Here is a 115,343-nt window from a genome sequence, read left to right on the forward strand (position 1 = left end):
GTGGTTCGGCTGGACCACTTCCGTGCCTTTGATACCTATTGGAAGATCCCGTCATCCTGTCCTACTGCAAGAGAAGGAGCATGGATCAAAGCACCTGGAAAGGAGCTTCTCGACCTTGTCAGGGAGCAGATTCCGGATCTTGAGATTGTGGCAGAAGACCTCGGAGATCTGAGGCCGCAGGTGCTGAAGCTGAGAGACCGTTATCATTTTCCAGGCATGAATATCCTGCAGTTCACGTTTGATCCGGAAAGAGAATTCCATACTTCTGAGAACTGCTTTGTCTATCCAGGCACTCATGATAACGATACAATCCTTTCCTGGTATCAGAGCAGGACTGCCAGAGAGAGAAAAGCATTCCGGAACTGGCTGCAGAAACATGGCTATGATCCCCGGAATCCCTGTGATTCGCTGATCCGGGTGGCATTGAACAGCGAGGCTGAGGCGGCGGTGATTCCGATGGCGGATTTTCTTCATCTTGGCAAAGAAGGAAGAATCAACACGCCTTCCACAGTCGGCTCGCAGAACTGGAGCTGGAGGCTGAAGGATCTCAGAAGTTTTGAAGAGAGAATTCCGAAGATTGCGGAAATGATTTCCGGCAGCGGAAGAGGCAGGGAAAAATAGTATAATGAACCGGTGAACAAGGAGTAAGATATGTCACTGCTGATTGAAATGATCAAATCCGTATTGTTCGGAATCGTCCAGGGAATCACGGAATGGCTGCCGATCTCTTCGACTGGTCATCTGATTCTTCTGAATACGATCCTGCCGCTGAGAGTGTTCCAGGACGCTGCCAGCAATGAAGCTTTCTGGAATATGTATAAAGTCGTGATTCAGTTCGGCTCGATCCTGGCTGTGCTGGTGCTGTATTTCAGACGTCTGAATCCATGGGACAAGGCCAAGGATGAGAAGAAGAAAAAACAGACGATTCAGCTGTGGGTTAAAGTGATCATTGCGACAATACCGGCAGGAATTGCCGGCGTGCTGCTGGATGATCTTATTGATGCGAAGCTTTCTACGCCGACCGTGATCGCGATTGCGCTGATTGTATACGGAATTCTGTTCATCTGGATCGAAAACCGCAGCCGCAAGCCGAAGATCCATTCGATTGATGCGATGGATTACGGCACAGCTGCGAAGATCGGCTGTTTTCAGGCGCTGGCGCTGATTCCTGGAACATCCCGTTCTGGCTCGACAATCCTCGGTTCGGTGCTCATGGGCTGCTCCAGAGGAACTGCTACAGAGTTCTCGTTCTTCATGGCGATTCCGGTCATGTTCGGTGCTTCGCTTCTGAAACTGGTCAAGATGGCGGGCGAAGGTGTATCGATGGGCGTGAGCGGAACGGTGGTTCTCTTAGTGGGAATGATTGTCTCGTTCGTGGTTTCCGTGATCGTGATCCGCAGTTTCCTGAAGTATATCCGCAAGCATGATTTCAAGATCTTCGGACTGTATCGCATCATTCTCGGTGTCATTATCCTGGTGCTCGGACTGATGGGAGTTCTGCCGGCCGGAGTTTCGGCATGAATTCTTCATCTCTCAGCATCGCTGCACTGTTTCTGGAAGGACTTCTGTCCTTCTTTTCGCCTTGCGTTCTGCCGCTGATTCCGGTGCTTGCCGGTTATCTGACCGCTGAAGAAACCGAAACGGATCCGAAGGCTGCCCGGAAACATACGGCCTGGATGACGCTCTGGTTCGTGCTCGGCATCTGCCTCGTATTTGTGCTGGCGGCCGCCGGAGCCGGAATTCTGAATACGTTCTTTCAGTCGCACAGCGTGCAGTTCTCGATTGCCGGAGGCATTCTGCTTGTTCTGTTCGGACTGACGGAATTCGGAGTGATCCAGATTCCGTTTCTGATGAAGGAACATCGGCTTCCTTCTTCCAGGAAGAAGGAATCTGATGCGCTCAGTGCATTTCTGCTTGGCTTTTTCTTCAGCTTTGCCTGGAGTCCCTGCGTAGGGCCATTGCTGGCAAGTGCGATCGTGATGGCTGCAGATGCGTCTTCCAGAGCGCTTGGCTATGCCTATATCGCTGCGTATGCGGCGGGTTTCCTGCTGATCTTCATCCTGCTTGGTCTGTTCACGGAAGAAGTTCTCCGCTTTCTGAAGAAGAAGCGGAATGTCGTGAAGTACACGCAGAAAATCGGCGGAGCGATTCTGCTGGCAATGGGTGTTTATATGCTCGTGCAGGCCAATCAGCAGATCAGCCAGGTGCAGACAGCTGCTGCAGAACCGACTGCAGAAGTTTCCGCTGAACCAGGTGCGCTCGCTGAAGCGTCTTCAGGTACGCACACGGATGCAGAAAAATACAATTTCACGCTGGAAGATGCGGAAGGAAATGCGCATTCGCTGACGGATTATAGCGGGAAAACAGTAGTTGTGAATTTCTTCGGAACGTGGTGCGGGTACTGCAACCAGGAACTTCCGCATCTGCAGGAAATCCATGATACCAGAGAGGATGTCGTGATACTGCTGATTGCAGCACCAGGTTATAATGGCGAAGGAAACGTGAGTGATGTGGAGCGCTATATGAAGGATGCTGGCTATTCCATGACGATTCTCTATGACACGGATTTCTCGGTTTCTTCACGGTATGGTGTGCAGGGGTATCCTTATACGTTTATTCTGAAACCGGATGGCTCATTTCTGGGATATATTCCCGGCTATCTGCCGGATGAATCCCTGGATCAGGCGATTTCTGAGGCTTCGGGAAACTGATGATGCAAGCACGCAGATTTCTGTTGCGCACCGCAGAAGACAGGTCTATAATCTAGCCGTACCGAGAGGCAATAAAAAAAACGGCTTGAGGGCCGTTGGGTTTAAAGCCTCTCTTTATTTGTGGAGGCAGAAAGGAAAGAAGTATGAAGTACATTTTCGTTACGGGCGGTGTGGTATCAGGACTTGGCAAGGGAATTACTGCTGCTTCGCTGGGCAGACTTCTGAAGCAGAGAGGATTCAAGGTAATTTCTCAGAAACTGGATCCGTATATCAATGTTGACCCGGGTACGATGAGTCCTTACCAGCATGGTGAAGTTTTCGTGACTGATGATGGTGCAGAGACCGACCTTGATCTTGGCCACTATGAACGCTTCATCGATGAGGATCTGAATAAATATTCGAACCTCACGACTGGGAAGGTCTACTGGAATGTGCTTCAGAAGGAGCGCCGCGGGGAGTATCTTGGCGAGACCGTGCAGATCATTCCGCATATCACCAACGAGATCAAGCGCTTCATCTACTCGGTTGGCGAGAAGGCTGGTGCAGATGTGGTTATCACGGAGATCGGCGGAACGGTCGGTGATATCGAATCGCAGCCATTCATCGAAGCAATCCGTCAGATCGCGATTGAGCATCCGGCGGAGGATGTCTGCTTTGTGCATGTGACGCTGGTTCCGTTTATTCCGGGATCGGATGAATATAAGTCCAAGCCGACGCAGCATTCTGTAAAGGAACTGCAGAATTCCGGAGTTCGTCCGAATATCATCATTACCCGCTGCGATGGCGAGCTTCCGGAAGATGTCAAGCATAAGATTTCCCTGTTCTGCAATGTCAAGCCGGATTGCGTGATTGAGAATACGACAGTGGAATCTCTTTATGATGCTCCGATTATGCTGGAGCGTCAGCATTTCTCTGAGATTGTCTGCCGTGAGCTGAATATGGATCCGAGAACGATTGATCTCACGGAATGGAATAAGATGCTCGATCGGATTCATAATCGCTCCAAGCACGTTACGATTGCGCTGGTCGGCAAATATGTGAAGCTTCATGACGCATATCTTTCCGTCAAGGAAGCGCTTCATCATGGCGGCTATGAGAATGATGCACATGTCCGCATCAAGTGGGTTGAATCCGAAGGAATCAATGATGAAACTGCTCCCGAGATTTTCGCTGGCGTGCAGGGGATCATTGTTCCGGGCGGATTCGGGGATCGCGGCATTGAAGGAATGATTGCCAGTGCGAGATATGCCCGCACGCACAATATTCCGTACCTTGGCTTATGCCTTGGCATGCAGATTGCGGTGATTGAGTTTGCCAGAGATGTGCTTGGCTATGCGGATGCGAATTCCAATGAGTTCAATGAGATGAGCACGCATAAGGTCATCGACTTCATGGCGAATCAGAGTGATGATATTGATAAAGGCGGCACGATGCGTCTTGGCGCATATCCATGCGTGATCAAGGATGGCAGCCTGCTGATGAAGTGCTATGGTCAGAAGGAGATTCAGGAGCGTCATCGTCATCGCTATGAGTTCAACAATAAGTTCCGTGAAGAATTCGTCTCTCATGGAATGGATATTGTCGGTACATCTCCGGATGGAAGACTGGTGGAATCAGTTGAGTGCAAGGATGATGACTTCTTCATCGGGGTTCAGTACCATCCTGAATTCAAGAGCCGGCCGAACCGGGCTCATCCGCTGTTCCGTGAATTCATTGCGGCAGCAGTGAGAAAAGCAGAGGCTGAATAATTCATTCTGTTATAATGAGAAAGCTTTTGCTTTCTCATTCTTTTCAAAGGGAGGAAATACAGGTGACCGAGAAGATTGTTGTTCTGGACTTCGGCGGGCAGTATAAGCAGCTGATTGCCAGAAGAGTGCGCGAGAATCATGTCTACTGCGAGATTCATCCTTACACGACTTCGCTTGAAACCCTGAAGGAGATGAATCCGAAGGGAATTATTCTGACGGGCGGACCCGACAGTGTGTATGCAGAGGATTCGCTGACCTGCGACCCGGGGCTGTTCAGCCTTGGAATTCCGGTGCTCGGGATCTGCTATGGCTCCCAGCTGATGGCATATGAACTTGGCGGCAAAGTAGAAACTGCACCGGTGAGCGAGTATGGCCATACAGAGCTTCATGCGGATTTCACGGATGGAATTCTGAAGGGATGGAAAGACGTCTCGACAGTCTGGATGAGTCATACTGACTATATTTCTGAAGCTCCGGAAGGATTCAGAGTTGCGGCTCATACGGAAGTATGCCCGATTGCGGCAATGGAAAATCCGGAAAAAAAGCTGTATGCGGTTCAGTTCCATCCCGAAGTCGTGCATACGGAAGAAGGAAAGAAACTCTTCAAGACGTTCATCTTTGATATCTGCGGATGCGCCGGCGACTGGAAAATGGATTCCTTTGCGGAGACAACCATCAGAGAATTAAGAGAAAAGATCGGCAATGGCAGAGTGCTCTGTGCGCTCTCCGGAGGAGTGGATTCTTCAGTATGCGCAGTGCTTCTTTCCAAAGCAGTCGGCAAGCAGCTGACCTGTGTGTTTGTGGATCATGGACTGCTGCGCAAGGATGAAGGAGATCAGGTTGAAGCAGTATTCGGACCGGAAGGACCATATGAACTGAACTTCATCCGGGTCAATGCTCAGCAGTATTTCTATGATAAGCTCAAGGGTGTGACAGATCCGGAACAGAAGCGGAAGATCATCGGTGCTGAATTCATCAATGTCTTTGAGAAGGAGGCCAAGAAGATCGGTCATGTAGATTATCTGGCTCAGGGAACGATCTATCCGGATGTTGTGGAATCCGGGATCGGGAAAGGTGCTGTGATCAAGTCTCATCATAATGTCGGCGGTCTGCCGGATCATGTGGATTTCAAGGAGATTGTGGAACCGCTTCGTTCTCTCTTCAAAGATGAAGTGCGCCAGGTAGGTCTGGAGCTTGGAATTCCGCGCAGCCTGGTTTATCGCCAGCCATTCCCGGGACCCGGACTTGGCATCAGAATTGTCGGGGAAGTGACCGAAGAAAAGGTGAAGATCGTTCAGGAAGCTGATGCGATCTACCGGGAAGAACTTGAAAAAGCCGGAGTTGATATGGGCAAGGGACAATTCTTTGCGGCATTATCTAACATGCGGTCTGTCGGCGTGATGGGTGACGGAAGAACTTATGACTATGCAGTGGTTCTGAGGGGAGTCATTACTTCAGACTTCATGACTGCAGAAGCAGCAGAGATTCCGTGGGCAGTTCTTCAGACCTGCATGAACAGGATCATCAATGAGGTGAAGGGGGTCAACCGTGTCATGTATGATCTGACCAGCAAGCCTCCCGGAACCATTGAGCTGGAATAATTCTGTTTTCTCCGAAACCCCGTAATCATCGTATTTTACGGGGTTTTTTCGTGCCTGCTGACCCAATTTTGACCCAAAAGATCTATATGGTGTATTCTTATGACACAAATATCATGCAAAATGCTATAGCTTTAAAAGCGTGCTTGTGTCAAAATGACTATACTATGATTGAAGAAACATGGGGAGGAGACGGCATGGAATACATAGACCCCGTATTGATTGAGCTGGAGAAATTGAATGCCAGATTGAGCAAAGAGCAGGTCAGCTCGATTTATTCCTTGATTCGGTTTGAATATCCCGATCTGATTGAAGATAAGCATCGGGCCTTTTCGTTCTTCGATCGCTTGGATTTTACGCAGAAAGAGTTACAGGAATTGATCGTAATTTCAAACGAAATTCGTGTTGAATTGACGCGTGAACGTGTTCATAAATCGGATGGAAATCGATCGCCATGGCAGCTCTTCTGCGCTCAGTATCGCAGCCGTTTTCCTTCCGTAAGCAACCGTGATTTCGTTCAGTTTTATGAATGCATTACGCAGATTTCTCTTCAGCTGCCGGAAGAATTGAACGTTGAAAAGAACGTATTAAACTTCATTTCTGATGTTAAAAAAGCGTACGGAAATCAAACGGATCAGGAAAGAATCCTGCTTCAATTGTTCTCGAATCCGGCAAAATTTCTGAATGAATTGCAGCATAATACGGATGATAGTTCGCGGCTGATTTTTAACAGCAGTTTGAAATTTATCAGGAAGTCTGCGGATGCAATGCTATACGGAAATGATGCATTGATCTGCCTGGAAAATGATCCGAAAGGTTCGATTCCAAACGACTACTCACTTGAAAACAATTATGTTTATTATCAATTTACTTCTCTTCTGAATAAAGAAAAGGATTCTGCATTGGTCGTTTTACCTTCGCCATTGTTCATGAAAAAGTGGCGGAATGATGCAGAACTTATCAAGATCGCAACCGTTTTTGCGGTCGATAATTCTGCGCAGGCAGGAATACTGAGCAAATCTGAACAAGGCAGGAGTTCGTATATTTCAGTGGATCATCTGGCAGATTTTCTTGAAGAAAACCCTGCGTTTTCTCGCAATATTCTGCTGTTTCAGACGCGTGAACCGGGAGGAAAACTGTCAGAAGATTTGTATGGGATTTTTCGGAAATCTGCCGGGACGAATCGTTTTCTCATGTTTACAAGTGATGGATATCTGAAAGATTCCTCTGGGGAAATACAATCAATGCTCGCGGAAACTGCCCTGCAGATCGAATGTGTATCGCTTCTTCCTTCTGGTATTAATGATGAGCGAAAGCCGTCCAGGAAGTGTCTTGTCTGGTTTCGATCGATGGAGAACTCTGTGGACAATCAGGTGGTGATTTCCCAGTACAGATTACTGAAGAATCAGAAGTATCAAGCCCTTGAACGCCGTCCTCTTGTGCTGTCAATGGCAATGGAAAAGCTCCCTTCAAATCTTGATTTCCGCAGTGTCTATCGACAGGAATTTAATAGCTATGAGAGGAAATCGGACGCTGAGCGAAATCGGGCTGAGCGCATTGATCTGACAGATGAAGTCCATCTTTTCTACACGGAATCTGCAGGTGACGATGGTTGCCGGAGAGTACGCGCATTCATCAAAGATCCTGGTAGCGATGAGAAAAAGACAATGTATCAGACGCAGAAGAGTGCCAGGAATATACCGGCTGGAGATGTAAAAGAATGGGTGCTGACGGTATATCCATATTCTGAAACAGAATACCAGGGAAAGCGGTATTCGACTCGTCATGAGATTTCTTCCGCCTATCAAAAGGTACTGAAACCGCATGATGTTTCTCTGAAGACGTTCATTTATTTCTTTCCTGAATGCGATTCTTTAATCGGAAACAACGTTGATTTTAATGAGCTGATGAATGGAGAAATCGGATCATTAACTGCTGATCTGATTCAGAATGACGCCGTCGATCGTCTCCTCTCAGAGAAATATCAGAGTTATGAAGGGGAGAAAACAAAGTATGCATTGAAGTCAATTCTTTCAGCGATTCTTGATCTTGCTGTAAAGAAAGGTTACGCATTCACCAACGATCTTCATGATGCAGTTGAGGCTGTCAGCAACGAGAAACGTGCGATGTATGAGGTGCGCAGCGCGCTGGTTCCTTCTTATTTCCGACGTGATGTCATGAAGGATTTGTTCTCTGTCTGCTCTAAAAAATATCTTGCGGGGGACTCAAGATATCTTGCTGTTTTGATCAAACTTACGACAGGATTAGAAACAGCTGCGGTCGCCGCACTTGAGTGGCAGGATCTGAAAGAAGTGAAAGAATTCGGCGCATCCTTCTATCAGCTTATCATCCGACGGTGTGCTTCTTTCGATGGGAATTCATTTCATCCTCTTCAGAAACGGGAAGCATATCGGATGATTCCGGTTCCTGATTTGCTAGGAAAATACATAAAGGCAGAGCGCGATCGTCAGATGGAAAAGCTGGGTTTTGATACTATCCAGCAGATGGCTCCGTTGGCGATTGTGGGAGGAGGAAGCGAGCATCGCATTAATGGAATAACCATGATTTATTCTCCTTCACAGATCAACCACCTTTGCCGAAGCATTCTGAAAAAATACATTGATAAAGAAGAAATTCAGATTCCGATCAACGAATCGGAATTCGAGCAGATTGATTTGAGGAATTATAACGGCGATATTTTCCGCTCAAATTTCCGCCACTTTGCCTTATCAGACTGCGCGTATGAGAAAGATGAGGTGGACTTTCTGACCGGAAATAAACCGGACTCAACCTTTGCCAGAAACTATTGCGATATGGAGAATGATGCGTCGCAATATCGACTTTATATTAAGCAGAATCGCTTTGCACGATTGTTCCAGGAACGCTCGGAGGGAACCGTAATTGAAGGAAAAATAGAGCGAGAGAACTACCGTTCAACTCTTGATCCGGATCATTGCACAGAGCTTGATTTTACGGTTGAGGACGCTGGCCAGCTTACGAATATTCTTGCTTATGCGCAGCACGGAATCGATGTTGATGTTGTAAAGATCAAGAAGGAGTGATTGAAATCTATGGCTACATTTTCTCTGAAATATCAGGAAAAAACCGCGGAAGGGAAGATGAACTTCATTGGCATTACGCATCGCTACTTTGATGAGATTAATAAGAATAATCTTCCGAAAACCCATGACACATATATTCAGCGCTACGAAGAAAATATCTTTCCGTATGTGGATATTAGTACTCCGGCTGAAGACTATGACGAAGAAACAATCGAAGATTTGATCGGCAGAATTCGTGTGCGGAGCGGGTATTCGGACCAGAGTATTAATTCAAGTATTCGGCATCTGATTTATGATCCATGCATGTGCTTTTTCCAGGATCCTAAGAATATCGGAGTTGATCCGAACACACTGTGGGGATCGGCAAATGATTATCGAATTAAGGAAACTGAAGACCGTTCTGCCGCTTTCCTGAAGATCCGTAAGTCACTTTCTATTGAAGAAGAGAAGGCTGCAGCAAAGTATCTTTTGGATCCAAAAACGGAAATCGGCGAGAATCCCGGTCTCACTTTGATGTTCCTTTTGGGTACGCGAAATAATGAAACGTGTCCGCTCAGTTTTGGTGATATTCGCGAAATGACAGAGTTTCCGGGATGCTATTATGTGCAGATTTTTGAGACTGTACGATTAGGCGACAATACTCTGAAAGCCAGCGGCAAGACGGCCAACTCGCCGCGAAGGCTGCCAATCATGCCTGTTCTTCTTGATTACCTGCGGGGAAGGGAGGAATATATCTGCTCTCAAATCCGCTTTCCTTATACAGACTCTTCTGGGAAAACCTTTTCTTCCGTAGATGAGCTTCCGATTGCCTGCAGAGGCAATCAATTCAGCGTGATCTGCCGTTCAAAAGATCTGACACTTGCAGGAAAAAGATTCCTTCATGATGTTCTGAAATTACAGGAACAGGAAGTGTCAGGCATTGCGGCATACATGATCGAAACCCAGAATACATGGGAAGATCTGCAGGAAAAGGATGTTACGACATATCTTTTCCGCAGAAACTTTGCGACGCATTTATACAATCTCGGCCTCAGCTTGACAGACTCTCAATACTATATGGGACATGCAATGGACAATACGCCAATGCGGCGCGCGGATTACGCAAACGAAGAGTATCTGCACTATTTATATACACTGCTTCTTAGGCATCCTTTGAATCATCCTAAGAATGATTTTTCTTTGTCAGCAAGAACCAATATTGATAGTGGCCCTGTTCGTGTTCGCATAACAAACAAAGAGTATAACGATCCGATCCTGATACAGACCACGGTGCCGATGAATCTAGAAATCCGGCAGAGTCCTGCCCTTAACAAGCCAAAGGAAGAAGTAGATATCACCGATTCCGTCAACCAGGTTTACTGGCGGAAGTAATAAAAAGAAAGCCATAGAACAGGCTTTCTCTAGGATTTGTCATCGATTAATGAACATGAACTGCTTCCCACTGATATCAGTGGCTTTGTAGACGTGTAAATCATGAATCGATTTCACCTTTTTGTAGTTTGCAATAATTACAATGTTGCGATGGGGATCTGTTCTCACACGCTCAGTGAACTCTTTCTGCCTCCAATCCCGTTCACATCGTATTAACAGGTAGAGAACATTTCTCGGCTTGGTATAATCAGCATCTTCATTGACCAAACAGATATAGCCTCGATTTACGAAAGGCTTTATTTCATCCGGAATACTATCCCATCTTACCCTCTTCGTAATGATCATCCGGATACCAGACAGATCATTGATGAAATGCTTATCAGGATAATGTTTGTCAATGAAAAACTCGCATTTTAGTAATTCGTCATTTATTAAAGCGTCTGCGGACATTGCGTTTATAGATGCATACATCTCTGGAAGCGTCGTTAACACTTTTTCCCCGTTTTTGAATTCTATATCGGAACTTGTTAACTTGTCTTCGTCCATTGCGCTTTCAACAGACTGGTTGGTTACCCCTTCTTGCTTCAAGGGCTTCGTTTCAGGATCATGAGAATTGCAAAGACCTTTGTAATCCATCTTAGGAGAGCCGCCAGTCGAAGCAGTCGTTTCACTTACCTTTGAACTTTTGTTGTACGGACAATCATCTGCATGTTTTGTTACCGCCACAAAGAAATAGTCCGGCCCATTTCCGTTCCTCCGCCTTGCATGATACGGAGCCCGGCGGGGAACTACTTCTACATGACATTTCTCGCAGTAAAACTTGCATATTCCTTTATATTTTTCGATGAATTCCGTCGCTGACGGTCCATCTTCTGTATCAATGGGGATTTTCTCACCATTCAGAATAGCTATTGCCCTCGTGTTTCTAATGCTCTTAGTGCCATTTTTCCTTTTCTTTGCCATAAATACCTCCGTATATCTGAAGTATACGAACAAAAATGAGGGATGAGAAATGGTGACGGTTCATCTGATAAGAATGGCATGAAATCGGATGATAATAGCCACTATGGCTGAATAAGAAGCTGCTTTTGGTGAAATGAATTGGTCATTACTGGCAACAAACTGGATGGAAACTATCAGGCATATGACATGAATGCATGATTGTTTCAACGAATGAATAGAGCGAGGATAAGCGGGATATCTTGCGAATGAATACGCTATAAAGCGGCAGTGTATTATAGAGAGTAACTGCCGCTGCAGAAGAAAAAAGATTTACCTTCTATCTGTATTCAATAGTGGCTATTGCGAATCTGTGCCACTTTCTCCATTAAGGAAAGTGCGTTTCATTTCAGCTTCGACCAACCGCAGAAGCATATCATTGACGGTTTCACCGTTTAATTCCGCACACTTCTTGATCTTATCGCGCATGCCTTTAGGTACGCGAAAACGTACAGCATCCGTTTTTTCTGCTTCCCATTTACGATCTGCCTTTTTCTTCGCTTCGCTTACCATGGTGACCTCTGTTAAGACTATACCACAGAAACTATTAAGTTCGCTTGACACATGGTACCATGTATGCTACATTATGGGTGGAAATAAAAAGCGGCAGCCTGAAGAGTTCGCACCTCCTCAGACCTGCAAGGTAGGACTGGTACCTCACAGCAGCCGAGCTGCACCGCATCGATATTGTATGTTTTAGGCAATATCAATGCAAGCACTCGGAAACGATGTTCATCTGGAACACCGCGTGAGGAAGTACCTCCGCGGCGTTTTATTTCCCCACTTAGAAGAAGGGAGAATAAGGATGAACAACAACACCAGTGGAAGCTTGTTCCTGAATGCTCAGGACGTAGCAGCGATCATGTCAATATCTGTCTCCAAAGCCTATAAGGTCATTGCTTCGATGAATACAGAGCTTGAGAAGATGGGTTATCTGACTATTCATGGCCGTGTCAGTAAGAATTACTTCGAGACGCGCATCTACGGCGGTCTGGGGGTGCACTGATATGCCTGCATATAAGCAGAAAAACGGATCGTGGATTGTGAAGCTCAGCTATCTGACCTGGGACGGGAAGCGCAAGTGGCTCACGAAACGTGGGTTCGAAACGAAGAGGGATGCCCTTTCCTGGGAAAACCAGTTCAAGCTGAGAACTGCAGGAACCTTGGATATGACGCTGTCCAGCTTCATCGATCTCTACATGACCAATATGAAGGAACGGATTAAGCCTGACACCTTCTATGAGAAGACGATGATCTATTCGAAATGGATAACGCCTTATCTTGGGGAACGTGCGGTGAACAAGCTTACGGCAGCGGATGTGTTGTCTTGGCAGAATATGCTGCTGACATATCGGATGCCAAACGGAGATAAGCTGAGTAAGTCTTATCTCAAGACGGTTCACAATCAGTTGTCGGCTGTACTGAACTTTGCGGTTCGGTATTACGAGCTTCCGAAAAATGTAGCTGCAGTTGTCGGAAACCTTGGAACGGATAAGGAAGTGAAGATTTCCTTCTGGACGACTGAGGAATACCGGAAATTCGCTCTGGAAGAAATGGCGGAGCCGATGTATTACTACGCATTTGAGGTTCTTTACTGGGCAGGGCTGCGGGAGGGTGAGCTGCTTGCTCTTACTCCTAAAGATATCCATCTCGATGAGGGATACATCGATATCAACAAGACGTTTTATATCTTGCACGGGGAGGAGCATATCACAAGCCCCAAGACCGATATGAGCGTCCGGAAAGTGGAAATTCCCGAATTCCTTATCAATGAGCTTCGGGACTATCTGAAGATGATCTACAACCCTCAGGATGATCAGCGACTGTTCCCGTTGACGAAAAGCCATTTGACCAAGCATATCAAGAGTGGCGCAGCTAAAGCTGGAGTCCATCAGATCAGGGTTCATGATTTGAGGCATTCCCATGTATCACTTTTGATTCATGAGGGGTTCAGCGCATTGGAGATCGGTTCACGCGTTGGTCACAGTAGTGTTTACATTACATTCCACTATGCGCATCTGTTCCCGAATGTACAGCGGAAGATGGCTGGCAAACTGAATGATATCCAGAAGGAGGCAACGAATGAGTAGGAAAACACTGGATGCGAAGGGACGGTGGCGCAATAAGTTCTGCGGCATCCGTCTCTCGCAGGATGAGTATCTTGAACTCAAGACTCTGGTTCATTTGTCGGGAATGACCAGTCAGGACTATATCATCAGCAAGCTTCTGAATCACGAAATCGTAGTGACGGGCAATCCTCGTGTCTTCCTTGCTTTGAAGAGGGAGATTGAAGCGATGATTCATGAGCTGGAAGCACTCAAAACGGGCGGTGAACTCAGCGATGAGCAGTTGGACCGGATCGCATATATCGTCGAAATGTATCAGGCAACAATCGATTGTGGAACCAATCGAATCCATGAATCTAAAGAAGAAAAGGAGAACAGGAAATGAGAAACACAACCAACCACGTAGCAATGAGCAGTGAGATCTTCAGCGTATTTGCACTGGAAGCGATCAGGTATACGGTGTCAGAGGCACCTGATATTGGAGAGCTTCTGATGGCATCCATTTTGCCCAGCATTTCTTATCTTAATGACGGTGCAGTGTTCATGATGTCATCGCTTATGGAAAGCGAAGTTCAGTCGTGTTCCTGCGAATCCGATTATGACTGGCTCTGCGAGCATGGCTGGCTTTCCTTCAGCAATCTGCTTACTGAAGAAAAAGAAGCAAGAACAAAATCGCTGAGTTCAGCTACAGAACGGATGCGGATGTACGACGCAGCAACAAGCGTTATGGTGGATGATACTCTGAACCTCAGCAATGATATGTTTGCCACTTTTGCATGGGCAGCGTTGAAGCAGGCAGTCACCAAGGAGACTGGATTGAGCGAGCTGGTTATGGCTGTGATCGATGCCAATATCCAGAATCTCAGTGACGGAACGCTGTTCAATATGGCATCATTCATGGAAAACATTGTTCAGCAGACCGGCAATGATTATGATGATCACTGGTTTAATGCCCATGGATGGACGGAATTCAGCAATCATTTGACTGTTGAAAAGGGAAACAGGAAGGCGTCCTTTCGGGCAGAGAATGGGCTGAACCCGGATTCGGAAGAATCCCCGTCTGAGTTCATTACCTGTTTGGAGATCTGACATGAACGAAACAAGACGTTATCAGCATCAGGATATCAACGGACTCGCAGAAGGGATGGCCTGCAAAAGCGTATATCTGTTGCAGGCCATCACGCCTCGCATTACGACAACTGGGAAACCCTATTTAGCTGTAACACTTCAGGATGCGACGGGTTCTATTTCGGGCAAGGTCTGGGAGAAAAAGCCGGAAATGGATGCTCTCGTTGCCGGTGAAGCAGTACATGCAGGATTCACAGTCGAGACATACAACGGCAAGCTCCAGATCAACGTTAACCTGCTTCAGCGTATACCGGATGATCATCCTATTCCGGATGAGTACTTGAGACTGCTGCTGCCCATGGCGCCGGAGCCGTTGGAAAATATGTTTTCCGAACTCTGGAATACGGTAGATGGATTTCACGATTCGGATTACAAGCGGTTAACAGAGAAAGTACTGTCAGATAACAGAGAAGTGTTACTGAGGATCCCCGCTGCACAGAAAGTCCATGAAAATGGTATTGGCGGTCTCCTTCAGCATCTGACAGGTATGCTCAGGGTCGCAAAAGGGTTTGTTGCGGCGTACCCGACGCTGATCAATGCGGAACTGCTGTATTGCGGCGTGATTTTACATGACATTGGCAAGATTCGGGAATTTCAGCGTAGCAAGTTCGATCTGGTCAGTGGCTACACCAATGAGGGCAATCTTGAGGGACATTTATTTATCGGTGCCGAATACATTGGTAAAGTGTGCGATGATCTTTCTGTCGACCCGGAAAAGAAGATGCTGTTGCAGCATATGTTGCTGAGCCATCATGGAAACCCGGAGTTTGGAGCATGTGTGCAACCAAAATTTCTTGAAGCCTATTTGCTCTATCTCTGTGATCTTACTGATAGTCGAGTCTGGATTTTTGAGGATGCATACAAGGATTTGAAGCCCGGAGAAACAGCAGAAACTACAAATTTCTTCCTTGATAACGTACGCGTTTATCGCCCAAAAGAATGAATGGCAAACTTTGATAATCAAGTATACATCACCCGGCCTTGATCTGCATAATGATCAAGGCCTTTTCAGTGCAAAATATTAGTGACGTGAAGTGAAAAATTAAATTCCACTTCAGGGAGTGCTAAGTGGAAGTATGTCTTTCACTAACTTCCAGTTGAATTTACTCTTTCATTCCTCTTGTATCATTTGGTAGGATCGACGGCTTCTTCTTGAAAGGAGGTTCCTATATGGAAGCCGCTAAAAAACAGTCGCATCTTACGTTCGGTGATCGTCAGATCATTCAGAAAGGCATTGAGAACGGATCAAGCAAGAAAGCTATAGCGGATCTTCTCGGCAAGGATAAGTCTACAATCGGCAAAGAAATTGAGCGGCACAGAGAGCTTGCATACAAGTTCAAGCTGCCTCTGGAATGTGCCGCCTACCCTCACTGCAGATTCAACAGGATCTGTACAACTGACTGTACGGATTTTGTTCAATTTACCTGTGCGAGAAGAGACCGCTCTCCCGGGGCTTGCAACGGCTGCGGGAAGTATAGCAGCTGCCGGTTTAACAAGTTCAAATACTATGCCGATCATGCCCACTCTGCTTACCGAGATACTCTCGTGGAATCTCGTTCAGGAGTTAACGCTACAGTCAGTACGATAAGGAAACTTGGTGAACTGATTAAACCCCTGCTTGAGAAAGGACAGTCCGTCTACGCCATTCTGGAAGCACATCCGGAGATTGGCCTGAGCGAAAAGACCGTTTACACCTATATCGAAACCGGTGTGTTTAGAGAAGCCGGCATTACCATCAACTGCCTGGACCTGAAGAAGCAGGTTCGCAGATCACCGCCCAAAAAGCTGAAGTTTAAGCCTCGTCGGGACCTTTCCTATACCAAAGGCCGGACCAGTAAGGAATACGACGAATACATGGCCGCAAATCCCAATGCCAGAGTCGTACAAATGGACACTGTATATAACGATTCCACGAATGGTCCCTTTATTCAGACATTCAAGTTCCTCCGGTACGATCTTCTGCTCTGCCTGTATCATGAAGAGAAAACCGCACTTGATATGCTTGCAGGCATCGATCTCCTTGATGAGATTCTCGGGCATGACTTGTTCAACAGGGAAGTAGAAGTCATTAAGACAGACAGAGGCTCAGAATTTACATGTGCGGACCAGGCCGAAGTCAGATCCGATGGAACACGCAGGACAAGGATGTTCTTCTGTGATCCGATGGCTTCATGGCAGAAAGGATCGATCGAAAACGCTCATCTCCTTCTTCGGGAAATCTGTCCCAAAGGCTGCGATCTTAAGGCGATCGGTCTCATTGACCAGCATGCATGCAATATCATCTCTGAAAACATCAACTCGTACCCAAAAGAAAAGCTGAACGGCAAGTCATCCTTTCAGCTCCTTGAATTTCTCAGCCACCCAACGGCAAAGAAATTCTATGAATTCGGGCTCCATAACATTTCAAATTCGGATGAAGTGATTCTGAAGCCATACGTGCTAAAGAGACGATAGTTTAACAAAAGCCGTCGATCCGCAAGTTGAAATAACTGTTTCACGGCAATGAACTGCTAAAAGTTCATTGACTTTCAACGCGTCTCTTTAGATCTCTTGATACTTTTATTCTGAGGTCCACAAGGCAGAAACGCAAGCAAAAAGCGATGACCGAGAGCGAAATTATGCTCTGTTCATCGCTTCTGTACGACTTATTTCCACTTGCTTTCTAAAGTGGAATTTAACTTTTCACTTGAGCGTATATTTTGTCGGCGGTCATGCACGCCGACGAACGCAACCGGGCTATGTCCGAGGCGCTGGGAGAGGACGTGTACCACTACCACCTCCATGTGGTCTATATCCCGGTGGTGGAGAAGGAGATACGATGGACAAAGCGGTGCAAGGACAAATCCCTGGTGGGCAAGGTCAAAGAAACCGTTATGCAGGTCAGCATGAGCAAAAAGTGGGCATCCCAGCCCGCAGTAGACGAGGCCACCGGGGAGCCATTACGAACAGCAAAGGGCAAGCCTGTGCTGAGAAAGTCGTACAGCGTCTTGCAGGATGATTTCTTTCAGCAGATGCGCTCCGCTGGCTACACGGACTTGGAGCGTGGAGAGCGTGGCAGTTCCGAGGAACATCTGACGGTCACGCAGTTCAAGGTGAAGTGTGAACAGGAGCGGCTTGCACAGCTTCAGGAGGCGGCTGTGCTGGCCCAGGCCGAGGTTGACCGAAGGAACAGGGAGGCGGCAGCTGCCGAAAAGGAAGCGGCCCAGGCCAAGGCCAAACTAAACGATGTGGCCCACATGCTGAAAGGCATGGAGAAGCTGGCGGAGGAATTTTCCAGCGACCCGGAACAGGTCTTGCCAGAAGCGGGACCGCTGGAATCGGCCAGGGCCTACCGGGAGAAAAAGGCCAAGCCCTTATGGGCGAAGATCGTCAAGGTGCTGCGGTCTGTCTACCGGGCCTACTGCGACCTCAAATCCAAATTTGAGCGGCTGCAAGCGGACTATGGCCGGGAGGTCAGCAAAAATAGTTCCTTATCAGAAAGGATTTACGAGGTCTGCGCCGAGAGGGACAGTCTAAAGGGAAAGGTCAGGGACTATGAGCGGGTCAGGCGGGCCATTGGCCCGGAACAGGCGGACAGAATATTAGAGGCCGCTTACCAGCAGGAACAGGCTGAAAAGGAACGGAAACGGGACGCAAGGCAAAAAGCAAGATTAGGCGCACGATAATCACCAAAAACGGAGGGTGTTCCAGTGAATGCCCTCCTGATTTATTTGGGGAATCGGGTAAAATAATTTCTTGTTTTTTAGAGTGTACTATGATATACTGCTATTATCCTGATTTGAGGAGTCTACCAAATATGCGGCAAGGTATTCTTAAATAAAATTTGATAATGGGCGCAAAAATGATTGCCCCTTGCAGGGGCTTAGTTTTTGTACCCAATTTAAGAATACTTTTGCCTTTTTAGTAAATATCGTGACGGACAGCGGCTCATGTAAGCCGTCATACTTCTGTTTGTCCGAAGTCATGATCCCCAGCGGTAAAAGTATTAGCCGCTGGGGATTTTTGCGCCCATTTGGGCCTTGTATGGAGGATAGACATGAACATTATCAATATCGGGATTCTTGCCCATGTAGACGCTGGAAAGACAACCTTGACGGAGAGCCTGCTATATGCCAGCGGAGCCATTTCAGAACCGGGGAGCGTCGAAAAAGGGACAACGAGGACGGACACCATGCTTTTGGAGCGGCAGCGTGGGATTACCATTCAAGCGGCAGTCACTTCCTTCCAGTGGCACAGATGTAAAGTCAACATTGTGGATACGCCCGGCCACATGGATTTTTTGGCGGAGGTGTACCGCTCTTTGGCTGTTTTAGATGGGGCCATCTTGGTGATCTCCGCTAAAGATGGCGTGCAGGCCCAGACCCGTATTCTGTTCCATGCCCTGCGGAAAATGAACATTCCCACCGTTATCTTTATCAACAAGATCGACCAGGCTGGCGTTGATTTGCAGAGCGTGGTTCAGTCTGTTCGGGATAAGCTCTCCGCCGATATTATCATCAAGCAGACGGTGTCGCTGTCCCCGGAAATAGTCCTGGAGGAAAATACCGACATAGAAGCATGGGATGCGGTCATCGAAAATAACGATAAATTATTGGAAAAGTATATCGCAGGAGAACCAATCAGCCGGGAAAAACTTGTGCGGGAGGAACAGCGGCGGGTTCAAGACGCCTCCCTGTTCCCGGTCTATTATGGCAGCGCCAAAAAGGGCCTTGGCATTCAACCGTTGATGGATGCGGTGACAGGGCTGTTCCAACCGATTGGGGAACAGGGGAGCGCCGCCCTATGCGGCAGCGTTTTCAAGGTGGAGTATACAGATTGCGGCCAGCGGCGTGTCTATCTACGGCTATACAGCGGAACGCTGCGCCTGCGGGATACGGTGGCCCTGGCCGGGAGAGAAAAGCTGAAAATCACAGAGATGCGTATTCCATCCAAAGGGGAAATTGTTCGGACAGACACCGCTTATCCGGGTGAAATTGTTATCCTTCCCAGCGACAGCGTGAGGTTAAACGATGTATTAGGGGACCCAACCCGGCTCCCTCGTAAAAGGTGGCGTGAGGACCCCCTCCCCATGCTGCGGACGTCGATTGCGCCGAAAACGGCAGCGCAAAGAGAACGGCTGCTGGACGCTCTTACGCAACTTGCGGATACTGACCCGCTTTTGCGCTGCGAGGTGGATTCCATCACCCATGAGATCATTCTTTCTTTTTTGGGCCGGGTGCAGTTGGAGGTTGTTTCCGCTTTGCTGTCGGAAAAATACAAGCTTGAAACAGTGGTAAAGGAACCCACCGTCATTTATATGGAGCGGCCGCTCAAAGCAGCCAGCCACACCATCCATATCGAGGTGCCGCCCAACCCGTTTTGGGCATCCATCGGACTGTCTGTTACACCACTCCCGCTTGGCTCCGGTGTACAATACGAGAGCCGGGTTTCGCTGGGATACTTGAACCAGAGTTTTCAAAACGCTGTCAGGGATGGTATCCGTTACGGGCTGGAGCAGGGCTTGTTCGGCTGGAACGTAACGGACTGTAAGATTTGCTTTGAATACGGGCTTTATTACAGTCCGGTCAGCACGCCGGCGGACTTCCGCTCATTGGCCCCGATTGTATTGGAACAGGCATTGAAGGAATCAGGGACGCAGTTGCTGGAACCTTATCTCTCCTTCACCCTCTATGCACCCCAGGAATACCTTTCCAGGGCTTATCATGATGCGCCGAAATACTGTGCCACCATTGAAACGGCCCAGGTAAAAAAGGATGAAGTTGTCTTTACTGGCGAGATTCCCGTCCGCTGCATACAGGCATACCGTACTGATCTGGCCTTTTACACCAGCGGGCAGAGCGTATGCCTTACAGAACTGAAAGGGTATCAGGCCGCTGTCGGCAAGCCAGTCATCCAGCCCCGCCGTCCAAACAGCCGCCTGGACAAGGTGCGCTATATGTTCAGTAAGATCACTTGATACACCACAGCGAGGAAGGTTATTGCATTTCCCTGTCTTTCGTGGTAAAATATAGTTGTAAACCACCAGAGAAACCAATCTAATTTTACCGTTGATAGCCATTTCCTTGATAGCCAAATGATAGCAAAAGTTCGGCAAGCCCATAGGATAAGGATAATAGGTATCAGGAAAAATCAAATGATATCAAATCTCCCAAACAAAAGCGTTTAGAATTAAGTTTCATTTTGCGAGCTGGAATAATGCAGCTTTTGACTCAAAATGTGCTGAATTATTCTGAATTACTTGAAGCAGCAGACATTCTTCGGAGTGCCTGCTGCTTTGCGTTATCAGCGTTGATAACATTATGATAACAATTTGGCAACGGGGGGGAGAAATCCCCGCCGCTCTTTTCCCTTTGACACATATTCGCGCGAAGAGAGTATAATTTGTTATACAAATCATACTCTGGAGGCAATATTAATGAAAGCACCGGAAGGGAAATATGCATGGACGGCTACCGTCGGGGAGAAAGGACAAATCGTAATACCGAAACAGGCGCGGGATATCTTCGGGATCAAGCCCGGAGATACTCTGCTTCTTCTTGGCGATGATAAGCGGGGGATCGCCATTCCCCCAAAAGGAGCGTTTGCAGAATTGTTCAGGATCGCATTCCAAGAGCGGGATGGTGACAAGGAATGAAAAAGGTCGCCTTTTTCTGCATTCCTGCGCACGGTCATACGAATCCCATGCTACCGGTTGCTGCGGAACTGGTGGAACGAGGGAATACCGTCCGATTCTATTCGTTCGACGAATTTGAAGATAAGATCAATGCAACAGGCGCAGAGTTTATCTCATGCGATGCGTATCTTCCTAAACTCACGGAGCAGGAAGAAGCTGGACTAAAGAATATTTCCACGACAGAAATGACACTGCAGGACATCCGGATCACGCTTCGTATGGACAGCTTCCTTGATAAAGAGTTTAAGACCTTCAAGCCCGATGTCATTTATTCGGATTCCGTTTGTTTCTGGGGCAAACTGAACGCATGGAAGCATCATGTGCCACTGGTGGTCTCCACCAGTACCTTCGCCTTTAACCAGCTGTCATCACAGTACATGAAGAACACGCCGAAAGAGCTGGCAGATATGATTCTCGGGCTGCCGAGGGTTTCTAAGGAGTTAAAAACACTCGAACCCTACGGCTATCATGTGAAAGGCGCCTTGCCACTGGTACAGAGCGATAATCAGACGGACAGCATCGTCTATACTTCACGGCGGTTTCAGCCCTATGCGGAAAGCTTTTCTGACCACTACGCCTTTGTAGGGCCCTCTGTATTTTCAAAGGCCGTTCCGGATAAAACGAAGGAATGCCCGCTCGTTTATATTTCCATGGGAACCGTTATCAACGACAGACGGGATTTTTACACTAAATGCATTGAAGCATTGCGGGATCAGAATGTTAACGTCGTCATTTCATGCGGGAATGCTGTAAACCGTGAGTCATTGGGAGTGCTGCCTGACAACATCCATGTGTATCCCTACGTTGATCAGCTTGACATTCTTTCCAAAGCGGACGTTTTTATAACGCACTGCGGTATGAACAGCGTTTCCGAAAGCCTCTATATGGCTGCACCGATGGTGCTCTATCCCCAGACAAGTGAGCAGAAAGCAGTGGCGAGAAGGGTAATGGAAATCGGCGCAGGTACGGCTTTAAATGACGATTCCATTGACGGAATCCGGGCGTCTGTACATGAGATTCTGAGCAACGCCGCTTACGGAAAAGCCGCAGAAGTGTGCAGTACAGATTTTCGTTCTTGTACCGGTGCTGCCGGAGCAGCGGAGTTTATCGAAAATGCACCGCATTCATCGAACGGATTAGATGTTGTCGGTGAGCTGAATAAAACGACAGTGAGATTCCACTTCATATACTGGGCAACAATCATCGCCGCCATCAATCTGATCGGATTTCTTTTCAGCTGGAAATATGTGTGGATCATTGGTGTTGCAGCCGGTATTCTGTCTAATCCGATCGGCAAGGCAATACAAAAACGGAAATATTTTTCCATGCTGCGCAGAATCCAACAATGAATGGATTGTTTTCTGGGCATTACTTTTTTTCAGTAGAACTAAAGACTGGCAAGTTTGTTCCTGAATATGCGGGTAAAATGAATTTCTACCTGTCCGTTCTTGATGATCAGGTGAAAAGTGAGGCTGATAATCCGTCAGTTGGCTTAATCCTATGCAGGGACAAGAATAAGATTGTTGCAGAATATGCACTTAAAGATATGACTAAGCCGATAGGAGTAAGTGAATATAGGTTATTTGATGATGTTCCGAAGGAATTGCAGAATACTGTGCCTAGCTTAGATGACATAGAATCAAGGATTATAGATAAATATAAATGTGATTAATAGTGGAAGTCGGTTTGCACTATTATGCTAATGATTTGCGAGACAGCGTCCTGCAAATCTTAGGGGATATTTATGGAAATATGGGATGCATATGATGAAAAACTAAATAAGATTGAGGGAATGACCTTAGTCCGTGGAGAAGAAGTCCCGGACGGAGTTTTCCATCTTGTATGTGAAATTATAGTAAAACATGCCGATGGTACTTATTTGCTTATGCAAAGAGATCCAAGAAAGCATCTGGGCGGAATGTGGGAAGCCACTGCAGGAGGGTCTGCGCTTCAGGGAGAAGATCCGATGACTTGTGCGTTAAGGGAACTTTCTGAAGAAACCGGAATTAAAGCAGATAAGCTTACAGAAGTCGGCCGTGTGTTACATCACCTACATAAATCAATATATGTGGACTATCTGTGCGAGACTGATGCTGATAAAACCAGCGTGGTATTGCAGGAAGGTGAAACATCTGCATATAAATGGGTAACGGCAGAAGAATTGCGCTTAATGCCTCGCAATGAGTTGGCAACAATGAGAATGCTAAATTTCATTAAGGATTTGAAATTAGGGATTGGAGATGACGAATATATGATGAGTAAAGAAATAACAATTATAGAAGAGAAGAAATTAATCAGAAACAAAGAATTGCCAGAGAAATCCTAGAGGCATTATCTGACTGGTTTGAAATTCCTGAACCCAGAGAACAGCACATAAAAGAAAGTGCTGATCAGCCATTCTTTGCTGCGTATGATTCGAATAAACCTATGCATAATTACTGGCTGAAGAGGTACCACTCCAGAGACCTTCTAATCATTGACGACTGACTCCTCTATCCTGTCAAAGAAGGACAATGTGAACAGGTCCTTGATGTTGTTGAGGGAAGATATCGGCATAGTGCAACGATTTCCGGCTCTTAGTACGCAGAGGACGGCTGGAGAGAACGTCTCGGAAGCGGTGCAGTTGCCGAAGCAATCATGGACCGACTCACAGCATATGCAGAGCGGATCATTATCCTTGGCGACAAGTCAATGAGAACCAGAAATGACTGACATTCACCAACCTGGATAGAAACCTGGATAGACGACGAAACCCGTCTTGGAATAAAACAAGCTGGGTTATGCATGCAGGAAGGTGGACTTACAGCTCCGGAACGCAGGACTTCGGTGCCGGAAACGACTGGTAATTACTGCCCGTCCTTGACGCTCCGGATCAATGGCTTTGAAGATCCGTAACACTTGCCCTAGGATGCCCAGAATATTCAACAGAATCAGAATGCTTGAATGATGACCAAAAATTGACCCAAAAAAGGGATAAAAACTCGTATACAAGAGATAGTCTGTGTATTCAAAACAAAGAATTGTTAATAAAAATAATAGAAGCTAACGATAAATACTCCGTAATTATCGAGTGGGAATAGTTTCTAAAATCCCGCAAGCCCAATAAAATCAAGGGCTTGCGGGATTTTTTTGATTTCTCTGACCGCAAAATGACCGCACATGGAGGGAAAAATACCATAATATCAGAATTGCCAATTGGAACAACAGAATAGGATAACTTAGTAGTGGTATTTGTTGTCTTATCGGTTTTAATTACTGAAACTCGAGAAGACCGGTAGGGGTACTAATTGATGAGCGATCGACTGACTTGAATACCCTTACTGGTTGCAACCGTTGGGTATAAAGTAAGCGTCAATAGGACTGCAACTTGTTGGAGGCTGCCGAAGACCATATCCTGGAGAGAGGCTAAGGAGAAGGATTATGGTAAAAGATATTCATACTCATGAATGGTGGCTTCCGTTTCTGACGGAGTATCAGCAGAGCGGGAAAACCATCAAGGATTACTGCAAAGAGAAAGGGTTCAATTATGATGCATTCTACTGGCACCTCCATCGTGAGCAGAGAGAAGCCGTCGATGATTGCGGTTCTGATTGTTATGAAGTGCTTCCGGTCGCAGTAACCGATCACACTAGTGAGTTCATCAGGGTTGAGATCAATGGAGTTAACATCTGCGGAAGTACGGATGACCTTCGCAGGCTTCTGGGGATCTGATTATGAAACTGGTAAGAGATGACGTCCGGCTGTATCTGATTACCGGAACGGTAGATATGCGGATGGGAATTGACGGGTATATTGCAGTGGTGCAGAACAGACTGCATATGAATGTCTTTGATAATTCCATATTCCTGTTCTGCAACAAGGATCATAGCAAGCTGAAGATGCTGTACTGGGATTCTACTGGGTTCTGGCTATTCTACAAACGGCTTGAAAAAGGAAACCATTTCAAATGGATTCGTGATGAAGAAAATCATTCGGCCGCAATCACCGAGGAGCAGTACGGATGGCTGATGCAGGGACTGAAAATTGATCAGAAAAGGTCTATAGAAGCAGTCTCGAAAAAGTGTGCGTGAAGTCTCGGAAAAAGGCTTATTTATAAGCTTTTCTGAGGTTTCTGCGGTATAATAATTACGTGGAAACTGAGGCAGAATTCAAACAGAAATACAGTTCACTCACTGCTGATCAGATGCTTGATGCAATGTATCAGATGTATCTGGCCAACTGCTCTCTGAAAGAGAGAATCAACAGTGCTCGCCGTGATAAGTTCGGCTCAAAAAGTGAACATGTTTCTGTTGAACAGCTGTCTCTTTTTAATGAAGCTGAGTTTGTTGCGGATCACTCTTCGGATGAGGTTTCCGAGCCACAGCAGAAACTGGAAACGAAAAAGACGAAACAGAAGAAGTCTCGTAAAGATCATCTGAAGGAGCTTCCTGTAAAGAAGAGAACCGATCTTTACCCTGAATCCACTGAAGTGGATGGTCATAAGATGAAGGAGATTGCGCCTGAGGTAATCCGCATTTCTCATTACCAGAGAGCGGAATACTATACGGAAGAAATCATCTGCCATCGTTTTGCTTATACCTTCATCACTGAAGAAGGCGAAGAGAAAACGATCATTCATGAAGTGCCGAAGGAAAAGAAACCGAAGCGGATGATTAAGAATTCTCCTGCTTCTCCGGAACTCCCTGCACATTTTGCGTATGAGAAGTACATTCTCGGTCTTCCTTTCGACCGGATTGCGAAGCATCTTTCGAATAACGGAATTCCACTCTCTAAACAATATATCTGCCAGCTGGTGATTCACTGCGGAGAGAAATACCTGAAAGCAGTCATTGATCGAATGACTGCAGATCTCAGACAGTGCCATGTTGTGAACATGGATGAAACGGAACTGGAAGTACTTGAATGGCTGCAGAAAGAGGGACGGCAGGCGTGCAGAATCTGGGGAGCGCTGACAGGACCGTTTGAAAAGAAACAGATGGCTCTGTTCTTTTATAGCAAAACTCGAGAACAGTCTTTCCTCTACGGAATACTGGGGACACAGTTTCATGGAATTATTCAATCAGATGGGTATCAGGCATATACAAATTACTTGCCCGCTCTGATGAAAGTCGGATGTATGAGTCATGCTCGCCGAAAATTCTTTGATGCCATGACTGCAGACAAGGAAACCTACAGTGCATTCAAAAAAGCGAAGCAGAAAGGCGAAAAAGAAAAGATACTGAGACAATATCCGAGATTTGCGGATACTTTTAAGATGGTCGCAAAGATGGACAAGCTGTTTGATATTGAGAGAAGCCTTAAAGCTGAACAGGCGGATCCCGAAAGAATCAAAGAAGTCCGCAATGAGAAGGCAAGACCGATCATGGAGGAAATCCAGGAATACAACAACTATCTGAAAGTAACTTATCTGCAGACCGGCAAGCTTGGAGAGGCAGTTACTTATCTGAACAATCAGTGGGAATACCTGATGAATTATCTGAAAGACGGAGAGGCTGCCTTATCCAACAATCTTGCGGAACGCGAGGGAATGAAACCGATCGTTCTCGCCAGAAAGAACTTCCTGTTTGCGGATACAGAGAGAGGCGCAACAGTCAGTGCATATTATTTTTCGATTCTGATCTCTGCTAAGCTGAATCATCTGGATCCAGAGAAATATCTGGCATATCTCTTCCGTGAACTGACTGAACATGATCTGAGCCCTAAATCCATAGAACGAATCCTGCCCTATTCCGATCAGCTTCCCGATACGCTGAGAGTCAGATAGCCTATCAAAGATAATCCCCCGGCACATCTATGTCCGCCTTTTCAGACTTTGGTGTGCCGGGGTTAATACTATGCAGACCTATTGACGCTTACGGTATAAATTGGGTACATCAGTTGCAATACTTTTTTGATCAATAGAGTTAGTGGATGAACAGATGAGACTTCTCCACTGACAGATGTGGACCTGATTTTTGATATTACATTGTTCAAAGGACATGTTGAAAAATTAATTTGACACCAAATATGACACCATATATAATAATAAAAAAAGTACACAATGTCGAAATGGGAGAAATTACTAAGTCGCATTCTTTCTCTATCAAAAGACATGCGCTTTGATGAATTGAGGAAGGTGCTGGAGAGCTATGGATATGTGATGAACGCACCTAAAAGCGGAAGCAGCCATTACACTTTCCGCAAGCCTGGGAAAAGTCCTATTACGATTCCAAAGCATGAGCCAATCAAGAAAGTATATGTAGAAATGGTGCGTGAAGTCGTGGAGGAGGAATCATTACATGAAAACGATTGAATATTATATGAATCTTCCCTATAAGTTAGAGATTGTTCCGGATTCGGATGAAGGTGGATATGTTGCTCGCTATCCTGAACTTCCCGGCTGCATTACGGTCGGGGAAACTGTGGAATCTGTTGTAAAAAATGCTGCGGATGCAAAGAAGGCGTGGCTGGAAGCTGCATTAGAGGAAGGGACAGAGATTGCAGAGCCGGTTTCGCTCGACGATTATTCCGGACAGTTTAAGCTGAGAATCCCGAAAAGTCTTCACCGGACGCTGGCAGCGCATTCTAAAGAAGAAGGTGTCAGTATGAATCAGTATTGTGTGTATTTACTCTCTAAGAATGACGCACTGGAGAAGGTGTAAGGATACCTGATAACATTCCTTGATAACAATTTGATAACATCAGTTCGTAAACCCTGTCATGGAGCTTAACCCAAATGGGTAAGAATCAATATTTCATTTTCGAATTCGAATGAATCGCTAAGGCATATCTGCAGGCTCCTTCGAGCTCTGCCTTTGTTACCCGATCTTTGTGCCCTGACCATGTCATCGTGATCACTCCCATGCATGACTTGTACATGGATTCCGGATTGCCACGACTGACAAGAAGCTGGTGAATCAGTTTTTCCGTATACGGTCCGATCTCTCTTGCCTTTGCAAGGTACCACTCAGAATCCTTGACTCCCAAATTAACTGCGATCTGATGAGACTCAGGTCTGTGGGCGGGATTCGTATTGACGGTATTCAGCCTTGAGGAATAAACACGTTCCCGGCGGGCAATCGGCAGATCATTCGGTTTGTATCCTTTCAGATAGACCTCAAGCGTCGATAGATCGTAAAGGATGACGACATCCTTGCTGATATACTGGTAAGGAACGGAGTACTGCTGCCGATCACCTTTGATATGAACATGATAGGAATTAGGGACCGTCATGTAATATCTTTGGCGTAGTACAAAGTCCTTTTGCGTCAGGATCTTCATTTCCGGAAGATCTGTGTCCCGGAACCAATCCCAGCGATTGAAATCTGTGCCTCTGAACTTTTGCTGATTCTGCCTGTCGAGCAGCCTCCTGCATTCAATCTGAATATCTCGGAATGAGTGGAATTGCTCCTTATGCAGCTCAATGTCACTGATGATCCAGTCCTCGGAATGATGCTCATTGGCTTCGACATCGTTCTTGTCTGTCGGAGACCGCGGACGGGCTGGCAGCACAACGCATTGATAATACGCAGCCATTTCCTTGAATGCTTCGTTCAGATCCACTTCGTTGTCCTTGTTCCGAATCACTGCCGTTTTACAGTTATCAGGGACAAGTACTTTAGGAACAGCACCGTAGTATCGCAGGGCATGAACGTTACCAGCTATGTAGCTTTCCGTTGACATATCCAGGAACGGCTCAACATAAGCGAGTTCACTTGCACCAATGCTGGTGACAAAGAAGTAAATGGTAACCTCTTCGTTATCAAGAATCACAGTGACCGTGTCGCTGCTCCAGTCGATGTACATGCACTTTCCGGGCTCTTCGTTGCGCAGAAGTACCGGTTTCACTGAGAACTTTCTACACCATTGTCGGTAAAGGTCCAGGAATCTGGAATACGAATAACCATCAGGATTCTGTTCCCGGTAGTCAAACCATTCATGCATGAGTGATCGATGATGCGTGTGCCTCAGATGATCATGAACCTTTCTGAAGTCCGGCACCACCTTGTCGCGTCTTGGTTCGCTGCGCGAAGGAAAGAACCTCTGTTCAAGTTCTGCGTCAGTCATCGAGTCCAGTTCCGCAGAAGTCAGGTCGAGTTCTTCAGCCTTGCGCAGAAGGCGGAATACACTTCCTTTGCCGATCTGGCAGAACCTTCCGATTTCACGCTGAGAATAACCTTCCTCGCAGAAGCGGACAGCCTGCCGGATCACATAAGCACTAACTTTGACCATGAAATATCACCTCCTTTCCTTGAAACCAGTTTAGGTCTGAAGAGAAAAGGAGTAAAAAAACCGGGAATACTCCCGGAGAAACGGCCGTGTCGCTGGGCTCCACGGCATTGTGGAAAACTGCCCCAATTAGATTGTGTCTATGCCCCAATTAGATTGGAACTCGCGCCCCAATTCGCTGCGTTTTTGCATTTGATGAAGATGAGATCAGGAAATTTACTTTTCTCTATTCAGAGAAAGAACCAGCCCGGAAAGCGGAAAGAAGACTGCGGAAGAACTATCCGGAAGCTGAGTATCTCGTGATGAAAGGCTATGGACATTGCGGGTTTCAAATGGAAAGGCCGGAAGAATATGCTCAGCTGATGAGCAAAGAAGCATTCAGCAAAGTGGAAAGATCATGAAGTTCTATACCTTCGCAGATTATGAGAATCCCGTCATTCTGCTGATCTCGGGAACATGCTGCCACTGGACGATCTTCAGCGATGTGATCCCGCTTCTGCAGTAACTGGAATGGTCGGCATCGATGAACGATCAGAGTCAGCCGATCGGCAGGACTAAAGCTGTGAGGAGAAGGAATGATTTATTGTTTGAAAAGCTAACTATGATATTCTCCAGACAGAAGAATACCCGTGAAAACATGCCCTGGCCTCCATCTGAACATGGAGGAGAATCAATCCTGAATCGCAGGAACGCTGCATGAACATGCGGTATCCCTGCATTCATGCATGTGAGAATGCGCAGGGGGTGAAGACAGCTATGAGAACAGCAGTTCACAGAACTTCCGGATTTTCTGCTTCTGCAGAAACGGTATTTTCTGAACTCCAGAAACTGCAGACGCTGCAGAAGGTGGCTGCTCCATGGGCTTCTTTTGTCCAGGTACAGCCAAACCAGGATACGTTCTGGAAAGCAGGAATCGATTATGCATTCCGTTTTCGTGTATTCGGATTTCTTCCGCTTGGAATTCATCGGATTCATGTCGTGCGTTTCGGATTGTCAGAAGGAATTTATACCGAAGAAAGAAATGATCTCGTGCCATTATGGAATCACGAGATCATTCTGTCTGCAGAAGATGAAAAGCATTGTCTGTATACGGATCATGTTGAACTCGATGCGGGCTGGAAGACTCCAGCTGTCTGGCTCTGAGCAGAACTGTTCTATGCACATCGTCAGCGCAGATAGACCCGATTGCTCAGCCGCCGAATCTGAGATTTCCGAAGATGATGATCAATGAAGATGTCCTGTCTTCCTCAGTCGATTCACAAGAACGGGAAGCAGGATCAGCTGCAGGATAATGCCAGGCAGGGCATTGAGGAATCCGCCGGCAAGAAATGCCTGGAATGTGAAATGGGCTGCTCCGGTGCTGAGCAGTATGGTTTCAGCGATTCCCCATACGATGCGCCCGGCGATCATGCCTGAAATCAGAGAAAGATAAATCGTCTTCAGGTCTTTTGCTCTGGAACGATGGTAGATCATTCCGGTCACTTCACCATAGGCGGCAAGTTCAAAGGCCATGGCGATTGCATTCGGAAACATTGCCGGCATGCCGAATAAGGCGCTGCGAAGAAGCGGGCATAAGAAGCCGATCAGCGCTGCATAGCGGCCTCCGCATACATAAGCGGCGAGAAAGACCGGCCAGTGCATCGGCAGCAGCATCGCTCCGATGGCCGGAATCTGGAGCACCAGAAACGGCAGGATAAGTCCGAGTGCGAGAAATATTGCAGAGAGAGTCAGTGTATGAACTTCTGCGGTCAAAATCAGGATCCCCTTTCTTCCTGAACATTCATGTTCTTGCGGATCAAGCAGCATTCAGACTGCCTCGGGGCTTCGTGCCAGCAGTTATTGTATCACCTGACTGCGAAGATACGGAAAGATGGTGCAGCATTTCCGACCGAAGTGAGAGGCATCAAAAAGATCCTGGATTGCCCAGGACCTTTCATGCATGAATCTGCTATTCCAGTTTCTCGGCATGCAGAACCCGATGAAGTTCTTCTGAGGTCATCAGTCCTTCTTCAATGACTTTCTCGCAGAACTTCTTCCGGTCATTGCCGCATTCTGATGCAAGCTCAGATGCTTTCTCATATCCGATATACGGAGATAAAACCGTGGCATAGATCAGCGCATGATCCAGATGTTTCCGGCAGCCGGCAAAATCTGCTTCCAGAAGATCAATGCATTTTTCCTGAAGCGTTCTTACTGCCTGATCCAGCACAGTCAGGCTTTCCAGCAGGCGGTCGGAGATCAGCGGCATGAACGCATTGAGCTCGAAGTTTCCCATCGAAGCAGCTGAGGTGATGGCATTGTCATCAGCGATCACAGCAAGCGCAGCTTGCGTGACCATCTCCGGGATGACCGGGTTCACCTTTCCAGGCATGATGGTGCTTCCTTCCTGAAGAGGTTTCAGATGTATTTCGCTGAGCCCTCCGTAAGGACCGGAATTCATGATCCGAAGGTCCGTGGAGATCTTGATCAGGTTGACCGCAAGTGCCTTGAGCAGACCTGATACTTCAACGAACACGTCGCAGTTCTGCGTCAGGTCCATCGGATATTCCGCTCTTGCAAGGCCGTATCCGGTAAGCTCCTGCAGATGATCCGTTACCCGGTACATATACTGTCTTGTCGTGTTATTCCGATTTCCGACCGCGGTTCCTCCGAGATTGATCTGCCGGAGGCGTTCCTCCACTTTGTAGATCCGCCAGCGGTCCCGGGCAATTGCCTGGGCATAGGCACCGAATTCTTCTCCGAGCGTGATCGGAACGGCATCCATCATCTCAGTCCGTCCGAGCTTCACGACCCGGTCGTATTCCTGTTCCCTGCGCTGCAGGCTTTCCTGCAGTCTGCTGCAGCTCTGACTGAGCGCCCGAACCAGACCGATGGAAGCGATTCGGAGCGCAGTGGGATAGACATCGTTGGTCGACTGGCCCATATTCACATCATCGAGTGGATGAAGATATACATATTCGCCAGGCTTATGGCCCATGTGTCTCAGGCCGAGATTGGCAAGCACTTCATTCACGTTCATGTTTGTCGTCGTTCCAGCACCGCCCTGCAGGGCATCGGCAGGAAATGCAGAACGGAATGAATGAGAATCACGCAGGATCTCATCACAGGCAGAAATGATTGCCTCTGCTTTTTCTTCCGGCAGTCTGCCGGTATCCTGATTTGCGAGTGCGGCTGCTTTCTTCACGGTGATCATTGCTGTGATCAGTTCCATGCGTACCGGTCTTCCGGTTACCTGGAAGTTGGAAAGCGCCCGGGCAGTTTCAATTCCGTACAGACACTCTTGCGGAAGCTCCATCGAGCCAAGCAGGTCTTTATCTTCTCTGGTTCTTTCTTTCATAGGTCTTTGTGATTCTCCAGATAGGCAGAGATTGAAGGGAATGGTTCCAGACTCCGTCTCAGGATTCCCCGCATGCAGGCAATCGCAATGCCGTAATTCGTGATCGGAACACCGGCATCTTCTGCGCATGCGATCCGGTATTTCATTTCACGCTCGTTCAGCGTGCATCCTCCGCAGTGAATGATCATCCGGTAGGAGGAGAGATCTTCCGGAAATTCCGTTCCGCTGGAATAGCTGAATTCCGGTTCGACGCCTGTATAATTCCGGACCCAGCGGGGAATCTTGACGGACCCGATATCATCACACTGCCGATGATGCGTGCATCCTTCGGAAATGAGAACGCGATCTCCGTCTTTCAGCTGATCCAGTATACTGACTCCTTTTACCAGGGTCTCGAGATTTCCCTTATAGCGAGCCATCAGAATCGAGAAAGAAGTCAGAAGAATATCTTTCGGGGTATCGGCAGAAACCTTGGCAAATACCTGGCTGTCCGTGATCACGATCTTCGGCTTCTTTCCGAGATTCTCCAAGGTTTCTCGCAGTTCATATTCCTTGCATACAATTGCGGTGGCATCTGCTTCAAGGATGTCGCGGATCGTCTGCTGCTGCGGAAGAATCAGTCTTCCTTTCGGAGCAGCTTTATCAATCGGAACGACAAGCACTGCAAAATCAGAAGGAGAAAGCAGATCTCCCACAATGCGGAACTTTTCTTCCGGGACATGATAGACCGAAGCGAGCAGTTCCCTCAGCTCAGGAATATGGTATCCGGTAGAAGCACTGACTTCGATGACCGGAAAACCGGTGTTTTCCGGCAGAGAGACTTTCTGATTTTCTGGCATCAGATCATGCTTGTTCATCACGATGATGCATGGAATCTGCTTCTTCGCAATCCGGTTCAGAATTGCTTCGTCTTCCGGTGAAATCCCCTGACGCTCATCGATGACGAGCAGGGCAATATCTGTCTTGTTGAGAATCTGCCAGCTTTTATGAACCCGCAGTTCTCCAAGCTTTCCGGTATCGTCAAGCCCTGGGGTATCGATCAGCAGTACCGGGCCTAAAGGAAGAATTTCCATTGCTTTGTATACGGGATCCGTAGTGGTTCCGGACACTTCTGAAACCACCGCAAGATCCTGTCCGGTAATTGCATTGATCAGACTGGATTTTCCTGCATTCCGCTTTCCGAAGATGCCGATATGAACTCGTTCGGCATTGGGCGTATGATTCAGACTCATGATTGATTTCTCCCTTCGCTGTCAGAAGACTGACTGTCATCTTCCGGATCAGAGATCCTGCCGCTGTCTATTATACCAGCAGGATGCAGAAACAATTCTGTGCATGCGTGAAAACTCTGCTTCTGAATCTGGAGCAGTCATCAGGTTTATGTACCTATAGACCATGTCTCAATTATGAGACCAAGCACCGGAAACTGCCTGAAACAAGGCACTTTCTGAATTCTTTTCCGCTCTGCGGGGGCAAAGCATTTTGATGCTTTCATGAAACTGAAAAGGACTGCCTCAGTAAAGTGGCCCCGTTGTCAAGGACAGTTTTCTGACAGTTCGGGTTTCTGAGGGTCACATGCATTGATCAAGACGGAAGACAGCTGAATCATAGCTGTCTTCTTTCTGTATTCAGCAGGTTTCAGAGAGATGTTTCCGGATCATCAGTGCTCGGATGATTCATTCTGCGCATGACGAAAACATCTTCTGGCCAGGGGAAGTAAGCTGCTCTATTCTTTCTGTGCCTGTATCAGTAAAGAGCGTCCATTTCTGTGACGTAGTCAAATGGCGGTGTGTTCTTCCATTCCTGCGGATTCTCAAGCTTCTTCTTCAGTTCTTCATCTGCTGTTTCGTAAGCTTTTCCTGCTGCTCTCACTCGCTCCAGAAGTGCTTCCAGTTCTCTGATTTCCTCATTGGAGTCTTCAATGAGCGTATTCAGTTTCTGAATTTCTTTCTTCAGCTTCTTCTGATCTGTCGCAATGATGTGCATCGGAAGGAGCTTCTTTTCTGCTTCCTTCTTCTTCTGAACGTTTTCTTCCCGCTTCTTCTTCAGATAGTTCAGATGATCCTCTACCAGGCTTTCAACCGGCCTCATCCGATCTCCTGCGATACCGTAGTAGTTATCTAATGGATAGACTCCTGTAGTCTTGTACTGATAGAACTCCGCAGGAGTAAGACCGGCAAGATCATACTGATAAGCTTTCTCATTGTAGTGGTGCATATAGCCTGCAATCAGATCTCTGACTGTCTGATAGTCCGGACACATCTCGATCAGCTTCAGAAGCTGGCACTTCATTCTTCCGAAGAAGGATTCCATCGGTGCGTTGTCCTGGCTGTTCCCTCGCCTGGACATGGACTGCACGAAGCCGTCATCTTCGAGCAGCTTCTGAAAGGTAACGGACAGGTACTGACTCCCCTGATCGGAATGAATCAGAGCGTCCGGATGATTCAGTTCGCTGCGATGCTGGTCCATCATACGGTGATAGGCTTCTGTAACCAGAGAGACATCCATATGCCTGCTTACTGCTGATCCCAGGATTTCCCTCGTGAATCCATCCTTGAACGCACACAGATAGCAGAGCTCGCGATTACTTCCATAGTAGAGATAGGTAATGTCTGTCAGGATCACTTTCCGCGGGCTGTCACCGAAGTCACGATCGACATAGTTCTGCTTGGCATCACATGGATGGAAATGAGTTGCCTGTCCCTTATAGGCATCTTTATGAGGGACATATGCGGTAATGCGCATTTCTTTCATCAGTCTGGTGATCCGTTTTCTGCTCACCCTGAGATCGTAATCACGCCACAGGTAAGTACGGAAGGTCCGCGCTCCGGGAATTCCGCAGTGCTTATGGATGATTGAGATCATCTTCTCCTTGATCTCCCGGTCTTCTTTCTGCGTTTTCGTTTCCACAGGATTCTCAAATCGTTTCTTCCAGCTGTAATAGCCGCTGGAACTGCAGCCGAAGATCCGGAACAGATCTGATGCCGAGAACTGATGAACATGTCCTGCTGGCTGAGTCTCCTGCTTCTGAAGAGTGTAATACACCATTCTGAACTTCTGATGGTTCTTCAGTTCGGATTCGATGATGTATTCGTCTCCGCCAATAGTTCGTGTACTTTTTTTTCCAGTTCGAGCAGTGCTTCCAGATAAGCTGTCCGTGCTTTGTAATAAGCGGCTTCTTCCTCCGGCGTCAGATCTCCCATCTCATCACGGGGAATACTCCCGTCAAATCTGGAAGGATCAACGAACGATCCGTCTTTCTCCATCTCTCTGGCACGCTTGGCAGCACTGTTTGCACGATCAGTACCCAGTTCCTTTACCGGGAAGCCGAGTGATTCATAAGCTTCCACTCCCGTCATTCCTTTGTTCATCTGCTGACACATCCTGATATAGAACTCCGTCTTGTAGATCAGATTCGTTCCGTGAATGTCCTTCACGTATTCGTTCTTCTCTGCAATTTCCTGAATGGCACTGCGTTTCTCGTAATACTTCGTTTTCTTCTTACCCATCTCTATTACCTCTCTATGATTCCGATGGTATCACAGCACCAAGATCTGCAGCGTGCTTCCGTGCCTTTTCTGCAGACCTGGCCATCATGCGGTCATACTTTGCCTGTTCCCTGGAAAGGTATTCCTGGTATTCCTGCTCAGAAAGATTGTTCAGATAGACGGCAAAGTCCATCGGTGTCTTTCTGCCGCGGTTCCATTGCGGCCGTTCAAAGTTGTAATAGTCAATGTAGTCATTGATTTTCTGCCGGATCTCAGACGTATCATGGGCATCGGAGAAGTCAGCTTCATCTTTCATATGCCCGAAGAAGGATTCCATGGATGCGTTATCCCAGCAGTTTCCACGCCGTGACATGGACTGAACGAATCCCATCTTCTTCAGCTTCTTCTGAAACGCATCGGAAAGATACAGTGCCCCCTGATCGGAATGAAATACCATTCCTGTCGAACAGACGGTATTCTGATCCTGATCTTTCATGATTCCGCTCAGCATCTCATCAGTAAGGTTCAGATCCTGTGTATCGCTTACTGCAGAAGACAGAATCAGGCCGGAAACACTGTCTTTGATCGGAGAGTAATAGGAAGTATTTCCCCGGCAGTCTTTGATATAGGTGACATCTGTCATGACCTGTTCATAAGGTTTCCCAAGACGAAATCTGCGCTTCAGCACATTCTCTTTCCGGTTCCTCTGAAGCAGTTCTCTGGCTGCCTGCCTGGATTTCTTCGGTGCTCTGACCGTACACAGCAGTCCGGCCTTTCTCATCAGCCTCTGAACTTTCTTGCGGTTCATGACCGTCTTCTGCAGCTTCGGCATCATCATGGTCACCATGCGGGTTCCTTTCGGATATCCGCGGTATTCAATCACTTTCCTGATCCGTTCAATGTCTTTCTCATCCTGACGCTGTTTTCCGTTGGAAACATAGTATCTCAGACGATAGAAGCGAGAGTGGCTGAAGCCGAGGATTCTGCACGCACCGCTGATCGAGAATCCTCTGACGTAAGGGAAGGCTTTCACCTGATCATGAATGAGATCACACACTTTCCGGAGAGTCTCAGGAGAAGTAATACGAAGGCTTTCTCTTAGCTCACTCATTTTTCTCTCTTCCATCTTCTCCATCAGCTCGCACAGTTTCTTCGCGGTGCTGAGATCCAGAGCGGCAAGATGAACCTTTCTGTTAACACGATCCGGCTTCCAGTGCAGAAGCTTATATCGAATCCGCATCAGTTCTCCCGCGCTGAGCAAGTCTGCAGGAATCTCAAATACCTGCATTACATCCAGAATCGGAAGGTCTCTGATCAGATAAGCACATTCATAGAATTCTGATCGGAGGGAAAGTTTTTTCCGGGTGACTGTTCTGACCCAGGAACAGCTCTTCAGTTCAGAAATCACTTCATCGGAACGGAAAAATTTACCCGTAACAGGTAATTTTCCTTCCAGAAGGAGTTTAAGCCTATGGATTCTCTGATAACCGATCCGGTTCGGATCAATGCCGTGCTCCTTCAGAAGCGTTCTAAGGTCAGTGCCAGGATATCTCCTTATCGCTTCTTTAACGAACGCATCTGAAAAAGAGATGCCGCCACGAGCTCTGACGAATACTCCGGTGTCAATGAGCAGCTGGATTTCTTCTTCTGAAAGCTTCGGCGCAGAAACAGAAATCGAAGGCCCATTTCCATTGGTGGGGTGACCATGTTTTCTGAAATTCTCAGTCAGTTTCTTAATCACTTGGTTCCCTATCATTTTCGTGGAGATTCCATTGTTCTCCAGGAACTTGCGGATCTCGTGATGAGAGACATACCAGTCATACATCCGGCATCTGAACTCATAGGTGAATGCGATGTGATTCGTCCGGATGAATTTCACATTCGGATTAGCCTGGAGAATCTGGATTTCCTCTGGAGAGAAGAATACATAATCAGTTTTAGGATTGCGTTTTCTGGATTTTCTGCCCATAAAAATGGCCCCTGCAGGAGGACCTCAGCACTGTCAGAGTGCTGTCCTTTCTACAGGGACCACTTTACAGCAGTCCTCTGAAACCTCAGTGATTTTCAGGCGCCTGATCTTTCTTCTTCCGGAAGGTCAGATGCTTTCCGGTCTTCTTCGAAATCATGCGGACAATCTGATAAAGCGCAAATATCAGCAATGCGAATGGCAGGATATAGATTGCTGCAATCAGAATCATCTGCAGGGCATAGACGAAGTTCTGCCAGGTTCCGGAAAGAGCTTCTTTCAGGCGGTATGTGAAATCAGAAGTATCCGGTCCGCTTTGATCCGGGGAATAGCGCTGAACTTCATCAATCTCGATCGTGACAGTGGAATAGGCAACATCGGTATCCATGGAGCTTTTATCACTGCGTTTCTGGTTCAGCTCGGTCTGGACTTCGCTGAGCCTGCTGTCAATCGTCACCATGTCTTCTACAGTTTCTGCCTGATCGAGCATTTCCAGCAGACGCTTTTCCTGAGTTTCGAGACTCTCGATTTCAATGTCATTGTCATGGTACTTCTTGGAGATATTCTCCGTGCTGGAGGAACGGCTGGTTACTTTGCCGCTGTCTCCGGCAGTATTCATGAACGTATCAAAAGAGTCTGTCGGAATCCGGGCGGTGATGTACATGCAGCGATTGCTGTTACGGACAGATGATCCGGTATACCAGCTGGTATCGCCATCATATTCATTCTGAGACTGAATGATGCCGTTCAGACTGCGGATCTGTTCGGTGATGGAAGATACTGTATCTTCATAACTGAGTGTTTCTACGGTAAGAGACCCGGTGTAGACAATCTTGTCACCGGTGATTTCAGAATTCTCGTCAGAAGTACCTGCGGTTTCTGAAGAGATCTCTGCTCCGCCTTCATACCCGTATTCCCCGTTTTCTGCTGCAGAATCAGCCGCATAATATGCCGCTGTATCCGAAGCTGCAGAAGATCTGCTCTGCCCGCAGGCCGCAAGTGAAACAGGCACTGTGAGAACAGCAATGGTCAGCAGAAGCTTGGAACGATGATTTTTCATGGTAATTTCCCTCCCATATAGAAACAGCAACGACGAAGAAAATGCTGCAGAAAAACTGAATGATTGTCGGATGGTCTCCCTTGTGAATTATTATAGCAGAAGCGATAGGGAGAGAAGGCGGACATGGAAAACCGTGAATGAAATCGGATTGTTACCGGAAGCTTAAGGCTGAGTTTTCTGCAGAAGCCAAAACACGGATCCCGGAAGAGAAGCGTGTTCTGCTCACTGCTGTTCTTGCAGAGGATCCCCGGCCTTTCGGAAAGCGGGGCAGCGAAGAAGTGTGCACGCTGAATTATGCAGGCATGGAAATCAGGTATTCGGTGAAGAACGAAGAAACCATCATTGTACTCAGCATCTCATAACAGAAAAAAGATGTGCGGAGGTTCCGCACATCAGTTTTCCCACAAGTAAGAAGTCATCGACATGGATCCGAGTTCCCGGTATTCATTCCATGCTTTTGCTGAAGAGGCTCCTTCGGCAGCTCCGGCCGCTACCAGCAGGGGATCGAAATGCTCAGCGGTAGGCACCGCCCGTTTCCAGCCATGAATATTCTGATAATTCAGCAGACCTTCCGAGTCCTTGCTCAGGATGCGATCCCGGATGGCTTCGTCAAACTGATTCGCCCAGCCATAGCCATTCTTCATATCCCAGCTGACCATGGACAGATTGTGAACGACATTGCCGCTGGCAAGAATCAAAGCACCTTCCTGCCGCAGCGGCTTCAGTTTTCTGCCGGTTTCATAGAGCTCTTCTGGAGAAGCAGCAACATTGATGCTGACCATGACAACCGGAATATCTGCCTCTGGAAACAGGTTGAATAATACGGACCAGACGCCATGATCGATGCCCCAGGAATTGTCCGCTTCAGCAATATTCCCGAGCAGGTTCAGAACTTTTTCAGCATATTCAATAGAACCCGCCGGTGCATACTTTACCTGATACAGTTCTTCCGGGAACCCGTACATATCATAGATCTGCGGATTGTCAGCAGCAGTTCTGACCAAGGTGCTTCTTGCTGCCCAGTGGGCAGATACGGCAATGATGACAGAAGGCCGTTTCAGTTCTTTGCTGAGTGTTCGCCATCCGGTTCTTGCCCGGCTGTTCTTTTCGATTGCGTTCATAGGGGATCCATGTCCTGTGAACAGGACAGGCATGAGTTCTGTATTCATAGATTGATACCTCCAGATGCTGATAGTCTGCCTCAGGTCATATCAGATGTAAATCACGCAGTTTTTTTATATATTGTCAGAAAAAGAAAAGAAGCTTCAGAAAGTGAAGCGCTGGAGGGAAAACGATGAGTGCAGATCACAGCAGAGTATATGATGCAGTATGCCTCCGCAGCATCCGCAGAGTTTCTGAGATATTCAGCGGAAAATGGTCCTATCTGGTCCTGGAACAGCTTCACATCGGAACGATGCGTTTCAGCGATCTGTCCAAGGCTCTGAATGTCAGCACGAAGTCCCTGACAGATACCCTGCGCCACCTGGAGAAGAACGGAATTATCTCAAGAACAGTGATCCCGACTGTTCCGGTCACAGTGCAGTATGCATTGACAGAAAAAGGAAGAGGATTCGACCAGGTTCTTCTTGCCATGAAGGCCTGGGAGAATGAGTATGATCACTGAAGGGATTCCGTTTTCAGCATGAGCAGGAACGAAACGAGAAGGAATCCGCTGCAGATCCAGATCATCGCATGACTCATTGAGGATGATAGAAAGCTTCCGAGTCCTGCTCCTAATGCAAAGACCGCAATCACTCCGAAATAATGCAGACATCTGACCAGCTTCTCGCTCTCATGAGTGCGCAGATAAATGGATAAGGCTTCCATGCCTGAACGCAGATTGCCGATGCACATTGTGCTGGCATACCCATAACCCGATATTTTCCGGAAGGCTTCTACCTGCATGGCACAGCAGAACGAAGTGAGGGCATTCGCAGCCAGATCCATACTTCCTGGCAAGAGACCGACCAGCAGCAGAATGACTGCTTCCAGAATCACGACAACCTGCCGCCAGTGGATTCTTCCTGTTCCTGCAAAGGACGCATGAATTCGTTCTGCCGCAAAGATCCCGGCTGAAAATGCAAGCAGAGGAACCAGGTATCTTAATCCGCCAGAAAGGTCTCCGGCAAAGAAGTGCTGGCTCATCAGCACGATATTGCCAGTCTGGGCATTGGCGAATACCTTGCCGCGGACAAAGTAGGAATAAGCATCCTGCATGCCGCCGGACAGGGTCAGAAAGAATACGGTGACCGGTGCTTCTGACATCTGTATGGATTGGTTGAAAGCAAGTCTTTCCATTCTGAGTTCTCTTTTCCGAGGACTTACTATAGCTGTCTATCCGGCTGCGCGCAAGGGAAGATTCCGGATTGAATGATTCCTGATCAGTTTCTTCTCTCTGCGTGATGTAATATGAATTGATTCTGTTAGAGGATGAATCTATGACACTTGTGAATCTGAAGTTCTATTCGCATTATCTCGGCATGGAGATGCCGATGACAGTACTTCTTCCGGATCGCCGTTTTAAAGATGGAGAACGGAAAGATCTGTATCCGGTGCTCTATCTGCTGCATGGCTATGCGGCAGATGAAACAAGCTGGATCCGCATGACGGAACTGGAGAGGTATGCAAAATATGCCGGAGTCATCATTGCGATGCCATGCATTCATCGCAGCTTCTGCGTCAATGCGGTTCATGGACTCCGGTATGAGGACTATATGGCGGAAGAAGTTCCATACGTGGTTCATGAATTCTTCCACGCTTCTGGAAGACGGGAAGATCAGTATATCGCCGGTGCTTCCATGGGCGGTTACGGTGCATTGAAGCTTGGACTGAAACATCCGGAAATATTCGGACACATAGCGGCGCTGTCAGCGGTGACCGACTGTTATGGAAAGGCGGGAGAAGGTGCAGGTATGATTCCGGTTCCGGATTTCCGGTCGTCTCTCGATGAGGTGTTCGGAGGCAAGGAGGCTTACTATGGGTCCGAAAATGATCTCTATGCGCTTGCTGATCAGCTGCAGGGAAGAACAGACATTCTGAAGCCGGCGGTGTTTCTTTCCTGCGGGAAGTCTGATTTTCTGTATGAAGAGAATCGGAAGTTTGCAGATTATCTGGCTCATCATACCGATCTTCAGGTTTCTTTCCGGTGTGAAGAAGGAGATCACAGCTGGGAGTTCTGGAACAGAGATCTTCCGGAGGTTCTTGCGGCGTTCGGGTTCATCTGCAGATAGAATAGCTGCAGAAATCGCATGGGAAAATTTGCATAAATTATGATCTCAAGTTTTGAGGTAAAAATGGAGAAAGCCGCATAACCAAGCAACTTTCTCCATTTTGTCTGTGTGGTGTAATAGGCGATCTTCCGAAGCCGAACGCTAATATTTCAGCAGCCGGCGCATTTCCTGCTGTGTCCGGAATTTGCGATCAAGGCTGATATCGAATGCGCTGCCGCATTCTCTGATTACCTCATTGTAGAAGCAGAACTGATAATCTTTTTCGCTGATCGGAATGCAGCTGTATCTGCTGAGCGATTCCAGAAGCTGTCCGACTGGATATTTCTTCTTCAGCTTCAGATGCAGCAGCCGGATCAGAACAAGCGCTGTGAAGCATACGGTGAAGTGCGCAATAGGGTCAGAATACTGAGACGCATATTCACTGGCATAGCCAATCTTTCTGACATAAATGTCTTTTCTCTTTCCGGTTGTTTTGCCATGATACTTTTCACAGATCGTGAGGTACTGACCCTTAGGAGTGTTGGTAATACGCAGGTACATGAGATAGTCCTCCCGAGAGCCTTATATCATATCACCACCTAGAAAATATAATATGCTGACATAAATTTGATAACTTAAATCAAGTCCTTTTTCAGAGATTTCTTCGATAAATTCATAAGCTTCAGAATTTTTCTGATCTGCCACCACGAAAAGAGGAGACAGGCTCCCCGGTTTTGAAAATTCGTTCTATAATCTGCTTAGGAACGGAAAGTTGAGCCGTTCTTCATAAGCGAATAAATTACTACCAATAGTTTATCCGCCGCAGCGATATTGGCAGCTTTGGGCTTCAATGGTGAGGCAGCCTGCTGCCTTTTCTTTTGGTTGAACTGATAGATAGAATCTCCCTTTTTCAGCCTGTAGTTGCACGTGGCTGCCAGATAAAGAAGACACCTCAGATGTCTGTTTCCTTTCTTGGATATAGCCAGGTGGGTCCCATCCTTCTCACCTGACTGATTGATTTTCGGATTCAGCCCTGCATATGCTACGATGCCTCGCGCGTTCCTGAACCGGGTGACATCGCCGATTTCCGCGATGATCCGTGCCGCGATGTTCCTGCCAATTCCAGGAATACTGAGCAGAATCGCAAAGGAAGGAAGCTTACTGGCATCTTCGATCAATTCCTCAAGGTATGTATTGCAGAGCTCCATCTGCTCCATGAGTTCATTGATTATCTGAGGAAACTGCTGTACTTCCACACTGTCCGCATCCACGCCGGAATAACATTCCTCTGCACACTGATACATCTTGTGAACGATATTTTCAGTGAAGCCTTTCTTATGACCTGCGGGCTTCTGGATCGCTTTCACAATGGTTTCCTCCCTGTGCCTGAGAAGTAATGATGGATGCGGATATTTCTTCAGCACTTCCATCGGAACCGAAACGTAAAGGCTTGCATGCCCTTTGAAGCTATTGTCCATGCGCGGATAGATCACATCCAGCATTGCCCGGAACGTGCATTTCCGCTGCCGCAGGATCTTCAATTCGCTCTCATACATGCGATTCTTTGCCCGCAGACGTGCATACGTATCCGATTCATTCTGGTGGCACTGCAGATGTTCTTCCTGGTAATACACTTTGGCGATATGGGCACAATCCGCATTGTCTGTCTTATTGCCATGAAGGTTCGTCTTCCGATAAGCTGCAGACAGCAGTGGCGGAACGACAATGTAAGGATTTCCTATATCATCAAGATACTTCTGGAGACAGCGATGGTAGACGCCGGTCGCCTCGAATACTACCGGGACTGTATCAGCTTCGCTCTTCTCCTTCACCATCTCAATGGTTTCAGACAATGCTTCAAAGCCATCTTTCGTATCGTTCAGCACTTTCGGCTTCCGCAGGGAATGGCCTGCTGTCAGCCACGGCTGATAGTGGCAGTTGCCTTTTGAGACATCTACCGTGATAATTGGTCCGTCCATAAAAGAGCCTCCTCTGGCATAAATGTCTGCGGTAAAGCTTCCCTGAACCTTTGCGACAGCTGATTTTTCTGGATTAGATACGGCATGCCTGAATACTTCCGGCTGCACATTTTGATTAAGCTGGCTATATCACAAAAGGGAAGCAGGACGTTTTTTGTCACTGGCTTATCGTTCGATAGCTTAAAAAAAGTGGCGTCCTTACTTTTACCCAGACCTTTCCGGTATATGCCTATACGCAGGAAAGGCCAGGAATACACCCAGGTAATCCTGACCTTACCATTGTAGATTCATATGCTCATGACAGCTCAATCAGGACTGGATTCTTCCTGATTTCATAATAGAAAAAATAGTGGCTGTTAAGCCACTATTGAACAGCTTCGATGATATGTGGTTCAAAACTCCGGAGCTTTTCCGTGCTTCTTCCGCAGCTCTGCGTGAACATGCAAGCATGATTTCTGCTCAGGCTTTATAATAGACATAAACTGCTCAAAAAGACGGGGTACACGAAACTGTGGTATAATGCCTTTGCAGGAATGATATGAGAATCAATGCGTGAATGCATGGTTTTGTCTGGAGAAGCTTCTTTTCATGCGGAACTGATGACCTTAAGGCATTCTCTCGGAAACTGATGAGAAATTTCCAGGACAGAAAGAATTCTTTTCTGCGGCTTCTGGGAGGTAGCTGATTCTGAATACACGATTAAATGAAAAAGATCTTCTGGACGGTGACCTTAGAAAAGTATTTGGCCATTACCTGATTTCTTCAGTCAGCGCGGCATTTCTGATCGCTGTGAATTTTCTGATTGATACGATCTGCGTCGGTCAGAAGATCGGCGAAGGCGGAATCGCAGCACTGAATGTATCCGTTCCGGTAACCGGACTGCTCTATGCGCTTGGCTATATGTTTGCCTATGGCTCCAGCAATCTCTTTTCGCACGAAATCGGAGCGGGAAACCGGAAAAAAGCCAGAGTATACTATGGCACCGCATTTAAGACGTTAGCTGGAATTTCCCTCGTGATCATGATTCTGGGAATGGTGTTTGCAGAGCAGATTACCTGGGCTCTCTGCGATGGAGCATCATTTTATAAAGAGTCATACAGATATCTGTTTTATGTGTTTGCTTTTGCACCTTTTTACTGTCTGGAGACGTTTTATAACGTTTATATGCGCAATGATGGCAAGCCTGCGCTTTCGGCAATCGCGACGCTGGTCTCTACCAGCGTGAATATCGGTCTGGATTTTCTTCTGGTATGGGTGTTTCCTTTCGGGCTGGCAGGTGCTTCTGCAGCAACTGGCATCGGTTTGGTCTGCGGGTTCCTTATTGAATTTCTGCAGACGTTCCGCAAGGATTCTTCTCTGCAGGTGAATCGCTGCGGGTATTCACCTGCCTATCTGAAGAAAGTCGTGATAACAGGTTTCTCAAGCTTTATCCGGGAGTTTTCACGGTCGTTTCTGGTTCTGATCATCAATATCGTTCTTCTGAATCTTGCCGGAGAAACAGCAGTAGCAGTATATGGAGTCATTGCTAATCTTGGCAATGTCGTCGTCTGTGCGCTTTCCGGTGTCTCGAATGCAATTCAGCCCGTGATTGCCGTGAATCTTGGAGCAAAGAAGCATGATCGGATTCACCGGCTGTTCCGGATGGGATTGCTGACTGCAGCCTTCTCTGCATCTGCATACACCATCTATGCAGAAATACATCCGGAAATGCTGATCTCCATTTTTCTGGATCACCCGACACAAGAGCTCGTCGCCATGTGTATCCCCGGGATCCGGATCGTCTCTCCTGGTTATATTGCGGCAGGCATTACAACGGTATGCAATGTCTATATGGAAAGCACGCTCCGTCCGCGCAGCGCGGCGAGAGTTGCAGTTGTTCAGGGTTTTATTTCGCCGATTGCATCAGTTCTGATCCTGGTGCCTTTTCTTGGAACTCAAGGTGTCTGGATTGCTTTTCTGATTGCGGAACTGATCAGTCTTGCCATTGCGATTCATACGGAAAAGGCCAGCCGGAAAGGGGTTCTTCCGGATGATGGAGAGTTTGCATAAGCTTTGCTTTACATAGGGGTATCAGTAAACTGAATACATGGAATCATCAGAGATCCGCATCTGCTTTTCGAAGAGAGGGTTCAGATGCGAATGGATCCCCCATCTGAGAAGACAGATGCCGATCTTCACGGAAACAGAAAAATAAGGAGACCCAATCATGAGATTGCATTGGAAAGGAACCTATAACGGCGATGAGAATCGTCTTGCCCGCTGGGATCATCCGGAAGGAACAGTGGCCTTTCAGAAAGCAGAAACCCGCAGGAGCTGGCAAGGAAAGCAGGAATCCTTTCTGGACTGATTCTGATCGTGGCTGGCGGTCTGCTTGCCGTCCGGGGAAGAACGTCCAGGTTCAACCTCAGCGTGCTGCTGAGCCTGGCTTCGCTTGTTCCGCATGAGCTGCTCCATGCCGCCTGCTTCCGGGAAGAGGTATCTCTGTATTTTTATCTGAGCCATGGAATGCTGTTTGTACAAGGAGTAGAGGATATGGCGAAAGCACGGTTCATCGTGATGTCGATCCTGCCGAATCTGGTATTCGGTGTGATTCCTTATGTGATGTTTCTGATTCGCCCTGAATGGGCGATGGCTGGTGTGTTCGGAATGTTCTGCCTTTCTGCAGGTGATTACCTGAATGTCTGGCCGGCTGTCACGCAGATGCTTCTTGGTGCACTGACCTTTCTGGATGGGTTTCATTCCTGCTGGTATCTGTCCTCTAGGAAACAGGAGCCCTGAGGCGGAATATATCGCTTTCTGATGCAGGGAAACAAAGGAAGGATATTGAACTGTAAAACGAGAATTGATATAATTCAGACGCGTTTGAAAAAGGTGGAAAGATATGGCAATTGAAGCAGGAGATTTTAAAACAGGATTAACAGTTATGGTTGATGGCGATCCGTGGGTCGTCCTCGATTTCCAGCATGTCAAGCCGGGCAAAGGTGCGGCAATTCTCAAGACTAAGATGAAGAACCTGAAGACCGGTTCCACGCAGGAGCGCAATTTCAACGCTTCCACGAAGTTCGAAGCAGCGCAGATCGAGCGCAAGCAGGTTCAGTATTCCTATGAAGCAGATAATACCTACTACTTCATGGATATGGAAACGTTTGAGACCTATGAGCTGAGTGAAGAGAAGGTCGGCTTCAGCAAATACTTCCTGATCGAAGGAATGAACGTCACCCTGATGTTCTTCGATGGCAGCGTGCTGGATGTATCTCTGCCTGATAAGGTTGAGCTCACCGTTGCAGAAACCTCTCCGGCAATCAAAGGTGCTCCGTCCACACAGACCAAGGATGCTACGACTGATACAGGTCTGACGCTCCGGGTTCCGCAGTTCGTGGAGCAGGGCGAGAAGATTCTGGTTTCGACCGCTGACGGAAAGTATTCTTCAAGAGCCTGAGTTCCAGGCTCTTTTTTATCATGAAGCAGAAAACAGTACTCATTACCGGGGGAGCCAGAGGGATCGGAAGGGCAATTGCCCTGGAGCTTGCGGCAGAGCAGTATCAGATTGTGATCAATTACCTGCATTCTTCGCTTGAGGCGGAAGAACTGCAGAATGAAATTTCTTCCCGTTATGGCGTTTCCTGCATGGCAATCCAGGCTGATGTCTCAAGTGAGGATGAGGTGGAGCAGATGTTCTCAGAGATCGATCAGAAGTTCGGCGGAACGGATGTTCTGATCAATAATGCTGCGGTGGATCTTTCCAACCTGTTTCATCTGAAGACAGCCGAAGAATTCCGGCGGACCATGGATGTCAATGTCATCGGCGCATTCCTCTGCGCAAAGCGGGCAGCTCTGCATATGAAAGAAGCAGGCTGGGGAAGAATCCTCAATATCTCTTCCACCAATGGCATGAATACGTATTATCCGATGTGCATCGACTATGATGCCTCAAAGGCAGCCCTCAATTCCCTGACTCATGATCTGGCCATGCAGTATGCACCGGAAATTCATGTCAATGCGATTGCACCGGGATTCATCGGTTCCGAGAGCGAACTGGATGGCTACGATGCAGAATTTCTGAAAGAAGAAACCGATAAGATTCTCGTGAAGCGGTATGGCAAGCCTGAGGAAGTTGCCCACCTGGTGAAATTCCTGATCAGCGATCAGGCAGATTACATCAATAATACGATTATACGGATTGATGGCGGACAGGCCGGAAGTATCTGAAAAAGAAAAGGCAGGAATTCAGATTTCCTGTCTTATTTTCGGTTTCTGATTTTCGCAAGTGCCAGCAGGATGGAGAGCTTTCCGTATTCCGGAGTCATGCCGCCTTGCAGATAGAGCGTATAAGGAGGAATGACCGGCGCATCGGCGCTGAGCTCAATTGTGCTTCCCTGCGTGAAGGCACCGCAGGCCATGACTTCATCAAACGGATAGCCTGGCATCGGAGCAGGCAGCACATGCACATAGGAATCAATCGGAGAAGACTCCTGGATTCCCTGTGTGAAACTGACCAGATTCTCCTGGGTTCCCAGTTCCACTGTCTGAATGATATCGGTACGGAATTCATCATAGCGCGGAGATACATTGCGGAACCCGAGCTTCTCCATCATATAAGCCGCAAAGACCTGTGTCTTCAAGGCACTGCTGACTGCTTTGGGAGCCATGAAGATGCCCTTGAAGAAGGAATTGTTCTGATTGAAATCCGCGCCGAGGTCCTTTCCGATGCCTGGAGAAGTGAGACGGTCTGCGACCATCTCGATGAGATCGCTTCTTCCGGCAACGTAACCGCCTGTAGAAGCGATGCCGCCGCCGAGATTCTTCATCAGCGAACCAACCACGAGATCCGCTCCGACATGGCCTGGTTCCTGCTTTTCGGCGAGCTCGCCATAGCAGTTGTCAACCATGATGATGACATCCGGATTGACTTTGCGGATTTCTGAGATCATATGGCCGATCTTCTCGATCGTGAGGGACTTGCGGTGTGAGTAGCCTCTGGACCTCTGGATTTCTGCCAGTTTCACATCTTTGCTCTTCAGACGTTCAATGATCGCAGATTCATTGAATTCATCATTCACGAGATCGATCTGCTCATACTTCACGCCGTTTGCTTTCAATGACTGAGTCGAGTCTCCGCAAAGTCCGATCATCTCCTGCAGAGAATCATAAGGAGTGCCGGTCAGCGAGATCATCGTGTCTCCGTATTTCAGCATCGAGGAAAATGCGAGATAGAGCGCATTGGTTCCGCTCATGATCTGCGGCCGCACCAGTGCATCTTCACACCCGAGCACGGTTGCGAAGATCTTTTCCAGCTTGTCTCTTCCGGTATCGTAGTTTCCGTAGCCGTTCATTTCGGCAAAATCAGTATAAGCAACCTGATTCTCGAGAAAGGCAGAAAGAATGCGGTCGGAATTGTACATGCATACCTCATCAATCTGTCCGTAGATATTTTTCAGATCGTTTTCAGACTGATCTGCAAGTGTCTTCAATTCTTCTGGTATCTGATCTATCAGCATTTTCTATTTCCTTCCGCAATGCCAGTCTATTATGAAACGAAAGCGCCGAAAAAGAAATGAGAAATATCCGGGAATGAGCTATCATGAAAACCGGAGAAGATCAGGATGACCATTGAACAATACTTCAGAAATCTTGCGTCGGCAGCGTTCGTGCCGCTGATTTTCTGGGCTGTGCTCGCAGTTTCGATGCATCAAGACCGCAGCCGCTACCGCAATACGATCTATCTGATGCTGGCTATGGTTTCCTCGCTGCCGTTTGCAGCAGCGCTGTTCGGGCCAGCGGAACAGATTGCGGCCGGAGTGATTTCTGCGGGAATTCTGATTCTGCTGCTGGCAGTACCGTATATGCTGATTGCCAATGGTGTCACGATGATTCGTAAAGAGGGCAGGAGGCTTGCAGATCTTCTGTCTCTTCTGATGGGAATTCTCGTAGGAACTGGTGAACTGAGTTTCTTTCTGTTCATTCTGCTGCCATATCTTTCATCTGGAGCTTCTGGTACTGCCGGAAACATCTCAAAGGTCCAGATGTCGCTGCTTTTCATCGGACTGTCAGTGATTTATTTTTCACTGGTGTTTGTATCATTCATGTTTTATACGCGCTTCATGGGCATTCTTCCGATCCGGAAGGACTTCGATTGCTGCATCATCCTGGGCTGCGGACTTCTCGCGGGCGGAAAGGTATCGAAGCTTCTGGCAGGAAGACTGGATAAAGCCATTGAACTGTATCGCAAGGATCCGACGCCGCCGGTCATGATTCCTTCCGGCGGTCAGGGACCTGACGAAGCAGTTTCGGAAGCCTCAGCGATGCGGGACTACCTGATTGCAAATGGCATTCCCGAAGATATGATCCGCATCGAGGACAAGTCAGCGAATACCGAGGAGAATATCCGCAATTCGATGAAGATTCTGAATGCCTGTCCGGGGGATCAATATACCGCTGTCGTCACAAGCGATTATCACGTATACCGGGCTCTTCGCATCTGCAAGAAAGAAGGCCTGAAGTGCACCGGCATTGGTTCCCGAACAGCTTCGTATTACTGGCCCAGTGCCTTGATCCGCGAATTTGCAGCCGTGCATCGGGAGCCGAAGCATCTTGCCCTTCTGCTGGCCGGGTGGACTTTGATTCTGATTCCGTACCTGTATGCGGTTCTGCAGTAAAAAGTTCACCGGCAGGGCAGATTTTCTGATAGGATTCTGTATGGAGAAAAGGAGAGTAGAATATGGAAATTTCACCGCTTCAGAAAGAAAGACTCAAGTATGAACCGAAGCTGCCGGGAATGCTGAGACATGGCGTTTCCGAGATCAGCGTACAGGAGGGTGAAGCAACCCAGTCTGTTGCAGACCAGGAAAAGATCAAGGCACTGTTCCCGAATACGTATGGCAAGAAGGAAATCACCTTCGTCAAGGGAGCGAATACTTCCTCTGCCAAGAAGCAGGTCGTAGGCGTCATTCTGTCCGGCGGCCAGGCACCTGGCGGACATAACGTCATCAGCGGTTTATATGATGCCCTCAAGGCAGCCAGCCGTGACAATGTGCTGATTGGTTTCAAGGGAGGCCCGAGCGGACTGGTCAATGATGAATATGTAGAGTTCGATGATGCCTTCATCGATGCATACCGCAACACCGGCGGATTCGATATCATCGGTTCCGGTCGTACGAAGATTGAAACAGAAGAGCAGTTCAAGGCTGCAGAAGCAACTGCAAAGAAGCACGGACTGACCGCTGTTGTCATCATCGGCGGCGATGATTCCAATACGAACGCCGCAGTGCTGGCGGAATACTTCGCTGCTCACAAGAGCGGTGTTCAGGTCATCGGCTGCCCGAAGACTATCGACGGCGACCTGAAGAACGACGACATCGAGTGCTCCTTCGGTTTCGATACTGCAACGAAGACGTATTCCGAACTGATCGGCAACATCGAGCGTGATGCAAACTCTGCCAAGAAGTACTGGCACTTCATCAAGGTTATGGGCAGATCTGCTTCCCATGTCGCTCTGGAGTGCGCTCTGGAAACCCAGCCGAATATCTGCCTCATCGGCGAAGAAGTTGCAGCGAAGAAGATGTCTCTCAGCCAGATCGCTGACTACATCGCAGACTCTGTTGCCACAAGAGCAGAGAAGGGCATGAACTTCGGTGTTGCCATTATTCCGGAAGGAATCGTTGAATTCGTTCCGGAATTCGGAACGCTGATTGCTGAGATCAATGAACTGCTGGCTGGCGAAAAGGCAAAGGCATTCAATGAGCTTCCTTCCTGGAATGAGAAGTATGAATTCATCCGCAAGGGTCTCACCGGGAAGTCCTTCAAGGTCTTCGAGATTCTGCCAGAAGGCATTCAGAAGCAGCTGTTTTTGGAACGCGATCCTCATGGCAACGTTCAGGTTTCACTGATTGAATCTGAGAAGCTGTTTGCAGAGCTCGTTGCCAACAAGCTGGAAGAGCGCCGCAAGGCAGGAACCTATCATGGTTCCTTCAAGACTCAGCATCACTTCTTCGGCTATGAAGGAAGATGCGCATTCCCGTCCAACTTCGATGCAGATTACTGCTATTCCCTCGGCTATAACGCATTCATGCTGATCCAGTATGGCTATACCGGATATCTGTCCAAGATCTCCAATCTCTCGAAGCCGGCTGATCAGTGGGTTGCCGGCGGCATGCCGATCACGAAGATGATGAACATGGAGCGCCGCAATGGCGAAGACAAGCCGGTGATCCGCAAGGCACTTGTCGAGCTCGACGGCAAGCCGTTCAGATATTTCGAAGCACATCGTGCAGAATGGGCATCAGAGACCTGCTACACCTATCCGGGCGCAATTCAGTACTACGGACCGTCTGAGGTGTGTGATCTTACCACGAAGACGCTCGCTCTCGAAAAAGGCGAATAATCAGGAACAGAAGGAGAACTCAGCTTCTCCTTTTGTTATGCCCGCATGAGCCAGCTGCATAAAAAAACGGAGAGCGCTTCTCCGTTTGCGTTCCTGCGAGGATTCAGTGCATTCTTTCTGCTCTGGGCGGATTTCGCTTTTCCAGAACCGTGATGGATTCAATATGAGGGGTATTCGGGAACATGTCATACGGGATGATGGTACGCACGTCGTATGCCTGCTTCAGGACTCCGAGATTCTTGCCTAACGTAGCAGGATTGCAGGAGACATAGATGATCTTCCGGATCCCGGAAGTCAGCAGGGTTTCCAGCATCCGGTCTTCCATGCCGGACCGGGGCGGATCTGCCAGCAGCGTATCAACTGGTTTCCTGACCAGGATCTTCTGCAGTTCTTCCGCTGCATCTCCGCACCGGAACGAAACATTCTCAATATGATTCAGCTTTGCATTGGCCTCAGCATTCTCGATGGCCTGGCTGACAGAATCGATGCCGATGATCTCTTCTGCTTTCTCGTGTGCAGCCAGAGACATCGCACCCACGCCGCAATATGCCTCTAACAGGGTTGTGCATGGATCGATCTTGGCAACCGCCATACGGTAAAGCTCCGAGGCCTGCTCAGCATTTCTCTGGAAGAAGGATTCTGCTGAAAGACGCAGGGCAAGACCATTCATCTGAACCGTGATATACGGATCTCCTGCCAGAACTTTCGATGCCGTTCCGAAGATCGTATGTGTCTTTCTGGCATCGTTGACAGACTGGACGACGCTGCACATGCCGGGAATCGAAGAAACCTGCTCGATGAACTGAGGCGGCAGCGTATCTCTGCCGGTGATCAGCGCACACTGGAAGGATCCCTCAATGCCTCTTAACACCAGATACCGCAGCCCATGTTCATTTTCAAATGCATGGATGCCGGCATCTTCTGCATAGCTCAGAATCTGGTTCTTCACATGATCCAGTTCTGGTGTATGCATTGCGCATTCGCCGATTGCGACAAATTTATTCGAGCCAGGCTCGTACATGCCGGCCGCAAGATGCCCGCGGATCGTTCCGGCTGGCAGCTTGCAGGAAGTGCGGTAATGCATCGAATGCGGAGATGGATGCACTTCCCGGACTACTTTATTTCTGATCTTCCCGTATTTCCAGAGTGCTTCTTCCAGCAGCTGTTTCTTGTATGCAAGCTGTGCGGGGGCTTTCATCTGCAGAAGCGGACAGCCGCCGCAGCGATTCAGATACGGGCAGATCGGTGCCGAGATCCGATCGTCTGAGCGTTTCAGAAGCTTCACGAGTTCTGCTTTCGCATACCGTTCATGATCTTCCGTGATCTTCACTTCTGCAGTCTCGCCAGGAAATACGCCAGGACAGAATACGGGTTTGCGGTCCAGGTAGCCGATGCCTTCTCCGTTGATACCGAGTTTTCGAAATTCGAGTTTCATAATTACCTCAGGAATGCCAGATTCATATCTGAGCAGAAGTTATCAAGACTGTACAGGACATACACATCCTGATCGTCTTTCAGAAGATCGGAGACCGGACTGTGATAATAACGCAGATCAACCAGTTCAATCTCGCTGTATTCCGTTGCCAGAAACGGAATGAGAATATGGGAATAGCTGTCTTTGATCAGCAGGGCTTTCCTGCCGTTTGTCACATCAGTTCTGATGTCAACATAGGCATGATTGCCATCCACATAGTAAGTATACTTGTCTTTTTCATTTAGGCGATCCTTGCTGTAGAGACTGTTTTCCGTATGTTCATTGTCATAGTCCACAGTGACATTCTGCTCTCCGCTTTCCGGCGTGATCGTATAGATGCTGTCAGGCTTAGTCCAGAATGCCCCCGAACGGGAATACATCGTTCCTTCAAAGGAATTGCTTGCCAGCGTATACGTGAAGCGGTTCGGGTCCTTGTTCAGGACATTTCTGCAGATGGCGGCATAGCCCATATAAGCACCGGATTCATTCCAATGATGGTCGGTATGGAAATACATGCTCGGGCTTGGATCAGTGTGTTTGGTGAAATTGATGAAGTTCTGATCCGGAAACTTCTGAGAGACCTGGTCCAGCAGTGCTTCCTGATCCACATTCCACGCCCCGCCCGGAAGATCTGTTTCAGCACCCCAGGCAGCGGTAGGTACCAGAAGAATATTGACCTTGATGTCATGGTTCTTCGCAAAGGTACTGACCTGTTCGATGTTCGATTCCAGATTCTTCTGATTCACATCCTGAAACGTCCCGATCAGACGGTGTTCTCCGGCATAATAGACATTGTTGTTCTCGATTGCCAGGGCAGCTCTCTTCACTCCCGACTTCAGCTCAATCCAGGCATCCCGGTGCACGAAGTGATCGCTGAACCATGTTTCAAAGTCATCATCGAACTTTCCGCTGAATATATGAGAAACACTGAGCTCCGGTGCTTTCGCCAGCGTCCGGTTTTCGTTGTAGGAAACTTCTGCTTTCGGGGCCCACGCATTCCAGATCCCGAAGATCCCGATGAATGCCGCAAAGCAGCCGATCGTCAGATTTTCAATCGTTTTCTTCTTCATCGCTCATCCCTCAGAACCTGAAATACAGAAACGGATTGTAGCTGGCATCCACAATGAAGGCGGTGCATACAGCAAGTCCTGCCACCGTCAGAACCGGCACCAGCACTTCTCCTTTTTCTGTATTCAGAATGTTCCATCCTGTCTTTGCGATCGGCGTGCATGCAATGGTACTGACGATCAGAAGAACCATGTTATCACGGAGATAGAACCATGCCCGGCCATCTGCCAGCACTCCTGAAGCGAAGAACAGACTGGAAAGATATCCGCCGATCGCATTCAGATCCGTGAAGGCAAACAGCACCCAGCCGATCAGGAAGACGAAGATCGTATAGACATGCCGTACCCAGCCTGGCGACTTCTTCAGCCATTTCAGCAGGAACAGCTTCTCCATGATCAGAATCACTCCGTAATAGACTCCCCATAGGACAAAGTTCCAGGAAGCTCCATGCCAGAAGCCGGTCAGCAGCCAGACGATCATGATATTGATCAGCTGGCGCTTCAGACCATGTCGGTTTCCGCCAAGCGGAATATAGACATAATCGCGGAACCAGAAAGACAGCGTCATATGCCATCTGCGCCAGAATTCCGTGATGGAATCGGAAATATACGGATAATTGAAGTTCTCCGGGAAATCAAAGCCGAGCATTTTGCCAAGACCGATGGCCATATCCGAATATCCGGAGAAATCAAAATAGATCTGGAATGCATAGAGGATGATGCCGAGCCATGCGGTGAGCACGGAACGCTCACAGACCGGCAGATGGGAGATCGTCTCGAAGACCTGTCCGGCATTATTTGCCAGCAGCACTTTCTTGCACAGGCCGACGATGAACCGGCGGGTGCCATCATAGAAGCTCTGCCTGCTCAGCGTGCGATGATCCAGCTGCTCTGCAACGTCGACATAACGCACGATCGGGCCGGCAATCAGCTGCGGAAACATGCAGACATAAGCACCGAAGGAGACCAGGCTCTTCTGGGGATCCGTCTGTTTCCGGTACAGATCGATCGGATAGGACATGGTCTGGAACGTGTAGAAACTGATGCCGATCGGAAGGCTCAGCCTGAGAATCGGAAGCGAAAGCCCGAGATGGTTCAGATTGGATGCGAAGAAGTCCCAGTATTTGAAGAACCCGAGCAGAGCAAGATTCACAACGATGCATCCAACCAGAAAATGCTTTGCTTTCTTCCGGTCAGAATCCCTGTAGCGGGAAATGAAATTGCCGAAAATCCAGTTCATCAGGATCGAGAAGATCATGACCAGGATATATACCGGTTCACCCCATCCATAGAAAAACAGGCTGACAAGCAGCAGAACGAGGTTCCGCCACCTCATCGGCACGAGATAATAGACTGCCAGAACAATCGGCAGATATGCAAACAGAAAGGTCAGACTGCTGAATACCATAGGTCCCTCACAACGAGGACCATTATACCGTTTAATCCTTCTATGCGCGCTTTGTTTTGCTCGATTCGTGTGCTACTATTTTGCCGGAGAAAACAGCAATGAAACAGAAACGTGAATTCCCGTCGGTGACGGTGACGAAGAAACAGGAGTTTTCTATCAGAAACGGTCATCCATGGGTGTATGAAGATGAACTGACGCAGTATCCGGAACGAGTGGAAAATGGCTCCCTGGTCGATGTATTCGGGCAGAAGGGGAACTATCTTGGAACTGGCTTCTGGTCCGGATCATCTAAGATCCGGATCCGGATTCTGGATCATAATGCCAACGAGAAATTCGATGAAGCATTCTTTGCACGCCGGGCTGGCTATGCCATCAGCTATCGCAGAGATGTCATGGGTGATGATTTTTCTGCCTGCCGCTTAGTCCACGGCGAAGCCGACGGACTGCCTGGTCTTACCATTGACCGGTATGGCGACCTGCTCGTCAGCGAAGTGCTTTCGTATGGCACCGATCTGCATAAGAAGACGATCTATGAGGCGATCGTGCATGACCTCGAGGCTTCCGGAGAATCGATCCGCGGTCTCTATGAACGCAATGAAGGAGAACTGCGGAAGAAAGAAGGCCTGGAACAGTATAAAGGCTGGTATGACCTGGAAGGAAAACCTCATCCGGATTCCGTGATTACCGAGATCACCGAAAACGGCATCCGATATGAAGTCGATGTCGAGAATGGTCAGAAGACCGGGTTCTTCCTGGACCAGAAGTACAATCGCCTGGCCGTCAGAAAACTGGCTAGGGGAAAGAACGTGCTCGACTGCTGCACGCATACAGGCTCTTTTGCCTTGAATGCCGCGGCCGGAGGCGCAGCATCCGTGACCGCGGTCGATATTTCAGATACTGCTCTGAAGATGGCAGAAGCCAATGCGGAACGCAATGGCATGAAAGACAAGCTGTCATTCGTGCAGGCAGATCTTTTCGATCTTCTGCCGCGGCTGATCGAGGAACATGCGCATTACAACTTCATCATTCTCGATCCGCCTGCCTTCACGAAGAGCCGCAGAACGTTCCAGCATGCAAAGAGCGGTTATCAGAAGATCAATACGATGGCAATGCGCTTACTGCCAAGGGGAGGATATCTTGCGACGGCCTCCTGCAGCCACTTCATGCCCACTGAGGAATTCCGCGAGATCCTGAAAGTTTCGGCCCAGGAAGCAGGAGTCACTCTGAGAATCATTGAAGAACGTCACGCTGCCCCCGACCATCCGGTCATTGCGGCGATTCCGGAAACCGATTATCTGAAATTCTTCCTCCTTCAGATCCTCTGAATCGTACCCCGTCAATCATTGCTTTTCCTGCTTTTCCGGGAAAAGCTTTTCGTTTCACGTTCGGGAAAAATTGCTTGTGAAAGAACAGGAAAATGCATGAAAAAAGTGCTATAATTTCACTAGATTAGGGTACGGGAGGCGTTCATGTATAATATCGATGACATAGTAGTCTATCGCAGAGACGTTTGCAGAGTCGTTGGAAAACAGAAGAGCAGCTTCACTGGGGAAATGTGCTATGTTCTGGTGCCCTACGGGGCCGTAGACAACTCTGTCACGATGCAGGTTCCTGTCTCGAATAAAGGCGGGCATCTGAGAGATGTTGTCTCGAAAGAACGGATCGATGAGCTCTGCCGCAGCGCATCCTGCATGGAAACGCTGGAAAGCAAGCCGGCCAATATGAAGAGCCAGTATGCTGCTCTGATGAAGGGAGACAGTCTCGATGATCTGGTATGCATCATCAAGACTTCTTATCAGCGCAATCATGAGCGCCTGAAAAATCACAAGAAGCTTGCCAGCATCGATGGCGAATATCTTGCCAAGGCAGAGAAGCTGCTTTATACGGAAATGTCCGTTGCCATGAATCTGCCATATGATGAATGCAAGAAGTACTTTGAAAAGCAGGTCCGGAAATATTCAGGCTGAATGAGAGGAAGAGGAGACTTCCTCTTTTTTCTGATCGTGCAGGGAACCTGCATTGATCATGAATTTTCCGGGTTTTACGCTCAGTAAATCCTGATGCTGATGCGGGCGAGAGTCGCTTTCATCATCCATTCTGAGGGGGAGTCTTCGCTGAGGCTATGCATGCAGGTTTACCGATCTGCGGAGCTTTTTTGAAACACATCAAAGAAAAAGCCAGGATCATTGAACCCTGACTCTCTTAGAAATTGTGTTTATTCTGCTGCTGCAGAAGCACTTGCTTCAGCGGCAGGAGCAGCGGCCGCAGACTGGGTGGCACGGATGCCGAAGGTGCAGCTGACCGCTACCACAGCACAGATGATCAGCGTCCAGAGCAGCTGCTTCTTTGCGCTTGGTGCTTTGCGCAGAAATGCAATGATCCAGATAATCAGAATGATCGGCAGGGCAATCCAGCCAATCACCGCAGCAATTCCGAAAAAAGTATTCATCAATCAGTCCTCTTCTTTGTTTGACGTCATTCAGTATAGCAGATTCTCACTGAACGTGCAGATGCGGGAAGACGTCCTTGAAACTTGCCTGGATCAGGAGATCAGCATCCTGATCATACGGAGTCACGCTGCGGTTGATCAGCACCAGATGCTTGCCCGCAAAGTAGCGGATCAGTCCCGCTGCCGGATAGACGACCAGAGATGTGCCGAGCACGATCAGCACATCCGCACTCTGAATTGCCGCAACAGCTCCTTCCAGGACCGGTTCGCTCAAGCCTTCTTCATAAAGTACGACATCCGGCTTGATGATGCCTCCGCAGACATCACAATGCGGAACGCCTGTACTTTCGGCGATGGTCTCTGCCGGAAAGAACTTCCCGCAGTTCATGCAGTAATTGCGCAGCACGGACCCATGAAGCTCATAGACGCGCTTCGAACCGGCTTTCTGATGCAGTCCGTCAATATTCTGGGTAACTACGCCGAGCGACTTTCCGGCGGCTTCGCAGGCTGCGATGAAGCGATGGGTTTCATTGGGCTCTGCCTTCAGATTCAGCATCTTATCCCGGTAGAAGCGGTAGAATTCCTCCGGGTTTTCTTCAAAAAAATGATGGCTGATGATCTCTTCCGGCGGAAACTTGTACTGCATGTGATAAAGACCATCCTGACTCCGGAAATCCGGAATGCCGCTGTCGGTGGATACGCCTGCACCGGTGAAGAAGACAATGTGTTTTCCCTGATCAATGATGTTCTGAAGCTTCTCCAGCTTCTGTTCCAGTGATTCTTCCATGAGACGCCTCCAGTTCTTTTCCATTATAAGTCGAATTGATCGAAGCAGCGATGCGGCAGAATTCTTCTATCAGGGAATCCGGAGCGATCACCCGGATCCTATCATAGAACTGCAGCAGCCAGCCGATCATGGTCGGCGTGACCGCAGAGCGGATGCTGGCGGTGAACGTATGATCCGTGACCTTCGAGATCAATAGATCCTGCCCGAACTGATCCAGCACCTGATTCAGCAGGGAAAGATCGAATTCCACGGTAATCGTGACCGGTGTGCCATGATACATCCGGAACGAGGACTGCAGATAGCGTTCCAGATCAAACGGCATCAGCGGTTCCGGAATGCCGGTGTCCTGGACGGAATCCATCTTGTCGATCCGGTAGTTCGAGAAGTCCTGATGCGCAGAATCCCGGAAGATGCAGTAGTAGCGGGAGGCGTCTGAAACAATGGCATAAGGAACCATATGGTAATAGATTCCGTTTCTGCGATAGCTCCGTTCGCCTGACAGCGTGCGGTCAAAATACCGGAATTCAGCTGCCGAGCCCCTGGAGATGGCCTTCAGCAGGATCTCAATGGTCATCAGCACCTCATCATTTCCGGTCTTCGGAAGAGGCGACTGCGGCAGTTTCAGAAGCTTCTGATCTGCTTCGCTGAGCAATCCCCTGATCCTGTCCGAAAGCCGCTCTGCTGTTTCAGAAGACAGGGAAGGAGACTGGGTGATCAGATCAGTCACGACAAATGCTTCTGCCGGAGTCAGCAGATGATCGATCCAGTATCCCTGCTTTCCGCCGCTGCGGCTGAAATGGACCGGAACTCCTCTGTTCTTGAGCGCCTGGACACATGCATAGATTACCCGCCGCCCAGAAGGAACTCCCTCCAGTTCCAGCGCTGCCGACAGTTCCGGCATTGAAATCCTGTGCTGTTCATCTGATTGCGACTGCAGGATTTCCTGCACCATCAGAACACTGGCAATTGCTTCATCTTTCTTCATGCTGCTATTATACCGTTTTATGCACTGTACCGTATGGCGTACAGTGCTTCTGCCGGTTCTGCTTATCATCAGAATCAGAAAGAGGTGATCCCAATGATCCGGCAGAAACATCGTTTCCAGTTCAGCATCAGTCTTCTGTTCCTTGCATATGCATATCTGGTGACCGGCTATCCTGCGGCTGCACTCTTTTTCGGAATTGCTTCGTTTCTGACTGCGCTTCTCTTTCATTCTGCCGGAACGCTGAACCGGAATCTGAATCAGGTTCTGATCTCAGCACTGATCCAGGCTGGGATGATCCGGGGGTCGGGACTGGAGCAATCCTTTCCGGAGATTCTTGTTCTTGCTGTGCTGAATGCGGCAGTTTCATCTCTCTGGCTGTGCAGCTCCCGCAAGGCAGTCCGGGAAACCATGCAGGTACTGTCACTGGCATGTGCTTCTCTTCTTGTTCTGGAGCTCGTTCTGCCAGAAGCGGTAACTTCCTGCTTCGCTGGTCTTTCATCCTGCTCTGTTTCAGAGGGCTGTCTGATGATTCTGCTGATGTTCGGTCCGATTCTGATTCCTTACGGGGTGAAACAGACTCTCATTTTGCCCCTCAAAAGAAAGGACAGATCGCTTATAATGAGTCAGATACATTCGCAAGGAGCAGGAAACTATGACGGAATGGCTGGTAGGGCACTTTATAAAAAACAAGGATGATGTCCAGAATGAACAGGTAAGACTGGCTTACGGAAATCTCTCGAGCATTACCGGAATTGTCTGCAATGTGTTCCTGTTCGTGCTGAAGTTTCTGATCGGCCTGCTTTCGAATTCCATCGCGATCATTTCCGATGCATTCAATAACTTATCCGACTGCCTCAGCTGTCTCGTGACCATGTTCGGCTATCATCTTGCCGCAAAGCCGGCTGACCAGGAACATCCGTTCGGACACGGCCGCATGGAATACATTGTGTCGTTCTTTGTCTCAGGAGTGATTCTGATTGTCGGCTTCGAGCTGTTCCGCTCTTCAATCACGAAGATCATCCATCCCGAAGAAGTTCATTTCTCCTGGACGATGGTAATCATTCTTGCTGCCTCGATTCTGGTCAAGGTGTGGATGGGCTCCTTCAACAAGACCCTCGGCAAGCGCATCAACAATATTGCGATGATTGCCACCAGTCAGGATTCCATGAATGATGTGTTTGCGACCTCTGCAACTCTGGCTGCCCTGATTCTTTCTGCCTGGATTCCTTCGATTCCGTTTGACGGCATTGCCGGTCTCGTCGTTTCGCTGTTCATCTTCTATTCCGGCTATGGCATTGCCAAGGAAATCATCGACAAGCTGCTTGGCGGGCCGGCAAGCCATGAGCTGACTGAAAAGATCCGTACGCTGATCCTCTCACATCCGGAGATCATAGGTGTTCATGACATGATGATTCATGACTACGGACCAGGCAGACAGTTCGGCTCTGCACATGCCGAGGTAGAATCCTCAATGGATTTTCTGAAGGCACATGATGTGATCGACCAGGCAGAACGCGAAGTCTATGAGAAGACGCATGTGTTCATGACGCTGCACATGGATCCGATTGATATCTCCGATCCCCAGACTAATGCCTACCGCGAAGAAGTCATGCACATTCTGCACAGCATCGATCCGAAGCTGAGCATGCATGATTTCCGGGTGGTCTATGGTCAGACGCATACGAATCTGGTCTTCGATGTGGTGATTCCGTTTGGCTGCACACATTCTTCTCAGGAAATCACCGACCGGATCAATTCGGCTCTGAGCAATCAGGTTCAGAAACTGTATACCGTGATCACATTCGACCATGAATTTACTTCCGACGCAGACCGGGAAGATCTTTAGCAGAACTTGGAAAGCAGGAAATCCAATGAAAAGACAGCAGATGACCGGCAATCTCATGCTGATCGCAACGGCATTCATCTGGGGCTGTGCCTTTGTCGCACAGTCCGTTGCGATGGATTCCGTAGGACCATGGACCTTTACCTGCGTGCGAAGCTGGATTGCCGGCTTCGTGCTGCTGGCAGTCATCCGGTTTCTGGATTCTGCCGGACTGGCCGTGAATGACTGGAAAGGGGCACTGAAGCCGGGAATCATTGTTGGCCTTGCGCTGACCGCCGCCAGCATGCTGCAGCAGATCGGCATCCAGTATACGACGGTAGGCAAGGCGGGCTTCATCACCGCTCTGTATGTCGTGCTCGTTCCGATCTTTTCTTCTCTGCTTGGCAGAAAGGTATCTTCGCGGATCTGGATCTCAGCAGGGATTGCGGCATTCGGTCTCTACCTGCTGTGCATGCAGGGAGGCTTTTCGCTCAGCCAGGGAGACTTCTTAGTATTCCTGTGCGCAATTGCATTTGCAGTGCATATTCTTGTCATCGATTCTTTCCAGAAAGTCGATGGGGCAAGAATGTCGTGCATTCAGTTCTTCACCGTCGGAATTGTCACGACTATTCCGATGCTCGTTCTGGAACATCCGGATCTCAGCAGCCTCCTTGCGGCAGCAGGACCGATTCTTTATGCCGGCATCCTCTCAAGCGGAGCAGGCTATACGCTGCAGATTCTCGGGCAGAAATATGCCGATCCTTCTGTGGCAAGCATCCTGATGAGCCTGGAATCGGTATTCAGCGTCTTAGCCGGGTTCCTGTTTCTGCATCAGGCAATGTCAGCCAAGGAATTAGCAGGCTGTGCGCTGATGTTCGGAGCAATTGTCCTTGCACAGATTCCCGAAAAGAAAACGGCTGAATCATCAGCCGTCAGATCCCGAACAGAATCAGAACACCAAGAATGACCAGGATTCCTGGTACGAGATACCGGGAATATTTTCTGATGGTCACCTGCACTGCCGGAAGTTCCGAGAACTTCTGCGCAGCATACAGAAGCACGAATGTGAGCAGGACGAAGATCACTCCGCTGACCAGCAGCTCCATTACAGTCATGGTTGAGAATACCGGAACATATGCTGCAAAGTTATCGGCACTGTCCGCAAACGTCAGCATCAGCACGCGCGGAATGGTATAAGTCATGAATGGCTTTCCTTCTGCCTGGGAAGGTTCATTGAATGAATTGAACAGATATCGCAAGCCGAGAATGATCGGCGCAATGCCGAGTACCTGCGTGAAGCGCCAGCTGGTCTGCTGGATTCCCCAGCCTCCGGCCATGCCGATGACATAGACAAGGAAGATTCCGAGAAAGGAACCGATCCAGATATTCCGGCGCTCATGATGATCCTTGCTGGTAGAGAAACTCACTGCCAGAACCAGGAAGTCATCCACTGTGGTGGAAAGAAACAAAGCAATTGCAGTAATGATTGCAGTAGTCATGGAAAGCCCTCGGCTATGGTTCTACCTTAGCATTTTTCCGGGAAAAAGAAAGACCCGGGCACGAAAATGCCGCGGGTCAGAGAACGGATTACTTCTGTTCTTCCTTCGAATCAGAGGAGCTGTCTTCTGCCGGAGTGCTTTCTGCATCAATCACTTCCGGCTTTTCTTCGGCAGGCTTTTCCGGTGCTTCCGGATAATCCTTCGCAGCAGCTACCATGAGTTCGCTGATCTTCTTCGCATAGGAGACCGGATCCTCAATCTGCAGTCCTTCAATCAGACATGCCTGATCATACAGAACTCCTGCATACTCCTTGAGCTTCTCCGGATCTGCTGCATAGACATTCTGCAGCGTATGGAAGATCGGATGATCCGGGTTGATCTCAAGGATTTTGACGGCCTTCATGCCTTTGTTATTCGGATCCTGAGACAGAACTTTCTCCATCTCGATGGACATGCCTTCATCGGCAACCAGGCAGACCGGATCGTCCTTCAGACGGGAGCTGATCCGCACTTCCTTGACCTTGCCATCCAGGGCATCCTTCATTGCCGTCAGCATATCCTTGCTGGCAGCAGCCTTCTCTTCGGCAGCCTTCTTCTCGTCTTCCGTATCCAGATCAAGATCTGCATCCTGGATCGACTTGAACTGCTTGTCATTGTAGCTCTGCATCATGCGGATCACGAACTCATCAATCGCATCCGTGAAGTAGAGAATCTCGTAGCCCTTGTCACGAACTTTCTCAAGGGCTGGCAGCTTCTCGATATCCGCAACAGTCTGGCCGGCAGCGTAATAGATTGCTTTCTGGTCAGCCTGCATCCGGTCCGCATATTCTTTCAGCGTGACATACTTGCCTTCCTTGCTGGACTTGTAAAGCAGCAGATCCTGCAGCTTCTCTTTGTCCATGCCATAGGACTTATAGATGCTGTACTTCAGATTCAGACCGAAGTTGTCAAAGAACTTCTCATATTCAGAACGTTCATTCTTCAGCATATCCTGAAGGAAGTTCGTGATCTTCTTGTCGACGGAAGCAGCCAGTGCTTTGACCTGGCTGTCCTGCTGCAGGATCTCACGGGAAATGTTCAGGTTCAGATCTTCACAGTCAATCAGACCAGTCACGAACCGGTAGCACTCCGGCAGCAGATCCTTGGCCTTGTTCATGATGAACACGCCCTTGGAATACAGCTGCAGACCTGGTTCGAAGTCCGTATTGTAGAAGTTGTAAGGAGCCTTTGCCGGGATGAACAGCAGGGCAGTATAAGAGACATTGCCCTCTACGCTGTAATGAAGAACCTTCTGCGGATCTTCCCAGTCATTGAATTTGTTCTTGTAGAACTCATTGTATTCTTCCGGCTTGATGTCGCTCTTCTTCTTTTTCCAGAGCGGAATCATCGAATTCAAGGTCTCTTCTTCCTTCGTATCGATGGTCTTCTTGTCATCGGTCGGATCCGGCACGCTCTTGGTGACTTCCATTCTGATCGGATAGCGTACATAGTCGCTGTACTTCTTCACGAGCTCGCGGATCTTGTACTCTTCGAGATAATCGGAATACTTCACATCATCCGTATCATCCTTCAGCTCCAGAGTGATTCTCGTTCCGATGGTATCCTTTGTGATCTCGGAGATCGTATATCCGTCTTCACCGGAAGAAACCCAGGAATATGCCTTGTCGCTGTTCGCACTTCTGGATTCTACGGTGATCTTCTTGGCAACCATGAAGGCACTGTAGAATCCGACCCCGAACTGACCGATGATATCGATGTCAGAATCCTTCTTTTCCAGTGCTTCCCGGAATTCCGCGGATCCGGACTTTGCGATGGTGCCGAGATTCTTCTCCAGCTCTTCGCTGGTCATGCCGATGCCGCTGTCTTCAACGACAAGGGTGCGATTCTCAGGATGCCGCTCAATTTTAATCCAGAGGTCTTTCTTATCGACATTCTTAGAAGCGTCGGTCAGACCTTCGTAATACCGCTTATCCAGTGCATCGCTTGCATTGGAAATCAGCTCCCGCAAGAATATCTCCTTGTTCGTATAGATGGAATTGATCATTAATTCCAGAAGCCGTTTTGATTCTGCTTTGAACTGTTTCTTTGCCATGTTTCAACCTCCTTGGCACTCGGCTTATCAGACTGCTAAAGAAGTTTAGCACTCATATGCATAGAGTGCAAGAGCAATTGAGCGAATTGCCTGCAAAAACCTGCTTAGCAGATGTTAGAATACAGGCAATGAGAGAACTGGATGTCGCAGAAATTCGCGCTGCGCTGAAAAAAGCATGCGGAACCATTGCCGTGCATTATTCTCCGGATATTCTGAAAGCCCTGAAGCAGGGCGCCCAGAACGAAACCGACGAACGATCCCGGTTTGCAATGGACATGCTGATGGATAATGCCCATATTGCTGAGAATGAGAACATTCCGATCTGCCAGGATACCGGCATGGCCATTGTCTGGGTGAAAGCCGGACAGGAAGTGCACTTCATCAACGGAAGTCTGCAGGAAGCGATCCAGCAAGGCGTTGCCGAGGGATACACCGAAGCCTATCTGCGTGCTTCGGTGGTTTCGGATCCGCTGTTTGACCGCAGAAATACCGGAACCAACACTCCGGCACTCATCTATACCGAACTGGTTCCGGGCAATGAAGTGACACTGGAACTGATGGCAAAGGGGTTCGGCTCTGAGAATATGAGCCGGATCCGGATGCTGAAACCGGCAGAAGGCGTGGAAGGGGTAAAGCAGTTCGTGCTGGAAACGATTCGCCTGGCTGGTCCGAATGCGTGCCCGCCGATGATTGTCGGTGTCGGCATCGGCGGAACCTTCGACTACGCTGCCGAACTTTCGAAGAAAGCACTGCTGAGACCGCTCACAGAATCCAATCCGGATCCTCGCTATGCAGAACTGGAGAAAGAACTTCTGGAAGAAGCTCAGAAACTGAAGATCGGCCCGATGGGACTGCATGGCAATACGACTGCTCTGAAGATTCAGATTCTCGAATACCCGACGCATATTGCAGGGCTGCCATGTGCTGTGAATATCTGCTGCCATGCTTGCCGGCATACGGAGATCCGACTATGAGAAAACTGACTTTGCCATTATCTGAAGAAGAGATTTCTTCTCTGCATGCCGGAGATGCGGTGGAACTGAGCGGGGTGATCTATACTGCCCGTGATGCGGCTCATAAGCGTCTCCATCATCTGATTCAGGAAGGAAAAGAACTGCCGCTGGATCTCAATGGCGCAGCCATCTATTATGCCGGTCCGACTCCGGCAAAGCCTGGTCAGCCGATTGGTTCCTGCGGGCCGACAACCAGCTCTCGCATGGATGCCTATACGCCGGAACTGCTTGATCATGGACTGAAGATCATGATCGGAAAAGGCCGGCGCAGCGAAACCGTGAAAGACGCAATCAAGACTCATCATGCCGTCTACTTCGTCGCCTGCGGGGGCGCCGGAGCCTTGCTCAGCCATTCGGTTATCGCCTCAGAACCAGTCGCATTTGCGGATCTGCTGGCAGAAGCGATTGTGAAGCTCACGGTGAAAGACTTCCCATGCTTCGTAGGAGTGGATGCAGATGGGAAAGATATCTATGATCTGCGTTAGCGCTTGCCTGGCGGGCTGCAGCTGCAGGTATGATGGAAAAAGCCATGAGATCGAAGGAATCCGGGAGCTGGTAGAAAAAGGAGAAGCAGTTCCGGTATGCCCGGAAGAACTGGGCGGATTGCCGACACCGAGGCTTTGTGCGGAGATTCAGAAAGACGGACATGTGCGCAATACTGCTGGAATTGATGTGACACAGGAATACCAGACCGGGGCAGAAAAGGCCTTGGAGATCTGTCTGAAACATGGATGCACGAAGGCTATTCTGAAGTCCTCGAGCCCGAGCTGCGGCTGCAATGGCATTTATGATGGATCATTTTCGCATACAAGAATTCCCGGAGATGGCATATTTGCACAGATGCTGAAGGAACATGGGATCAGATGCATCGATGATACAGAATGGAAGAAGGAAACCTATGAATTACTATGAAGAAGCTCTGAAACTGCATGCAGCACATCATGGAAAATTGTCTGTGGAACCGAAAGTTCCGTGTGAGAATGCTCAGGATCTGAGCATTGCCTACACGCCTGGTGTTGCCCAGCCATGCCTGGAAATCCAGAAAGATCCGGAGAAATCCTACCTCTATACCGATCGCGGCAATACGGTTGCGGTTGTGACTGATGGAACTGCAGTGCTTGGCCTCGGCGATATCGGCCCGGCGGCAGGCCTTCCGGTCATGGAAGGCAAAGCACTTCTGATGAAGCGGTTTGCCGGCATCGATGCCTGGCCGATCTGCCTGGATACCAAGGATCCGGATGAAATCGTAGCCATCTGCAAAGCAATTGCGCCGGGTTTCGGAGCAATCAACCTGGAAGACATCAGCGCTCCGCGCTGCGTGGAGATTGAGCGCCGCCTGATTGAGGAATGCCCGATTCCGGTCTTCCACGACGACCAGCATGGCACTGCGATTGTCGTGCTTTCGGCTCTGATTAACTGCATGCGGCTGAAGAAAGCAAAGCCGGAAGATCAGAAGGTTGTCATCAGCGGCTGCGGAGCGGCCGGTTCTTCGATCATCCGGATGCTGTATCAGTACGGGTTCCATCATATCTATGCATTCGATGTGGATGGATGCGTCGACCCGGATCATGCTGAGAACTACAACAGTCTGAAGAAAGAGCTGCTGCAGTATGTAAACCTCGACCATCAGCACTATGCAAGTCTCTCAGAGGCGATGAAAGGTGCCGATATCTTCGTCGGAGTCAGTGCCCCGCATCTGGTTACCCGCGAGATGGTCGCTTCCATGAACCCGCAGAACATCGTCTTCCCGATGGCAAATCCGGAACCCGAAATCACGTATGAGGAAGCCAAGGCTGCCGGTGCATGGATCATCGGAACGGGACGTTCCGACTATCCGAATCAGGTCAATAACCTGCTTGCTTTCCCTGGCCTGTTCCGCGGCGCCCTGGATTCCAAGGCAACTCGGATCACCGAAGGCATGAAGATTTCTGCGGCTAAAGGCATTGCGTCGCTGGTCTCTGAGGAAGAGCTTTCCACGGATCATGTGATTGTCTCAGCATTTGATGAGAGAGTCGTGCCGACTGTCGCCAATGCCGTCAAAGCAGAAGCGATCCGCTCCGGATATGTCAGAAAGTGAGCAGTTTTCACAGAATTGACACAATTCTTGCACAAAAATCACACGATCGGAGGATAAGATGTCAGTGTTAGTGATGAGCTGACAGTAAATTTCTTTCCCTCCTATTAGAAAATGAACCTGTATTTGCGGCAGGTTCTTTTTCTATCCTACGAATTCTTCTGGTAGCAGCGGATCACGAACTCTGCAGTGCAGGTCAGGAAGGAAACTGCTTCCAGCTTCTTCTTTCCGGCTTCGCCAGTCCGGTAAGCATACGGAGTCATCTGAAACAGATTTTTCAGCATCTCCTGGTCTGCTTCAAAATGATTGCTGAGATGCTGTTCACGGATCAGCTTCATCTGCGTTTTAAGAGGTGCTTCTTCATTCTCATACGGGTGTTCATAGAGTATTTCCTTAAGTTCCTGAAGATGAGTTCTTCCAGGGATCACATACAGAAAATATCCTCCTGGTTTCAGGATCCGTACGATCTCTTCTTCTGCGGCTGGTGCAAAGCAGGTAATTGCGAGATCACAGGATTCCTCTGCCAGCGGCAGATGAAAGATGCTGGAAATCACATACCGGGTGGAAGAATCGTGTTTCGCGGCATGCTTCAGGGCATCTCTGGACAGATCAAACCCATACTTCTCCGGGGCTGGAAAAGAACTCGTATAGTAGCCCTCCCCGCAGCCAAGATCTGCCAGCACCTCCGGAGACCGTTCCCGGATCATTTCCGAGAGCTCATTTTTCAGAAAAGAATATGCTCCGGAAGAAAGAAATGAAGTTCTTGCCAGAACCATTTCCCTATTGTCTCCGCGTTCTTTCCGGTAGGCGGGATCCAGGTTGACATAGCCCTGCCGGGCGATATCGAAACAGTGATGGTTTGCACAGCAGAGAGAGTTTCCTTCCTGGTGAAGGGCAGCTCTGCAGATCGGACAGATCAGTTTCATGCCTTCAAGGTTATCACATAATCGTGTGAAGTATCACATAGTTCTTCTTTCCTGTTGACTGTCGGTCAGTCAGGAAATATAGTTACGATGCGGGAGGTATCTGGATGGAAGAAAAAGAGAACCATGAGAATGAAGACCGCAGAGAAGAATTCATTGACGCTGCCGAACGTCTGTTCAAGAAGAATGGAGTCATGGGGACTACCATCAATGCGATCGTCAGCGAGATGAATGTAGCCAAGGGCTTGTTCTACTATTACTTCAAGTCTAAAGATGATGTGATTGATGCGATCAGCGAGAAATACAACGAAAGCTTCCGGCAATCCATCAGGAAGAATCTTTCCAAGGAAGACTGCTTCGAGGAGCGTCTGGACCAGTTTCTGGACAATACGATCGCTTCCTTCCGGCAGATGTGCGAGAACCTTCAGGGGGCCAGCAAGGATATCGATCTTTCGATTCTGAGTTCCAGAAGTCTCGATGAAGCCAAGGAAACAGCCTCAAAAGCATTGCAGGACCTTCTGGAAGAAGGCAACCGTCTGCACAAGCTTCATGTGGACAATGCAGAGTATTTCTCCAAAGTCGTAATCAGCGGAATTGCAGATCTCTGCAGCCAGGCAGAGGCAGATGGCAAGGAAATCAGAAGAGTGATTGAGGATCTCATCAGAAGATCCGGAAAGGAATAAGCATATGATGGAAGATTTCAAGAAGATGACAGATGACTGGGTCAAGTTTGTGGATGAATCCAGTGACAAAGTGGCTGATTTTGTGACGAAGAGCACCAAGGATATGACTGGCGCACTGAAGAAAGAGCGCAGAAAGATGGAACTGCGTTCGCAGATCGGCGAGCATACCAGAGCTTTGACCAAGGCTTATACAAGGCTTGGCGAAGCCTACTATGACGCAAAGACTTCCGGAAAAGAAGTGGAAGGAATGCAGGATGTGATGGATCTGGTTCATTCCAACCGCAAGGTTGTGGAACTGCTGAAGGCACAGCTGGAAGAACTTGAGAAAACAGATTCTGAGAAAAAAGACTGAATCAGAAAACACAAGCAGTGAACCGCTGAGGGATCACTGCTTTTTTTGTATCTGGAACAGAGCTCAGAGACGCATCTTTGCAGAAATCACACACGTTTGTTTGTGTCAAGACCTTAGGACCTTTTCGGACAAGCTGGAAACCGGACCGTTCATTGCGGTACCGCGCAAGCTGAGTGTGCATCATACGATGAGCGGAGGCCAGATCAATACGAAGGCCAAGGTACTCGATACTGATGGCAATGTCATCTTTGACTTATTCGCATCCGGCAAAGCAACGGGCGGCAATGCGATTGCCGACACCGTCGTCAATGGCAGGATCGCTGGCGAGCAGACAGCTGGCTGCAGCAGAAACTGATCGCTATTCTCATCAGGACAAAATGAAAACCGGAGCGATCCGGTTTTCTTATCTTACAGGGAACTGCCGATGCGCACTAGCTCTTTCAGGAATTCTTCGTCGCGGTCATCCGGCCCGCCGGTATACTGCGTGATGCTCATGCCGACAACATTGCAGGAAGCAGAAACAGAGGAAACGATTCCCATCAGCGCAGAAATAGAAATGCCGCTGTTTTCAGGATACTGGGTGAGACGGAATTCATTGGGATCCAGGCAGTCCAGACTGATATGCAGGAATACATTGCGGAAGGAACGCTGACGCAGAAGTTCTGCGACGATCCCGGGATCTTTCTCCAGCGTACGGGACTGGATGTGGTCTATGTGATGATAATCGATGAAGCGTTTCTCTGAGAGATTCACGCCGCGCGTCGTGCAGAGCAGCACCTGATTCGGATTGAGGACAGACGGAAGCGTCTGCCAGAGCTCCGGGGTTCCATGCCCGCATAAGGTGCGGAGGGCCATGCCGTGATAGAGTTCTGACACAGTATATTTCGGATTATCCAGGCCGGAATGGGATTCCAGGAATACTTCAGCAAAATCCTTCCGGCAAAGCGTATTCAGATAAGCAGCACACGCGAGATCCGAATCAGAACTTCCTCCGACCAGGAAGATCGTATCCGGACGGATGCTTTCCAGCTTGTTCTGGACAAGCTTATGCTGGAAGAGAATATCGGCGTATCCTTTCGTGCCATGATTGACGGGGCTGATCAGATCAGTAGTTACCGGAATCGTGATGGTATCGAGGCTGCCCATATAATTCTTCATGAAATAATAGGTGCTGTCATATACGGTAAGGTCTTGTCCGTTTCCCTGCCATTGCGGGAAGACGAGGTTCAGATGTTTTTTCATATCATTTCTCCATGCTGGTGTTCAGCAGATAAGTTCAGAATGCAGATGAAAGGAAGAGAGTAAAGCAGAACCACAGAATCTTCGTCGGGCCCGGGTTCCGATTGCCTGCGTGCATGTCTTAAGAATGGGTTTCATGTCTCTCTTCTCCTTTCTGTTTGGCAATACTATAATGAATCCGGATAAATTAGACAAATGAATGATTCTGATTGAATCGATCAATAATTTTCATGAAAGGGATAACACTATGAACCTGCCGCAGTATCAGGCATTTCTGAAAGTCGTTGAAACCGGCAGCTTTACAAAAGCTGCAGAAGAACTCGGTTATACGCAGTCAGGCATTACCCATCAGATTCAGATGCTCGAGAAGAGCCTTCAGGTCAGTCTCCTGAAGCGTGATCGATCAGGAATCAGCCTGACCGCAGAAGGACAGGTTCTTCTGCCGTATATCCGCAATCTTCGAACCGATGAAGCTGCTCTGCAGCAGCGGGCAATGGAACTGGTGCACGGAAACAGCGGACTGATCCGGCTTGCTGCATTGCCGGAAGTCACCAGGTGCTGGCTGCCAGGCATCATTTCCCAGTTTTCCAGAGCGCATCCGCAGGTTCAGTTCCAGCTCTTTTCCGGAACAGGGAAGGAATGCATTGCGCTGGTTCAGAAAGGAAGTGCAGATCTCTGCATAGCTGCTCTTCCGGCGGAAGCAGGGCTGAAGACGATGTTTCTGAAAAGAGATTTTCTGATGGCAGTACTTCCTGCCGGAAAGACGAAGGAAGAAACGATCCGCAGAACGGCATTGAAGAAGCTTCCTCTGATCCGGACCAGTCCGGATTATCTCGAAGGGCTGTTCAGGGGTGAACCGATTGTCCCGGTATTTCAGGTTCCCGATTCAGTCAGCCTGATTGCGATGGTGCAGGAAGGGATTGGCTGCGGAGTGCTCTCAGAGATGGAGCTGAAGCAGACAGGAAAAGGAATTGCGTGCTGCCGGCTGGAGCCTTCCGCATACCGTGATCTTGCTCTGATGCATGCGGATGCCAATCCGCTTTCGAAAGCTGCAGAAGAATTTGCACAAGCTGCTCAGGTCTGGATCAGCAGGAGGTAGGGCCATGAAGACAGTTCTGATCACGGGCGGCTCGGAAGGAATCGGATATGCCTTAGCAGAATGCTTTGCAGAAGATCATTACCGCATTCTGCTTGCCGCAAGAAATATTGAGAAGCTCAATCAAGCTTCGAAGAAACTCCAGAATACCTATCATGCAGAAACGGCGGTATATTCCATAGATCTTTCCGCTCTCGGAAATGCGGAACAGCTCTACCGGCAGATCAGAGAAGATGGCTATCAGGTTGATGTGCTCGTTAATAATGCCGGCATAGGGTTTCTGGGCAGAAGCTGGGAGATTCCGATTGAAGCAGATGAACGGCTGACCATTCTGAACGACACTTCGCTGATGACACTGACAAAGCTCGCTCTGAAAGACATGCTTGCTTCGGGAAAGGGAGAAATCATCAATATCTCCAGTACCGGCGCATTTCAGCCGGGACCGTATATCGCTTCCTATTATGCGTCAAAGGTATTTGTCGAATACTATACGCGGGCAGCGGCAGAAGAAGTGAAGCATACCGGGGTCCGGGTATACTGCTACTGTCCGGGACCGGTGGATACTGCATTTTATCCGAAGTCAGGCGGGAAGAAGCCATTCGGTGCGATGAGTGCAGAACAGGCTGCAGAATATGTTTACAAACATCGAGGGAGCCGGTGTATGATCATTCCGGGCTTTCTGAACCAGATCACGCGGATTGTTCCGACGGACCTGCGGATGAAAGCAATTCTGCTGATGAAGAAGAAAACACTATGACAAACGAATTATATGTTCCTCCGAAGCCTCTGACTGCCCGCAATATCCTTCTGATCGTGGGAGGATCTGCGATGTATGCCATGGCGGTCAATCTGTTTCTGACACCTCTGAATCTGTATGCGGGCGGAGTTGTCGGTCTGGCCCAGCTGATCCGGACTCTGGCATTTCCGCATGTGACGGGCATCGATGTTGCGGGCCTCATCAACCTGATGCTGAACATTCCCCTGTTTCTGCTTGCCTGGAAGGGCATGAGCCGCAAGATGGTATTCGGTACCGCTGTCAGCATCTTTGTTCAGACTCTCGTGCTGTCTGCAGTCAAGGCACCGGCAGCTCCGCTGCTGGATGATAAGCTTGCCTGCATCCTGCTGGCAGGCATGATCGGCGGTGCTGGCTGCGGAATCGTGCTGACAAATGGCGGCAGTGCCGGCGGCCTGGATCTGCTTGGCGTATATCTCACGATGAAGTCACGGCATTTCTCCGTAGGCTTGATGAATATTCTATTCAATGTCGGCCTCTATTCGGTGTGTGCAGTGCTGTTCGAACTGAGCACAGCATTGTATTCTGCGATCTTCGTGGCTGCATTCTCCGCAACGATTGATCGGTGGCATTATCAGAACATTGAGCTGGAACTGATGATCTTCACACATCATCCGGAGATCAAAGAAACCATCATGAAGAAGTATGTGCGCGGTGTCACCTGCTGGAAGGGCATGGGCGCCTATACCGGCAAGGAAACGGAAGTGCTTGTTACCGTTGTTGCAAAAAGCGAAGCGGAAGATGTAAAGCGGGACATTCTTGCTCTGGATCCTCATGCCTTCATCATCGTGCATCAAGGCACGGATGTGACCGGAGGATACCAGAAGCGTCTTGTCTGATTCCTTTCTGATGCATTCCTGTCCTGAATCCTGTAGAATTCAGAAAACAGAAAGAAGGGATCAGATATGATTCGTATTTACGGAAGTCCTCATTGCCCTGACTGCGTGGCATGCAAAGCAGCATTCGATGAGAAAGGCACCCCGTATGAATTCATCGATATCACCGGGTCGATGCCGAACCTGAAAGCATTTCTGAAGATGAGAGATCATCTGCCGCTGTTTGAAGAAGTGAAGGAACGCGGTTCTGTCGGAATCCCGGCGATCGAGAAAGAAGACGGAACGATCACTCTGGACTGGGAAGAAGTGCTGAAGGAATACGGCATGACTGCTCAGCCAGGCAAAGCCTGCAGCCTGGATGGCAAAGGCTGCTGAACTTAAACTGCGAAAGCAGTTTTTTTCATGGAGCTGACCAGGTACAGAAAAAGCAGAGTTTCCTCTGCCTGAATGTCATGGCCTGGAATCAGAGAGCTTCTTCTGATTCTATTTTTTCTGCTTCTTCCGGATGGCGGCTGTAATAAGAATAGATGCATCCGCAGTAATCCTGGCGATACAGATGATGCTCTTCAGCCAGTTCGTGCTGGCGGGTCTGACCCCCGCCTTTCTTGAAGTCCGAATAGAAATAGCGGACCGAAGGATAGCGATGCGACAGGGATCTTCCGATCTCATTCATCTTCTGGCTGTCTTTCTGGCGAGAGATTGACATGACCGTCGTGAAGTAGTCAAAGTGATGCTCCGCAGCATAGCGGTATGCTTCATTCATGCGGTATGCATAGCAGTAGAAACATCTGCCAGCTCCTTCCGGATCCTCCTTCATCGGTTCCAGCCTCCGGGTATATGCCTCATTGTCGTATGGAGTGATGATGAGCTTCACGGTATTTCCGGTTTCGCTGATATAGCGCTTCAGTTCTTCCAGCCGCCTTTCATATTCGGCAGAAGGCCAGATGTTCGAGTTGTTGAAATAGATCGTTACATCAAAGACCTGAGTGAGAAACTCGATCGGAAACGATGCGCATACTGCACAGCATGCATGCAGAAGGAGCGAAGGCTTTCTCCCCTGGTACTCTTTGCGGATATCTTCAATCTCCTTTTTCGAAACCAGATAGTAGTTCGTGCGCTGCTGCTTTTTCCGGTTCTCTCTGAGACGGATCAGATCTTCCTTATTCATTGGTCAGAAACATGCAGTCTCCGAACGAGAAGAACCGGTATTTCTCCTGCACAGCCACCTGATATGCATGCATGATCAGATCATAGCCGCCCAGCGAGCAGATCATCATGATCAGCGTCGACTTCGGCAGATGGAAGTTCGTCAGCATCGCATCGATCGTATGCCATTCATAGCCAGGATAGATGAACAGCTTCGTCTCGCCATGGCAGGCTTCAAATCTGCCGAACCGGTTCCACACGGATTCCAGTGTACGGACCGAAGTCGTGCCGACGGCGACAATTCTTCTTCCTTCTGCTTTGGCCTGATTGAGGATCGAAGCTGCTTCTTCTGACATGTAATATACTTCGCTGTGCATGACATGATCCTTGACATTCTCGGTGTCCATCGGCTTGAACGTGCCAAGACCGACGTGCAGCGTCACATCGACAATGGTCACGCCTTTCTGCTGCAGCTGATCGAAGATCTCCGGCGTGAAGTGCAGCCCGGCTGTCGGTGCAGCTGCGGAACCATCTACTTTGGCATAGACGGTCTGATAGCGATTTGGATCATCCAGCTTTTCCCGGATATATGGGGGCAGAGGAACATTTCCGAGTTCCTCAAGAATCTCATTGAAAATGCCATGATAGATCATCTTCATCTTCCTGAGTCCCTGTTCCTCGACTTCGACGCACTGTGCCTTGAGTCTGCCATCATGGAAGCTCACGACTGTTCCGAGCTTGACCGTATGAGCATTGCCGAGCAGGCATTCCCATACATCATCCGGAAGCTGTCTCAGCAGCAGCACTTCCACATGTGCCCCGGTTTCTTCCTTGATCCCGTAGAGACGGGCCGGGATGACTCTCGTATTATTGCGGACGAGGACATCTCCTTCATGGAGATAATCCACGATGTCATAGAAATGCTTATGTTCCAGTTCTCCGCTCTTCATATGGACCACCATCATCCGGCTGGTCTTGCGGTCCTTCAGAGGAGTCTGGGCAATGAGCTCCTTCGGGAGCTCATAATCAAAATCACTTGTCTTATCGTACATAGATGCCTATGTGTTCCTGCCTTTCTGTTCTCAGCTCAATTATCTTAAAGGTCCGGCCATGAAAACACAATGCCATCAGAAATAAGTCTTGCAGGAAATCACCTGTCCGATTACCCGGACTGGCAGCGAGGAAATCTCTTTCGCATCAAAATAGCGGTTCTCTACCTCCGGATTGGCCGCTTCGAGGATCATGACTCTGCCCTTATAGACGACCTTCTTAACCGTCACTTCATCACCGATCAGGATCACGCCGATTTTTCCGCTGTCGATCCGGCTGCACTGTCTGACCAGGACCAGGGAGCCATCCATGATTCCGGCTCCATTCATGGAATCTCCGGTCACCTTCAGATAGAAGTCTCCGTCCCGCGCATCTTCCATCGTGGCCGATTCCTCGCCGAGATAATTTTCTTCCGCAAACAGGTCATATCCAGCCTTGACATAGCCGAGAACAGGGAGCTGAACCCGGATATCCATGCCCTTGATCGCCGGTTCGATATTATAGCCGACCATTTCGCTGAGCGTCTTCAGAGTATCTCCGTATACATGCTTCACGCTGCCGTTGACCCACCGGCTGACCGTCGAGCGGTTCACATTGCATCTCCGGGCAATCTCTGCATCAGAAACCCCGCTCTTCAGCTTGTAATCATGAAGAATATCCTTCAGTTCCATAATGACCTCATTTCCGGCTTCATTATAGGGTTTTGTGCAACAACATGTCAAATTCAGACATCTGATCGATGCACTTATTCCATAGAAATGACACAGTTTTCAGCAGCCAAGCCAGCAGCGGCTCTTCCGCTTCTCAGGGTCCGGCAGGGAGGAAGCTTCTTGTGCGGAAAGAACCCAGTACTCCATTCCGGATTCCTTATGATCCAGGCAGAATCCTCTCTTCTTGAGAAAGGCGATTCCTTCCGCATTGTCCGGCCCGATTGCCGCTTCCAGGGTCTCAAATCCATGTTCCTTCGCTTCCCTGGCAAGATGAATCAGTGCATAGGTTCCGTAATGTTCCATGCGCTCTTCCTTCTGGATGAGAATCCGGATCCGGCACCTCGTTTCTGAGATTCTTTCATATTCGCAGATGCCCGTGAAGTATCCGCAATGGTCGCAGTAGATGAATCTTCCAAGCGCGCTGCTTCCGTCAGAATTCACATACTGATCCAGATAATGATCCCACTCTTCTTCCGGAAATGAGATGGTCCCGTGATTCCAGCTCATGGAACAGCTGCTGCCAAGCAGCTTCTTCCGGTATTCAAGTTCTTCCCGTTCAGGCTTCAGATACTGCGTCATATACTTTTCCCTCTGTCGCCTTATGATACCTGCTGGCGCACAAAAAAGCTTCTGACATGCTTTCTGTGCAATAATAGGACCATGATCCGCAATATCGTACTGGACCTTGGCGGGGTCCTGATCACTTATCATCCTGTCAGCTCCATCATGAGAGCAGGATACAGCAGGGAAGACGCAGAGCGGCTGAACCGTTCCGTTTTCCTGGATCCCCTCTGGACAGAACTGGACCGGGGAACATATGCTTCGATGGAAGAGGCACTGCCTCTTTTCTGCAGTGCGCATCCGGAAGATGAGAAGCTGATCCGTGCATTCTTTTCGAATAACTGGATGGAACTGCTATTTCAGCCGATCGAAGCAAGCGTCGTTTTTCTGAAGAAGCTGAAGCAACATGGATATCGGGTATATTTTCTGACCAATTATGCGGCAGATTCTTATCAGGAGACTTCTTCCAGACTTTCGTTCTTTTCACTTGCAGATGGTGCTGTTGTTTCTTCCGAAGTGAAGATCAATAAACCAGATGAACGCATTTACCGGATTCTTCTGGAACGTTATTCTCTGGTTCCTTCGGAGACACTGTTCTTCGATGACCATGAAATCAACTGCAAAGCAGCCATCCGCTGCGGCATGCATGCACAAGTATTCCGGGATGCGGAAACCGCAGAGGAAGTTCTCCTGAGCAATTTCTGAACAATGCTGTCCGGGGATTGCATCCGGGCAATGAGATGCTATCATGAAAGTGCCTATGGAGAGTGTGCGAGAGACCGGTTCTTTGACCACACGGCAACCTGCTCTTTCGCAAGGTGCTAATGCCGGACCGATGGGGTGATCTTGCATGTCAGAACGTCCTGTCACTTCACAAAATTTCATTCGGTAGAAGCCACGCCCCTTTACGGGGCGGTTTTACGTTGTTTAGCCCTGATTCTCAATATAGTTTTCAATGGTTTCCTGAGATACCTGTCCTATCGATGCAGCAAAATAGCCATCTGACCATAACGTTTTTTCTTTCCAGTAATGTTTTTTCAGCATATGCCCATGATTTTTCCACGCCTGATATGTGCTGTATTGTTTGAACACCGAAACGATACCAGTGATGTTCGATGCAAGCATCAAACATGTATTGCTTAACGTCAGTTCTGAACGTGCCGAACAGTAAGGCTTTGCGATACTTTGCCGCAAAGATCAGATGTACCATGAGCAGATTCTTGTTATGCCGTCGGTGCTGATAAATGCTATCCATATGCTTACCTTATCACTATATAAATATTATAAAATATTTATATAGTGAAATCGTGTTCTCACGAAAAGGAGCAGGTCCAACATGCAGATAGGCGAAACGATTAAAGTACGTCTGACTTCTGAGAGTGGCACTAATCTGCTGTTTTTTCAGACCGCTTATCAATATATGCTTGGATGTAATTTTGTCTCCGAATGGATCTTTCAGCATGACTTCTGCCTCAATTCCAATGAGGTTCAGAAACATGTATATTACGATCTGCGTAAACTGTTTGGACTAAAGGCACAGATGGCTATCTCGTGCATTAAAACAGTTACTGCCAGATATCAGACCGTCGATACGCAGATGAGAAACAATCCGTACCGGTTTACCGCGGATGGTAAACACTACAGCTTTCATCGGGATATGACATGGCTTCAGAAACCAATTGCGTTCAACCGCCCGCAGTGCGATCTGGTACGGAACCGTGAGTACAGTTTTGTACATAACAAAATTGACGGCCACATTCAGCTCTCCATCAACACGCTCGGCAAACGGGCTGTATGCGATTTTGTACTGCCCGAATCCATGCAGAGATTCTTTGACAGTAGCTGGACGCTTGGCACAGCGAAACTTGTGGAACTGAATGGCATCTGGTATCTGCATATTTCCGTAACAAAGAACGTTGATGAATTTGAAAGAGGTGATGTGAAGCATGTTGTGGGCATTGACAGAGGTCTTAGATTTCTGGCATCTGTCTATGACGAACAGCAGAAAACACAGTTTTTCAGTGGCAAAGAGATTTTACGCAAACGTGATAAATTTGACGCTGTACGTGCACAGCTTCAGGCAAAAGGAACACGGTCAGCCAAACGCAGACTGGCAAGTATTTCCGGGCGAGAGAACCGTTGGATGAGTGATGTCAATCACTGCATCAGTAAGGCACTCGTCCGGCGATACGGTCCGGGAACATTGTTTGTACTGGAAGATCTGACCGGTGTATCTTTTGAAGAAGAAAACATGCACGGCGCAAAGCAGACACACGACCTGCGGAACTGGTCATTCTATGACCTTGAAACAAAGCTGACGTATAAGGCAAATGAATCTGGCTCCAGTGTGCTGAAGGTAAACCCGCAGTACACTTCTCAGCGCTGTCCGAGATGCGGTGCTGTCGTAAAGGGAAACCGTGATCACAGCGAACACTTATACAGGTGCAGGCAATGTGGCTATACCAGCAACGACGATCGTATCGGGGCAATGAACATCTACACGCTCGGCACGCTCTGGGTCAGCGGAAATGAAAATCCGCAGTTCGATAAGATTAAGCTGATCGAGCCTGCGGAATCAGTATCAGTAAAATAAGCTAAGGCTTCGGTATACCGGAGCGCTATCAAACGGGTGTTGTCAATCATCCGGCGATGTGACGCCACAGGAGGTATAATCCTCGCTAGCAGAAACCAGGAGGCTTATATGAGCACGCTTGTACTGGTGGAGGCAGTCACAAGCCTCGGCCCTTTACGGGACGGGGTAATTGACAGGACGTTTTTGATAGGGGGAAGCGATGCAGAAAACTCGGAAGATGAAAGGATCTCCGGATGAGATCCGGACTTATTTCCAGAATGAGAAGGGTCTATTGATCCTGATCACGATTACCGGAGTCCTCTACAATATCGGCATGACTGCCGGCCCCTGGTTTGAAGGACAGATGGCACAGATGCTGTGCGACATCATTCAGAAGACCAGAACTCCTGCAGAGATGATCCGGCTTGCAATGACGTATGTGCTCGTTATCCTGTTTGTGCAGGGCATGCGCTATTTCAAGCGCCTCTATATCCGTCGGTTTGCCAATGAGATCAGCCGGGACATGAAAGAAACGCTGTACCGGAATCTCTTGTCTTCTGCAGATGTCAGTGAAGAGAGTGCCGGAAACCTGCTGACCAAGGCAATTGCAGATGCAGATACGTGCACAGAGGGCATCCGGAAGTTCACGACTGAAATCTTCGATACCGGTGTCGTTATGGTGGCATACCTGGTGATGTTATTGAGCTATGACTGGCGGCTTACGCTGCTCGTGATGATATTCCCGCCGTTTGCGTATCTCATTGCTGCTAAGCTGAAGGGATATGTCGCAATAGTCAGTGCCCAGGGCAAGGAGAGCGAAGCCAGACTGAACCAGGCAACGCTCGACCGGGTATCCAATGCGCTGACCTACCGGGTCTATGGTGAAGAAACCAGACACAACCAGCTGTATGAAGGGGTTCTCACGGATTATGAACAGAAAGAAGCCAGGGCAAATCTTCTGGTTTCGAGTGTTCAGCCCCTCTATCAGATTATCGCCAGCATCAGCGTGGTGCTGATTCTGTGGCTGGGCGGAAAGAACGTAGCAGGAACCGGATGGACTGCATGGAATATTGCGGCATTCTCTACGTTTCTTGCCTGCTTCACGAAGCTTGCTTCCAAGTCTTCCAAGGCTGCAAAGCTTTTCAATGCGGTTCAGAAAGCACAGGTTTCGTGGCGGCGGATCAAGCCATTCCTGAAGGAAACCGAACTTTCGGAAGAGACGGAACCTGCCCCTTGCAAGACGCTGCAGGTAAAGGATGTTTCCTTCTCTTATGACAAAGATCATCCGGTGTTCTCCCATCTGACCTTCACGGCAGAACCTGGTGAGATCATCGGCATCACCGGTGAAGTTGCAAGCGGGAAGTCTTCACTTGGAAAACTGTTTCTGCCTGGTTCTTCCTATACCGGCGGGATTCAGTGGGGCACAGAAGACTGGCATGCATGTATGAACGAGAAGAAATCCTTTGTCGCATATCTTGGCCATCAGCCGGAACTATTCAGCGGAACGATTGAAGAGAATATCAGACTAGGCAGAGAAGGCGATATCAGCAAGGTCCTCTCTCTGGTATGCATGGATGAAGATCTGAAGTCCTTCCCGGATGGCGTGAAGACGCTGATCGGAGATGGCGGTATCAGACTGTCCGGCGGCCAGCAGGCAAGGATTGCCTTAGCGAGGACGCTGTACCATGCCCGCCCGCTGATGATCCTTGATGACCCGTTTTCAGCGGTGGATCCGAAAACGGAAGAGCAGATCTTCAGGAATCTGCGGGCGTATTCTTCTGATTCCATCATTCTTCTGATCTCTCATCGCCTGGCGCTCTTTTCCAGGATGGACCAGGTGTTGTTTCTCAATCAGGGAACGGCTGCATGCGGAAGCCATGAAGAACTGATGCAGACGCAGCCGATCTATCGGGAACTTGTGACCCGCCAGGAGAAAGCAGGTGATCTTGATGCGTGACCCGATTGCAAATTCCATGAACACCAGTATCAGGAAGAATTCCGGTATGACCATTCTGATGCTGGCATCAATCATCGGCTCCGTGATTCTTGCCGTGATTCCACCGCTGGTCCTGGGAAGGCTCGTAGACAGCCTGGCGGAGGGAAGCGGTATTTCGCTTCAGAATGCCCTGTATTATTTCCTTCTGCTTGTGCTGTCCGGTTTCCTGGAATCCCTGCGCGGCGGGCTGATCACGATCTTCGGCCAGAAAGTCACGCATCAGCTGCGCTCGGATCTGGCCGCAAAGCTGCAGCGGCTTCCTGCTTCTGCATTTGCGGAAAAGGGAAGCGGCGAAACAGGATCCTTATTCGTGAATGACGTAAATACCGTCGAGACCCTGTTTGATGAAGGTATCATCTCGATGTTCACTGATCTCGCGGAAATTGTCAGCATCCTGTTCGTGATCTTCACACGTTCCTCAGGGCTCGGCATCCTGTTATTGATTGCTCTGCCGTTTCTGTTCCTGCTGACCCGTCATTTCCAGAAGAGCATGCTCAAGGCGCAGAAAAACTATCGTGAGGCAGTTGCAAGGACTGCCCAGCAGATTCCGGAATCTCTGAAGAATCACCGTCTGATCCGCGTGCTGAACCTGGAACGATATATGGCTTCCCGCTACAACCATGCGATTCAGGATGGCTTCGATGCGATGGAAAAGTCTAATTTCTATGATTCCATCTATTCTCCGATCATTCTGACGGTGAGTGCGCTGATCACGGCAATCATGATGATCCTTTCTGCTTCCGGCGGCCGCTGGCAGGCCTTCTTCGGCATGTCGGTCGGCACTGCGGTCGCAGTCATTGCTTATGTCGGCAAGATTTTTGACCCGCTTGAATCGATCGGCATGGAGATTCAGAACATTCAGTCTGCGGCGGCAGGCCTGGTGAGAATCCGTACTTTCCTGAATCTGCCGGAGGAGGCTTCTTTGGAGGATGGAATGATTGATGAGTCAAAGCCTCCTGTCTTTGCAGAACATGTAACCTTCGGCTATGATCCTGAAACGATCATCCTGAACGATTTCAGCCTGGAGCTGAAACAGGGAGAGATGGCAACTCTGATCGGCAGAACCGGAGCAGGCAAGAGCACGTTCTTCAAGCTCCTGCTTGGTCTCTATGAACCGCAGAAGGGGAAGATCAGCATCTACGGAGCAGAACCAGCCACAATCAGAGAACAAGACAGGCGTCTCTTATTCGGCTATGCAGAACAGCAGTTTCATCCGATTCCCGGGACGATCCGTGATCAGATTACGTTGAATGATCCAAGGATCAATGAAGAAAAGGTTCAGAAGGCAATTGATCTCTGCAATCTGAGAATGGTCGTGCAATCTCTTCCGGAAGGCCTTGATACTCCATATGAATCTGCATCGCTTTCGCAGGGACAGATTCAGCTCCTTTCCATTGCCCGGGCTGCGGCAGCTGATCCGAAGATCCTGCTGCTTGATGAAATCACGGCAAATCTGGATTCCAATACCGAAGCAGCGCTCATGACTGCTATGAAGAATGCATCGAAAGATCGTACCGTGCTTTCGATCTCTCATCGGCTCTATGAAGAAGCAGGCGGCAGAAAAATTTCGATCCAGGCGCAGCCAGACTGAGTTTCAGCAGAGTTGTTCGGAAGCACCTGAAAAACCGGATGGGAAAGACCTGAACATTGATTCTCAGCCCCAGAAGACGGCCCATATCACTACACAGAGAAAATGGTGCAATTCCCATCATCATGAGGAATGCACCATTTTTGCTGCAGAAGTATTTTCAATCTCCTTGTCTGAATCTTTCTCCCGATAAGAAAGGAGATGGCGGACTGCCATCTCCTGAGGCTTATTGATCGTGCCAGACTCCGTTTTCATCCCACCAGCCGGTATATGGGTGGAACGTTCCGTTCTCATCCCACCAGCCATTGCTGTAATCCGTTTCTGCCTGGTATTCGGTATCATCACCTTCACCGGACCAGCTGCCATAGCTATGGCCTGTGCAGAGCTCTGTCGGGGCATTGTTCGGGGCTGCATACTCTTCGGCCGAAGGGCACCAGCTCTGTGCAAGCATGCCGGATTCCGTACATACCTTGTACTTCTGAATGCCAAGTTCTTCTGCCGTCTTTTCCTGGATTTCCTTGTCCGGATCCCCGCCCTCGGAGATCGGATCCATATAGGACTTCCAGAGCGGAGCAGCCTGATAATAAGACGAGCTGTTCGTCATATATGCATAGTTATCCGCCGAGACTCTGAGAAAGCTCGTGTAATAGGGCGTATAGCCGCCGAAGCTGATGACCTGATGCTCATGCGTTCCGGTCTTGCCGCAGCTCTTCACGGTATCGAGATGTGCTTTCACACCAAGTCCTTCAGTCATGTTGGTCTCCATCATATCGGTGACAAGCCATGCTGTGGATTCGGAGAATACCTGATGGGTTTCGACGCCTGACTCATCCAGAACCAGATTTCCGAACCGGTCCTTCACGGTGATATAGGCATGCGGCGCAATATAGACACCGCCATTTGCCAGACATGCATATCCGGCGGTCATCTCGAGGGTCGTGACACTCGAGGCGCCCAGCGCCAGACCTGCAGCCGTCTTATCCAGATGGGAAGGATCGAATCCTTCTTCGGTCAGATAGCTGAACGAACGATCAATGCCGACATGTTCCAGCAGGAACCTTGCGGCTGGAATGTTATGCGAGAGCTCCAGAGCCCTGCGCATCGTGATCGGGCCGTTGATGTAGTCGCCATTCGGATAGCTGTTGTCGCCGCCATATCCATAGATGCTCGTCTGCACATCCAGCACAGTCGTGCCCGGATAATCACCGGACTCGAGGGCCGGCGCATAGACAGCTAAGGGCTTGAAGCTTGATCCGACCGGCTGCGTGCTGTCCACGGCCCGGTTGAATCCTTCCGGTTCGGTGGTCTCTTCACGCCCGCCGACCATGGCCAGCACCCGTCCGGTATGCTGATCCATGATGACCGCAGAAGCCTCTACTTCCGTTCCGTCTTCCGTACGCGGATAGTTCGAGAAATTCGTGATCGCGTCCTGCATCGTATCCATCATGGATGTATCCAGGGCGGTATAGATCTGATAGCCAGCATTGCGGATCTGACGCTTCATGTCATCTAGATTTGCTGTCGTGGCCTCTTTGCCCTCCTGCTTCAGCAGCTGTTCCGCAACATCTTCGACTGCATATTCGACATACAGCGGGTAATCATAAAGCTTGAAACGATCCGAGGAGGTGCGCACAGCGACCGTGTCAGACAGCGCATTGCTGTACTGTTCTTCGCTGATCTTGCCGGTCTTGTACATCGCATACAGGACATTGTCGGTACGCCAGTTGGTAACCGACATGTCGCCGCTGTTGTAATTCGTTCTCGGATTGTATTCATTCGGGCTCTGCACAAGGCCTGCAATCATCGCGCATTCCCTGAGACTGAGCTGATCCAGATCTTTTCCGAAATAATCCTGCGCTGCTACCTTGACGCCATAGTTGGAATCGCCGAGATAGATGATATTCAGGTACCACTCGAGAATCTCATCCTTGCTCATGACCTTTTCCAGCTGCAGCGACAGGTGAATTTCCTGTGCCTTCCGCTGATAGCTGACATTCTGGGTCAGAAACACATTCCGGACTAGCTGCTGGGTCAGCGTAGAAGCACCATAGTTTGCGTTGTGAGTGATCTGTCCGATCACAGCTCCGGTCAGACGCTTCAGATCAATGCCGTTATGCACATAGAAACGCTGATCCTCAATCGCCACAAATGCATCCTTAAGCTGTTTGGGAATCTCGTCGATTCCTGCCCATTCAATATTCTCATTGGTTCCGTAGTCGGCGACCCAGTTGCCATCTGCGTCGTAAATCACGGATGCCGTACTGTAATTTTCCCGCTTGGTCAGATCCAGTTCCGGACATCCATCCAGCAGGGATTCATAATACGTCCATACCGCACATCCGCCGACGGCTGCAGCAGCGACCAGGAACAGGAAGATCACCAGAACAATATGCCCGGGACTCTTCCGATTGAATGACTCCGGAGGCTCTTTCTGCATGATGGCTTCTTCTTTTTCCTCAGCCTTCTCATACTTCTCATGCAGTTCCTCAGAAGCCTTCTTCACGAAGGAAACTCCGGCTTCTGTCTTTTCCTTTACTTCTTCAATTCCCTTTTCCAGAGCAGCTGCTGCTTCTTTCTGCACCGATTCATCCGTTTTCTTCTCTTCAGCGGCTTTGAGCTGTGCAGCCTTCGCTTCATTTTCTTTCTTCCGCTCTTCCGCTGCAGCTTCCTGCTTCTTCCGGAACGTGTGGGCTGCAGTCTTCACTGCTAAGATTCCGGCAGCCCCTTTTTCTTTTGCAAAGTCCCAGCCTTTCTTCAGTGCTTCGCTGGTTTTCTGAAACGTCTCTTTCACTTCTGCGCCCAGCTTCTCCGGCTGATCCGCAGTGCTTTCTGCTGGCTGAACTGGTATCTCAGCTTCCGGTTTCACTTCTTCAGCCGGTTTTGCCTCTTCTGCAGGGAGATCTTTCTTCTCTTCCGGCTTTTCTTCCGGGAGCTTCTCTGCAGGAACAGGTTCTGTTTTCAGCTGAAAAGCTTTCCGCTTTCTGAACCTGATCGTCTTCTTCTGATCGTCTGAAGAACGATAGTGAGGACGATGGTGTCTGTGATTTATTTCAGCAGGAACGGTCTTTTCGGAAGCAGATACTTCAGGCTCCGACTCTGTTTCTGGACTGATGGATTTTTCTTTCTCGCTGGCCATTCCGATTCTTCTCTCCTGTGGCATCCGGGCGGAACAAAAACAGACTGCGTTTCCGCAGGACGCAGTAAACATTATAAACGAAACCAGAGATCTGGCGGATGGGGAACGATGAAAATTAATTCTGAAACCGCATTCTTTGCAAGAACCCCCTGTGATGACGTATCATTTCTGCTATGAAATGCGTGATTGCGGCACTTTACCCCGAGGCGGAGCCTCTGATTCATGCGCTGAATCTGAAGCCTGCCGGGAAAAATCTATGGAAAAATGACAAGACTGTGCTGGCTCTCTCCGGCACCGGGCCGATTGCGTCTGCTTCCTGCACTGCAAGAGTGCTTGCGCTGATGCCTGTCTCCTGGCTGATCTCCTATGGATCGGCAGTTTCCAGCAGACCTTCCGGCACGCTCGTTCAGCTTGCAGTCCTGAAGAATGCTGACAGCGGCAGGACATTCTACCCGGATCTTCTGGTGAACACGGGGCTGAAAGAAACGGCTGGAATAACCGGCAGCAAGGTTCTGAAGGAAGCAGACGAGATCCCCGGTGAAGTCTATGATATGGAAAGCGCTGCCGTCTATGAAGCCGGGGCCATGGTTCTGCGGCCGGACCAGATGCTGTTTTTCCGCTATATCAGCGATCATGGAAACACAATCTCCGCAGCAGAACTGAAACAGGGATCAGAGGCACATGCCCCATGGCTTGCTTCGCTGATCGAGAGTCTTCCGGATGCTCCTTCTTCTGATCAGACCGAGGAATCAGAACAGACGCTCGCCAGCGATCTCTGCTGCAGCGTAACGATGGCACGGCAGCTTCATCAGCTGATCCGGTATGCATATCTTGCCGGCATTGATCTCGATGAGAAGATCCGAAGCCTGTATCGGGAAGGAACTCTTCCGGTCAAAGACCGTGAGAAAGGAAAGCAGGTCCTGAAAGACCTGGAACGCTATGGAACGCAATAAGCCATTTTCTCATCTTTATATAGAGGAAGAAGCGTTCGGGTATCCGATGACTGAAAGGATCCGGAACTGTTTTCCGGACGCCTCTGTCATCCGGATCTCCCGCTATGGCGAGCTGTTCGACCGGCCCCGTCAGAGCTATCTGGAGCAGTATCCGTCCCGGAATCTGATTCTGGCAGTCCGGCATGGAACAGTGATCTATCCTGGGGCTCCGGTCTGTCAGAGCTTCGATCAGCGCTGGTTTTATTACTGCACACCGGCGATGAATTGTGTTTACAACTGTTCCTACTGCTGGCTGAAAGGGATGTATCAGACTGCAAATCTTGTGATATTCGTGAATCAGGAATACTTTCTGGAGGAAACGGAAAAACTTCTGATGGAACATCCTGCTTATCTCTGTCTTGCGTATGAGACGGATCTCGTCCCGCTGGAGCCGATGACCGGAATTCTGTCACAGTGGGCACAAGCAGCGATCTCTCACCCGGATCTCTCCATTGAGATCCGCACGAAAAGCGGTTATGGAGAGATCTGGAATACCATGCCGGTTTCAGACCGCATCATTCCTGCCTTTACGTTTTCTCCCCAGGCAATGATCGATTCCATGGAGCAGGGAACCGGAACGATGGAACAGCGGATCCGCGCTGCTGAAACCGCCGCAGAAGCAGGCTTCCGGATCCGGCTCTGCTTTGATCCGATGATCCGCTTTCCGGGATGGAAAGCTGCCTATGAAGATCTGATCGCAGCCTGCAGAAAAAGCATTCCTCCTGAATCAATACGGGACTGCTCGATCGGAACGTTCCGGATTTCTGCATCGTATCTTCAGAATATGCGGAAACGGTTTCCTGATTCTGCAGTGGTGCAGTATCCTTATGAGACGAGCAATGGCTACTGCCATTATCCTGCTTCCGTGAAAGAAGAGATGGAACAGTATCTCCTCTCTCTTCTGAAGGGATATGTATCAGAAAAACAGATTTATCAGGAGATCGGATTATGAGCAGAACCGCATTAGTAACCGGTGCTTCTTCGGGCATCGGCGAAGCCATCAGCAGAATGCTGTGCAGAGAAGGATGGACCGTTTACGGCATCGGCAGAACATTCACCTCTGCTTCTGAGAGTCCTTCCTTTCATCCGATTGCCTGCGATCTTCTGGATCCTGAAGCTCTGAAGACTGCCTTGAAGCAAGTGCCGCAGCAGGAACTTTCCCTGCTGATCAACAATGCCGGATGTGCCTGGTACGGACTGCATGAAACAATGAATGAAGAAAAGATCCAGGCCATGGTACGCACGGATCTTGAGATTCCGATGATCTTATGCCAGAAGTATCTGCGCCAGTTAAGAAGCGTGCAGGGAACGATTCTCAATGTCGTCAGTGTCACCGCCCTGAGCAGCAGCCCGCATGCGGCAGCTTACGGAGCGGCAAAATCAGGACTGTTGTCTTTCACGCGATCGCTGTTTGAGGAGAATCGGAAATACGGCATGAAAGTCTGTGCGATTCTGCCGGATTTAACGGATACAAACCTTTACCGCAGTGCGGATTTCACACCTTCCATGGAACAGGGATGCGCGCTTTCTGCAGAACAGGTGGCAGATGCAGTAAAATATATGCTGTCGCTTCCGGAGGGAGCTGTCATCAGCGAGCTGGTGCTGCAGCCCCAGAAAAACCGGATCGAAAGAAGGAGGAACCATTCATGAGCACACCGCTTCCCGAACAGTTTGACAAACTGTCCCATGAAGAACAGAAAACCTGGTTCATCCGCTTCTACGGCGATGTCAGGGAAGGAGAATTCTTCGGCCTTACCGATGAACTGGAAGTGCCGGAAGAAGTGAAAGCCGCCTTTGCAAAGTGGCTGGCAGAAGGCGGAGAAAAAGAACTCATCCGATAAAAAAGGCACGGCTCCTGAAAGGGGGCAGGTGCCGTGCATCTATCAACGAGATGAATGCAGGTCCGGATCGAAAGGGAAAGTTTCCGGGAATCATTCTGTTGTTTTTCATCTCACACGTACAGAATACAGAATCAATATCAAGAGAAAATGTCAGAACCATGGAAAATTATGGGATTTCCGGTTTCTGAACCAGTCTGATGCTACACTCAGCATGAGGGAAACCATATGAGCAGAGCTTTGAATTTATATACGCATGACGGCATCTTCCATGCCGATGAAGTATTCGCAACCGCGATGTTCCAGATCATCTCGGAAGAGATCCATGTCGTCAGAGGCAGTGATACGGAAATTCCGGAAAATACGTCTGACTGGATTGTCTATGACATCGGCGGCGGAGAACTTGATCATCACAGTCCTGAGAATAAAGAAGCCAACGGTACCCATCCGGGAACTGAGATTCCGTATGCGGCCTGCGGACTTGTCTGGAGAAAATATTATCCGGAAGTGCTGGCGGCGGCAGGATGTCCGGAACAGTATCAGGACCTGGTCTATCAGAAGCTGGAGAATTCATTGATTCTCGGCATTGATGCGGAAGATAACGGATATCGGCCGGTGGCTGCTGATCTGGAGCACTGTCCGGGAATGCCCGAAGAGATGAGAAAGAAGATTCTCTCAGACAGCCGGATCAGCTATTCCATCACGCAGATGATCCGGGATTTCAATCCGACCTGGAATTCTGATCTGAATCCGGATGATGCATTTCTGGATGCGGTGAGTTTTGCCAGGGATATCCTGCTGAACCGGATTGACAGCATCATTTCTTCTCTCGATGCAAGAGACTATGTGCTGCGCTGCATCAGCTACAGTGCCAATCACATCATGATCATGGATTGTTTTGCGCCATGGGAGGGAACGCTCTATGCCCAGCAGAATAATCCGAAGGCGCAGGACATCTGGTATGTGATCTATCCTGCTCTGCGAGGAGGATGGAATATCCAGTGTGCGCTGGAAGATTCAGATGATCGCACGAAGTACCGCCACCCGCTGCCAGAGAGCTGGTATGGTCTCAGGTATGACGAATTGCAGAAGGCAAGCGGAATCAAGGATGCGATTTTCTGTCATGTGTCCGGGTTCCTGGCGGGCTGCGGCAGCCAGGAAAGTGCTCTGGAAATGGCTAGCATCGCATTGCGCAATGGTTCAGAGAAATAACAGACGGAGGGGTGTATGCAGAAGCATGATATCAGCATTGCAGAGCTGAAAAACAAGCCCTATGTCCGCATGACGGATGAAGAGAAAGAACTGGCGAAGCGGCTTGGCCTGGTGCAGACCAACCGGATGTCCAGCGGTGTGCGCACGCATGGCATGGTCCATGTCACGACGGCCTACTGGATTCATGAGAAGGTTCCTTCTGAGGAGTCTGTCAGCGGCTATTACTATAAACGGGAATGTACCTGCAGCAGCTGCGGGTACCATGTGAATATGGAACGCCCGATCTGTCCGCATTGCGGGGCAGTCATGGAAGCGGAACCGAAGGAGAGTAAATGAAGAAATGGATGATTCTATGCCTGGCAGCATTGCTGGCGGGCTGCAGTTCAGAAAGCAAAGCGGCAGAACAGACTGCTTCCAGCGGCTCGCAGGGCTGCGATATCTTTGAACAATGCGGAACGGAAGCATCGCCTTCTGCCGAAGGCACTTCGTTCAAGGAAGCGTACGAAGCCCTCAACGGAACCGAACGGGGCGAGCATACGGTGCGCAGTGTTGAGATTCCGGAGAACAATCCGTTTCAGGAAATCACCGGCGATGAGGCAGCTGCTCTCCTGGATCAGGATGGCGAGTTCTATCTGTATATCGGCGATGAAGCATGCCCCTGGTGCAGAAGCGTGATTGAACAGGCAGTGCAGAGCGCGATGGATGCCGGCATTGAAACGGTCTATTACGTGCAGATCTGGGATGCGGATGGCAATGAAGTGCTGCGGGATGCGTACCAGCTGGATGATGATGGAAATCCGGTTCAGAAAGCAGCCGGAACCGAGGCTTATCAGAAGATGCTCACTGCATTCGGGGATTCGCTCAGCGAATATACGCTGACGAAAGAAGATGGAACGGAAGTGGATCTGGGCGAGAAGCGGATCTACGCACCGAACTTCTTTCATTGGAAAGATGGAAAACTGGTCGGGTTCACCACCGGTACCTCTGAGAAGCAGGAAGGTGCCTATGATGAGCTCACGGACGAAATGAAGGCAGATGAGAAAGAGATGCTCGATGCTTTCTTCGGGGTATAACTGATGGATGATCAGGAGAAGCGGGCTTATGCGGAAGCCATTCTCTACGCTGCCAATCGGGAAACGGGCGTGAGCTCTTCTGAATTTGATCTTTTTGAAGACTTCTGCCGGAAGCAGCAGGTGAGCGGCGAAGAGATGCGTGAAATTTCGGCAGAAATCACAGAAGGTTCCAGGACCCTTTCAGAAATCCTCTGCAGCATTCAGAACCCGGAGAGTCAGAGAAGGCTGCTGTATGATCTTGCCTGCATGTGCGATACGGATGCGGGTATCTCGGAAACGGAACTGCAGTTTCTGAATGAAGTCAGCCAGATGCTTAAGATCGATGAGAGGACTTCGAAAGAGATCATCCGGATTGCTCAGGCCCTGACGATGCTGGAGCGTCAGCGCGACCGGCTGATTTCGGGAGAAGAATGAAGATGACGGAAGAAGAACAGAAACAGCTGGAAGAGATTGTTGAGAAGGCAGCAGAAAAAGGCGTGAAGCATGCGTCCTTCAGAAATCAGTTCAGGAACGTGCTGCTGACTGCCTTAGTCTGTGCGGCAGCAGTATTTGCGGTGGGGAAGATCTCGCTGTTTCCGAAGAATCCGGAGACGGCATCGGCAGATGGTCATGATCTGACTCTGGATCATAACGGGGTCTTCGGATACAAGGCAGCTGATTTTGAAGATGCAGTGCTCGGAGCTGCAGAACAGCAGCAGCTGCTGATTGTCGACGAACAGGAAGTATCTGTGCCGACAACGATCACGCAAGCTGGTCTCTTCAGCTGGGCTGTTTTCAGCAAGGTCCAGAATGAGACGATTTACGGAACCGGGCAGTATACGATTGATCTGAGCAAGGTCACTGCTTCTTCGATCAGCCTGAATGAAGATACGTTAACGCTGACCATCGCGATTCCGAGAGCACAGCTTCATCAGGTGACGTTCGATCCGTCGAAGACCGTGCTCGGCGATACGGACAAGGGCTGGCTTGCCTTCGGCGATATTCAGCTGACGGCTGAGCAGACGCAGGAATTCCAGACCGAAGCTGTAGAGAAGCTCACGGAGCGGCTCAAGCAGCAGGACTGCTTCGATCAGGCCGATCGCTTTGCGCTGCTGAGTGCGTGGGAGACCTATCAGCCGCTGGTATCTCAGGTTTCTCCTGCCTACAAAGTGAACATCGTATTTCAGAGCTGAATATGCCGGGGCATGTGCTCCGGCTTTCTTCTGCCGCTGGTTCTGAGGTAGAATAGCAAAAAGAACTGGAATCTGCGGAGGGGCAGAATGATTATCTATGATTGCGTGAAATCCAGGTTCCTGGAAGATGTGCTGAATCAGAGCATCGCTGAGCAGCTGGAAAAGACCATTGAGAAACGCCTGCACAGGAAAAGCGGGAAGGCTGAAATCGCTTCCTGGCAGAACTCGCTGCAGTTCATGGCCAATGTGCTGAGCGAACCGTCCATTCCGGAAAATGCCGGCGTGGCGATTGAATACAACATTCCGGAAACCGCCAAGCGCGTGGATTTCATCATCTCCGGCTATGATGCCGAAGAAAAGCCTTCTGCCGTGATCATTGAGCTGAAGCAGTGGTCTTCGCTGAATGCGGTGCCGGGAACGGAAGCACTGGTAGAGACGTATACGGGCGGAGCCCTCCGGAAGACGGTGCACCCGAGCTATCAGGCGTGGAGCTATGCGTCCCTGATTCGCGACTACAACCAGACCGTGCAGGAAGAAGAGATCACGCTGAAGCCATGTGCCTGGCTGCATAACTATGAGCGGAGTTCTTCCCATGATCCGCTCGATGAACCGCAGTATCAGACGTATGAAGAAGAAGCACCTGCTTTTGATAAGAAAGAAGCCAGGGATCTTCAGAAGTACATCCGTTCCAGCATTGCTAAGGGCGATGATTCCGATGTCATGTACCGCATCGACCATGGAAAGCTCCGCCCATCCCGGCGCCTGCAGGATGCGATCGCCGGAATGGTGGCAGGAAGGAAGGAATTTGTCCTGATCGATGATCAGAAAGTAGCCTTTGATACGATTGCCCAGATTTCAGAACAATGCCAGAAAGACGGAAAGAAACGCACCGTCATCGTCAAAGGCGGTCCTGGTACCGGCAAGACAGTCGTAGCTGTGAATCTGCTGGCGGCCCTGACTCAGAAAGGACAGCTGGTCCGCTATGTGACCCGGAACAGCGCTCCTCGCAAGGTATACCTGCAGGTTCTCAAAGGAAAAGGTCAGAAGAGCTCCGTGGATAATCTGTTTCTCAGCAGCGATAGATTCTATCAGGCAGAAGAAAATCTCATGGATACGATCCTGGCCGATGAAGCCCATCGTCTGAGGGAGAAGTCCGGCATCTACGGCAATCTCGGCATCAATCAGATCATGGAGCTCATCCGGGCATCGAAATGCTCGGTGTTCTTCCTGGATGAAGAGCAGAGAGTTACGATGCAGGACATCGGTTCTGCCGACGAAATCAGGAGATGGGCATCCGCCCTGCACTCGGAAGTGACACAGCTGACCCTCAGCTCGCAGTTCCGCTGCAATGGCTCTGACGGCTATCTGGCATGGCTGGATCATACGCTGGAAATCCGCGATACTGCGGTCATTGACCTGGATGGCATCGATTATGACTTTGAAGTCTTTGATACTCCCGAAGAGATGCGGGATCGCATCTTCGAGAAGAACCGGATTTCCAATCGGGCAAGAATCACCGCAGGCTACTGCTGGGACTGGCCGAAGAAAGAACGGAATGATCCGGATTACAAGGACATTAAAATCGGCAGTTTCGAGATGTCATGGAACTTTGAAAACGGCATCTGGGCCACGGATCCTGAATCTGTCAATGAATGCGGGTGCATCCATACGTGCCAGGGACTGGAATTTGATTATATCGGCGTCATCATCGGCGACGACATGCGCTATGAAGACGGCAGAGTCATCACGGACTTCCGGAAACGCTCGAAGGATGATATGTCGATCCGGGGCATGAAGACTCTGGCTAAGAAGGACCCGGAACGGGCAGAAAAACTCAGCGATGAGATCATCAAGAATACGTATCGGACGCTGATGACCCGCGGCATGAAGGGCTGCTACGTTTACTGCACCGATGATGCCCTGCGGGATCATCTCAGAGAATGCATACATCAGGAGGATGGCTGGAAACAGGAATGAAGAAAAGACTTCTGATTGTTCTCTTAGCAGCATTTCTTTCCGAAGGCTGCCATGCAGAACAGGTCATTCCTGCTGCATCGATCCTTTCAGAACAGACCGGGATTCCTGAAGAGACTGCAGAATCTGCAGCGGACGCTTCCGTTTCTCCAGAAAGCACAATAGCTCCGGCAGAGACGGCGGATCCCGCTTCGATTCCTGCCTATGCAGGCGAAGCTTCGGCCATCGTGCATGATGATGTTCCGTACTTCACGCAGACAGAACTGAGCGAAGAAACTCCGGAACTATTCTCGGAACTGGATGAACTGGGCAGGGCAGGTGCGGCTATGGAACGACTCGGACCGGAGACTCTGCCCTCTGAGCCGCGCGGCTCCATCGGCATGATCCGGCCGAGGGGATGGCATCTTGTGAAATATGACATCGTGGACGGACAGTATCTGTATAACCGCTGTCATCTGATTGCCTATGAACTCTCCGGGGTCAATGCCGAGGAGAGGAATCTGATCACCGGAACCAGGTATCTGAATGTGAGCGGGATGCTGCCATACGAAAACAAGACTGCAGACTATATCCGCTCTTCCGGCTATCATGTGCTCTACCGCGTGACGCCAGTCTATGAAGGAGACAACTTAGTCGCTTCCGGCGTGCTGATGGAGGCAGAGTCCATTGAAGATGAAGGCGCAGGCCTTTCCTTCTGCGTGTATTGCTACAATGTTCAGCCAGGCGTCGTCATCGATTACTCCGATGGCAGCAGCCATCTCGAAGAAGAACCGGAAGAAAGCGCAGAACCGGTCATGAATTATGTGCTGAACACGAATACGCACCGGTTTCACTATCCCTGGTGCGACAGTGTTTCAGAGATGAAGGACAAGAACCGTGAGGAGTATACGGGACTGCGGAGCACGCTGATTGCAGAAGGGTATGTGCCCTGCGGCCGCTGCAATCCCTGAAAAATTAGACAGAAAAGCATGATTGCATGAATCTTGCTCTTTCAGTTTCACGTAAGTTCTTCTAAACTGAAATCAGAAAGAGCATCGTCTCTTGACAGGAGGATCATTTTCATGGAAACAAAGGATCTTTTCAAGAATCTGCTGCTTGCCAGTGTCGGGGCTGCAGCGCTGACTGCCGAAAAGGGCAGTGAAATGGTGGACACGCTGATCCGCAAGGGTGAAGTGACCGTGGAGCAGGGCAAAGCTCTGAACCAGGAACTGAAGCACAAGGCGAAGGAAGCCGCCACCAAGAGCGAAGAGCCGAAAGAAAGCGTCGAAGACTACGTGAAGAATCTTTCTGATGAGGACAAGGAAAAGCTGAAGAAGCTGCTGAATCCGGAAGGATCAGAGACAGAAGCGAAGTGATGCATGCCAGAGCAGACCGAAACCCGCGATAACGGGAGCCGTCTGCGGGAAATCCGGCAGGTGCTGAGCCGGAACCATATCACCCGCGGCGTAACGCCGGAGAAACTCAGGGTGATCATGGAAGAGCTCGGACCGACCTACATCAAGCTCGGACAGATCATGTCGCTGCACTCCGATATTCTGCCGAAGGAATACTGCGAGGAGCTGATGAAGCTCAGCAGCGACGTGACCCCGATGCCGTTTGAAACCGTAGAGGAAGTGCTGAACAATTCCTTCCGCCAGGACTGGCGGGAGTATTTTGATGTGATCGAAGAGAAGCCTCTCGGATCTGCGTCGATCGCTCAGGTGCACCGGGCAAAGCTGAAGACCGGCGAGGATGTCATCATCAAAGTGCAGCGCAAAGGCATCTACAACACGATGATGCAGGATATCAGCCTGCTTCATAAGCTGATCCGGCTGATGCCGCTGGGGGATCTGCGCAACATGGTTGATCTCGACGAAGTGCTCGATGAGATGTGGTCAGTTGCCCAGGAAGAGATGGACTTCCTCAAGGAAGCCTCCAACATGGAGGAATTTGCCCGCAACAATAAAGATGTTGCCTATGTCCGCGTGCCGCAGCTCTACCGCAGCCTCTGCACCAGCCGCGTATTAGTCATGGAATATATCGGCGGCTGGCCGATCAATGACGTGAAGGACCTGAAGGAAAACGGCTACGACCTCGATGAGATCGGAAAGAAGTTCGTCAACAGCTTCATCAAGCAGGTCATGGAAGATGGCTTTTTCCATGCCGACCCCCATCCGGGCAATGTCAAGATCCTGGATGGAAAGATCGTCTGGATCGACATGGGCATGATGGGCAGACTCAATGATCATGACCGCAGAATCATGATCCGCGGCGTCCGCGGCATTGCTCTGCATGATGTCACGATGGTGGAAAATGCTGTCCTTGAAATCGGTGAATTCAAGGAGACTCCGGACCGGGCCAGATTGTATCAGGACCTCAAAGGTTTCCTTGAGCAGTTCGGCAGCGCATCCTTCGGAGCGATTTCCATCGCTGATGAGATGCAGGCGCTCATGGAGATCATGAAGAAGAACCGCATCCGCATGCCGCATGGCATGACGATGCTGTGCCGGGGACTGGCCAACATGGAAGGCGTGCTGACAACGATCAGCCCGGATATCAATATGATGGAGATTGCCTCCAACCGGATCACGGATGAATATCTGGAGAATCTCGACTGGAAGAATGAACTGTCGAAAAATGCCCGGGCACTCTACCGGGCATCCGCAAAAGGCATCGAGATTCCTTCCCTGACCGTGGACGCATTGAAAGAATACATTCAGGGACAGGGGCTCATGAATATTAATCTCCGCTCGACGGAGAACTTCACGGAAGTTCTGGCTTCTTCCGTGCGCAATTTCGTCATCGGAATCTGCGTAGCCGCGCTGCTGATCAGTTCCAGCATCCTCTGCACGACCGATATGGAGCCGAAAATCCTTGGCATCCCGGTGCTCGGATTCATCGGTTTTGCGGCAGCGCTATCGGTCAGCGTGCTGCTGATTGTCCGCTACATCATCCGCAAAGTCCGCTCGTCGAGCTGAGTCCATAGACCGGTACTGTTTTCTCATCTCCAGAGGCGTGATCCCGAACTGCCTCAGAAATACCCGGTTGAAATAGCTTTGCTGGTTGAACCCACAGGAAGAGGAAATCTCAGAGATTCTGAGATCCGTGTTTGCGATCAGCCCAGCTGCCTGCTTGAGCCGGTAGCGCTGCACAAACTCCGAAGGGGAGATATTCAGAATCGCCCGGAAGATCTTCGTGCATTTTGACCGGGAGATTCTGCCTGCTCTGGCAATCTCATCCAGATCCAGGTCAGAGCTGTAGTTCTCTCCGATGAAGGAAAGCATCTCGCGCAGCACATCCATATCATGATTGCGGATCGGTTCACTGGCCGTATCTTCGTTCTTCTGAATCCGGATGATCTGCCGCAGCATCTTCAGCCAGCAGGCAGCAACTTCGAATTCATATTCCGGCGGCTTCTGTTCAGACAGCTTCAGCATCTGCTCAAGATCTTCGGAATAAACCTGGCTGACCGGCTGGGCAACATGAAACGGGAACCGATCATCATGGACAAGTCCGTCAATCTCATCGTTCAGAAAGCCGGAAGAAACTGCATGCGGTTTTCCGAGCATGATCTCATAATGCGATCCGCAATCCTTTGTCCCGCAGAAACAATGCGGGACTTTTGAATTGATGAACAGCGTTTCTCCTGCCGAAACAGCAATTGTCTTCCGGAGAATCCGGAAGTACACGGTGCCTTCCAGGACCCTGCACCATTCAAAATCGTCATGATAATGCATGTTCAGGCATAGGTCAGTCTCTGCAGGCAGCGTGCGGTCCGCAAGATAAATTTCCAGATCCGGGTGAAGATAGGTGACAGAAAGGTTCACCATATTGTTCTGACCGCTTGATGACGCGGCTTTCAGAAACTTCTCAAATGACTTTTCTTCAGTTCTATTCATATCCGTTTGTACTAACAGTATATCCGATTGTACTATAAAAAACTTGTGAATACTCTTAACATAATTTAAGTCTGCCGCCAGAAGGCAGACGAATGGAGGAAAGATTTACTATGAAAAAGGCATTTGCACTGATGTGCGCTGCTGCCCTGCTTGCAGGATGCAGCTCCAGCACCGCTTCTGCTACTGCTGCCGCTACTACAGCTGCTGCAGCAAGCACCGCAGCCGCTGAGGAATCTGCAGCTGCTACCGCAGAAGCAGTACAGACGGTCGGCGAGTACACGCTGTACAACGAGACCGGCGAAACCGTAACGGAACTCTATCTGTATCCGACGGATTCTTCTGAGAAGGGCGACAACCTCGCTGGCGATCACGGCTTCATGAACGCTCATGCAACGAAGCTCACCTATGATGCTGGCGACGCTGCAGCTGACACAAAGCTGACGCTCGAATTCACAACGGAATCCGGCTACAACGCTTCTTTCACCACCCTGTCCATCGAGACTGCTCCGATCACGCTGCTGGCTGAAGATGCTCTGACGGGTGCTACCCCGATCGCATTCCAGACCACGGCTGCTGATTACACGATCTACAACGAGACCGGCGAGAATGTTACCGAGCTCTATCTGTATCCTACCGGATCTTCCGACAAGGGCGACAACCTGATCTCCGGCACTGACGGCGCAGCTGTCAACGGCGGCTACCAGGAAGTTACCTTCGATTCCGTACCGGAAGGCCTGATCGGCGAAGATGGCAAGGTCGGAAGCTTCACGCTGGAATTCACAACGGAATCCGGCTACAACGCTTCCTTCACCACACTGTCTTATGAAGTCGCTCCGATCATGCTGATCGCGGAAGACGATATGACAGGTGCTACACCGATCCAGTTCGGTGCTCCGACTGCTGACTAACCTTCAGACAGTGAAGCTTCCTCTTAACGGGGGAAGCTTTTTTAATACCTGCATAGATTCCGGATCATTTTGCTTTCCAGCAGGGCAGAAACAGATATACTTTTACATGGCGAGGAGCGAACATGAAAAAGACAGTTAAAAACAATGTTTCCTGGGTAGGCTATCTCGACTGGGACCTGCAGAAGTTCCACGGAGATGACTTCACGATTCACAGTGGCAGTTCTCAGAATGCATATCTGATTCAGGAAGAGAAGACGATTCTCATGGATACGGTATGGGCACCGCATCAGATCGATTTCATCGAGAATCTGAAATCTGAGATTGATCTTTCCAGCATCGATGCGATCGTGATTCAGCATGGCGAATGCGATCATTCCGGCAGCCTCCCGGCTCTGATGAGAGAGATCCCGGATACTCCGATCTACTGCACCGCAAATGCAGTGAAGTCTCTCGAAGGACAGTATGGCAAGCATGGCTGGAATTTCCATACGGTGAAAACTGGTGATGAACTGGACATCGGCAATGGCAAGAAGCTGATCTTCATTGAAATGACATTCCTGCACTGGCCGGATTCCATGGCAACTTTCCTGACCGGAGATAATATCCTGTTCTCAATGGATGCCTTCGGACAGCACTATGCGCTGGAAGAGATGTTCGATGACTATGCAGATCACGAAATACTCTGGAAAGAAGCGATGCGCTACTATGTCAACATCGTGAATCCGTTTGCTCCGATGGTTGCCCGCAAAGTAAAGGAACTCAAGGCAATGAATCTCCCAATTGAGATGATTGCCCCGAGCCATGGTGCAATCTGGCGGAAAGAGGTCAGCAGGATCATCGATGCCTATGCAGATTGGGCAGGACCTTATCAGGAAGATCAGGTCACAGTGGTCTACGGGACCATGTGGCATGGCACTGAGAAGATCGCACATGCAATTGCAGATGAAGTCCACAGACAGTCTCCGGATACCGTCGTCAAGGTCATGAATGTGGATCATGATGCCAAGGATGATATTGCCTATGAAGTATTCCGCTCCAAGGCAGTCGCTGTCGGTTCGCCGACCATTCTCAATGGCGTGCTGGCTTCGGTCGCGTACTGGCTGTACTATATCAAGTCTCTGAAGATGAAGGGCAAGAAAGCAGCAGTCTTCGGATGCTATGGCTGGTCTGGCGAAGGCAACAAGGTGCTGCGCCAGTCTCTGACAGAAGCAGGGTTTAAAGTAGTCGCTCCCGAAATCAAGTCCTACTGGAATCCGGAAGAACCGGAATTCGCAGCCATCCCGGCAATGGTTTCTGCACTGCTGGAAGCAGACAGTCCTGCTTCAGCAAAGCCTGCGGCAGATAAATACCGCTGCCCATGCGGATATATCTATGATCCGGAAAAAGGCGATCCGGAACATGGCGTTCCGGCAGGAACCCCATGGGAGAAAGTTCCGGATACCTGGACGTGTCCGGTATGTCATCTGCCGAAATCAGCATTTCAGAAAATTCAGTAATCTCCAAAAGCAGTACGTGTCTTTGAAAGGCACGTACTTTTTTCGGCATGTTAGAATATATACAGCTATGAGCTATGATCTTTCCCGTATCGCATCTTCGAAATTCAGTTATCAGGATGTCATGAAGGCGTTCTGCCTGGACTATGCAGAAACTGCTTCTGTTCTTTCAGACTGGGAAGAAGCCGGGCTGATCCGGCCGATCCGTTCATCCGGACGGGTTGCGTTTACTCCCTCTTTCTATGCTCGATATCAGAAAATCAGAACGGTGAAAGACCAGACTGCTGAGAGAGAGAGAATCCTTCATCTGCATCCTTCTCTGATCAGCTTCTATCTCAGCCATCTCTCGGACTATGAGAAGATGGAGCCTGAGATTCTGAAACTCAGCAGCTATCTCAGCAGCCATAAGCAGGAGCTGTCCGATCCGGATTGTCTGATGACGGTCAAAGAACGCAGCTACGCCATCTTCGGCAATGAGAAATATCTGGAGCGGCATCATTCTGCAATTCCTCTCTCTGATCAGGAACTGAACTGCAGGCCTACCTATGAACCGTTCTTTGCCAGAGAAACGGACCCGGAAGGAAACGAGATTCTGGTCCTGGAAAACCGTGATCCATGGGACTCCATCTCTTCCCAGCTGAAGCCAGGAATGACGTTTCTCGGCCACCGCTTTTCCATGGTGATTTACGGAGAGGGAAACAAAGTCGCTGTGAAAGATCAAAGCGGCAGCCTGTACGGCTTTCTTTCCTCCTGCCATAAAGCAGATCAGACGGTTCTCTATTGCGGAGATATCGATCGGGCAGGAATCAATATCTTTTCGCGTCTATGTGAAGCGGATCCTGAGCTGAAGATCCTTCCATTTCAGGAACTGTATCTCGAGATGATCCATCTTGCTCCGGAAGATCTTTCGGAAGCAGAAGATACCGAGGATCACCGGGACCGGACGTATGATTCTTCGTTCCTGGATTTCTTTGCAGGAACCGATCGGGAACGCATCCATCAGGTACTTGAGAAAAACAAGAGAGTTCCTCAGGAAATCGTGAACCGGAGTGAAGTGCGGAGGCTGCTTGGATGAGAGACTTTCAGAAAGGCTGCGAGCAGCGGGTGCTGCTCGGATACTGTGCGGAATCGATTCTGAACCGGCAGGGGAGGAATATGGAGATCGAAAGCTGGTTTGAAGAAGGCCGGCTGGATGTCATGTTCTATGATGTGCTGCTGTTCATCATGGATTCATCTCTTTCTTCCAGAGACGGAACACCATTAGAAGAAATTGCTGCATTCCTGGCAGAAGACTGCAGGATGTACGGACACGAACTCAGCGGTGCTCAGATTCATTCGCTGGCAGATTATATGGTGCGGGACATTCTGCAGAACGATGGCAGAATCCTGCAGTATCCGATCTATGATACCGAGAAGCAGGTCTGGCAGGACCGTACCGTCCGCCTGATTGAAGACTCCATTCAGGATGGAATCATCTTCTATCGGCTCACGGAGCAGGGCTATGACTTCCTGCTGCGTACGAGAGAAGTAGATGCGGAATATGATGGCTGGGTCAGCATGCTGATCATGCAGCGCAAGCTCGAACACCGCAACTTCAGGGAATCCAAGGACCAGTGCAGGCAATGCCTGAATATTCTCCGGAGAGAAGAACAGCGCTTCCTCGATTTCACGATGCGCGTGCGCCAGGATGTTGCCAGCATCGGCCGGAAAGAATATTCGAAGATGATCAGCTCCTACTATGAGAATCTCGATGAAGAGAAGAAGCTCACCGATGAGACCATCAACCTGGTCGAGAAGTTCCGGGCAGAGCTCAGCCGGAATCTGCAGAACCATTTCCATGCGGACGAAGAAACTGCTCAGAACCTGAGCTATCTCAGCGAGATGGCTGACATGCTTGCAATCATCACCGGAGAGGAGGGAAAGCTGCTGGAACAGCGCTATTCCATCAGCAGCCTCTATCAGGAGATGCTCGAAGACAATCTCACGATCTCCCCGATTCGCCGCTATGATTTCGGCAAAGAAGTCATCGATCCCTTTGCAAAGATCAGCGGCAATGCGATGGCAGCCGGATACCGCCGTCTCATCCGGCCTCTGTATGAACCGGAGGCAGAGAAGGTGTTTGATCTTCTGATGCTGTACAGACCAGAGAAGAAGTTCCGGGAAGAAGACCGCAGTGATCTCATCCTGGATACGGAAGAGACTTATGACAGCAGTGATGAGAAAGAAGAGATTGAAGCAATCTCAGAACGATATGCCAAGGTTTTCAACAGACTGCTAGATTACTGCGCTCTGCATCCGGAAGGATTTGCAGTTTCTGAATTCATCTCGTGGTATGAAGAAGAACTGCAGGAAGACTACCCTGGAAACCGCAATGACAAGTCCTGCTTCCTGATGTTCCTGAATCTCTATGCGATGGGCATAGTCAGACTTAAAGTGGACCCCGAGTCGAATGAAGTTCCGGACAAGGACTTCAGTCTCAATGAAACCCTTCGCCGGCTGCAGGAACAGGATCCGGAGTTCCATGGAATCCGCAGTCTTTCAGTCAGCAGTGAAGATGGAGAAGATCTCTTTGAATTCTATGATCCCGATGCGGATGAACCGAAGCAGATCTACGGAATGAGCCGGATCCGGATCATTCCGGAAATTGAAAGGAATTTGCACTATGACAGACGACAGAAATGAGCTTCATTCTGCACTCCGGGTATTCCGGGCGCTGCTGGATCATAATGGCATGATCTCAAGAACAGATCAGCCGGAGCTTTTTGATCTTTCACAGCAGAAAGAGATCCACGAACTTCTTGAAGCATTCGAACAGGAATTGTCGTTTCATCTGCTGAAGGTTCAGGATCGGCTCTATCTGATTCCTGATATGGAGAATACGACTCTCGGCTTCAGCATGCGGGAATACCGGGAGGATATTTCTCCTTCGGCCAGAGCAATCGATGCTCTGACGGTATCCTATGTGCAGATGTATCTCTGCTGGGAGTTCTATCACGGAAAGAATGCTTCCGATCCGACCGTAAGAACATTTATCCGGATGGAAGAGCTGCTGAAGGATGTCGATGCCCTCTTTGACCGCCTCCGGAAATCCGGAGCAGCCGTCAGCGAAATCGATGCGTCTTCAGAGATGAATTTCGAACTGGTTGCAGAAACGTGGCAGAACCGCCTGATTGAAGAAGAGAACTCCCGTTCTTCAAAGGCAGGTATCGTCCGCATCGCACTGAATCAGATGATCGCCCATGGTCTTCTGCTGAAGGCAGAGGATGAATACCGACCGACCAGAACGCTTCATGACAAATTCATCTACTACTACCTGGACAGCGACCGCGTCCAGGAGATTCACGCAATCTTTGATGAGATGAGCGGAGGTGATTACGATGCCGAGAATTAACCGGATCAGGCTGGTGAACTTTTCGTGGGGAAAACAGCGGATCGATGATCTGATGCTTGATTTCCATGGCGGGCAGAATGCAGAGCTCCGTCTGGAAAACGGCGGCGGAAAGTCTGTGCTCGAACGCCTGATCTATCAGGCGATCTGGCCAGGGGCAACAATCAGTTCGAACCCGATCTCGGACTACCTGAATACGAAGCCTGCTACTGTCGCAGTCGAGTGGCTGCTGGATACGCAGGGAGAACCGGACTATCTGCTCAGCGGCACCGTGCTCATGAAGCAGGGGGTCAGCGAAGAAGATAATACTTCGGTCAATTATTTCTGCTTCCTGAGCCATGATGGCGAGCAGCTGGAAATCCATGATCTTCCCAACGTTCATTCTGATGGCAGAAGAATCACGATCGCTCCGTTTGCGGATGCCCGTCAGTCATTCCGCAATGCCTGCGGCCGTTCCCTGGAAGCCTGGACTTACGGAAAGGGCGATGCCAGCGAGTATCGGAAACGTCTGAAGAGCTTTCATATTTCTGCAGAGAACTGGGATACGCTGATCCGTCAGCTGATCAGCGGCGAAGATCCGTTCAAGGATGTTCTGGAAAAGACCAGAACCGGAGATACGCTGCTGGACCGGTATCTGATTCCGAAGATTGAGGCACATCTTGATGAAAAAGAAGGAGGTCCTTCCAGCACACTGAAGAATCTTGACAGCCTGGTGCAGAAGTCGGCTGAACAGAAGAAGATGCTGAAGCTGAGAGATCTTGTCAGCGGCTATCTCTCTGAAGAACCGGTTCTGCTGGATCATATGCATGCATGCAGAGATGCGGCATCAGAACGGGATCATGCACTGCTCTCTCTTTCTGCATTTGCAGATGCTGTCCGGAATCTGAATGAAGAAAGCAGAATGCATCTTGAAGAAGTATCGCAGAAGCTGCAGGAGGCAGAACAGCGCGAAACTCATATTCATCAGGAACAGGCTTCTGCCGCCTGGTATGCGGCAGATGAAGCGCTGCGCAGAGCCAAGGCTGACTCGGATTCTCTCGAACAAGAGAAGCAGGCCCTGGATCAGGAGATTGAATCATGCAGGCATGCAGAAGCGATCGCTCAGGGAACCGAGTATCTGAGAAAGCTGGATCAGCTGGATGGAACGATCCGCGGCCTGCAGCAGAAACAGCAGGAATTCTCTGCGGATGAACGTCAGGCTCATCTGCAGGCACTGCAGTATTCTCTGAAGCTTGCCTATGAAGCAGAACTTCAGCACAATCAGGAACGTCTGGATGCCTGCCTGGAACAGCAGGCACAGATCGCTGATCTGCGGGTTCAGAAAGAAAAAGACCTGGCCAGGCAGAAGAAACAGCAGAAATCGCTGACCGAAGAACAGACTGAACTGAAAGTGGAAACCGGCATTGCCGAGAAGAAAGAGCAGGAAATCTTCGCTGAACTGGATCTCGGAATGGAGCTTAACCGCACCCTTGCCGGAGGCTTCAGCAAAGAGGATATCACAGCAGCAGAGCGTATCCTGAACCAGCGGATTGCTGAAGCGAAGAAGAACGATGATGCGATCCGGAAACGCCTCTCTGAACTTCCTTGCGAGCTTTCTGATCTTTCAGAGAAACATGCAGCAGAGCAGACCCAAAAAGAAGCAGACCTGCTTGCGGAGAATGAGGAAAAGAAGAACTATCAGTTTTTTCTGGATCTGAAAGATCGGCTGCTGAGCTTCTTCAGAATGAATGAAATTGCGGAGCAGATGCTCTATTCGGGAGAACTGATTCCGGTTCTTGCGGATCTGCTTCATTCCCGTGAGATCCGTCAGCAGGAAACGGATTTTTCCCTTGGTCTTCTGAAGCAGCTGATCAGGTCAATCGAGAAAAACATCTCGTGTATCCCGGAATTATTTGACAGTCTGCTGAGACGCAATGGCATTGTGTTTCAGACTGGCGAGGAGTTCCTGAAAGAACAGCAGGAATCCGAAGAACTGCTGAACGAACATCCGCTGCTTCCTTATGGAATTCTCGTCGAATCTTCGGAATGGAAGAAGCTGCAGGAGATCGATCCCGGGGATCTGTTCCTGGACCGCGTCATTCCGATCTTCCGGTATGATGATCTGAAACAATCTGAGACAGGTACGGAGACCGGATCAGTCCTGGAGCTGCAGGACAGAGCATTCTGGAACAGCTATGAGAAAGCATTGCTCAATGAATCTTCCAGACAGAAGTATCTGGAAAAGAAGAAGGAGAATTACCGCCTGCTGCAGCAGATGCAGGAAGATCTGAATACTCAGGTAAACGCAGGCAGGGAAGCCCTGAAGGATGCAGAGAACTTTCATTACAGCGCTTCCTATGAAAAGGAACAGCAGGCAAAGCTGGAAGCCCTGAAGCAGGCACTGTCCCGCCATGAAGAAACGCTTGGTGCACTGAGTGAGCAGGAACAGAAGCTTCAGGAAGAGAAGAATGATCTTTCGGGAAGACTCTATCCTGCTCAGCATGCACGTTCGACTGCAGAAGAGCATCTGAAGCTGTTCAGAACATTGCTGGAAAACGATCAGAAGTATACGAGTCAGCTGAATAAGCTGGATACGATTGCAAAGCAGCTGGAGATGCTGGGTCAGAAGTGCTCGGAACTGGAAACAGAACTCCGCAAATTAGAGAATCAGATCCGGGATCTGAAATCTGCACAGGATAATCTGGAACGGGATCTTGCTCAGAAAGAACGAGACGCGGCAGCCTATCAGAATGCGCCGGTTTCAGAAGTAATTTCCGGAAGCCTGGAAGCTCTGAAGGTTCAGTATCAGGAAGAGCAGAAAGTTCTGGACCGTGAGAAGCAGTCGCTGCTGGAAGAGATGGAACAGAGACAGACCGAACGCAAGGAAACCGAACAGAAGTTCAATGATCTTTCCGTGGAAGACACGGAATGCCGGTCTCATCCTTTTGATCCGAGCGAACTCACAAGGCTGCGGCGGAAGACGGCAGAAAAAGAGGAAGAGCGGAAAGGCCTCGATCCTGAATACAGCAAAGTTCAGAGAATTCTCGGAAAAGTGCTGAACCAGAAAGAGGCGGCGGATCAGAAGCTGGCATCTTGCGGACTGGAAGCTGCTCTGGATCCGGAACAGATTCTCGGACGGTTTGAAGAACGTCTGCTTGATCTGAAGAAGGAAAAGGATACAGACCTCAGAGAACAGAAGGAATGGGAGAGTTTCGGCAAGGATTCTCTGGGAGTCATGGACCGGATCAGAGATCGGGAACCAATCCTGCCGGCGACGGAAGAGGTTCTTGAAGCAGATCGCGAACACCTGAGCGAACAGTGCAGCACGCTGCTTTCTGCTGTGAATGAAAAGCGCAGTTCACTGGAACGTGCATTATCGGTATTCAGCGATGCGAGAGAAGAACAGCAGAAGAGATACTGCGCGGAAGATTCGTTCTTTGACAAGGTGTTTGCGGATTCCCGGCGTCTTTCTGATAACCGGATTTCGCTGGAAGAGCTGAATACGCTCGAAGAGATGCTGATGCAGAAAGAACATACGATCGCACAATGCCTGGATCGTCTGAATACTGACCTCAGCAGCTATGACCATGACCGGGATTCGCTGTTCCGGGAAGTGATCCGCAGAACGGAAGCCGTGCTCGATGGCATCAAACAGGTATCCAGACGTTCCCGTGTCCGCGTAGAAGGAAAGAGTCAGCCGACTGCGCTGCTGAGATTTGATCTTCCGGATACGGATGATCATTCTGAGGAACGTCTCAAGGATTATCTGGAACAGACGGTAAGAGATCTTTCTGCAGTCAGCGAAGATCGAAAACAGTATACCGATCTCAGAGACTCCCGGATGGATCCCAGGAAGCTGATCAATGCGTATCTTCAGAGAGACCATATTCCGGTGAAGATCTACAAGTTCGAGAAGATTTCTGCTAACAGCAGACTGATGGACTGGGACCGGGCATGCCGTTCGAACTCCGGCGGAGAGCATTCGCTGAGCTGTTTCATCGTCATTGCTTCACTGATGGCATATATCCAGAATGACAATGCGGAGTTTGAAGAAGACGGACGGAATGAGCGCTATGAAACCGTCATCTGCGACAACCCGTTCGCGTCGGTTTCTTCGGAACATCTGGTGCGTCCGCTTGTGCAGATCGTGCAGACGCTCCATATCCAGCTCATCACATTCACGCATATCACGTCGCAGTCGATTGCCAATTCGTTTGATGTGGTCATCCAGCTGCGCAATGTCCGCAGTTGTGAAAGCCAGACCAGGATGACGGTGGAGTCTGAATCGGTATCCGAACAGGTTTCCAGAATGGAGCAGGCAAGTTTGTTCCGGCATACGGAACAGCAGTCATTGTTCTGATCTGGTTATATAAAATTATTCAGTATTGGATATTCATGCATATTCAGATTGTGATAGACTCGTTCGTATATTCAGCAAAGGGGATATACGAATATGGACAAGAACTCAAATCGTACCTTGAAAATCTGCGTCACCGGTTTATTTGCTGCACTGGCTTACGTGGCATTCACATTTCTGAAGATCAACATTCCGACCCCGGGCGGCTACACGGCATTCCATCTCGGCAATACGTTTGATGTGCTCGCAGCGTTGCTGCTGGGCGGACTGCCAGGCGGCATTGCTGGTGCCATCGGCATGGGCATCGGCGATGTGCTGGATCCGCTCTATATCACCGTGGCTCCTAAGACCATCATCCTGAAACTCATGATCGGTGTCATCACCGGAACGGTTGCTCACAAAGTGTTCAAGATCAATACCCTGAGCGGCAAGAAGCTGACCAGAGCAACGATCCTGTCGACTGGTGCCGGCATGCTGTTCAACTGCATTGCAGAACCTCTGTTCGGATACTTCTATACGGCGGTCATCCTCGGTGCTCCGGAAAAAGCGGCCATGAAGCTTGCTCAGTTCAATGCAATCACGACAGCTGTGAATGCAGTGCTGGCAGTCATCATCTCGACGATTCTGTACCTGGCGATCCGGCCGCGTCTTGAAAACAATGGCGTGCTGAAGAAAGTTGCTCCGAAATACTGAGATCGTTGCAATCTGAAAAGAAGACTGATAATACGAAACTACGCGTAAATATCAGTCTTTTTTTATGCTTTCTGATCTGCTTATCGCGGAATACTTCATAAAATAATTAGCACTCAAGTATTGACAGTGCTAGTTTTCTGGATATAACAGATAGTGTAAAGAGATCGAGAGAGATCTCAGAAGGAGATACTGATATGAGATACAACCCAGCAAAGAGAGAAAGCTATGATCCGTTTGATATGATGGATGACTTCTTCGATCATCCGTTCCGCAGCTTCGGCGGAAATACGCTGATGAGGACAGATGTGACAGAGACAGATCAGGCGTATGAGCTTGCCATTGATCTTCCTGGATATAAGAAAGAAAATATCCACATCAGTCTGAAGGACGGCACGCTGACTGTTTCCGCTGATCAGGATCATGATCATGAAGAGAAGAACAGTGCCGGCCATGTGATCCGCCAGGAACGTTACAGCGGTTCCTGCAGCAGAAGCTGGTATGTCGGCGATGATGTCAGAGAGTCCGATATTCGCGCATCTTATGATGGTGGTGTTCTGAGACTTTCGATTTCCAAGAAAGTTCCGGAAGAGCCGAAAGAAAGCTACATCACGATTGAATGAGCATTGCTTCCTGAAGAAGCAGATCCTCATTCAGAAGGGCAGCAGTCCTGAAGAAGGGTTGCTGCTTTTCATATCCTGCTGAGCGGCAAATTGAATTTCCGAAAATGAGAAGATTCTGTCCTTCCTGCTTGCTATAGTACTTTCTGAGGAAAGATCAATGACCTGTTACTTTACGTATGGAGAAATAGAAACGGAATATCTGAAATCGAAAGACCGAAAACTCGGAGCGGTGATCGATCAGCTTGGCCATGTGAACCGGCCGGCGGACAGCGATGTATTCAGCTCTGTGATTCATCAGATCATCGGTCAGCAGATTTCGACGAAAGCACTTGCTTCGATCTGGGAACAGATGCAGAGCGATCTCGGAGAGATTTCACCGGAAACACTGCTGGCTGCAGGAGAAGAGAGAATTCAGGCTTACGGAACCACGTTTCATAAAGCAGACTATATCCTTGAATTTGCCGAGAAGGTAAAGGATGGGAGAATCAATCTGGAAGAGATCCAGAAACTCCCTGAGGAAGAAGCACAGAAAGCACTGATTTCTCTGAAAGGCATCGGCCCTTGGACGGCAGAGATGATTCTGCTGTTCGGCATGCAGAAACCGGATATTCTGAGTTATGGAGATCTTGCCATTCTGAGGGGAATGAGAATGGTCTACCGGCATCGGAAGATCAGCCGTGACCAGTTTGAGAAATACCGTAGGCGCTACAGTCCGTATGGAAGCACCGCAAGCATTTATCTTTGGGCTGTCGCAAGCGGAGCAATTCCGGGGCTTACGGACCCGGCAGATCATAAGAGGAGGAGATGAGCATGCAGTATATTTCAGAATATCAGTCACCAATGGGAAGGATGACGATTGCTTCGGATGAAACAGGAATCTCGGGACTGTGGTTTGATGGGCAGAAATACGATCGGGCAGGATTGGTCCATCCGGAGCAGAAAGAAACAGAATTCATCCATTCTGCAAAGCAATGGCTGGATCAGTATTTTTCAGGAAAGAAACCGGACTTTACTCCGGCCCTGCATCTTTCTGGAACAGAATTTCAGATTCTGGTATGGAAGAAGCTGCTTAAGATTCCCTATGGAACCACTGTGACTTATGGAGAGCTGGCAGAACAGGTCGCCGAAGAAACAGGGAGAGAATCGATGTCTTCCCAGGCAGTCGGCGGGGCCGTCGGCCATAATCGCATCAGCATCATCGTCCCATGCCATCGGGTCGTCGGTGCGCATGGGGAACTGACCGGCTATGCCGGAGGCATCGAACGGAAGCAGAAATTGCTGAAACTGGAAGAAATTCTGAAATGAATCGGTTGGGTGAAGAAGAAATGCATGAAGCAGTCATCCGGAATGATGCGGACTAGGATGGCATCTTCTTCTATGGCGTGAAGTCCACCGGCATCTTCTGCCGACCTTCCTGCACGTCAAAGAAGCCGAAGCGGGAGAACATTGAATTTTTCTCAGCCGCAGAAGAAGCGATGAAGGCAGGATACCGGCCCTGCAAACGGTGCCGGAGCGATCTGCTCATCTATCATCCTATGAAGGAAATGGCTATGCAGCTGAGGCTACATCTGGAAAGTCTCAACTCGGAAGAGTCTGAATGGCATGATCACATCATCGAATATGGGATCTCAGAACGCAGAATGGCAGAAGTCTTCTGCGAGGAATACGGCATCACTCCGAAAGTGTACATGGACCAGATGCGTCTGAAAGAAGCAGAACGTCTGCAGACAGAAACGGAGGAAAAGGTGATTGATATTGCTGAATCTGCCGATTCGGAAGCGTCGTCTCCTTCAACCGATTTTTCCGTTCTGAAACCGGGCAGACTCCGACGGATTACCGCAATAACACATCGGAAGAGTGGAGAATAAACAGGTTCATAATCCGGAAATTTCCAGGAAGATCTGAGTTCAGAACGCTTTAATCCGAAAAAAATGCTCTTTCAGAATAACGCAGAAATAAAAGATTATTTTCAGTTCCGGAAACGGAAATACCTGCTAATATAATGACCAAGAAGACAGCGCCGGGAAATGATCCCGGCCAACTATTGGTTTCCTGGAAACCATAATAAAAATACTGGTTTCTTAACATATAATAGTTCGCCAGTTTCCAGACTTATGACCGCGTTTTCACATGCGTGAATATGCATGCAGATATGGTTCGGACAGAGGATGTTTTTCATTGAGAACCTGAAGCGCAGTCCTGCTTTCTGAGAGAATGCTCAGAACAGGCATTTTCTGTGTGTTTCCATGCAGATTTCATCGTAAAAACTGTGTACGAAAAAGCAGTTCAATGATAGTATTTCACGTGCAAAGCAGACGTGATCTGCAGAGGCAAAGGGAGGAAATATGGAGAAGGAAAGCAGACGTTCGCTGGTTATTACAGCAATCGTCCTGGCAGTATGCCTGGTATTCAGCCTGGTGTCCGGCCAGATGAGTTCTTCCGGCAGTTCCGGTGTTTCGGGAACCTATTCCGGAACAGCTCAGGGGAGAGGCGGAGATGTCACCGTCACGCTGACGCTGACAGATTCCAAGATCACAGACGTATCAATTGAGGGCAAAGATGAGACTCCGGGAATCGGTGATACTGCGATGGAGACCATGGCGCAGGAGATCAAGAGTTCCGGTACGATCGGTGTAGATACGGTTTCCGGTGCTACGGTGACCAGCAATGCGGTCCTCGAAGCAGCAGCTGCAGCACTGAAGTCTGCAGGACTGAATCCGGATGACTATCAGACTGCTGGCGGAAGCGGTGTATCGGGAACGTTCGAAGGAACAGCCCAGGGCAAGGGCGGAGATGTTACCGTCACGCTGACGCTGACAGATTCCAAGATCACAGACGTATCGATTGAAGGCAAGGATGAGACTCCGGGCATCGGCGATACTGCGATGGAGACGATGGCACAGGAGATCAAGGATTCCGGAAGTATCGGAGTTGATACGGTTTCCGGTGCTACGGTTACCAGTGATGCAGTTCTGGAAGCAGCAGCTGCAGCGCTGACTTCCGCAGGACTGAATCCGGATGATTACAAGACCGCAGTCTCTGCTGCAACCGCAGCCGGAGATGTCACGGAAGAAGCAGATGTTGTCGTAGTCGGTGCCGGCGGAGCGGGCATGGTTGCCGCAATCACGGCAGCGGATGCAGGCAAGTCGGTCATCATTCTGGAAAGCCAGGCAATGGGCGGCGGCAACTCCGTACGTTCGACCGGCGGCATGAATGCGGCTAAGACCGTCTACCAGGATGACAATGACTTCGATGAAGCAGCCGGTGTCGAGAAGACATTGAAGACGGCAGCAGAGAAATATGCAGACAATGAGACGATCACTGCTCTGGCCAAGACAGTTCAGGAACAGTGGGATGCGTACCAGGCAGATCCGCAGGGATACTTCGATTCCACCGAGCTGTTTGAACTGGATACGATGATCGGCGGCAAGG

113 protein-coding genes, 1 pseudogene and 1 riboswitch (2 of these 115 only partly in view) are annotated in these 115,343 nt (G+C 49.3%); of the genes and pseudogenes, 81 read left to right on the top strand and 33 right to left on the bottom strand.

Features of this window, described 5'->3' with window-relative positions; translation table 11 throughout:
* The 7 genes from malQ to C7E00_RS04700 all read left to right on the top strand — a co-directional run.
* A protein-coding gene (gene malQ / locus C7E00_RS04670; RefSeq protein WP_105303187.1) for a 4-alpha-glucanotransferase crosses the window boundary here: on the top strand, positions 1-621 show its 3' portion. It extends 837 nt beyond the left edge of the window; 621 of the gene's 1,458 nt are visible here — the last part of the coding sequence; its start codon lies off the left edge, out of view; the stop codon is at positions 619-621.
* A gap of 30 nt (positions 622-651) precedes the next feature.
* Positions 652-1,521, top strand: coding sequence for an undecaprenyl-diphosphate phosphatase (locus C7E00_RS04675; protein WP_105303188.1), 870 nt, complete (start codon positions 652-654; stop codon positions 1,519-1,521).
* Positions 1,518-2,711 (top strand): cytochrome c biogenesis protein/redoxin, encoded by a 1,194-nt coding sequence (locus tag C7E00_RS04680; RefSeq protein WP_105303189.1) that lies wholly within the window; start codon positions 1,518-1,520, stop codon positions 2,709-2,711. The genes C7E00_RS04675 and C7E00_RS04680 overlap by 4 nt, the downstream gene beginning before the upstream one ends.
* A 143-nt stretch (positions 2,712-2,854) precedes the next feature.
* Positions 2,855-4,459, top strand: coding sequence for a CTP synthase (locus tag C7E00_RS04685; protein WP_105303190.1), 1,605 nt, complete (start codon positions 2,855-2,857; stop codon positions 4,457-4,459).
* A 14-nt stretch (positions 4,460-4,473) separates the two neighbouring features.
* On the top strand, positions 4,474-6,060 hold the full coding sequence (gene guaA, locus C7E00_RS04690) for a glutamine-hydrolyzing GMP synthase (protein ID WP_105303191.1): 1,587 nt from the start codon (positions 4,474-4,476) through the stop codon (positions 6,058-6,060).
* Between the two features lie 86 nt (positions 6,061-6,146).
* Complete coding sequence (locus tag C7E00_RS04695) at positions 6,147-9,119, top strand: hypothetical protein (protein ID WP_135358163.1); 2,973 nt, start codon at positions 6,147-6,149, stop codon at positions 9,117-9,119.
* A gap of 9 nt (positions 9,120-9,128) precedes the next feature.
* Positions 9,129-10,490 (top strand): site-specific integrase, encoded by a 1,362-nt coding sequence (locus C7E00_RS04700; RefSeq protein WP_105303193.1) that lies wholly within the window; start codon positions 9,129-9,131, stop codon positions 10,488-10,490.
* Positions 10,491-10,529: 39 nt separating this feature from the next.
* Here the strand turns inward: C7E00_RS04700 and C7E00_RS04705 are convergent, their stop codons facing one another.
* Positions 10,530-11,453, bottom strand: a complete 924-nt coding sequence (locus C7E00_RS04705; protein WP_105303194.1) for a hypothetical protein — start codon at positions 11,451-11,453, stop codon at positions 10,530-10,532.
* A 336-nt stretch (positions 11,454-11,789) separates the two neighbouring features.
* Entirely contained in the window at positions 11,790-12,002 is a 213-nt protein-coding gene (locus tag C7E00_RS04710) for an Arc family DNA-binding protein (protein ID WP_105303195.1), read from the bottom strand.
* Between the two features lie 292 nt (positions 12,003-12,294).
* Here C7E00_RS04710 and C7E00_RS04715 point away from each other — a divergent pair, with 292 nt between their 5' ends.
* From C7E00_RS04715 to C7E00_RS04795, 17 genes are all read left to right on the top strand, one after another.
* Positions 12,295-12,495, top strand: coding sequence for a MarR family transcriptional regulator (locus C7E00_RS04715; RefSeq protein ID WP_105303196.1), 201 nt, complete (start codon positions 12,295-12,297; stop codon positions 12,493-12,495).
* A gap of 1 nt (position 12,496) precedes the next feature.
* Complete coding sequence (locus C7E00_RS04720; RefSeq protein WP_105303197.1) at positions 12,497-13,579, top strand: site-specific integrase; 1,083 nt, start codon at positions 12,497-12,499, stop codon at positions 13,577-13,579.
* Positions 13,572-13,940, top strand: a complete 369-nt coding sequence (locus tag C7E00_RS04725) for a plasmid mobilization protein (RefSeq protein ID WP_204378562.1) — start codon at positions 13,572-13,574, stop codon at positions 13,938-13,940. The genes C7E00_RS04720 and C7E00_RS04725 overlap by 8 nt, the downstream gene beginning before the upstream one ends.
* Positions 13,937-14,644 carry a hypothetical protein gene (locus C7E00_RS04730; protein WP_105303198.1) on the top strand — a complete coding sequence of 236 codons (708 nt, stop codon included), beginning with the start codon at positions 13,937-13,939 and terminating at the stop codon, positions 14,642-14,644. Before C7E00_RS04725 ends, C7E00_RS04730 begins: the two co-directional genes overlap by 4 nt.
* A 1-nt stretch (position 14,645) precedes the next feature.
* A complete protein-coding gene (locus tag C7E00_RS04735; protein WP_105303199.1) occupies positions 14,646-15,626 on the top strand; it encodes a 3'-5' exoribonuclease YhaM family protein in 981 nt (326 codons plus the stop codon).
* 227 nt (positions 15,627-15,853) lie between these two features.
* Positions 15,854-17,137, top strand: a complete 1,284-nt coding sequence (locus C7E00_RS04740) for a helix-turn-helix domain-containing protein (RefSeq protein ID WP_105303200.1) — start codon at positions 15,854-15,856, stop codon at positions 17,135-17,137.
* A gap of 245 nt (positions 17,138-17,382) precedes the next feature.
* Positions 17,383-18,348, top strand: a complete 966-nt coding sequence (locus tag C7E00_RS04745; protein WP_267490464.1) for a plasmid recombination protein — start codon at positions 17,383-17,385, stop codon at positions 18,346-18,348.
* A 371-nt stretch (positions 18,349-18,719) separates the two neighbouring features.
* Complete coding sequence (tet(W), locus tag C7E00_RS04750; protein ID WP_105303201.1) at positions 18,720-20,639, top strand: tetracycline resistance ribosomal protection protein Tet(W); 1,920 nt, start codon at positions 18,720-18,722, stop codon at positions 20,637-20,639.
* Between the two features lie 459 nt (positions 20,640-21,098).
* On the top strand, positions 21,099-21,317 hold the full coding sequence (locus tag C7E00_RS04755; protein ID WP_105303202.1) for an AbrB/MazE/SpoVT family DNA-binding domain-containing protein: 219 nt from the start codon (positions 21,099-21,101) through the stop codon (positions 21,315-21,317).
* Positions 21,314-22,705 carry a macrolide family glycosyltransferase gene (locus C7E00_RS04760; RefSeq protein WP_105303203.1) on the top strand — a complete coding sequence of 464 codons (1,392 nt, stop codon included), beginning with the start codon at positions 21,314-21,316 and terminating at the stop codon, positions 22,703-22,705. The genes C7E00_RS04755 and C7E00_RS04760 overlap by 4 nt, the downstream gene beginning before the upstream one ends.
* Positions 22,702-23,028 (top strand): PDDEXK nuclease domain-containing protein, encoded by a 327-nt coding sequence (locus C7E00_RS04765; protein WP_105303204.1) that lies wholly within the window; start codon positions 22,702-22,704, stop codon positions 23,026-23,028. Before C7E00_RS04760 ends, C7E00_RS04765 begins: the two co-directional genes overlap by 4 nt.
* Before the next feature lie 72 nt (positions 23,029-23,100).
* The gene (locus C7E00_RS04770; protein WP_105303205.1) at positions 23,101-23,682 is read left to right on the top strand and encodes an NUDIX hydrolase; all 582 of its coding nucleotides are present in this window, start codon (positions 23,101-23,103) and stop codon (positions 23,680-23,682) included.
* A gap of 1,094 nt (positions 23,683-24,776) precedes the next feature.
* Entirely contained in the window at positions 24,777-25,067 is a 291-nt protein-coding gene (gene tnpA, locus C7E00_RS04775) for an IS66 family insertion sequence element accessory protein TnpA (RefSeq protein WP_105303206.1), read from the top strand.
* Positions 25,068-25,069: 2 nt separating this feature from the next.
* Positions 25,070-25,426 carry an IS66 family insertion sequence element accessory protein TnpB gene (gene tnpB, locus C7E00_RS04780; protein WP_105303207.1) on the top strand — a complete coding sequence of 119 codons (357 nt, stop codon included), beginning with the start codon at positions 25,070-25,072 and terminating at the stop codon, positions 25,424-25,426.
* Between the two features lie 59 nt (positions 25,427-25,485).
* A complete protein-coding gene (tnpC, locus tag C7E00_RS04785) occupies positions 25,486-27,120 on the top strand; it encodes an IS66 family transposase (protein ID WP_105303208.1) in 1,635 nt (544 codons plus the stop codon).
* Between the two features lie 276 nt (positions 27,121-27,396).
* The gene (locus C7E00_RS04790; RefSeq protein WP_105303209.1) at positions 27,397-27,648 is read left to right on the top strand and encodes a type II toxin-antitoxin system HicA family toxin; all 252 of its coding nucleotides are present in this window, start codon (positions 27,397-27,399) and stop codon (positions 27,646-27,648) included.
* The gene (locus tag C7E00_RS04795; protein ID WP_105303210.1) at positions 27,635-27,997 is read left to right on the top strand and encodes a type II toxin-antitoxin system HicB family antitoxin; all 363 of its coding nucleotides are present in this window, start codon (positions 27,635-27,637) and stop codon (positions 27,995-27,997) included. The genes C7E00_RS04790 and C7E00_RS04795 overlap by 14 nt, the downstream gene beginning before the upstream one ends.
* A gap of 85 nt (positions 27,998-28,082) precedes the next feature.
* Here the strand turns inward: C7E00_RS04795 and istA are convergent, their stop codons facing one another.
* The gene (gene istA, locus C7E00_RS04800) at positions 28,083-29,567 is read right to left on the bottom strand and encodes an IS21 family transposase (protein ID WP_105303211.1); all 1,485 of its coding nucleotides are present in this window, start codon (positions 29,565-29,567) and stop codon (positions 28,083-28,085) included.
* A 753-nt stretch (positions 29,568-30,320) separates the two neighbouring features.
* Here istA and C7E00_RS04805 point away from each other — a divergent pair.
* Positions 30,321-30,707 carry a hypothetical protein gene (locus C7E00_RS04805; protein ID WP_135358164.1) on the top strand — a complete coding sequence of 129 codons (387 nt, stop codon included), beginning with the start codon at positions 30,321-30,323 and terminating at the stop codon, positions 30,705-30,707.
* Between the two features lie 81 nt (positions 30,708-30,788).
* Here the strand turns inward: C7E00_RS04805 and C7E00_RS04810 are convergent, their stop codons facing one another.
* The 7 genes from C7E00_RS04810 to C7E00_RS04845 all read right to left on the bottom strand — a co-directional run bounded on the left by C7E00_RS04810 (position 30,789) and on the right by C7E00_RS04845 (position 39,415).
* Positions 30,789-31,316, bottom strand: a complete 528-nt coding sequence (locus tag C7E00_RS04810) for an ECF transporter S component (protein ID WP_204378564.1) — start codon at positions 31,314-31,316, stop codon at positions 30,789-30,791.
* Positions 31,317-31,512: 196 nt separating this feature from the next.
* Positions 31,513-32,901, bottom strand: a complete 1,389-nt coding sequence (locus C7E00_RS04815; protein WP_105303214.1) for an aspartate ammonia-lyase — start codon at positions 32,899-32,901, stop codon at positions 31,513-31,515.
* Entirely contained in the window at positions 32,898-34,133 is a 1,236-nt protein-coding gene (gene hydF / locus C7E00_RS04820) for a [FeFe] hydrogenase H-cluster maturation GTPase HydF (protein ID WP_105303215.1), read from the bottom strand. The genes C7E00_RS04815 and hydF overlap by 4 nt, the downstream gene beginning before the upstream one ends.
* A 514-nt stretch (positions 34,134-34,647) precedes the next feature.
* On the bottom strand, positions 34,648-35,949 hold the full coding sequence (locus C7E00_RS04830) for an IS3 family transposase (protein ID WP_105302472.1): 1,302 nt from the start codon (positions 35,947-35,949) through the stop codon (positions 34,648-34,650).
* A gap of 20 nt (positions 35,950-35,969) precedes the next feature.
* A complete protein-coding gene (locus C7E00_RS04835) occupies positions 35,970-36,410 on the bottom strand; it encodes a hypothetical protein (RefSeq protein ID WP_105302473.1) in 441 nt (146 codons plus the stop codon).
* A 13-nt stretch (positions 36,411-36,423) separates the two neighbouring features.
* Positions 36,424-38,358 (bottom strand): IS3 family transposase, encoded by a 1,935-nt coding sequence (locus C7E00_RS04840; RefSeq protein WP_105302474.1) that lies wholly within the window; start codon positions 38,356-38,358, stop codon positions 36,424-36,426.
* A gap of 85 nt (positions 38,359-38,443) precedes the next feature.
* Positions 38,444-39,415 carry a DUF4349 domain-containing protein gene (locus C7E00_RS04845; RefSeq protein ID WP_105303217.1) on the bottom strand — a complete coding sequence of 324 codons (972 nt, stop codon included), beginning with the start codon at positions 39,413-39,415 and terminating at the stop codon, positions 38,444-38,446.
* Positions 39,416-39,552: 137 nt separating this feature from the next.
* Between C7E00_RS04845 and C7E00_RS04850 the strand changes: the two genes are divergently transcribed.
* Positions 39,553-39,777 (top strand): hypothetical protein, encoded by a 225-nt coding sequence (locus C7E00_RS04850; protein WP_105303218.1) that lies wholly within the window; start codon positions 39,553-39,555, stop codon positions 39,775-39,777.
* Between the two features lie 30 nt (positions 39,778-39,807).
* Here the strand turns inward: C7E00_RS04850 and C7E00_RS04855 are convergent, their stop codons facing one another.
* Complete coding sequence (locus C7E00_RS04855; protein ID WP_204378565.1) at positions 39,808-40,584, bottom strand: dioxygenase family protein; 777 nt, start codon at positions 40,582-40,584, stop codon at positions 39,808-39,810.
* Positions 40,585-40,709: 125 nt separating this feature from the next.
* Here C7E00_RS04855 and C7E00_RS04860 point away from each other — a divergent pair, with 125 nt between their 5' ends.
* Complete coding sequence (locus C7E00_RS04860; RefSeq protein ID WP_105303219.1) at positions 40,710-41,039, top strand: winged helix-turn-helix transcriptional regulator; 330 nt, start codon at positions 40,710-40,712, stop codon at positions 41,037-41,039.
* Here C7E00_RS04860 and C7E00_RS04865 read toward each other — a convergent pair.
* The gene (locus tag C7E00_RS04865) at positions 41,033-41,713 is read right to left on the bottom strand and encodes a YoaK family protein (RefSeq protein WP_204378566.1); all 681 of its coding nucleotides are present in this window, start codon (positions 41,711-41,713) and stop codon (positions 41,033-41,035) included. The two genes, C7E00_RS04860 and C7E00_RS04865, sit on opposite strands and share 7 nt — an antisense overlap.
* Positions 41,714-41,853: 140 nt before the next feature.
* Here C7E00_RS04865 and C7E00_RS04870 point away from each other — a divergent pair, with 140 nt between their 5' ends.
* A complete protein-coding gene (locus tag C7E00_RS04870; protein WP_105303220.1) occupies positions 41,854-42,645 on the top strand; it encodes an alpha/beta hydrolase in 792 nt (263 codons plus the stop codon).
* A gap of 141 nt (positions 42,646-42,786) precedes the next feature.
* On the opposite strand, the gene C7E00_RS04875 is transcribed toward C7E00_RS04870, so the two are convergent.
* Entirely contained in the window at positions 42,787-43,185 is a 399-nt protein-coding gene (locus C7E00_RS04875; RefSeq protein WP_105303221.1) for a hypothetical protein, read from the bottom strand.
* A gap of 197 nt (positions 43,186-43,382) precedes the next feature.
* Positions 43,383-44,603: an IS110 family RNA-guided transposase gene (locus C7E00_RS04880; RefSeq protein ID WP_105303222.1), complete on the bottom strand. Its 1,221-nt coding sequence runs from the start codon at positions 44,601-44,603 to the stop codon at positions 43,383-43,385.
* A 789-nt stretch (positions 44,604-45,392) separates the two neighbouring features.
* On the opposite strand from C7E00_RS04880, the gene C7E00_RS04890 reads away from it, so the two are divergent.
* The 5 genes from C7E00_RS04890 (at position 45,393) to C7E00_RS04905 (ending at position 48,812) form a co-directional block, all read left to right on the top strand.
* Complete coding sequence (locus C7E00_RS04890; RefSeq protein ID WP_105303224.1) at positions 45,393-46,652, top strand: MATE family efflux transporter; 1,260 nt, start codon at positions 45,393-45,395, stop codon at positions 46,650-46,652.
* A gap of 157 nt (positions 46,653-46,809) precedes the next feature.
* Entirely contained in the window at positions 46,810-46,950 is a 141-nt protein-coding gene (locus C7E00_RS16150; protein WP_167836464.1) for a hypothetical protein, read from the top strand.
* A gap of 8 nt (positions 46,951-46,958) precedes the next feature.
* Positions 46,959-47,381 carry a DUF3267 domain-containing protein gene (locus C7E00_RS04895; protein WP_167836465.1) on the top strand — a complete coding sequence of 141 codons (423 nt, stop codon included), beginning with the start codon at positions 46,959-46,961 and terminating at the stop codon, positions 47,379-47,381.
* A 103-nt stretch (positions 47,382-47,484) separates the two neighbouring features.
* On the top strand, positions 47,485-48,042 hold the full coding sequence (gene efp / locus C7E00_RS04900; protein WP_105303226.1) for an elongation factor P: 558 nt from the start codon (positions 47,485-47,487) through the stop codon (positions 48,040-48,042).
* Positions 48,043-48,062: 20 nt separating this feature from the next.
* The gene (locus C7E00_RS04905; RefSeq protein ID WP_105303227.1) at positions 48,063-48,812 is read left to right on the top strand and encodes an SDR family NAD(P)-dependent oxidoreductase; all 750 of its coding nucleotides are present in this window, start codon (positions 48,063-48,065) and stop codon (positions 48,810-48,812) included.
* Positions 48,813-48,844: 32 nt separating this feature from the next.
* On the opposite strand, the gene C7E00_RS04910 is transcribed toward C7E00_RS04905, so the two are convergent.
* Positions 48,845-50,101 carry a methionine gamma-lyase family protein gene (locus C7E00_RS04910; RefSeq protein ID WP_105303228.1) on the bottom strand — a complete coding sequence of 419 codons (1,257 nt, stop codon included), beginning with the start codon at positions 50,099-50,101 and terminating at the stop codon, positions 48,845-48,847.
* A 105-nt stretch (positions 50,102-50,206) separates the two neighbouring features.
* Between C7E00_RS04910 and C7E00_RS04915 the strand changes: the two genes are divergently transcribed.
* Together C7E00_RS04915 and C7E00_RS04920 are read left to right on the top strand one after the other, a co-directional pair.
* On the top strand, positions 50,207-51,259 hold the full coding sequence (locus C7E00_RS04915; protein ID WP_105303229.1) for a YdcF family protein: 1,053 nt from the start codon (positions 50,207-50,209) through the stop codon (positions 51,257-51,259).
* Positions 51,260-51,321: 62 nt separating this feature from the next.
* Complete coding sequence (locus C7E00_RS04920; RefSeq protein WP_105303230.1) at positions 51,322-52,983, top strand: diphosphate--fructose-6-phosphate 1-phosphotransferase; 1,662 nt, start codon at positions 51,322-51,324, stop codon at positions 52,981-52,983.
* A gap of 103 nt (positions 52,984-53,086) precedes the next feature.
* Here the strand turns inward: C7E00_RS04920 and rlmD are convergent, their stop codons facing one another.
* The 3 genes from rlmD to C7E00_RS04935 are packed head-to-tail and all read right to left on the bottom strand — an operon-like array spanning position 53,087 to position 56,932.
* Complete coding sequence (gene rlmD / locus C7E00_RS04925) at positions 53,087-54,418, bottom strand: 23S rRNA (uracil(1939)-C(5))-methyltransferase RlmD (protein WP_105303231.1); 1,332 nt, start codon at positions 54,416-54,418, stop codon at positions 53,087-53,089.
* Positions 54,419-54,420: 2 nt separating this feature from the next.
* Positions 54,421-55,527 carry a DHHW family protein gene (locus C7E00_RS04930; RefSeq protein WP_105303232.1) on the bottom strand — a complete coding sequence of 369 codons (1,107 nt, stop codon included), beginning with the start codon at positions 55,525-55,527 and terminating at the stop codon, positions 54,421-54,423.
* A gap of 10 nt (positions 55,528-55,537) precedes the next feature.
* Positions 55,538-56,932 carry an MBOAT family O-acyltransferase gene (locus C7E00_RS04935; protein WP_105303233.1) on the bottom strand — a complete coding sequence of 465 codons (1,395 nt, stop codon included), beginning with the start codon at positions 56,930-56,932 and terminating at the stop codon, positions 55,538-55,540.
* Between the two features lie 98 nt (positions 56,933-57,030).
* Between C7E00_RS04935 and C7E00_RS04940 the strand changes: the two genes are divergently transcribed.
* Positions 57,031-58,257 carry a class I SAM-dependent rRNA methyltransferase gene (locus C7E00_RS04940; protein WP_105303234.1) on the top strand — a complete coding sequence of 409 codons (1,227 nt, stop codon included), beginning with the start codon at positions 57,031-57,033 and terminating at the stop codon, positions 58,255-58,257.
* Positions 58,258-58,401: 144 nt separating this feature from the next.
* Complete coding sequence (locus C7E00_RS04945; protein WP_105303235.1) at positions 58,402-58,899, top strand: hypothetical protein; 498 nt, start codon at positions 58,402-58,404, stop codon at positions 58,897-58,899.
* Here C7E00_RS04945 and C7E00_RS16155 read toward each other — a convergent pair.
* The 4 genes from C7E00_RS16155 to C7E00_RS04960 all read right to left on the bottom strand — a co-directional run bounded on the left by C7E00_RS16155 (position 58,891) and on the right by C7E00_RS04960 (position 61,153).
* The gene (locus C7E00_RS16155; RefSeq protein WP_167836466.1) at positions 58,891-59,028 is read right to left on the bottom strand and encodes a hypothetical protein; all 138 of its coding nucleotides are present in this window, start codon (positions 59,026-59,028) and stop codon (positions 58,891-58,893) included. The two genes, C7E00_RS04945 and C7E00_RS16155, sit on opposite strands and share 9 nt — an antisense overlap.
* Positions 59,029-59,147: 119 nt before the next feature.
* Complete coding sequence (locus C7E00_RS04950) at positions 59,148-59,381, bottom strand: hypothetical protein (protein ID WP_105303236.1); 234 nt, start codon at positions 59,379-59,381, stop codon at positions 59,148-59,150.
* 46 nt (positions 59,382-59,427) lie between these two features.
* Positions 59,428-60,168: an NAD-dependent protein deacylase gene (locus C7E00_RS04955; protein WP_204378567.1), complete on the bottom strand. Its 741-nt coding sequence runs from the start codon at positions 60,166-60,168 to the stop codon at positions 59,428-59,430.
* Complete coding sequence (locus tag C7E00_RS04960) at positions 60,119-61,153, bottom strand: helix-turn-helix transcriptional regulator (protein WP_167836467.1); 1,035 nt, start codon at positions 61,151-61,153, stop codon at positions 60,119-60,121. The genes C7E00_RS04955 and C7E00_RS04960 overlap by 50 nt, the downstream gene beginning before the upstream one ends.
* Positions 61,154-61,246: 93 nt before the next feature.
* Here C7E00_RS04960 and C7E00_RS16160 point away from each other — a divergent pair, with 93 nt between their 5' ends.
* The 3 genes from C7E00_RS16160 to C7E00_RS04975 are packed head-to-tail and all read left to right on the top strand — an operon-like array spanning position 61,247 to position 63,942.
* Entirely contained in the window at positions 61,247-61,849 is a 603-nt protein-coding gene (locus tag C7E00_RS16160) for a hypothetical protein (protein ID WP_167836468.1), read from the top strand.
* Positions 61,806-62,999: a cation diffusion facilitator family transporter gene (locus tag C7E00_RS04970; protein WP_105303240.1), complete on the top strand. Its 1,194-nt coding sequence runs from the start codon at positions 61,806-61,808 to the stop codon at positions 62,997-62,999. The genes C7E00_RS16160 and C7E00_RS04970 overlap by 44 nt, the downstream gene beginning before the upstream one ends.
* 25 nt (positions 63,000-63,024) lie before the next feature.
* Positions 63,025-63,942, top strand: coding sequence for a DMT family transporter (locus tag C7E00_RS04975; RefSeq protein ID WP_105303241.1), 918 nt, complete (start codon positions 63,025-63,027; stop codon positions 63,940-63,942).
* On the opposite strand, the gene C7E00_RS04980 is transcribed toward C7E00_RS04975, so the two are convergent.
* Together C7E00_RS04980 and htpG are read right to left on the bottom strand one after the other, a co-directional pair.
* Entirely contained in the window at positions 63,908-64,474 is a 567-nt protein-coding gene (locus C7E00_RS04980; protein WP_105303242.1) for a cadmium resistance transporter, read from the bottom strand. The two genes, C7E00_RS04975 and C7E00_RS04980, sit on opposite strands and share 35 nt — an antisense overlap.
* An 88-nt stretch (positions 64,475-64,562) precedes the next feature.
* The gene (gene htpG / locus C7E00_RS04985; protein WP_105303243.1) at positions 64,563-66,566 is read right to left on the bottom strand and encodes a molecular chaperone HtpG; all 2,004 of its coding nucleotides are present in this window, start codon (positions 66,564-66,566) and stop codon (positions 64,563-64,565) included.
* Positions 66,567-66,694: 128 nt separating this feature from the next.
* On the opposite strand from htpG, the gene C7E00_RS04990 reads away from it, so the two are divergent.
* Genes C7E00_RS04990 through C7E00_RS05005 form a run of 4 tightly spaced genes read left to right on the top strand, consistent with a single transcriptional unit; the run spans position 66,695 to position 69,656 of the window.
* Positions 66,695-67,540, top strand: coding sequence for a fumarate hydratase (locus C7E00_RS04990; protein WP_105303244.1), 846 nt, complete (start codon positions 66,695-66,697; stop codon positions 67,538-67,540).
* Complete coding sequence (locus C7E00_RS04995; protein WP_105303245.1) at positions 67,537-68,064, top strand: Fe-S-containing hydro-lyase; 528 nt, start codon at positions 67,537-67,539, stop codon at positions 68,062-68,064. Before C7E00_RS04990 ends, C7E00_RS04995 begins: the two co-directional genes overlap by 4 nt.
* Positions 68,051-68,491: a 2-thiouracil desulfurase family protein gene (locus C7E00_RS05000; protein ID WP_105303246.1), complete on the top strand. Its 441-nt coding sequence runs from the start codon at positions 68,051-68,053 to the stop codon at positions 68,489-68,491. Before C7E00_RS04995 ends, C7E00_RS05000 begins: the two co-directional genes overlap by 14 nt.
* A complete protein-coding gene (locus tag C7E00_RS05005) occupies positions 68,478-69,656 on the top strand; it encodes an NAD(P)-dependent malic enzyme (RefSeq protein ID WP_105303247.1) in 1,179 nt (392 codons plus the stop codon). Before C7E00_RS05000 ends, C7E00_RS05005 begins: the two co-directional genes overlap by 14 nt.
* A 146-nt stretch (positions 69,657-69,802) precedes the next feature.
* On the opposite strand, the gene C7E00_RS05010 is transcribed toward C7E00_RS05005, so the two are convergent.
* Positions 69,803-70,579, bottom strand: a complete 777-nt coding sequence (locus C7E00_RS05010; protein WP_105303248.1) for a putative RNA methyltransferase — start codon at positions 70,577-70,579, stop codon at positions 69,803-69,805.
* 104 nt (positions 70,580-70,683) lie between these two features.
* Between C7E00_RS05010 and C7E00_RS05015 the strand changes: the two genes are divergently transcribed.
* From C7E00_RS05015 to C7E00_RS05025, 3 genes are read left to right on the top strand one after another with little or no spacing between them, the layout of a single operon-like run.
* Positions 70,684-71,259: a TetR/AcrR family transcriptional regulator gene (locus C7E00_RS05015; protein WP_105303249.1), complete on the top strand. Its 576-nt coding sequence runs from the start codon at positions 70,684-70,686 to the stop codon at positions 71,257-71,259.
* A gap of 4 nt (positions 71,260-71,263) precedes the next feature.
* Positions 71,264-71,611: a hypothetical protein gene (locus C7E00_RS05020; RefSeq protein ID WP_105303250.1), complete on the top strand. Its 348-nt coding sequence runs from the start codon at positions 71,264-71,266 to the stop codon at positions 71,609-71,611.
* Positions 71,580-71,966: an FAD-binding protein gene (locus C7E00_RS05025; protein WP_135358165.1), complete on the top strand. Its 387-nt coding sequence runs from the start codon at positions 71,580-71,582 to the stop codon at positions 71,964-71,966. Before C7E00_RS05020 ends, C7E00_RS05025 begins: the two co-directional genes overlap by 32 nt.
* A gap of 53 nt (positions 71,967-72,019) precedes the next feature.
* On the opposite strand, the gene C7E00_RS05030 is transcribed toward C7E00_RS05025, so the two are convergent.
* Positions 72,020-72,853, bottom strand: coding sequence for an arginase family protein (locus tag C7E00_RS05030; RefSeq protein WP_105303252.1), 834 nt, complete (start codon positions 72,851-72,853; stop codon positions 72,020-72,022).
* A 244-nt stretch (positions 72,854-73,097) separates the two neighbouring features.
* Between C7E00_RS05030 and C7E00_RS05035 the strand changes: the two genes are divergently transcribed.
* From C7E00_RS05035 to C7E00_RS05050, 4 genes are all read left to right on the top strand, one after another.
* Complete coding sequence (locus C7E00_RS05035) at positions 73,098-73,949, top strand: LysR family transcriptional regulator (protein WP_167836469.1); 852 nt, start codon at positions 73,098-73,100, stop codon at positions 73,947-73,949.
* Between the two features lie 4 nt (positions 73,950-73,953).
* On the top strand, positions 73,954-74,703 hold the full coding sequence (locus C7E00_RS05040) for an SDR family NAD(P)-dependent oxidoreductase (RefSeq protein ID WP_167836470.1): 750 nt from the start codon (positions 73,954-73,956) through the stop codon (positions 74,701-74,703).
* On the top strand, positions 74,700-75,578 hold the full coding sequence (locus C7E00_RS05045) for a YitT family protein (RefSeq protein ID WP_105303255.1): 879 nt from the start codon (positions 74,700-74,702) through the stop codon (positions 75,576-75,578). The genes C7E00_RS05040 and C7E00_RS05045 overlap by 4 nt, the downstream gene beginning before the upstream one ends.
* 66 nt (positions 75,579-75,644) lie before the next feature.
* The gene (locus tag C7E00_RS05050) at positions 75,645-75,950 is read left to right on the top strand and encodes a glutaredoxin domain-containing protein (protein ID WP_105303256.1); all 306 of its coding nucleotides are present in this window, start codon (positions 75,645-75,647) and stop codon (positions 75,948-75,950) included.
* Positions 75,951-76,038: 88 nt separating this feature from the next.
* Here C7E00_RS05050 and C7E00_RS05055 read toward each other — a convergent pair whose 3' ends face one another.
* The 4 genes from C7E00_RS05055 to C7E00_RS16165 form a co-directional block, all read right to left on the bottom strand.
* Positions 76,039-76,743 (bottom strand): epoxyqueuosine reductase QueH, encoded by a 705-nt coding sequence (locus tag C7E00_RS05055; protein ID WP_105303257.1) that lies wholly within the window; start codon positions 76,741-76,743, stop codon positions 76,039-76,041.
* Positions 76,736-77,773: a tRNA preQ1(34) S-adenosylmethionine ribosyltransferase-isomerase QueA gene (queA, locus tag C7E00_RS05060; RefSeq protein ID WP_105303258.1), complete on the bottom strand. Its 1,038-nt coding sequence runs from the start codon at positions 77,771-77,773 to the stop codon at positions 76,736-76,738. Before queA ends, C7E00_RS05055 begins: the two co-directional genes overlap by 8 nt.
* A 75-nt stretch (positions 77,774-77,848) precedes the next feature.
* Positions 77,849-78,442, bottom strand: a complete 594-nt coding sequence (locus C7E00_RS05065; RefSeq protein ID WP_105303259.1) for a LexA family protein — start codon at positions 78,440-78,442, stop codon at positions 77,849-77,851.
* Between the two features lie 99 nt (positions 78,443-78,541).
* On the bottom strand, positions 78,542-79,060 hold the full coding sequence (locus tag C7E00_RS16165; protein WP_105303260.1) for a GNAT family N-acetyltransferase: 519 nt from the start codon (positions 79,058-79,060) through the stop codon (positions 78,542-78,544).
* A gap of 81 nt (positions 79,061-79,141) precedes the next feature.
* Between C7E00_RS16165 and C7E00_RS05075 the strand changes: the two genes are divergently transcribed.
* A complete protein-coding gene (locus C7E00_RS05075) occupies positions 79,142-79,747 on the top strand; it encodes an HAD family hydrolase (protein ID WP_105303261.1) in 606 nt (201 codons plus the stop codon).
* Positions 79,748-79,797: 50 nt separating this feature from the next.
* Positions 79,798-79,884: riboswitch (SAM riboswitch) on the top strand.
* 85 nt (positions 79,885-79,969) lie between these two features.
* Here C7E00_RS05075 and C7E00_RS16750 read toward each other — a convergent pair.
* The gene (locus C7E00_RS16750; RefSeq protein WP_420808592.1) at positions 79,970-80,167 is read right to left on the bottom strand and encodes a transposase; all 198 of its coding nucleotides are present in this window, start codon (positions 80,165-80,167) and stop codon (positions 79,970-79,972) included.
* A 211-nt stretch (positions 80,168-80,378) separates the two neighbouring features.
* Between C7E00_RS16750 and C7E00_RS05085 the strand changes: the two genes are divergently transcribed.
* From C7E00_RS05085 to C7E00_RS05095, 3 genes are all read left to right on the top strand, one after another.
* On the top strand, positions 80,379-81,635 hold the full coding sequence (locus C7E00_RS05085; RefSeq protein WP_105303262.1) for an RNA-guided endonuclease TnpB family protein: 1,257 nt from the start codon (positions 80,379-80,381) through the stop codon (positions 81,633-81,635).
* 199 nt (positions 81,636-81,834) lie between these two features.
* The gene (locus tag C7E00_RS05090) at positions 81,835-83,571 is read left to right on the top strand and encodes an ABC transporter ATP-binding protein (protein ID WP_105303263.1); all 1,737 of its coding nucleotides are present in this window, start codon (positions 81,835-81,837) and stop codon (positions 83,569-83,571) included.
* Positions 83,564-85,201 carry an ABC transporter ATP-binding protein gene (locus tag C7E00_RS05095; RefSeq protein ID WP_204378568.1) on the top strand — a complete coding sequence of 546 codons (1,638 nt, stop codon included), beginning with the start codon at positions 83,564-83,566 and terminating at the stop codon, positions 85,199-85,201. Before C7E00_RS05090 ends, C7E00_RS05095 begins: the two co-directional genes overlap by 8 nt.
* Before the next feature lie 223 nt (positions 85,202-85,424).
* Here C7E00_RS05095 and C7E00_RS05100 read toward each other — a convergent pair whose 3' ends face one another.
* Complete coding sequence (locus tag C7E00_RS05100; RefSeq protein ID WP_167836471.1) at positions 85,425-88,334, bottom strand: transglycosylase domain-containing protein; 2,910 nt, start codon at positions 88,332-88,334, stop codon at positions 85,425-85,427.
* Between the two features lie 173 nt (positions 88,335-88,507).
* Between C7E00_RS05100 and C7E00_RS05105 the strand changes: the two genes are divergently transcribed.
* The 13 genes from C7E00_RS05105 to C7E00_RS05165 all read left to right on the top strand — a co-directional run bounded on the left by C7E00_RS05105 (position 88,508) and on the right by C7E00_RS05165 (position 99,552).
* On the top strand, positions 88,508-89,287 hold the full coding sequence (locus C7E00_RS05105) for a nucleoside phosphorylase-I family protein (protein WP_105303265.1): 780 nt from the start codon (positions 88,508-88,510) through the stop codon (positions 89,285-89,287).
* Positions 89,274-90,278, top strand: coding sequence for an SPL family radical SAM protein (locus tag C7E00_RS05110; protein ID WP_105303266.1), 1,005 nt, complete (start codon positions 89,274-89,276; stop codon positions 90,276-90,278). The genes C7E00_RS05105 and C7E00_RS05110 overlap by 14 nt, the downstream gene beginning before the upstream one ends.
* Positions 90,275-90,976, top strand: a complete 702-nt coding sequence (locus C7E00_RS05115) for an SDR family oxidoreductase (protein ID WP_105303267.1) — start codon at positions 90,275-90,277, stop codon at positions 90,974-90,976. The genes C7E00_RS05110 and C7E00_RS05115 overlap by 4 nt, the downstream gene beginning before the upstream one ends.
* On the top strand, positions 90,973-91,167 hold the full coding sequence (locus C7E00_RS05120; RefSeq protein ID WP_105303268.1) for a hypothetical protein: 195 nt from the start codon (positions 90,973-90,975) through the stop codon (positions 91,165-91,167). Before C7E00_RS05115 ends, C7E00_RS05120 begins: the two co-directional genes overlap by 4 nt.
* A 225-nt stretch (positions 91,168-91,392) precedes the next feature.
* Positions 91,393-92,376: an MYG1 family protein gene (locus tag C7E00_RS05125; RefSeq protein WP_105303269.1), complete on the top strand. Its 984-nt coding sequence runs from the start codon at positions 91,393-91,395 to the stop codon at positions 92,374-92,376.
* Between the two features lie 15 nt (positions 92,377-92,391).
* Positions 92,392-92,712: a hypothetical protein gene (locus C7E00_RS05130; RefSeq protein ID WP_105303270.1), complete on the top strand. Its 321-nt coding sequence runs from the start codon at positions 92,392-92,394 to the stop codon at positions 92,710-92,712.
* Positions 92,709-93,449 carry a hypothetical protein gene (locus tag C7E00_RS05135; RefSeq protein ID WP_105303271.1) on the top strand — a complete coding sequence of 247 codons (741 nt, stop codon included), beginning with the start codon at positions 92,709-92,711 and terminating at the stop codon, positions 93,447-93,449. Before C7E00_RS05130 ends, C7E00_RS05135 begins: the two co-directional genes overlap by 4 nt.
* 3 nt (positions 93,450-93,452) lie before the next feature.
* Complete coding sequence (locus C7E00_RS05140; RefSeq protein ID WP_105303272.1) at positions 93,453-93,863, top strand: hypothetical protein; 411 nt, start codon at positions 93,453-93,455, stop codon at positions 93,861-93,863.
* A 2-nt stretch (positions 93,864-93,865) separates the two neighbouring features.
* A complete protein-coding gene (locus C7E00_RS05145; protein ID WP_167836472.1) occupies positions 93,866-94,621 on the top strand; it encodes a DUF4230 domain-containing protein in 756 nt (251 codons plus the stop codon).
* Between the two features lie 87 nt (positions 94,622-94,708).
* On the top strand, positions 94,709-96,598 hold the full coding sequence (locus C7E00_RS05150) for a DNA/RNA helicase domain-containing protein (RefSeq protein ID WP_105303274.1): 1,890 nt from the start codon (positions 94,709-94,711) through the stop codon (positions 96,596-96,598).
* Complete coding sequence (locus C7E00_RS05155; RefSeq protein ID WP_105303275.1) at positions 96,595-97,545, top strand: DNA/RNA non-specific endonuclease; 951 nt, start codon at positions 96,595-96,597, stop codon at positions 97,543-97,545. Before C7E00_RS05150 ends, C7E00_RS05155 begins: the two co-directional genes overlap by 4 nt.
* A gap of 111 nt (positions 97,546-97,656) precedes the next feature.
* Positions 97,657-97,950 (top strand): hypothetical protein, encoded by a 294-nt coding sequence (locus C7E00_RS05160; RefSeq protein WP_105303276.1) that lies wholly within the window; start codon positions 97,657-97,659, stop codon positions 97,948-97,950.
* 3 nt (positions 97,951-97,953) lie between these two features.
* Positions 97,954-99,552 carry an ABC1 kinase family protein gene (locus C7E00_RS05165; RefSeq protein ID WP_105303277.1) on the top strand — a complete coding sequence of 533 codons (1,599 nt, stop codon included), beginning with the start codon at positions 97,954-97,956 and terminating at the stop codon, positions 99,550-99,552.
* Here the strand turns inward: C7E00_RS05165 and C7E00_RS05170 are convergent.
* Positions 99,490-100,473 (bottom strand): helix-turn-helix domain-containing protein, encoded by a 984-nt coding sequence (locus C7E00_RS05170; protein WP_105303278.1) that lies wholly within the window; start codon positions 100,471-100,473, stop codon positions 99,490-99,492. The two genes, C7E00_RS05165 and C7E00_RS05170, sit on opposite strands and share 63 nt — an antisense overlap.
* Positions 100,474-100,583: 110 nt before the next feature.
* Here C7E00_RS05170 and C7E00_RS16320 point away from each other — a divergent pair, with 110 nt between their 5' ends.
* From C7E00_RS16320 to C7E00_RS05230, 13 genes and pseudogenes are all read left to right on the top strand, one after another.
* Positions 100,584-101,381 (top strand): hypothetical protein, encoded by a 798-nt coding sequence (locus tag C7E00_RS16320; RefSeq protein ID WP_204378570.1) that lies wholly within the window; start codon positions 100,584-100,586, stop codon positions 101,379-101,381.
* Positions 101,382-101,503: 122 nt separating this feature from the next.
* Positions 101,504-102,877, top strand: coding sequence for a rubredoxin (locus tag C7E00_RS05180; RefSeq protein ID WP_105303279.1), 1,374 nt, complete (start codon positions 101,504-101,506; stop codon positions 102,875-102,877).
* Positions 102,878-102,944: 67 nt separating this feature from the next.
* Positions 102,945-103,949, top strand: coding sequence for a Wadjet anti-phage system protein JetD domain-containing protein (locus C7E00_RS05185; RefSeq protein WP_105303280.1), 1,005 nt, complete (start codon positions 102,945-102,947; stop codon positions 103,947-103,949).
* A complete protein-coding gene (locus tag C7E00_RS05190; RefSeq protein ID WP_105303281.1) occupies positions 103,946-105,556 on the top strand; it encodes a hypothetical protein in 1,611 nt (536 codons plus the stop codon). Before C7E00_RS05185 ends, C7E00_RS05190 begins: the two co-directional genes overlap by 4 nt.
* Positions 105,537-106,265: a DUF6063 family protein gene (locus C7E00_RS05195; protein WP_105303282.1), complete on the top strand. Its 729-nt coding sequence runs from the start codon at positions 105,537-105,539 to the stop codon at positions 106,263-106,265. Before C7E00_RS05190 ends, C7E00_RS05195 begins: the two co-directional genes overlap by 20 nt.
* Complete coding sequence (locus C7E00_RS05200; protein ID WP_105303283.1) at positions 106,252-110,601, top strand: coiled-coil domain-containing protein; 4,350 nt, start codon at positions 106,252-106,254, stop codon at positions 110,599-110,601. The genes C7E00_RS05195 and C7E00_RS05200 overlap by 14 nt, the downstream gene beginning before the upstream one ends.
* A gap of 93 nt (positions 110,602-110,694) precedes the next feature.
* On the top strand, positions 110,695-111,291 hold the full coding sequence (locus C7E00_RS05205) for an ECF transporter S component (protein ID WP_105303284.1): 597 nt from the start codon (positions 110,695-110,697) through the stop codon (positions 111,289-111,291).
* 194 nt (positions 111,292-111,485) lie between these two features.
* A complete protein-coding gene (locus tag C7E00_RS05210) occupies positions 111,486-111,911 on the top strand; it encodes an Hsp20/alpha crystallin family protein (RefSeq protein WP_105303285.1) in 426 nt (141 codons plus the stop codon).
* A 157-nt stretch (positions 111,912-112,068) separates the two neighbouring features.
* The gene (locus C7E00_RS05215) at positions 112,069-112,719 is read left to right on the top strand and encodes a DNA-3-methyladenine glycosylase family protein (RefSeq protein ID WP_105303286.1); all 651 of its coding nucleotides are present in this window, start codon (positions 112,069-112,071) and stop codon (positions 112,717-112,719) included.
* Positions 112,720-112,721: 2 nt separating this feature from the next.
* A complete protein-coding gene (locus tag C7E00_RS05220; protein ID WP_105303287.1) occupies positions 112,722-113,216 on the top strand; it encodes a methylated-DNA--[protein]-cysteine S-methyltransferase in 495 nt (164 codons plus the stop codon).
* Positions 113,217-113,278: 62 nt separating this feature from the next.
* Positions 113,279-113,413: pseudogene (locus C7E00_RS16755) on the top strand (Ada metal-binding domain-containing protein); the annotation flags it as partial.
* A gap of 48 nt (positions 113,414-113,461) precedes the next feature.
* Positions 113,462-113,779, top strand: a complete 318-nt coding sequence (locus C7E00_RS05225; RefSeq protein ID WP_205946252.1) for a helix-turn-helix domain-containing protein — start codon at positions 113,462-113,464, stop codon at positions 113,777-113,779.
* A gap of 477 nt (positions 113,780-114,256) precedes the next feature.
* On the top strand, positions 114,257-115,343 hold the beginning of the coding sequence (locus C7E00_RS05230; protein ID WP_105303288.1) for a flavocytochrome c. The gene runs 1,127 nt beyond the window's last position; only the first 1,087 of its 2,214 coding nucleotides appear in the window; it begins with the start codon at positions 114,257-114,259; its stop codon lies off the right edge, out of view.

Source organism: Anaerolactibacter massiliensis (assembly GCF_900290205.1).
Taxonomy (GTDB): domain Bacteria; phylum Bacillota_I; class Bacilli_A; order Erysipelotrichales; family Erysipelotrichaceae; genus Bulleidia; species Bulleidia intestinalis.

Bases quoted from the DNA above. Each gene is read 5' to 3' on its own strand.
- C7E00_RS04850 (WP_105303218.1), top strand. From the start codon at position 39,553: ATGAAATCGGATTGTTACCGGAAGCTTAAGGCTGAGTTTTCTGCAGAA.
- C7E00_RS05065 (WP_105303259.1), bottom strand. From the start codon at position 78,442: ATGGAACTGAAGGATATTCTTCATGATTACAAGCTGAAGAGCGGGGTT.
- C7E00_RS04970 (WP_105303240.1), top strand. From the start codon at position 61,806: ATGACGGAATGGCTGGTAGGGCACTTTATAAAAAACAAGGATGATGTC.
- C7E00_RS04740 (WP_105303200.1), top strand. From the start codon at position 15,854: ATGGAAGCCGCTAAAAAACAGTCGCATCTTACGTTCGGTGATCGTCAG.
- C7E00_RS05095 (WP_204378568.1), top strand. From the start codon at position 83,564: ATGCGTGACCCGATTGCAAATTCCATGAACACCAGTATCAGGAAGAAT.
- C7E00_RS05190 (WP_105303281.1), top strand. From the start codon at position 103,946: ATGAGAGACTTTCAGAAAGGCTGCGAGCAGCGGGTGCTGCTCGGATAC.
- C7E00_RS04880 (WP_105303222.1), bottom strand. From the start codon at position 44,603: ATGGACGGACCAATTATCACGGTAGATGTCTCAAAAGGCAACTGCCAC.
- C7E00_RS05110 (WP_105303266.1), top strand. From the start codon at position 89,274: ATGGAACGCAATAAGCCATTTTCTCATCTTTATATAGAGGAAGAAGCG.
- C7E00_RS04830 (WP_105302472.1), bottom strand. From the start codon at position 35,949: ATGGTGTATTACACTCTTCAGAAGCAGGAGACTCAGCCAGCAGGACAT.
- C7E00_RS05215 (WP_105303286.1), top strand. From the start codon at position 112,069: ATGACCTGTTACTTTACGTATGGAGAAATAGAAACGGAATATCTGAAA.
- C7E00_RS05020 (WP_105303250.1), top strand. From the start codon at position 71,264: ATGATGGAAGATTTCAAGAAGATGACAGATGACTGGGTCAAGTTTGTG.
- C7E00_RS04955 (WP_204378567.1), bottom strand. From the start codon at position 60,168: ATGGAAGAATCACTGGAACAGAAGCTGGAGAAGCTTCAGAACATCATT.
- C7E00_RS04995 (WP_105303245.1), top strand. From the start codon at position 67,537: ATGAGAAAACTGACTTTGCCATTATCTGAAGAAGAGATTTCTTCTCTG.
- C7E00_RS05105 (WP_105303265.1), top strand. From the start codon at position 88,508: ATGAAATGCGTGATTGCGGCACTTTACCCCGAGGCGGAGCCTCTGATT.
- C7E00_RS05040 (WP_167836470.1), top strand. From the start codon at position 73,954: ATGAAGACAGTTCTGATCACGGGCGGCTCGGAAGGAATCGGATATGCC.
- C7E00_RS04795 (WP_105303210.1), top strand. From the start codon at position 27,635: ATGAAAACGATTGAATATTATATGAATCTTCCCTATAAGTTAGAGATT.
- C7E00_RS05135 (WP_105303271.1), top strand. From the start codon at position 92,709: ATGAAGAAATGGATGATTCTATGCCTGGCAGCATTGCTGGCGGGCTGC.
- C7E00_RS04815 (WP_105303214.1), bottom strand. From the start codon at position 32,901: ATGAAAGAAAGAACCAGAGAAGATAAAGACCTGCTTGGCTCGATGGAG.
- C7E00_RS05050 (WP_105303256.1), top strand. From the start codon at position 75,645: ATGATTCGTATTTACGGAAGTCCTCATTGCCCTGACTGCGTGGCATGC.
- C7E00_RS04855 (WP_204378565.1), bottom strand. From the start codon at position 40,584: ATGAATACAGAACTCATGCCTGTCCTGTTCACAGGACATGGATCCCCT.
- C7E00_RS04675 (WP_105303188.1), top strand. From the start codon at position 652: ATGTCACTGCTGATTGAAATGATCAAATCCGTATTGTTCGGAATCGTC.
- C7E00_RS04765 (WP_105303204.1), top strand. From the start codon at position 22,702: ATGAATGGATTGTTTTCTGGGCATTACTTTTTTTCAGTAGAACTAAAG.
- C7E00_RS04720 (WP_105303197.1), top strand. From the start codon at position 12,497: ATGCCTGCATATAAGCAGAAAAACGGATCGTGGATTGTGAAGCTCAGC.
- C7E00_RS04760 (WP_105303203.1), top strand. From the start codon at position 21,314: ATGAAAAAGGTCGCCTTTTTCTGCATTCCTGCGCACGGTCATACGAAT.
- C7E00_RS16165 (WP_105303260.1), bottom strand. From the start codon at position 79,060: ATGACGCAGTATCTGAAGCCTGAACGGGAAGAACTTGAATACCGGAAG.
- tnpA (WP_105303206.1), top strand. From the start codon at position 24,777: ATGGTAAAAGATATTCATACTCATGAATGGTGGCTTCCGTTTCTGACG.
- C7E00_RS05185 (WP_105303280.1), top strand. From the start codon at position 102,945: ATGAGCTATGATCTTTCCCGTATCGCATCTTCGAAATTCAGTTATCAG.
- C7E00_RS05030 (WP_105303252.1), bottom strand. From the start codon at position 72,853: ATGAAAAAACATCTGAACCTCGTCTTCCCGCAATGGCAGGGAAACGGA.
- C7E00_RS04770 (WP_105303205.1), top strand. From the start codon at position 23,101: ATGGAAATATGGGATGCATATGATGAAAAACTAAATAAGATTGAGGGA.
- C7E00_RS05195 (WP_105303282.1), top strand. From the start codon at position 105,537: ATGACAGACGACAGAAATGAGCTTCATTCTGCACTCCGGGTATTCCGG.
- rlmD (WP_105303231.1), bottom strand. From the start codon at position 54,418: ATGAAACTCGAATTTCGAAAACTCGGTATCAACGGAGAAGGCATCGGC.
- C7E00_RS04930 (WP_105303232.1), bottom strand. From the start codon at position 55,527: ATGAAGAAGAAAACGATTGAAAATCTGACGATCGGCTGCTTTGCGGCA.
- istA (WP_105303211.1), bottom strand. From the start codon at position 29,567: ATGGTCAAAGTTAGTGCTTATGTGATCCGGCAGGCTGTCCGCTTCTGC.
- efp (WP_105303226.1), top strand. From the start codon at position 47,485: ATGGCAATTGAAGCAGGAGATTTTAAAACAGGATTAACAGTTATGGTT.
- tnpB (WP_105303207.1), top strand. From the start codon at position 25,070: ATGAAACTGGTAAGAGATGACGTCCGGCTGTATCTGATTACCGGAACG.
- C7E00_RS04790 (WP_105303209.1), top strand. From the start codon at position 27,397: ATGTCGAAATGGGAGAAATTACTAAGTCGCATTCTTTCTCTATCAAAA.
- C7E00_RS16160 (WP_167836468.1), top strand. From the start codon at position 61,247: ATGATCCGGCAGAAACATCGTTTCCAGTTCAGCATCAGTCTTCTGTTC.
- C7E00_RS04805 (WP_135358164.1), top strand. From the start codon at position 30,321: ATGAGAACAGCAGTTCACAGAACTTCCGGATTTTCTGCTTCTGCAGAA.
- C7E00_RS04735 (WP_105303199.1), top strand. From the start codon at position 14,646: ATGAACGAAACAAGACGTTATCAGCATCAGGATATCAACGGACTCGCA.
- C7E00_RS04845 (WP_105303217.1), bottom strand. From the start codon at position 39,415: ATGAAAAATCATCGTTCCAAGCTTCTGCTGACCATTGCTGTTCTCACA.
- C7E00_RS05205 (WP_105303284.1), top strand. From the start codon at position 110,695: ATGGACAAGAACTCAAATCGTACCTTGAAAATCTGCGTCACCGGTTTA.
- C7E00_RS05010 (WP_105303248.1), bottom strand. From the start codon at position 70,579: ATGAAACTGATCTGTCCGATCTGCAGAGCTGCCCTTCACCAGGAAGGA.
- C7E00_RS16750 (WP_420808592.1), bottom strand. From the start codon at position 80,167: ATGCTTGCATCGAACATCACTGGTATCGTTTCGGTGTTCAAACAATAC.
- C7E00_RS16150 (WP_167836464.1), top strand. From the start codon at position 46,810: ATGAGATTGCATTGGAAAGGAACCTATAACGGCGATGAGAATCGTCTT.
- C7E00_RS16155 (WP_167836466.1), bottom strand. From the start codon at position 59,028: ATGGATGATGAAAGCGACTCTCGCCCGCATCAGCATCAGGATTTACTG.
- C7E00_RS05090 (WP_105303263.1), top strand. From the start codon at position 81,835: ATGCAGAAAACTCGGAAGATGAAAGGATCTCCGGATGAGATCCGGACT.
- C7E00_RS04915 (WP_105303229.1), top strand. From the start codon at position 50,207: ATGACCATTGAACAATACTTCAGAAATCTTGCGTCGGCAGCGTTCGTG.
- C7E00_RS05220 (WP_105303287.1), top strand. From the start codon at position 112,722: ATGCAGTATATTTCAGAATATCAGTCACCAATGGGAAGGATGACGATT.
- C7E00_RS05015 (WP_105303249.1), top strand. From the start codon at position 70,684: ATGGAAGAAAAAGAGAACCATGAGAATGAAGACCGCAGAGAAGAATTC.
- C7E00_RS04705 (WP_105303194.1), bottom strand. From the start codon at position 11,453: ATGGCAAAGAAAAGGAAAAATGGCACTAAGAGCATTAGAAACACGAGG.
- C7E00_RS05075 (WP_105303261.1), top strand. From the start codon at position 79,142: ATGATCCGCAATATCGTACTGGACCTTGGCGGGGTCCTGATCACTTAT.
- C7E00_RS04715 (WP_105303196.1), top strand. From the start codon at position 12,295: ATGAACAACAACACCAGTGGAAGCTTGTTCCTGAATGCTCAGGACGTA.
- C7E00_RS05140 (WP_105303272.1), top strand. From the start codon at position 93,453: ATGGATGATCAGGAGAAGCGGGCTTATGCGGAAGCCATTCTCTACGCT.
- C7E00_RS05115 (WP_105303267.1), top strand. From the start codon at position 90,275: ATGAGCAGAACCGCATTAGTAACCGGTGCTTCTTCGGGCATCGGCGAA.
- C7E00_RS04865 (WP_204378566.1), bottom strand. From the start codon at position 41,713: ATGGAAAGACTTGCTTTCAACCAATCCATACAGATGTCAGAAGCACCG.
- C7E00_RS05085 (WP_105303262.1), top strand. From the start codon at position 80,379: ATGCAGATAGGCGAAACGATTAAAGTACGTCTGACTTCTGAGAGTGGC.
- C7E00_RS04730 (WP_105303198.1), top strand. From the start codon at position 13,937: ATGAGAAACACAACCAACCACGTAGCAATGAGCAGTGAGATCTTCAGC.
- C7E00_RS05150 (WP_105303274.1), top strand. From the start codon at position 94,709: ATGATTATCTATGATTGCGTGAAATCCAGGTTCCTGGAAGATGTGCTG.
- C7E00_RS04725 (WP_204378562.1), top strand. From the start codon at position 13,572: ATGAGTAGGAAAACACTGGATGCGAAGGGACGGTGGCGCAATAAGTTC.
- C7E00_RS04710 (WP_105303195.1), bottom strand. From the start codon at position 12,002: ATGGTAAGCGAAGCGAAGAAAAAGGCAGATCGTAAATGGGAAGCAGAA.
- C7E00_RS04695 (WP_135358163.1), top strand. From the start codon at position 6,147: ATGGTGTATTCTTATGACACAAATATCATGCAAAATGCTATAGCTTTA.
- C7E00_RS05100 (WP_167836471.1), bottom strand. From the start codon at position 88,334: ATGGCCAGCGAGAAAGAAAAATCCATCAGTCCAGAAACAGAGTCGGAG.
- C7E00_RS05145 (WP_167836472.1), top strand. From the start codon at position 93,866: ATGACGGAAGAAGAACAGAAACAGCTGGAAGAGATTGTTGAGAAGGCA.
- C7E00_RS04875 (WP_105303221.1), bottom strand. From the start codon at position 43,185: ATGTACCTGCGTATTACCAACACTCCTAAGGGTCAGTACCTCACGATC.
- C7E00_RS05165 (WP_105303277.1), top strand. From the start codon at position 97,954: ATGCCAGAGCAGACCGAAACCCGCGATAACGGGAGCCGTCTGCGGGAA.
- C7E00_RS05055 (WP_105303257.1), bottom strand. From the start codon at position 76,743: ATGAATAAGGAAGATCTGATCCGTCTCAGAGAGAACCGGAAAAAGCAG.
- C7E00_RS04975 (WP_105303241.1), top strand. From the start codon at position 63,025: ATGAAAAGACAGCAGATGACCGGCAATCTCATGCTGATCGCAACGGCA.
- C7E00_RS16320 (WP_204378570.1), top strand. From the start codon at position 100,584: ATGAAAAAGGCATTTGCACTGATGTGCGCTGCTGCCCTGCTTGCAGGA.
- C7E00_RS05170 (WP_105303278.1), bottom strand. From the start codon at position 100,473: ATGAATAGAACTGAAGAAAAGTCATTTGAGAAGTTTCTGAAAGCCGCG.
- C7E00_RS05210 (WP_105303285.1), top strand. From the start codon at position 111,486: ATGAGATACAACCCAGCAAAGAGAGAAAGCTATGATCCGTTTGATATG.
- C7E00_RS05000 (WP_105303246.1), top strand. From the start codon at position 68,051: ATGATCTGCGTTAGCGCTTGCCTGGCGGGCTGCAGCTGCAGGTATGAT.
- C7E00_RS04950 (WP_105303236.1), bottom strand. From the start codon at position 59,381: ATGAATACTTTTTTCGGAATTGCTGCGGTGATTGGCTGGATTGCCCTG.
- C7E00_RS05045 (WP_105303255.1), top strand. From the start codon at position 74,700: ATGACAAACGAATTATATGTTCCTCCGAAGCCTCTGACTGCCCGCAAT.
- C7E00_RS04960 (WP_167836467.1), bottom strand. From the start codon at position 61,153: ATGAAGAAAGATGAAGCAATTGCCAGTGTTCTGATGGTGCAGGAAATC.
- C7E00_RS04870 (WP_105303220.1), top strand. From the start codon at position 41,854: ATGACACTTGTGAATCTGAAGTTCTATTCGCATTATCTCGGCATGGAG.
- C7E00_RS05130 (WP_105303270.1), top strand. From the start codon at position 92,392: ATGCAGAAGCATGATATCAGCATTGCAGAGCTGAAAAACAAGCCCTAT.
- C7E00_RS04905 (WP_105303227.1), top strand. From the start codon at position 48,063: ATGAAGCAGAAAACAGTACTCATTACCGGGGGAGCCAGAGGGATCGGA.
- C7E00_RS05225 (WP_205946252.1), top strand. From the start codon at position 113,462: ATGCAGCTGAGGCTACATCTGGAAAGTCTCAACTCGGAAGAGTCTGAA.
- C7E00_RS04980 (WP_105303242.1), bottom strand. From the start codon at position 64,474: ATGACTACTGCAATCATTACTGCAATTGCTTTGTTTCTTTCCACCACA.
- hydF (WP_105303215.1), bottom strand. From the start codon at position 34,133: ATGAGTCTGAATCATACGCCCAATGCCGAACGAGTTCATATCGGCATC.
- C7E00_RS04860 (WP_105303219.1), top strand. From the start codon at position 40,710: ATGAGTGCAGATCACAGCAGAGTATATGATGCAGTATGCCTCCGCAGC.
- guaA (WP_105303191.1), top strand. From the start codon at position 4,474: ATGAGAAAGCTTTTGCTTTCTCATTCTTTTCAAAGGGAGGAAATACAG.
- C7E00_RS04940 (WP_105303234.1), top strand. From the start codon at position 57,031: ATGAAACAGAAACGTGAATTCCCGTCGGTGACGGTGACGAAGAAACAG.
- C7E00_RS05005 (WP_105303247.1), top strand. From the start codon at position 68,478: ATGAATTACTATGAAGAAGCTCTGAAACTGCATGCAGCACATCATGGA.
- C7E00_RS05125 (WP_105303269.1), top strand. From the start codon at position 91,393: ATGAGCAGAGCTTTGAATTTATATACGCATGACGGCATCTTCCATGCC.
- htpG (WP_105303243.1), bottom strand. From the start codon at position 66,566: ATGGCAAAGAAACAGTTCAAAGCAGAATCAAAACGGCTTCTGGAATTA.
- C7E00_RS04935 (WP_105303233.1), bottom strand. From the start codon at position 56,932: ATGGTATTCAGCAGTCTGACCTTTCTGTTTGCATATCTGCCGATTGTT.
- C7E00_RS04840 (WP_105302474.1), bottom strand. From the start codon at position 38,358: ATGGGCAGAAAATCCAGAAAACGCAATCCTAAAACTGATTATGTATTC.
- C7E00_RS05155 (WP_105303275.1), top strand. From the start codon at position 96,595: ATGAAGAAAAGACTTCTGATTGTTCTCTTAGCAGCATTTCTTTCCGAA.
- C7E00_RS05035 (WP_167836469.1), top strand. From the start codon at position 73,098: ATGAACCTGCCGCAGTATCAGGCATTTCTGAAAGTCGTTGAAACCGGC.
- C7E00_RS04680 (WP_105303189.1), top strand. From the start codon at position 1,518: ATGAATTCTTCATCTCTCAGCATCGCTGCACTGTTTCTGGAAGGACTT.
- C7E00_RS04755 (WP_105303202.1), top strand. From the start codon at position 21,099: ATGAAAGCACCGGAAGGGAAATATGCATGGACGGCTACCGTCGGGGAG.
- C7E00_RS05180 (WP_105303279.1), top strand. From the start codon at position 101,504: ATGAAAAAGACAGTTAAAAACAATGTTTCCTGGGTAGGCTATCTCGAC.
- C7E00_RS05200 (WP_105303283.1), top strand. From the start codon at position 106,252: ATGCCGAGAATTAACCGGATCAGGCTGGTGAACTTTTCGTGGGGAAAA.
- queA (WP_105303258.1), bottom strand. From the start codon at position 77,773: ATGTACGATAAGACAAGTGATTTTGATTATGAGCTCCCGAAGGAGCTC.
- C7E00_RS05120 (WP_105303268.1), top strand. From the start codon at position 90,973: ATGAGCACACCGCTTCCCGAACAGTTTGACAAACTGTCCCATGAAGAA.
- C7E00_RS04685 (WP_105303190.1), top strand. From the start codon at position 2,855: ATGAAGTACATTTTCGTTACGGGCGGTGTGGTATCAGGACTTGGCAAG.
- C7E00_RS04920 (WP_105303230.1), top strand. From the start codon at position 51,322: ATGGAAATTTCACCGCTTCAGAAAGAAAGACTCAAGTATGAACCGAAG.
- C7E00_RS04910 (WP_105303228.1), bottom strand. From the start codon at position 50,101: ATGCTGATAGATCAGATACCAGAAGAATTGAAGACACTTGCAGATCAG.
- C7E00_RS04700 (WP_105303193.1), top strand. From the start codon at position 9,129: ATGGCTACATTTTCTCTGAAATATCAGGAAAAAACCGCGGAAGGGAAG.
- C7E00_RS04835 (WP_105302473.1), bottom strand. From the start codon at position 36,410: ATGGGTAAGAAGAAAACGAAGTATTACGAGAAACGCAGTGCCATTCAG.
- C7E00_RS05160 (WP_105303276.1), top strand. From the start codon at position 97,657: ATGGAAACAAAGGATCTTTTCAAGAATCTGCTGCTTGCCAGTGTCGGG.
- C7E00_RS04945 (WP_105303235.1), top strand. From the start codon at position 58,402: ATGTATAATATCGATGACATAGTAGTCTATCGCAGAGACGTTTGCAGA.
- C7E00_RS04990 (WP_105303244.1), top strand. From the start codon at position 66,695: ATGAGAGAACTGGATGTCGCAGAAATTCGCGCTGCGCTGAAAAAAGCA.